Here is a 115,343-nt window from a genome sequence, read left to right as displayed (position 1 = left end):
CTCCTGCGTGACCAGGGCGACGTGACGGCGCAGGTCGTCGAGCGGGAGGTCGACCAGCTCGACACCGCCGACCGTGACCGACCCGCCCGTGGGCGGGTGGATGCCGGCGAGCATGCGCCCGAGCGTCGACTTGCCCGCGCCGGACGGGCCGACGACCGCGAGGCGCTCGCCCACCGCGAGGTCGAGGTCGATCCCGTGCAGCACGTTGTGCCCCTCGCGGTACGCGTACTCGACGTCCCTCGCCACGACGTGCTCGTCGGAGGGCACCTCGTCCCCGGCCTCGCGGTCGCCCTCGACGAGCTTGACGCCCACGATCCGGGCGAGCGAGGTCGCGGCGACCTGGATCTCGTCGAGCCAGAAGATGAGCTCCCACACCGGGCCCGCGAGCTGGAACGCGTACATGGCGATGGTCGTCACGGCGCCGATCGTCGCGTGCCCCGTCGAGAGCAGGTAGCCGCCCCACACGATGACCGCGACGGGCGCGAGGACGAACGTGAGGTCGACCGCGGGGAACAGGACGGTGCGCAGGTTCAGCGTGTACTTCTCGGCCGCGAACGCCTCGCGCAGGTCCGCCTCGACACGGCCCCGGCGACGGGCACCCAGGCGCAGCGCGTCGACCGTCCGGGCCCCCTCGACGGACTCGGTGATGGTGCCGTTGAGCGCGGCGTAGGCGGCGGACTCACGCTGGTAGCCGGGCGAGGCCCGGCGCAGGTACCAGCGCGAGACGACGACCAGCAGCGGGACCCCCACGAACAGCGACACGGCCACGAGCGGCGAGGTCAGCATGCTCGCGACGACCGTGAGTGCGATCGTGACGACCGCGACGATGAGACGGGGCACCCCGAAGCGCACGGCGTGCTGGATACGGTTGACGTCGTTGGTCGTGCGCGCCACGAGGTCGCCCGTGCCGGCCCGCTCGACGGTCGACAGCGGCAGCGTCGTGACCGTCTCCAGGAAGTCCTCGCGCAGCTCGGCGAAGACCGTCTCCCCGAAGATCATCGACGACTTCTGGGCGTAGCGGATGAGCACGGCCTGGACGAGCACCGCGGCCACGCCGATCGCGATGACCTGGTTCACGTAGGCCGACGTGGTGCCCTGGGCGACCGCGTCGACGAGCCGCCCCAGGATCCACGGGCCCGCGAGCCCGGCGATCGCCGCGACGGTGTGCAGGACCGCGAGCCCGATGAGCGGCCGTCGGTGCTCACGGACGAGGTAGGCGGTGTGCTGGCGGACCTGGGAGGCGTCGGCGATGGGGAGCTTCATGACACGCCCTTCGAGGCGTCGGTGAGCTCGGCGGAGCCCGTGGTCAGGTGGTCGGGGGTCGTCAGGTCGGTACCGGTGCCCGCGCCGGGATCGGCCGTGTCGGCGGGGGCCTCGTCCATCGAGCGCCCGACGACGGCGCGGTAGCGTGCCGCCTCCTCACCCTGGTGGGCGTCGAGCGGGCGGTGCAGGAGCTCACGGTGCGTGCCGTGCGTGACGACGCGGCCGTCCTCGACGAACAGGACGTCGTCGACGTGGTCGAGCACGAGCGGGCTCGCGGTCACGACGAGCGTGGTGCACCCGCGTCGGACCTCGGCGAGGCGTTCGGCGATGCGGGCCTCGGTGTGGGCGTCGACCGCGCTCGTGGGCTCGATCAGGATCAGGATCTCGGGGTCGGTGAGGATCGCCCGGGCCAGGGCCACGCGCTGGCGCTGACCGCCGGACAGCGAGCGGCCCTTCTCGGGGAGCTCTCCGGCGAGCCCGTCCGGGACCGAGTCCAGCACGTCGTGCGCGTCGGCGATCATGACGGCCCGCAGGAGCTCGGCCTCGAGGCTCCCGCCCCGCACGTCGATCTCCTCGCCGAGCACGCCCGAGAACAGGTGGGGCGTCGCCTCCGCCACGACGATGCGCTCGCGCACCACGTCCTTGTCGAGGTCGGAGAGCCGGATCCCGCCCAGGTGCACGGGCGTGCCCGCCTCCGCGACGTCGTCGAACCGGCCCATGCGCGTGGCGATGCGTGCCGACTCGTCCGGGTCCACGCTCACGAGCGCGACCACGCGGCCGGGCGTGAGCTCGACGCCGCTCGCGTCGTCGACCAGGACCGACCCGGCGGACGGCGCGGACGCCGTGCCCGGGGTCGCGCCCGTCGCGGGGACGACCGAGAGGACCTTGACGAGCTTCTTCGCGGCCACGTGGGCGCGCGTGGTGATCTGGAGCGTCTGGGTCGCGATCTGCAGCGGCCACGACAGGAACGCGGCGTACCCGTAGAACGCGACGAGCTGCCCGGGGCTGATGTCCCCGGCCACGGCCGCGTGCGCGCCCAGGTACAGGACCAGGGCGACGAACAGCCCCGGCAGCAGGACCTGGAGCCCGTCGAGGTAGGACTGCGTGGTCGCGACCCGCACGCCCGTCTCGCGCACGGCCTGCGACTGGGTGCGGTAGCGGTCCGTGAAGACCTTCTCGCCGCCGATGCCGCGCAGGATGCGCAGGCCCGAGACGGTGTCCGCGCCCAGGGTGGTCAACCGGCCGGACGCCTCGCGCTGCGCGGCCTGGCGCTGCTGGAGGGGCTTGACGAGGAACGCGAGGATGCCCGCGACGACGGGCAGCCCGAGGATCACCACGAGGCCGAGCTGGAGCGAGGTGCTCAGCATGATCCCCGCGACCACGGCGTACGCCATGAGGGAGCCCGCGAAGCGCGCCGCGATCGCGTAGACCTCGCCGACGCGCAGCGCGTCGGACGCGACCGCGGACACGACCTCTCCCGTGGGGAGCTCGTCGGTGATGGTGTGCCCCGAGCGCGCCACGGTGTCGCCCACGAGCTGCGAGGTGGTGAAGGCAGAGCGCAGCCAGTTCTCGATGTCGAAGCGGTGGCCGAGCGCGGCCGCCCCCACCTGGACCAGGCCGAGGCCCAGCATGACCGCGGCCCACCCGAGAAGGACGGCGCCGAAGCCCTCGTCGAGGCCCTCGTCGAGCGCGCGGCCCAGCACGTAGGGCATCACCGCCTGGCACACGAACGTGACCATGCCGAGCAGGACGGCGGCCAGGAGGATGCCCCACTGGCGGCGCGCGAGCCACCACAGGAAGGCACCGGGGCCGGTGAGCGGAGGGGTGCCAGGGTCGGGGAGGGGGAGGGGGCGCACGGTCATTAACATTAGGTGTGGCCACCGACACCGGGCCACGGATTTTCGCTCAGCGTAAGGAAACCTTCCCATGACCACGCCCGACCCCGCCGGCTCGCAGAAGACCTCCGACGCCGTGGCGGACGCCCCGTCGCAGGAGGTCGTGGACCGCGCCGTCCGCAAGGCCCGCGGCGCGCTCCAGCGCTACCGCGTGATGGCCCTCATCACCGGTGTGATGCTCCTGATCCTGTGCGTCGAGATGATCGTCAAGTACGGCGTCGGCCAGTTCGTCGACGTCGACGGCGTGATGCGCTTCGTGGGCTGGATCCCGTTCGCGCACGGCTGGGTCTACGTGGTCTACCTCGTGACGGTCCTGGACCTGTGGTCCAAGATGCGCTGGAGCTGGGGCCGTCTGGCCACCATGGTCTTCGCGGGCGTCGTGCCCGTCATGTCGTTCATCCTGGAGAAGAAGGTCCACCGCGAGGCCGAGGCCAAGCTCGACGCCCTCGTCGCCCAGTACGCGCGATGACCTCGCTGCCGCCGCTGGTCGCTCCCTCGACCGAGCCGCTCGGCCCTGAGGAGCTGGCCCGCTACTCGCGGCACCTGGCCCTGCCGGGGATCGGGGTCGAGGGGCAGCAGCGGCTGCGTGCCGCGCGCGTGCTGGTCGTGGGCGCGGGCGGGCTGGGCAGCCCGGCGCTGCTCTACCTCGCGGCGGCCGGCGTCGGGACGATCGGCATCGTCGACGACGACCGCGTCGAGGTCTCCAACCTCCAGCGCCAGGTGATCCACGGCGGATCGGACGTGGGGCGGCCCAAGGTCGCCTCCGCGCGGGACGCGATCGCCGAGGTCAACCCGCACGTGAGCGTCCGGGTGCACGAGCAGCGTCTCGACGCGGGCAACGTCCTGGACGTCCTGGACGGCTACGACGTCGTCCTGGACGGGACCGACAACTTCGCGACCCGCTACCTCGTGGGCGATGCCGCCGAGATCGCGGGCATCCCGTGCGTGTGGGGCTCGATCTTCCGCTTCCAGGGCCAGGTCAGCGTCTTCTGGTCGGCGCCTCCGGTCGGGGAGGGCGTCGTCTACCGTGACGTCTTCCCCGAGCCGCCGCCGCCCGGCACGGTGCCCGACTGCGCGACGGGCGGCGTCCTGGGTGCCATGTGCGGGACGGTCGGCTCGGTCATGGCGACCGAGGCGATCAAGCTGATCACGGGGGCCGGCCGCACGCTCCTGGGCCGTCTCGCGGTCTACGACTCGCTCGAGCTCACGTGGCGCCACCTCACGATCCGCGCCGACCCGGCCCGCGTCCCCGTGACCCAGCTCCTGGCAGGGGACCACGCCTACGAGGCGTTCTGCGGGGTCGCCCCGGCGGGGGCCGGGGCGGCGGCGGCCGTCTCCTCCGGGTCGGGTCTCTTCTCCGGCCCGACGGCGGACGCTCGCCTCGCGGTCGACCTCGCCCGGGTGGCGGGGGAGCCGGGCGGGGCGGGGGCAGCCGCTGCGCGCGGACGCCCCGAGCCTGCCACGAGCGACGCGGCGGGCGGGCCGGTCCCGGGGACGGGAGCGGCGCCGTCGGGCAGCACCTCGACGAGCGAGCGAGCGGGCGACGGCCTGACGTCGCCGGGGACCCACCCCGTCGCGGTAGCGCCCACGAGCCTGACGGCCCGGGAGCTCGCCGCGCGCCTCGCCGACCCCCACGACGAGGTGCTGCTGCTCGACGTGCGCGAGGACTGGGAGACGCAGATCGTCGCGATCGACGGCGCGCTCGTCGTCCCGAGCGGGGTCTACGCGGGGCCCGGCGCGGCTGCGGCGCTCGCGGACCTTCCGCGCGACCGGACCGTGGCGGTGCTGTGCAAGGTCGGAGGCCGGTCCGACCGGGTCGCGGCCCTGGCCCGGACCGCGGGCGTGGACGCGCGCAACGTCGAGGGCGGGATCCTGGCGTGGGTGCGGGACGTCGAGCCGGGACGCCCGACGTACTGACCGTCTGCCGAGGGAGAGGCCTGCCGTCGAGGGAGAGGGCCGGAAGCCTCTGCCTCGACGAGAAGCCTCTACCTCGGCGAACTGGTCACAAGGCCAGGTCGAGGTTCCCGGCGCCCAGCAGGCCGGACCCCGTGAGTCCCGCCCGGCCCACCATCCCGTCGACCGGTGAGCTCGCGAGCGCCTGCTCGCGCCGCGGGATGCGGCCCGCGAGCGCGGCGAGACGCCCGGCCTCGACCGCGAGCCGCATGGCCGTGGCCATGCGCACCGGGTCGGCTGCGCGGGTGACCGCGGTCGCCAGGAGAACCCCGTCGCACCCGAGCTCGAGGGCGTGCGCGGCCTCCGACGCGGTCCCGATCCCCGCGTCCAGGATCACGGGCACGCGGGCCGCGGCCGCGATGGCCGCGATGTTGCGCGGGTTGAGGATGCCGAGCCCCGACCCGATGGGCGCGCCGAGCGGCATGACGGCAGCGCAGCCCACGTCCTCGAGGCGGCGCGCGAGGATCGGGTCGTCGTTGGTGTAGGGCAGGACGGTGAAGCCGTCGCGGACCAGGGTCTCGGCGGCCTGGACGAGGCCGATCGGGTCGGGCAGGAGCGTCACGTCGTCCGCGATCACCTCGAGCTTGACCCAGTCCGTGCCGCACGCCTCGCGGGCCAGGTGGGCCGTGAGGACGGCCTCCTTGGCCGAGAAGCAGCCCGCGGTGTTGGGCAGGGCGTGGATGCCGAGGCGGTCGAGCAGGCCCCAGATGCCGGTCTCGCCGGCACCCCCGTCGCCGCCCGCGCCACCCGACGGGCGCACCCGCGCGACGCGGCGCATGGCGACGGTCGTCAGCGCGGTCCCCGACGCCACGAGGGCCTCCTCGAGCGTGAGGAGGTTCGCGGCGCCGCCCGTGCCCATGACGAGGCGTGAGCAGAGCGGCACGCCCGCGACCACGAGCGCGTCGTCGGCCGTGCGGTCCGTGTCCTGCCTGGTGTCAACCACCCTGCACCGCCGTGACGACCTCGACGCGGTCGCCGTCGCGCAGGGTCGTGGAGCCCCACGTGCTGCGCGGGAGCACGGCGTCGTCGATCGCGACCGCGACGCCCCGGGGGACGTCGCCGGTGTCGGCGGCGAGCCCGGGCAGCAGCGTGGCCACGAGGGCAGCGACGGTCGTGGGGGCGGCGAGGGGGTAGGGGTCGCCGTTGACGAGGGCGGTGCCGGTCATGGGGTCCTCCGGGAGGTAGGGGTGACGAGGTAGAGGGATGTCGTCGGGGTAGAGGGCTCGGACGCTCTCGCTCGACGCGAGCCCTCTATCTCGAGGAGCTCGACGGGGCAGGAGCGGGGGCGGGGGAGAAGCGCATCGGGTCGATCGCCGCGACCGTGGGGGGCAACGGGGCCCCGGCCAGGAGTGCGTCGACCGCGGCCCCCGTGACCGGGGCGAGCAGGACCCCGTTGCGGTAGTGGCCCGTCGCGAGGACCAGGCCGGGGACGGTGGTGGGCCCCAGGAACGGCAGGTTGTCGGGCGTGCCCGGGCGCACGCGAGGGGTGACCTCGACCAGGGCCAGCTCGTCGAGGCCGGGCAGGAGCGCGCGCGCGTCGCGCAGGAGCGCGAAGACACCGCCCGCGGTCGCACGCCGGTCGTCGGGATGCTCCTCGCTCGTCGCGCCGACCACGACCTCGCGGTGCCCGTCCGGCCCGGGCGTACGGGGTACGACGTACACCGGACGCCCTTGCACGATCCCGCGCACCACGTGGTCGAGCGTGAACCAGGGCGGGGCGTCGAGCCGCAGCGTCTGCCCTTTCACCGGACGGGTCGGGGCGCGCACCTCGGGGACGCCCGCGAGCAGGCTCCCCGAGTCGGCCCCGGCCGCGAGGACCACGGTCCCGGCGCGGTGCTCGACGCCCGCGTCGTCGAGCGCGCCCGTCACGGGGGAGCCGGGTCCCGGTGCGCTGGGACCGGCGGCCCGCAGCAGCCGGCCGGCCCGGCGGCGCACGACGGCGGCGCGCGGGTCGCGTGCGAGGGCGGAGGTCAGGGCGCGGTGCACGGCCCGCGGGTCGACCTGGTGGTCACCCGGTGCCCAGAACGCCCCGGCGACCCGCTGTCCCACGAGCGGCTCGCGCTCCCGGGCGGCCGCGACCGAGATCTCGGTCGAGTCGAGCCCCCACTCCTCCTGCAGCGCGCGCACGCGCCGCCCGAGGGTCAGGTCGTCGCCGTCGTAGGCCAGGGTGAGCGTGCCCGTGGCCCGCAGCCCCACGTCGAGTCCCGAGTCGGCCTCGAGCTCGGCCGCGAACGCGGGCCAGCGCGCCGCGGAGTCGGCACCCAGGCGCAGCGCGGCCTCCTCGCCGAAGTCGGCCTCGGTCACGGGCGCGAGCATCCCGGCCGCGGCATGCGTCGCGCCGTCCCCCGGGGAGGGGTCCAGGACGGTCACACGCAGGCCGGCACGCGAGGCCCGCCACGCCGCGGTGAGCCCGATGACGCCCCCGCCCACCACGAGGACGTCCGTGGCGTCCTCGGGCTCGTCGTCGGCGCTCGCCGGACGGCTTCTCTCGCTCGCGCGGCCCGACGGCGCCGCGTGCCCCGGGCTCTCGCCGCGCCCCGGTGGGCGCGCGGGGGCGGCAGGACGATCGGTGGACAGGGCTGCGCTCATGCGCTCGCTCCCTTCGCTGGCATGACCCAGATCAGGTTCGACGGTCGGCTCTCGCCCTCTCAGCCCCGTGCGGGGCTCCCGTGCTTCGCGGCCACCCTACAACGCGGCCGGGGTCGGGCCGCGGAGCGACCACGAGGTGCGCCACGACCGCGCGCCGCACGGGCCGTGCCTATCCTGGGCGCCGTGACCACCGCCCCGACCGGCGACGCCGAGCGCCGACCGCACCCCGCGCCCCGCCACCTCTCCGACGTCCGCGACGCCACCCACGTGACCCGCCAGGCCGCGGTCGAGCGTCTGCGCGCGGCCCGGCTGTACCTGTGCACCGACGCGCGCGAGGAGCGCGGCGACCTCGAGGACTTCCTGCACGCGGCGCTCGCGGGCGGGGTCGACGTGGTCCAGCTCCGCGACAAGGGTCTCGACGTCGCGCGCGAGCTCGAGCTGCAGGAGGTCGTCGCGCGCGTCGCGACCGAGCACGGGGCGCTGTGGGCGGTCAACGACCGGGCCGATGTCGCCCTCCTGACGGGAGCCCCGGTGGTGCACATGGGTCAGGGCGACCTGCCCGTGCCCGCGGTGCGGTCGCTCCTGGGTGCGGGCCCGCTGCTGGGCCGCTCGACGCACTCGCTCGCCCAGGCCACGGCCGCCGAGGCGGATCCCGAGGTCGACTACTTCTGCGTGGGACCGCTCTGGGCGACGCCGACCAAGCCGGGGCGCGACGCCGTCGGGCTCGACCTGCTGCGGCAGGTCGCGGAGACCCGGCCGACGACGCCGTGGTTCGCGATCGGCGGCATCGACGCCGACAGGCTCGACCAGGTGCTCGACGCGGGGGCCGAGCGCATCGTCGTGGTCCGCGCGATCACGGGTGCCACCGACCCCGAGCGGGCCGCGCGCGGGCTGCGCGAGCGGCTGCCCGCCTGACGCGCGCAGTGATCCCCGTCGCACGTGCTGGACCGATGCCGGGGATAGGCGCCGGGCCAACTATCCTGAGGTGGTGACACCCACCCCCTCAGCCCCCCGGCCCGTATTGGTCGTCGACTTCGGCGCACAGTACGCCCAGCTGATCGCGCGTCGCGTGCGTGAGGCCAAGGTGTACTCGGAGATCGTCCCTCACACCTTCACCGTCGAGCAGATGCTCGCCAAGGACCCGGCAGCGATCATCCTGTCCGGCGGTCCGTCGTCCGTGTACGCGCAGGGCGCGCCCTTCGTGGACCCCGCGCTGTTCGAGGCCGGCGTGCCCGTCCTGGGCATCTGCTACGGCTTCCAGGCCATGGCCAAGGCGCTCGGTGGGACGGTCGCGCAGACCGGCCTCAGCGAGTACGGCGGCACGGCCGTCGAGGTCTGCCAGGCCGGTGCCCTCCTCGCGGGCTCGCCCGACCAGCAGACCGCCTGGATGAGCCACGGCGACGCCGTGCACGCGGCCCCCGAGGGCTTCGAGGTCCTCGCGACCTCGGCCGGCTCCCCGGTCGCGGCCTTCGAGGACACGGGCCGCCGCCTCTACGGCGTGCAGTGGCACCCCGAGGTCAAGCACTCCCCGCTGGGCCAGAAGGCCCTCGAGAACTTCCTCTACCAGGGCGCCGGCCTCGCCGGCGACTGGACCCCGGGCAACGTCATCGCCGACCAGATCGCGCTCATCCGCGAGCAGGTCGGGGACTCCCGCGTCATCTGCGGCCTGTCCGGCGGCGTCGACTCCTCTGTCGCCGCGGCACTCGTCCAGCAGGCCGTGGGCGACCAGCTCACGTGCGTGTTCGTCGACCACGGCCTGCTGCGCGCGGGCGAGGTCGAGCAGGTCGAGCGCGACTTCGTCGCGGCCACGGGCGTCAAGCTCGTCGTCATGGACGAGAAGCAGCGCTTCCTCTCGGCGCTCGCGGGCCACTCGGACCCGGAGACCAAGCGCAAGATCATCGGCCGCGAGTTCATCCGCGCGTTCGAGCAGGCGGCGCGCGACATCGTCGCGGACGCGGGCGAGCACGGTGGTGAGGTCAAGTTCCTCGTGCAGGGCACCCTGTACCCGGACGTCGTCGAGTCCGGCGGCGGCGAGGGCACCGCGAACATCAAGAGCCACCACAACGTGGGCGGCCTGCCCGACGACCTGCAGTTCTCGCTCGTCGAGCCGCTGCGGGCCCTGTTCAAGGACGAGGTCCGCGCCGTGGGCCGCGAGCTCGGCGTGCCCGAGGTCATCGTGGCCCGTCAGCCGTTCCCCGGCCCCGGGCTCGGCATCCGCATCGTCGGCGAGGTCACGGCCGAGCGCCTGGAGATCCTGCGCGCAGCGGACGCGATCGCGCGCGAGGAGCTCACGAAGGCCGGGCTGGACGACGAGATCTGGCAGTGCCCCGTGGTGCTCCTGGCCGACGTCCGCTCGGTCGGCGTCCAGGGCGACGGCCGCACCTACGGTCACCCGATCGTGCTGCGCCCCGTCTCCTCGGAGGACGCCATGACCGCGGACTGGACCCGTCTGCCGTACGACGTCCTCGCGATCATCTCGACGCGCATCACGAACGAGGTCAAGGACGTCAACCGTGTCGTGCTCGACGTGACGAGCAAGCCGCCGGGCACCATCGAGTGGGAGTGACCTCCCGCTGAGCCAGACGGGCCGGCCCCCGCAGAGCGATCTGCGGGGGCCGGCCCGTCGGCGTTCGGGGTGGTGCGGGGTCGGGCCGCACCCGCAGGCCCGACGGCGGAGCGCACCGCCTGCGGACGGCCTCGGCGGCTCTGCGGTACCTTCCCGTCATGGAACGCCGTGCTGCTCGCCCCTGCTTCTCCGGGGAAAGTTGATGTTCGGCCGCTCCCGGCGCGCGCAGGTGCCCGCGCTCGACGAGCTCGTGGTCTCGAGCGTCGAGGTCCTGGAGCAGGGCCAGCCCGTGACCAGGGTCCTGCGGTGGGCGGATGGCTGGACGTATGTCTCGGCGGTCGAGGCACCCGAGTCCCAGCCGGTGCTCGTGCACTTCCACGACGTGCTGATGCTCGACCCCGGGCTCGCGAGGGCCCCGCTGCGCCGGGGACAGATCGCGATCCGGGCCGTGCACGCTGAGACGGTGGGTCCGTGGACCGTCCTCGGGCCGTACACCTCCCGGACCGTGGAGCAGATGCTCGACGACGGCACGCTCGACCGCAAGCAGGACGGGATGCTGCGGGACCTGCCGGAGGACGGCAGCCCCGGGCAGCGGCCGGAACCCGAGCCGTGGTCGCTCCGCGACGTCGTCGCCTGGAACGCGCAGCACCCCGAGACCTACCCGATCCCTGAGGACACCTCGGGCGTGGTCCCCGGCACCCTCGTCAAGCTCGTGTTCCTCCCCGACGAGGGCATCGGGGAACGCATGTGGGTGCTCGTGACCGAGGTGGACGGTGACCGCATGGTCGGCGCGCTCGACAACGACCCGGCAGGCATCACGGGCCTGCTCGCGGGGGACCGGGTCGCCTTCGAACGTCGGCACGTCCTGGACCTCGACGACCGTCCCCCGGGCTGAGCGATCAGCCCCGCGTGGTACGGGCGGCGAGTTCCTCGCGGTACTCAGCCGCCTTCTCGTAGGCCTTCTCGACGTCCGCCAGCACGCTCGGCCACCCGCTCGACGGCCGGACCGCGCGGTTGTGCGCGACGATGCGGTCGAGCAGGCCGTCCTGCTCCACGAGGCGCACGATCTGGTCGGTCATCGCGGCGTCGTCGGCGGCGAGCAGGCCGTCGACCCCGTCCGTCAGGCGCTCGGCCACGCCCGACTCCGCGCGCGTCACGACGACCAGGCCCGCGGCCTGCGCCTCGAGGGCCGCGATCCCGAACGACTCCTGGACCGCGGGGGCCGCGAACACGTCGGCGCGCGAGTAGAGGCGCTTGAGCTCGTGCGCGCCGAGGCGCCCCGGGAGGCTGACCGTCGACGAGAGCCCGTGCTCCTTGACGAAGCGGCGGGCCGCGTCGAGCTCGGGGCCCTCGCCCGCGATCGTCGCGAACAGCGCGTCGTGGGGGAGGCGCTCGACGGCCTGCCGGATCGACTCGAGCAGGGGCAGGACCCGCTTGCGCGGCGCGAACCGGGTCGCGGCGACGACGTGCACGGCCTTGCCCTCGCCGCGCGCGTCGCGCTCGACGCGCGGCACGGCCCACTCGTCGAGGTCGAGGCCGTTGTGCAGGATCTCGACGGGCACGTCGGGCCCGGCGATGCGCCGCAGCGGGGCCGCGGTCAGCTCGCTCACGGCCGACAGCAGGATCGGCAGCCGTGACCAGTGCGTCACGCGGTCGAGCGCGGCGAACCAGCGTTCGGCCGAGCCCCACACGCTGTGCACGGTCAGGACCGCGGGCAGACCGAGGCGGGCGACGGGCTTGAGCGACGCCTGCACCGACGGCGTCAGGACGCCCATGTGCAGGTGCACGACGTCGGGTCGCGCGTCCCGCAGGATGCGCGTCACGTGGTGGGCCGCGCGCGGGTGCACGGGGTAGCCACCGGGGATCCGGGCCGCGACGCGGTGGATCGTGACGCCGTCGTGCACCTCGCGGCTCACGCCGTGCTCGCCCGGCGCCGCGGGCGTCGTGGTGACCACCTCGACGTGCTGGCCGGCCGCGGCCTGCTGGGCCGCGAGTCGGCTCACCTGGGTCTCGATGCCGCCGAGCAGCGGCAGGTAGCAGTCCGTCACATGGGTGATCCTCACCCCGGGATTCTCCCATCGACGCGTCCACGTCCCGTGCCCGGGTGGTCTGTTTCGGGAGTGAACGGACCGTTCGTCCGGCGGAAACGACGAATCGTCGCTACGTTGACATCAAAGAATCGGCTCGGGGAGGGATATCGCAATGTCCAGCACTGTCACGGTTCGGCCGGCGAAGGGCGTAGGGGTCATCGGGATCCTCACCGTCATCGCCGGGATAGTCATGATCATCGCCGGTGGCGTCACGTGGGGTGTCGTCACCTCGCAGCTCTCGGCCGAGGACATCACGGTGTCCGACGACGCGGACTTCCTCGCCGGACGTCACGTCAACGGTCCGTTCACCGCCTACGCCCAGGCGGAGGTCATCAACAAGCACGCGCTCGAGATCAGCGACGGCCAGACCTACGCCGAGCTCCCGCAGGACGACGAGCGGCGCGCCACGGTCATGAACGCCTCGTTCCTGCGCGCGTCGCTGTTCACGTCGGTCGTCGCCTACGGCGTCTCGGCCCTCGTCATCGGCCTGGGCATCCTGTTCATCCTCATCGGGATCGCGCTGCGGCGGATCGCGAGCGGCCCGGCCGTCGCGGTCGAGACCGCGGGCGGGTACTCCTCGGACGGCAACCTGTCGGCGGCCCCGGTCCCGGCGACGCACACCCCGGCCCACGCGGCACCCGTCACGCCGGCCCCGACCACCCCCGCCCCGACGACGCCGACGACCCCGCCGGTCACGCCCCCGACCCGCACGTCGACCCACGCGGCCCCCGTCGAGGAGCCCAAGAGCCCGGGCGTCCCGACGACGCACACCGACCCGCTCGTGGAGCCCAAGAGCCCGGGCGTCCCGACGACGCACACCGACCCGCTCGTGGAGCCCAAGAGCCCGGGCGTCCCGCCCACCGGGACGGACACGCCTCCGGCCACGCCCCCCGCGGGGGACACGCCCCCGCGCTGAGGTACTGCTCCAGGTGCACGACGGCGGCGCACCGGTCCCTGGACCGGTGCGCCGCCGTCGTGCTCACCCCGTGCGCCGTGAGTGCGCGGTTCGGCTGCGACACGCCCGGCGAGTCGCGGCCGAACCACGCACTCAGGGCCCGTCCTCAGCGCCTGGCGCGCTCGCGGGCGCTGCGGCGGCTGCTCGACACGATCGAGCTCACCACGAGCACGAGGCCCGCGACGCTCAGCAGCGCGATGAGCGCGAGGTCGAGGTCGTACGTCGCGCCGAGGGCCAGCGCGAGGATGCCGGCCCCGACCGCGACGATGACGAATCCCCACACGACGGTCCCGACCCGCAGGCCGCGGTCGCGCGGGTCGTCGCCCGCGGCCGAGGATCCCGCGGCCTGTGCCTTCTGCTGCGCCGTGGCGTTCCACTGCGCGGCCGGGTCGACCAGGGGTGCGGGAGCGGGACCCGGTGCCGGTGCGGAGGGTGCCGGAGCCTGCGTGACGACCGGCTCGGGCTCGACGGGGGCGTCCTGCACCGGGTACGCCTGGGTGTGCGTCGGGGCGGGCTCGCCGACCGGCAGCACGTGGGTCGGTGCAGCCTGGACGGGCAGGGCCTGGGTCGGGGGAACGACCGGCAGGGCGAGCGTGGGGTCGGCGACCGGCAGCGCCTGGGTCGGCTCGCCCCGGAAGATCTCGTCCGCGAGGTCGGCCTCGTGCGCAGGGCCGGTCCCGAGGACCTGCGTCGCGTCGGGGTCGTCGTCGGTGCCAGCCTCGGTGAGCGCCTCGTCGGTGCGCTCGGTCGCCCCACCCTCGGCGGGGGCCTCGTCGTCGGTGTCCTCCTCGACGTGCTCGTCCGCGGCGACCTCGTCCACGGCGACCTCGTCCGACGTGACGGGCAGCTCGATCGTGGGGTCGACCGGCGGGAGTGCCTGGGTCTCGCGCGTGTCGTCGGACTCGTAGGGGTTCTTCTCGGTGGTCATGATTCCTCCCGGATGGTCACGTCGCCGGCGGAGACGTCGACCTCGAGCAGGAGCACGGGGCCGACGCCGTCGGAGACGGAGTCGGTGACGAAGGTGTGCGGGCGGGTGTTGACGCCGTTGATCGAGCGACGCTCGCCGTCGACCGTCCAGGTCGCGTTGCCCGCGAGGACGCGGACCTCGGCCTCGACGGGGGTGTCGGCCGGGACGATCACGGTGAGGTCCCCGGCGCTCAGGTCGATCGGGACGACCACCGGGTCCTCCCCGACGGCGCTCAGGTCGAGCTGGCTGAGGTCGACCACCGGGTCGCCGAACGTGAAGGCGAAGCCGTTCTCGGCGTCCTGGATCGAGGTCACGGTGTACGTGGCGTCGGAGACGCGGGCCGTGAGGTCGGCGTCGATGCTGTCGATGCTGCTGTTCAGGCCGGCGATCGGCAGCGCGATGATCGTGGTGACGATCGCGAGGCCGCCCAGGGCGCCGCTCGTGCGCCCCCGCAGACCGGAGACGATGACGCCGAGCCCGAGCAGGACGATCGTCGCGCCGATCCACGTGTAGAAGAACGGGACGTCGATCACGTCGCGACGCTCGAGGAGCAGGAGCACCGCGGCACCGAGGAGGCTCACGCCGAGCGTGGTCCCGACGACCGCGGTCCCGGGGCCGCGGGGACGTCGCGCCGCGCGCTCGCGCTGCTCCTCGACGCGTCGCAGGCGCTCGGTCTCGCGCTCGGCCCGGCGGCGGGCGTGGTCGTGGGCGCGGGCCGCCTGGTGTGCAGCGGCCTGCTGCTGGGCCGCGTACGCCTGCGGCGGGACGGGCCGCTGGGCGGGGTAGCCCTGCGGCGGGACGGGTGCCGAGGCGCCGTACGGGCCCGACGGCGCCGCGGGAGGCGCGGGGTACGTCGCCCCGGGCACGGGCTGCGCGCCGGGGGCAGGAGCCCCGTAGGGCGGGCGCGGCTGCTGCCAGCCCTGCGGGGGCGGGCCCTGCTGCGCGGGAGCGCCCGTGAAGGGCTGGGCGGGGTAGGGCTGCTTGGGCGGTACGGGAGCGCCCTGGAACGCAGGGCCGCCGGGCTGCTGCCCCCGGCCCGCGGCGTACCTGCGGTACTCGCTGCGCCGGTTGACGAGCAGGACGACCACGACGATCACGGCCGCGATCCACAGCAGGCCGTTGAGCCACTCGAGACCGGCGAAGTGCCACCACGAGAGCCAGCCGCTGTTCCAGCTCAGCCCGACGATGGTCGTCGCCGCGGCGCCGAGCATGGCCACGTCGAAGTCGCCGCGGATCGCCTGCTGGAGGTGGATGCGCCCGTCGCGGGCCTCGGGGAGCAGGGCCCACGCGAGGCCGTACAGGACGAGACCGGCCCCGCCGAGGAACACCGAGACGACGAGGATGCCGCGCACGATCAGAGGGTCGATCCCGAACCGCTCCCCGATCCCGCCCGCGACGCCGCCGACCCAGCGGTCCTCGGACCGGGAGATGCCGATGCGCCGCACGGTGTCGAAGAAGCCGTCCATGCCGCCGGCCTGGGCGGCGGGCTCGGGGGGCGTGCTGCCGGGGGTACCGGGCTGGCCGGGGCCGCCAGGCGTGCCGGCGCCGCTCGGGGACGGGCCGTTCGGGCCGTTCGTCGGGTAGGGCCCGGCGTGCTGCTGGGGCGCCCCGGTCGGTGCGGAGCTCCCGGCCGGGGGTTCTGGGGAGGTGTCCTCGGTGCTCATGGCTCCAGCCTGGCCCGCGAGGACGTCCGGACGGTATCGGGTGATCCCCTGATCCGACCCTGATCCTGCGGCTGGTCGACCCTGAACTTTCGGACCGAGGGGGCACGAAGGGGGCGTTCCGCCCGGAGGAGCCGCCGCGGCGTGTGACCATCAGAGGGTGACACGGAACGCGCGACCAGCCAGGAGACTTCCGCTCCGGCGCCCCGAGCAGGGGCGCTGGGTCGGTGGGGTCTGTCGTGGGCTCAGCCTGCACCTCGACCTTCCCGTGGGTGCGGTACGACTCGTGATGGGTCTCCTGGCGCTCGCGGGTGGCGCGGGCATCGTGCTGTACGTGTTCCTCTGGGTCACGGTGCCCGCGGGCGACCCGGCACAGGTGGCCGACGAGGAGCGTCCCGCGTCGCTGCGGCGCATCGCACCTCGGCTCCAGGGGCGGGTGCGCAAGCTGCCGGTGCGTGACGTCGCGATCGGGGTCGTCCTGCTGAGCGGGGCGGCCGTGCTCCTGGCCTCGCGGGCCGGCGTGAACATCGAGGTCTCCTGGGTCCTGCCGGTCCTCATCGCCCTCGCGGGCACGGCGCTGGCCTGGTCCCAGCTCGACGCAGCCCAGCGGGGGCGGTGGTTGTCGAGGGCGGGGGGCCGCACCCCGGCCGGGGTGGTGCGGCTCGCGGGTGGTCTCGTGCTGGTGCTCGTGGGGGTGCTGCTCCTGGTGGGACAGGACTCGTCCGCCGCCGTGATGGTGCGGGCGACCGTCGCGTCCCTCGCGGTCCTCGCGGGGGCGGCGATCGTACTCGCCCCGTGGTGGTTGCGCCTCGTGCGGGAGCTGGGCGACGAGCGGGCCGCCCGTGCGCGCGAGGCCGAGCGGGCCGACATCGCGGCGCACCTGCACGACTCGGTGCTCCAGACCCTGGCCCTCATCCGGGCGAGCGCGGCGGATGCCGACACCGTCGCGCGGCTCGCCCGCGCGCAGGAGCGAGAGCTCCGCGAGTGGTTGTACAACGACCGACCTGCTCCTGGTACATCGCTGGCGGCCGAGCTCCGCACGCTCGTGGGAGAGGTCGAGGACCGGCAGAGCTGGCGGCTCGCGGCGGGGGCCGCGGCGCCTGCCGCGGGGGTCAGCGCGGCAGGAACCGTCGGAGACGGGGGATCGGCGGGGACGGCGGCCGTCGTCGTCGACGTCGTCGTGGTCGGGGACTGCGCCCCGACCGACGAGACCACCGCGCTGCTCCAGGCCACCCGCGAGGCCCTCGTGAACGCCGTGGCCCATGGGTGCCCACCCGTCTCGGTCTACCTCGAGGTCTCGGGCGACGCGGTCGAGGTGTTCGTCCGCGATCGCGGGGACGGCTTCGAGATGAAGGACATCGCCCAGGACCGTTTCGGGGTGCGCGAGTCGATCATCGGACGAGTCACGCGCAAGGGAGGCAGCGCCGAGGTCGTCTCACGGCCGGGGTGGGGGACCGAGGTGCGGCTCAAGGTGCACCGCGCCGCCGAGACCGCGGCGGGACCGGTGCCCGGACCTAGGATGCCGGTGGAGCCCGACGAGGCCGCGACACCCGCCGGGCACGAGGAGCCGGTGACGTCGCCCCCGCCGGGCCCGGTCCCTGCCACCGCGCAGCGGCCCGGCCAGCCCGCCCGATCGACCCAGGAGCGTTTGTGACCACCATCCCCAGCCCCACGCCGAGCACGGTCCCCGGTGCGCCGGTCCCGGTCGTGCTCGTCGACGATCACCACATGTTCCGTGCGGGCGTGCGAGCCAGCCTGGACGGACGGGTCGACATCGTCGGGGAGGCCGACAGCGTCGACGGCGCCGTCGAGGCGATCCGGGCGCTGCACCCGCCGGTCGTGCTCCTCGACGTGCACCTCCCCGGGGGCAACGGTGGCGGTGGGGCAGAGGTCATCACGCGCTGCTCGGACCTCCTGGGCTCGACGCGGTTCCTCGCGCTGTCGGTGTCCGACGCGGCCGAGGACGTCGTGGCCGTGATCCGTGCGGGCGCCCGGGGCTACGTGACCAAGGCGATCTCCGGACCGGACCTGGCGGGGGCCGTGGTGCAGGTCGCGAGCGGCGACGCGGTCTTCTCGCCGCGCCTCGCGGGCTTCGTGCTCGACGCGTTCGGCACGGGTCAGGCGGACGTGGCCGTGGCCGACGACGAGCTCGACCGTCTCTCGGCGCGGGAGCAGGAGGTCATGCGGCTCATCGCCCGCGGGTACGCCTACCGCGAGGTCGCCTCGGAGCTCTTCATCTCCGTCAAGACGGTCGAGACCCACGTCTCGTCGGTGCTGCGCAAGCTCCAGCTCTCCTCGCGGCACGAGCTCACGCGCTGGGCGGCCGCTCGACGGCTCCTGTAGGGCCGGGCGGGCCGGTCCCGGTGCCTCGCAGGCCGCGAGATGTCGCCGTATTGCCAGGTGAGAAGGAGGGTTCGCGCACCACGTCGGGGCGATAGCCTGGAGGCAGCCGGGTGAAGCCCTCCGGCCCGACGAAAAGGACCCTCCGCCGTGACGTACGTGATTGCTCAGCCTTGTGTGGACGTGAAGGACAAGGCGTGCATCGAGGAGTGTCCGGTGGACTGCATCTACGAGGGCAAGCGGTCGTTGTACATCCATCCCGACGAGTGCGTGGACTGTGGTGCGTGCGAGCCGGTGTGTCCGGTGGAGGCGATCTACTACGAGGACGACGTGCCCTCGGAGTGGAGCGACTACTACCGGGCGAACGTGGAGTTCTTCGATGATCTGGGGTCGCCGGGTGGTGCGGCGAAGATGGGCCTGATCGAGAAGGACGACCCGATGATCGCGGCCCTGTCCCCGCAGGCCTGAGCGGCGCGCGCCACACGCCACGCGCCACTCGCCACTCACCGCGCGGCGCAGGCCGGCTGTCGAGAACGTGCTGGGGGCCGTCATCCACCGGATGACGGCCCCCAGCACGTTCTCGGCCGTTCTCAGGCCTGCGGCTCGACCGGTCGAGGCTGTCAGCCGAGCCCGGCCGCCCGCCACGCCGGGCTCACCCGCACCACGTCGCCGATCACGGTCACGGCCGGCGCCCGGACTCCCGCGGCGGCGGCGACGTCGGCGATGGTCGCGAGCGTCCCGACGGTCGACCGCTGTCGCGGACCGTAGCCGTCCTCGACCACGGCGACGGGCGTCTCGGGCGAGCGGCCCGAGGCCACGAGCGCGGCGGCGGAGTCGCGCAGCCGCGAGACCCCCATGAGCAGGATGACGGTGTGGTCCGCGGCAGCGGGGACCTTGCCGATGTCCTCGTGCCCGGTCAGGACGGTGAAGCCACGGGACCAGCCACGATGCGTGACCGGGATCCCCACGGCTGCGGGCACCGAGACCGCGCTCGTCACACCGGGGACGACCTCGACGGGGATGCCGTGCTCCTCGCACGCGATGAGCTCCTCGCCCCCGCGGCCGAACACGTACGGGTCGCCACCCTTGAGTCGTACAACACGACGCCCGGCGAGCGCGTGCTCGACCAGCAGCGCGTTGATCTCCTCCTGCGGGACCGGGTGGAAGCCCGGGGTCTTGCCCACGTCGATCACGACGACGTCGTCCGCGAGCTCGTCGAGCAGCGCTCGTGGGCCCAGGCGATCGGTCACCACGACCTCGGCCTGCGCGAGCAGTCGCCGTCCTCGTGCGGTGATGAGCCCCGCGTCGCCGGGTCCGCCGCCCACGAGGGCAACCGTCCCGGTCCCGCCCGGAGCGGCGGGCCGGACCCGCCGCAGGGGCAGCTCGCCCGTCGCGAGCAGGGCGTCGATCGCGTCCCGCACGTGCTGGGCGCGGCGCGGGTCGCGGCCCGCGTTCACGGCGACGACGACCTCGGTCGCGGAGGTCGCGCCGGTGGCTGTGCCCCCGGTCGGGGGCTCGGCCGTCGTGCCGTCGCGATCCCCAACGGGGGAGACGTCGTCGACGGTCACCCGCGCCACCGCGGGCACCCACGCGGTCCCGGCCCCGGCGTCGCCCGCGCTCACGCAGAAGATGCGCAGCGACTCGGCCTCGGCCGCGACGTCGGCGTCGACCTCGGCAGACCCGGTCGCGGTGTGCACGAGCCACGCGCCGTCGAGGTCGCCCGGGCGGAACGCTCGCGCCTCCCACGTGACGACGGACCCGGCCGCACCGGGACCGTCGAGGGGCGCGGCGCCGTCGGGCGGAGGAACGGTGACCGACGCGGCGAGGTCCTCGCAGATCTCCGGTGCGACCACACGCACGTGCGCACCCGCGAGGACGAGCGACCGGGTGCGCCGTGCAGCGACCGGGCCGCCGCCCACCACGACGACGAGACGGCCCGCGATCCGCAGACCGAGGGGGTAGAGCTCAGGGTTCATGCGCCCATCATCGCCCGAAAGCGGCGGCGGCCAGCTCACGCCGGCGCAGCAGCCACCCCGAGCCCTTGCTGGTCGAGGTCTCCGGGGCCAGGCCCCGACGACGCAACATCGACTTCTCGACCGGGGCGAAGAACAGCAGCTCGATGACCATGCCGACCACGAGGATCAGCAGGATCGCGGTGAAGACGAGCGCCATGTCGGACAGCTCGCGCCCCTGCTGGAGGAACGCGCCCAGCCCGAACCCGATCCCGCCGCCGACCGCGATGATCTCCGCGGCCATGAGCGAGCGCCACGAGAACGCCCAGCCCTGCTTGAGGCCCGCGAGGTAGCCGGGGAAGGCCGCGGGCAGGATGACGTCCTTGATCATCTGGAACCGGCCCGCGCCCAGGACCTGACCCACGCGCCGGTACAGCGGCGGCACCTGGTCCACGCCCGACACGATCCCGTTGATGATCGAGGGCACCGCGCCCATGAGGATCACGAAGTACACCGTGGCGTCGGACAGCCCGAACCAGATGATGCCCGCAGGCACCCAGGCGACCGACGGCAGCACCTGCAGACCCGTGATGATGGGCCCGAACGACACGCGCACCCAGCGCACGCGTGCCACGAGGATGCCGAGCGGCGTGCCGATCGCGACGGCTGCGAGGAAGCCCAGCACACCGCGCTCGAGGCTCGTCCCGAGGGCCTGCCACAACGTGCCGCTCGCCGCGGCGCGCGTGACGGCCTCCCAGACCTGCTCGGGGCCGGGCAGGTTGTAGATGGGCTGGACCTCGAGCCACACGAGGGTCTGCCAGACGGCGAGCAGGATCGCGATCGCGAGGACCGGCGGGTAGACGGCCTGGACGGCCCTGGACCACCGGCTCGCGGTCGGTGCGACGGCCGTCTGGAGGGCGTCGAGGCCGGCCTCGATGTCGCCCACGTCCTTCGCGTGCCCGACGACGGAGCCCACCTCGGGCGAAGCGGTCGCGACGGCGTCGCGCGCCTCGGGCGAGGGGCCGGACGTACCGGGCGCGTCCGTGCCCGCCCGGGTCTCGTCGCGCGGCGGCAGGGTCTCGGCGGTCTTCGACGTCTCAGACGGCATGGCGGCGGATCTCCTCACGGAGGTCGTTGGTGATCTCGGTCGCGAGGCGCGACGCGGCGGCCGCCTCGATGCTGCGGTGCTCGTTCTCGCCGTACACGTCGACGTCCCACTCGCGCACGATGCGCCCAGGACGCGACGACATGAGCAGCACGCGCTGCCCGAGCCGCACGGCCTCGCGGACGTTGTGCGTGATGAAGACGATGGTGCGGCCCGTCTGCTCCCAGACACGCTCGAGCTCGTCGTGCAGCAGGTCGCGCGTGATCGCGTCGAGCGCCGCGAACGGCTCGTCCATGAGCAGGACGTCCCGCTCCTGGGCGAGCGAGCGGGCGAGCGCGACGCGCTGGCGCATGCCGCCCGAGAGCTCGTGGACGCGCTTGTCGCCCGAGCCGTCGAGGCGCACGAGCGCGAGAAGCTCGGCGGCCCGCTCGCGACGCTCGGTGCGGGGCACGCCACGGAACTTCAGGGCGAGCTCGATGTTGCGGCTCGCGGTGAGCCAGGGGAACAGTGCGGACTCCTGGAACATCAGGGCCGCACCGCCCCCGGCGACCTCCACGTCCCCCGTGGTCGGGCGCTCGAGACCCGCGACGATGTTGAGCAGCGTCGACTTGCCGCAGCCCGAGGCTCCGAGCAGGCAGACGAACTCGCCCTGCGCGATGTCCAGGTCGATGCCGTCGAGCACCGGGGCGCCCGTCGGGGAGAACCGCTTGGACACGCCGCGCAGGCGGACGCCGGTCGTGGGACCGGCCCCGTCGCTCGGGGCCGTTGCGTCTGCGCCGATCGGGGTGCCCGTACGGGCGGGGGACGTGGTGGTCATCGTGCTACTCCTTGCCGAGACCTGCGGCGGAGACGGTCGGCTGACCGGCCTCCGTCAGCACCTTGTTGAGCAGGCTCAGGTCGTAGATGCCGTTCAGGTCCGCCTCGGTGGTGGTCCCGGCGGTCACGCCGTCCTCGAGCAAGGTGTTGAGCGTGCCCGCGAGCGGGTCCGTCGTGAAGGTGATGTTGGTGAAGGCGCGGTCCAGGACCTCGTCCGACAGGGGCTTGCCGGCGATCTTCTCGATCTCGCCGTTGACGAGCGTCTTGGCCTCGTCCGGGTTGGCGTCGAGCCAGTCGATCGCCGCGACCTCGCCGCGCAGGAGCGCCTCGACCGTCTCCGGGTGCTCCTCGAGGAAGTCGGTGCGGACGATGAGGTGCGTCGTGAGGAACTGGCCGTCCTCCCACAGGTCCTTCTCGTCGACCAGGACGTGGGCGCCAGCGTCGAGCACCAGGCGCGAGGCCCAGGGCTCGGGCAGCCAGCCCCCGTCGAGCTCGCCGTTCTGGAACAGCGTGAGGGTCTGGGCGTTCTCGGTCGGGGTGACCGCGACGTCCCCGCCGCCCTGGATGTCGTTCTTCAGGCCGTTCTCGGTGAGCCAGGCGCGCAGCGCGACGTCCTGCGTGCCGCCGAGCTGGGGCGAGGCGATCTTGGTGCCCTTGAGGTCGGCGGCCGTGTCGATACCGTCGCGCACGACGAGCTGGGCCCCGCCCGACGTCGAGCCCGCGATGATGCGCACGGCCTCGCCGTTCGACTTCACGAAGTTGTTGATCGCGGGGTTGGGGCCGATGAACGTGGCGTCGATGGCCCCGGCGTTGAGGGCCTCGATCGCGGCGGGCCCGGCGTTGAAGACCTGGGTCGTCAGCTTGGTGTCGCCCAGCGCCTCCTCGAACTGGCCGCCCGCGACCCCGACGAGCGCGGGGGCGTGGGTGACGTTCGCGAAGTAGCCGAGGCGCAGCTCGTCGGCGGCCCCGGAGGACGCCGCGGGTGCGTCTGCGGCGTCGGAGGTGTCCGTGGAGCACGCGGCGAGCAGGAGCAGGGGAGCGACGGCGAGCGCGGCGACGACCGAGCGAGCCGTGGTGGAGCGGTGTCGCGGCGTGCCGGCTCGGGACGTGCGGGTCGGGCGGGACGACGGGTTCATGGAAGTTCCTTCTGGAGGGTCGGTGGGTGCCTGGCGGTGGACGTGTCGGGTCCCGGCAGCGCCGATCCATGCAGTACGCGATCCGAGGGCCCGGTGGTCCGGGCCCCGACCTGCGGTGGTCGGGTGGACCTCAGATCGCGTACTGCACGGGGCGCTGCGAAGGACATCGCACGGCCGCCAGGGCGTCTCCGACCATTCCTGCTGCGAGGGTGCCGCCGTCCTGACCGTCGATCAGGAGGAAGGCACCGGTGCGGCGCGAGGTGACGTACTCCTCGGCCGCGACGGGTGAGGCGAGGCGCAGCGTGACGCGCCCGATGTCGTTGAGCTCGAGCGCTTCCGCGGGCTCGAGCTCGGCGGTGTCGAGGTCCAGGCGCCCGACGACGTCGCGCACCACGGCCTGCACGGTGCGGGTCGTGTGCTTGAGCAGCACGCGCGTCCCGGGGCGCAGGGGCTTGTCGCTGAGCCAGGCGACGGTGCCCTCGACATCCTGCGTGACGTCGGGGGCGTCGGCCGCGGCCGCGATGAGGTCGCCGCGGGCGATGTCGATCTCGTCCGCGAGGCGGATCGTGACCGACTGCGGGGCGAAGGCCTCGGCGAGGGTGCCGTCGGCCGTGTCGATGCCCTCGACCGTGCTCTTCCTCCCGCTGGGCAGGACCACGACCTCGTCGCCCACGCGGACCACGCCCGAGGCGATCTGGCCCGCGTACCCGCGGTAGTCGCGGAACCGCTCCTCGAGCGCCGCGCCCTGGGGGCGCAGGACGACCTGGACGGGGAAGCGGAAGGCCTCGGTGTCGGGCGTCTCGGCCGCGGGGAGCTCCTCGAGCAGGTCGAGCAGGCTCGGCCCGTCGTACCAGGGTGTCTTGCCGTCGGGCCCGCCCGAGCGGTCGACGACGTTGACGCCCTCGAGCGCCGAGACGGGCAGCGTGAGGATGTGCGCGACGCCGAGCGAGGCCGCGGCCTCGCGGATCTGACCCGCGAGCTCCTCGTAGCGTTCCTGGCTGTAGTCGACGAGGTCGATCTTGTTGACGGCCACGATCACGTGCGGGACCCGCAGGAGGCTCGCGACGGCGAGGTGGCGGCGCGTCTGCTCCAGGAGGCCCTTGCGGGCGTCGATGAGCAGCACGACGACGTCGGCCGTCGACGCGCCCGTGACGGTGTTGCGCGTGTACTGCACGTGCCCGGGGCAGTCGGCCAGGATGAACGAGCGCCTGGCGGTCGCGAAGTAGCGGTAGGCGACGTCGATCGTGATGCCCTGCTCGCGCTCGGCGCGCAGGCCGTCGGTCAGCAGTGCGAGGTCGGCCGTCGCGAGGCCACGGTCGCGCGAGACGCGCTCGACGGCGTCGAGCTGGTCCGCGAGGACGGACTTGGAGTCGAACAGCAGGCGGCCGACGAGCGTCGACTTCCCGTCGTCGACGGATCCGGCGGTCGCGAGGCGCAGCAGCGTGCTCGTGGGGAGCACGGGCGACTCGTCCGTGGTCTCGGTGGGCACGGCGCCCTCGGCGGGCAGCGGGTGCGTGGTGGCGGCGCTCATCAGAAGTACCCCTCCTTCTTGCGGTCTTCCATGGCGGCTTCGGAGATCCGGTCGTCGGCGCGCGTCGCGCCGCGCTCGGTGATGCGGGTCGCAGCGACCTCGGTGATGACGTCGTCGACCGTGTAGGAGTCAGATTCCACGGCGCCCGTGCACGACATGTCGCCCACGGTCCGGTAGCGCACGGTCTCGGTGCGCACGTCCGCGCGCTCGGCGTCGTTGCGGGGCTGGGAGTACGGTCCGACGGCGAGGAGCATGCCGTCGCGCTCGAAGACCTCGCGCTCGTGCGCGTAGTAGAGGCTGGGCAGGTCGATCTTCTCGGCCGCGATGTAGCGCCAGATGTCGAGCTCGGTCCAGTTGCTCAGGGGGAACGCGCGGACGTGCTCGCCCGGGCGGTGGCGGCCGTTGTACAGGTTCCACAGCTCGGGGCGCTGGTTGCGCGGGTCCCACTGGCCGAACTCGTCGCGCAGCGAGATGACGCGCTCCTTGGCGCGGGCCTTCTCCTCGTCGCGGCGGCCGCCGCCGAACACGGCGTCGAACTTGTGCCCCGTGATGGCGTCGAGCAGGGGCTGGGTCTGGAGCGGGTTGCGTGTGCCGTCGGCACGTTCGAGCAGGCGGCCGTCGTCGAGGTAGTCCTGGACGCTCGCGACCTCGAGGCGGGCGCCGAGGCGCTCGACCGTGGCGTCGCGGTACGCGAGGACCTCGGGGAAGTTGTGGCCCGTGTCGACGTGCAGCAGCGGGAACGGCACGGGGGCCGGCCAGAACGCCTTGGTCGCCAGGTGCAGCATGACGACCGAGTCCTTGCCGCCGCTGAACAGCAGGACGGGGCGCTCGAACTCCGCGACGACCTCGCGGATGATGTGGATGGCCTCCGACTCGAGGGACTCGAGCTGGGTCAGGCGGTAGGTGGGTGCGGACTCGGTGGTCTCCGTGGGGGAGGCCGGTGGGGCGAGGGGGGCGGTCAAGGCGTCGCTCTTCTCGTCGGGGTGCGTGGGGTGGTCGGTCGGCACGTCGGTGGGCACCGTCTGGTGGTGCCCGGTCACGGCGCTCATACGTGGAGCCCGCACTCGGTCTTGTCGAGCCCGGCCCAGCGCCCTGCGCGCGGGTCCTCGCCGGGGGCGACGCGGCGCGTGCAGGGCGCGCAGCCGATCGAGGGGTACCCGTCGTTGAGGAGGGGGTTGAGGACGACCTGGTGGTCGGCGGCGTAGCCGAGCAGGTCGTCGAAGGACCAGGCGGCGAGCGGGTTGATCTTGACCAGCCCGTTCTTCTCGTCCCAGGTCACGAGCGGGGTGTGGGTGCGGGTCGGGGCCTCGTCCCGGCGCACGCCCGTGACCCAGACCTCGTACCCGCCGAGCGTGCGGGTCAGGGGCTCGACCTTGCGCATCGCGCAGCACGCGGCGGGGTCGCGCGACCACAGGTCCTTGCCGTGCGCCGCGTCCTGCTGGGCCACGGTGAGCTGCGGCAGGACGTCGACGATCGTGACCTCCATCTGCTGCTCGACGGCGTCGCGCGTGCCCGAGGTCTCGGGGAAGTGGTAGCCGGTCTCGAGGAACAGGACGTCGACCCAGGGGGCCTGGCGCGCGACGACGTGCGGCAGGACCGCGTCGGCCATCGAGCACGCGACGGCGATCGAGTCGCCGAACTCGCGCACGGCCCACGCGACGACCTGCTCGGCGGTCGCCTCGTCTGCCGCCCCCAGGCCCGAGCCGTGCAGCTCGGCCTGGCCGCGCTCGACGATCGCGCGCAGCTCGTCGGCCGACCGCTGGGGGCGGGCGTTCTCGGCGCGCCGGGCCGCGTGCGCGGCCTTGGACGCGGCGCGCGCCTCGGTGCGGGCCCTGGCGGCCGCGCGCAGGGCGGCCAGCGGGTCGCTGCCGGTCGCTGTGCCCCCGGTGCCCGACGGCGCCGCTCCGGCAGGGTGCGCGGACCCGCCCGGGTTCGTGGTCGTCCCGCTCATCGCAGCGACTCCTCGTCCGCGCGGTGCGCCCACTGGGCGAAGCTCTCCTCGCCCTCCTTCTCCTTCTCGAACTGGCGCACGACGCGCTCGACGTACTCGGGCAGGTCGTCGTTGGTGACCTTGAGGCCGCGCACGGTGCGGCCGAGTCCGGCCTCCGCGCGGTCGTCCGAGGTCAGGCCGCCGCCCAGGTGGACCTGGAAGCCGGGGACCTGGTTGCCGTCGTCGTCCATCACGAGCTGACCCTTGAGGCCGATGTCCGCGGTCTGGATGCGGGCGCACGAGTTGGGGCAGCCGTTGATGTGCAGCGAGAGCGGCTTCATCGCGGAGAGGTCGCCGAGACGCTTCTCGAGGTCGTCGATCGCACGGCTCGCCGCTGCCTTGGTCTCGACGATCGCGAGCTTGCAGTACTCGATGCCCGTGCAGGCGATGGTGCTGCGGCGGAACGGGCTCGGGTTCGCGTCGAGCCCGTGCTCCTTGAGTCCCGACACGACGCGTTCGAGGTGCTCGTCGGGGACGTCGAGCACGAGCAGCTTCTGGTGCGGGGTGAAGCGCACGCGGTGCGACCCGGCGGACTCCGCGAGGTCGGCGACGGCCGCGAGGATGCTGCCCGAGACACGTCCGACGTAGGGGGCGGCGCCGACGTAGTTGAGGCCGTCCTTCTGCTTGTGCACGCCGATGTGGTCGCCCGGCTGGTTCGGCTGCGGGGCGGGCGGGCCGTCGGGGAGCGCGAAGCCGAGGTACTCGGTCTCGAGGACCTCGCGGAACTTCGCGGGTCCCCAGTCGGCGAGCAGGAACTTCAGGCGGGCCTTGTTGCGCAGCCGGCGGTAGCCGTAGTCGCGGAAGATCTGGACGACCCCGTGCCACACGTCGGCCACCTGCTCCTCGGTGACGAACGCGCCGAGGCGCTCGCCGAGCCGGGGGTTGGCGGACAGGCCCCCGCCGACCCACAGGTCGAAGCCGACTCCGAGCTCGGGGTGCTCGAGCGCGACGAAGCCCACGTCGTTGATCTCGTGGACCACGTCCTGGGACGGGTGGCCCGTCACGGCGGTCTTGAACTTGCGGGGCAGGTTCGCGAGCTCGGGGACGCCGATGTACTTGTCGGTGATCTCCTTGATGACCCGCGCGGGGTCGATCAGCTCGTCCGCGGCGATCCCGGCGACCGGGCTGCCCAGGACGACGCGCGGGACGTCGCCGCACGCCTCCGTGGTCTGCAGGCCGACCGACTCGAGCCGGCGCCAGATCTCGGGCACGTCCTCGACCTCGACCCAGTGGAGCTGGATGTTCTGGCGGTCCGTGATGTCGGCGCTGTCGCGGCCGAAGTCGCGCGAGATGTCCGCGATGACGCGCAGCTGCTCGGTCGTGACCGCGCCGCCGTCGATGCGCACGCGGAGCATGAAGTACTTGTCCTCGAGCTCGTGCGGCTCGAGCGCCGCGGTGCGCCCGCCGTCGATCCCGGGCTTGCGCTGCGTGTACAGGCCCCACCAGCGGAAGCGACCGTGCAGGTCGTCGCCCGTGATCGAGTCGAAGCCCTCGCGGGAGTAGACGTCCTCGATGCGCTGACGCACCGAGAGCCCACCGTCCTCCTGCTTCCACTTCTCGTTGCCGTTGAGCGGCTCCTTGCCGTCGACGGCCCACTGGCCGTTGGGCCGGGCCACGCGCGCGGGGCGGGCCGGACGCTCGGGGCGGGCGGCGGCGTCGGGCGGCGTGGTGGGGGCACCAGTGGGTGCGGTGGTGCTGCTGCCTGCCGGCTGACCGGCGACCGGGGTCGCGTCAGTGGCGGTGTTCGGCGGCGTCATCGTGCTCCTCGTGGGGGGACGTGGGCACGCGGACCGAAGGACTCAGCAGGGAACGAGGGGGCTGAGGGCCGACCACGCGCGCCCTTGGCTCAGGAAGATGGCGAGCGGTCGGCGAGGACGGCTCGGGCTGAGTCAGGCGCGGGTCAACAACAACAGCAGAAGCTGTTGCGGGCGCAGGCCGTCGACTCGTGACGTGCCGTCACGAGGAGGAGGTGCGCTGCCGTGGTCATGGCGGGAACGCTACAGAGACAGCGGGTGAATGAACACCCCCTGTCCGCATGGTGGATGGGTGTCTCAGACTTCGGCGCTCCTCGAGGGGGGAGGGAGAGGGGTGGGTGAGCAGCGCCACGCCGATCTTTTTCCGACAGCAGCGTCAGCAAACTAGGATGTCACCATGGAAATCGTCTACAACGTGTTCGCGGTCCTGCACTTCGTCGGCTGGGCCATCGTCCTCGGCGGCTACTTCGTGTCGCTCAAGTCCGCCGCGCTCAACAAGGGCGTCTTCCACGGTGCCGCGACGGCTGCCGTCGCGGGCATCCTCATGGTGGGCGTCGCTGAGATGAGCGGCATGTGGGACGACGGCGGCCCCAGCATGATGAAGATCGGCATCAAGCTCGTCATCGCCGTGATCATCGCGGTCCTCGCGTTCATCGGCGTGCGCCAGGGCGACAAGATCTCGCCCGCGCTCAAGCACTCGATCGGCGGCCTCACGCTGGTCAACATCATCGTGGCCGTCTTCGTCTGACGCGCGGCCCGCGCAACCCGGCCCCCGCATCGCACCGGTCTGCCTGCCGGTGCCGACCGTCGGGTGAGGTTCGCGTAGATTGACGAGCTCCCCGCACCCTCCAGGGTGCGGGGAGCTCTGTCGTTCCGGCTCTGTCGTCGAGGAAGTGGGTGCGCGCGCGTGAGCGTCGTGGGAGAGGTCGTCGTCGGCCTGGTGATCCTGGTCGGGCTGGCCGGGATCGTGGTGCAGGTCCTGCCGGGCAACACGCTCGTGGGCGGGGCGATCCTGGTGTGGGCGATCATGACGGGCGGGACCGGGGCGTGGGTCTGCTTCGCGGTCGCCGCCACGTTCATCGTCGCCGCCGAGGCGAGCCAGCTCCTGCTGGCGGGGCGGCACATGCGTCGGGCCGACGTCCCGTGGTCGACGCTCGCCTGGGGCGGGCTCGCGGGCGTGGTCGGGTTCTTCGTCATCCCCGTGGTCGGCCTGTTCGTCGGCTTCGTGGGCGCGATCTTCGTGGCCGAGCTCATCCGCCGACGTGACCGTCGTGCGGCCTGGCGGGCGACCGTCGCCGCGCTGCAGGCCACGGGCATCACGATCCTGGTCCAGCTCCTGGGCGGGCTGCTCGCGGCCGCGACGTGGGGCGTGGGCCTGGCGGTCACGTGACCCACCCCGCCCCGCCCCCGCCCCGGTGGCCGGTGTCGAGAACGGGGCTGAGGTCGTTCTGCGCGCCGGAACGGCCTCAAGTCCGTTCTCGACGAGACCGATCGGGGGCTGTCAGCCCTCGATCCGTGACCGCAGGCGGTGCTCCAGGCCGACGCGCACGGTCGGCCACTCGGCGGCCGTGATCGAGTAGACGACCGTGTCGCGCAGCGTGCCGTCGTACCCGATCTTCTGGCTGCGCAGCACCCCGTCGAGCTTGGCGCCCAGGCCCTCGATCGCCGCGCGGGACTGCCGGTTGTGGAAGTGCGTGCGGAACTCGACCGCGATCGCGTCGAGGTCGTCGAACGCGTGCGTGAGCAGCAGCAGCTTCGCGGCAGGGTTCACACCCGTTCCCTGGGCACTGACCCGGGTCCAGGTGAAGCCGATCTCGACGTGACGGTTGAGCGGGTCGATCGCGAGGAACGTCGTGATGCCGACGACCTGGTCGTCGGCGTTGCGGATCACGACCCACGGGTTGGCGGTCCCGGCCTCGCGGGCCGCGATCTTGTCCCGGATGTACTGCGCCATCTCTTCGGGGGCGGGCACCGAGGTGTACCAGGCGTTCCACAGCTCGCCGTCGCGCACGGCCTCGACGAGCGCGTCGTGGTGGTCCGGCTGCAGCGGGACGAGGCGCACGAGGCGGCCGGTCAGGGTCACGGGGTCGGCAAAGGCGTTCACGCCTCCGACACTATCCGCCGCCGGGCGAGATCGTCCGGGAGTTCTGATCGTGGTCGCCGGGTGGCCGGGTGCCGAGAACGGGATGGCGGCCGTCCGGGCCCGCGGAACGACCGCAACCCCGTGCTCGGCGGCGCCGGCAGCACCCGGGCCGCCCGGACGGGTTCAGCCCACCGAGATCTCCGTCACGTAGAGCACGTTGCCGTCGAGGTCGCGCATCGAGAACATGGGCGGGACGCCGTCCCAGCGCAGCAGCTCCTCGACGCGCACCCCCCGGTCGCCGAGGGTCGCGTGGTCGGCGGCCGCGTCGGAGGTCGCGAGGCGGATGCCCGTGTCGGCCCCGGCCTCCTGCCCCTGCCCTTCCTGGACGAGCGCGACCGAGACCGTCGCACCGGGCGGGGCGACCTCGATCCAGCGGAATCCCTCCTGGAGGTCGCCGTCCATGCGGACCTCGAAGCCCAGGGTGTCGCGGTAGAACGCCAGGGCGGCGTCCTGGTCGCGCACCGGGACCGCGACCGTGTGCAGGCCCGTGAAGTGTGTCGTCGCCATGATTCCTCCTTCGCAGCGGGGCGCCCTCGACGGAGGGCGTCGTGGGGAGGACCGCGGCGGGGGAGCGAAGTCATCGGTCGAGCCCGTGTCCGGTGGTCCCCGGGAGCCCCGAGGTCCCGAGGGTCCCGGAGGTCCCGCGCGCCCCGTGCGCTCGTGGGACGAGTGTCGATGCGGGCAGTGGATGCGGGGAGTGTCGGTGCGCACGCCTAGGCTGGGAGGGCTATGACATCGCTCTTCGAGAACCTGCCGCTGCCCGGATTCGACCTCGCGTCCCTCGGGGACTCGTCGCGCCTGCCGACCACCGCGCCGCGGTGGGACGAGGCGCCCGACGGCGGAGGTTCCGGCCGCGCGCCGGCGCGCCGCGGTCCCGGCTCGTCCCAGCCTGCCGGGTCGGACGGGCACGACGAGGACGGCCACCGCGCGGGTGGGTTCTCGCACATCGACCCGGACGCGCTGCTCGACGGGATGAACCCGCAGCAACGTGAGGCCGTGGTGCACGCGGGCAGCCCGCTGCTCATCGTGGCGGGTGCGGGTTCGGGCAAGACCCGGGTCCTGACGCACCGCATCGCGTACCTGCTCGCGACGGGCCGGGCGCGGCCGGGCGAGATCCTCGCGATCACCTTCACCAACAAGGCCGCCGCCGAGATGCGTGAGCGCGTCGAGTCGCTCATCGGCCCCGCGGCCCGGTACATGTGGGTCTCGACGTTCCACTCGGCGTGCGTGCGGATCCTGCGCAAGGAGGCCGCGGCTCTCGGTCTCAAGTCGAGCTTCTCGATCTACGACGCGGCCGACTCGCAGCGGCTCATCACGCTCGTGAGCCGCGAGCTCAACCTGGACGTGAAGAAGTACCCGGCGCGGACGCTGTCGAACAAGATCTCGGACCTCAAGAACGAGCTGATCGACCCCGAGCGCTACGCACGGGAGAGCGGTGCGTCCGCTGCGGACGGCGCACAAGGTGCCGGGGGTCCGGCCAACGCGTTCGACCAGGTCCTCTCGGACGTCTACACGCGCTACCAGGCCCGCCTCGCGCAGGCTCACGCGCTCGACTTCGACGACATCATCATGACCACGGTCAACCTCCTCCAGGCCTTCCCGGCCGTGGCCGAGCACTACCGCCGCCGGTTCCGGCACGTCCTGGTCGACGAGTACCAGGACACCAACCACGCGCAGTACGTCCTGGTCCGCGAGCTCGCGGGTGCGGAGTCCCCGGCGGCGGAGAACGAGGACGGCACGTGGGCGCCGGGTGTCGTCCCGCCCGGGGAGCTGACCGTGGTGGGCGACGCCGACCAGTCGATCTACGCGTTCCGTGGTGCGACGATCCGCAACATCCTCGAGTTCGAGGCCGACTACCCGAACGCCCGGACCATCCTGCTCGAGCAGAACTACCGCTCGACGCAGAACATCCTCTCGGCCGCGAACGCCGTGATCTCGCGCAACATCGACCGCAAGCCCAAGCGCCTGTGGACGGACGCGGGCGCGGGCGTCAAGATCATCGGCTACGTCGCGGACAACGAGCACGAGGAGGCGCGCTTCATCGCCGAGGAGATCGACCGCCTCGGGGACTCGGACGGCGTGCGCCCGGGCGACGTCGCGATCTTCTACCGGACCAACGCCCAGTCCCGCGCGCTCGAGGAGGTGCTGATCCGCGTCGGCCTGCCGTACAAGGTCGTCGGTGGCACGCGCTTCTACGAGCGTCGTGAGATCAAGGACGCGATCGCCTACCTGCGCGCCGTCGCGAACCCGGACGACGACGTGAACCTGCGCCGCATCCTCAACGTGCCCAAGCGTGGGCTCGGCGACCGCGCCGAGGCCCTCGTCGCGGCGTTCGCCGAGCGCGAGCGCATCTCGTTCGCCGCATCCCTCGACCGCGCCGAGGAGATCCCGGGCATGACGACCCGGACACTGAACCCGCTGCGCTCGTTCCGCGAGCTGTTCCACGGGCTCCTCGATCTGTACGCGACGGGGGCGACGCCCGCGGAGATCCTGGGCGCCGTCCTCGACCGCTCGGGCTACCTCGCCGAGCTGCGGGGCAGCGACGACCCGCAGGACGGTTCGCGCGTCGAGAACCTCGCCGAGCTGCACGCGGTGGCGAGCGAGTTCACCGAGCTCGAGCCCGAGGGGACCCTCACGGACTTCCTGGAGCGGGTCTCGCTCGTCGCGGACTCGGACCAGATCCCGTCGAGCGACGACGAGGGGCACGAGGGCAAGCCCGTGGTCGACCCCGGCGTCGTGACGCTCATGACGCTGCACACGGCCAAGGGTCTCGAGTTCCCCGTGGTGTTCCTCAGCGGCATGGAGGACGGCACGTTCCCGCACATGCGCTCGCTGCACGACGAGAGCGAGCTCGCCGAGGAGCGACGCCTCGCCTACGTGGGCATCACGCGCGCCCGGGAGCGGCTCTACATCTCGCGCTCCGCGGTGCGCTCGGCGTGGGGCATGGCCAACGAGTTCCCGCCCAGCCGGTTCCTCGACGAGATCCCCGAGGACCTGTGGGACTGGCGTCGCAAGGAGTCGTCCATGGCGACCCTGCGCGGTCCGGGCGGCTACACGGGCGGGTGGGGCTCGTCGTCGGGCGGCTCGCGGGGCGGGTCGGGCTCGGGTGCGGGCGGGTACGGCTCGGGTGGCTCGCGCAACGGCCAGGTCCGCACGCGCTCGGTCACGCCCAACCCGGACGGGCCCAAGTTCGGCTCGGCGACCCCGCGCAAGGAGGGGGACATCCCCTCGCTCGCGATCGGCGACAAGGTCACGCACGACGCCTACGGGCTCGGCACGGTCGTCGCGGTCGAGGGCGCGGGCACGAACGCGGTCGCCAAGATCGACTTCGGGGCCGACGGCACCAAGCGCCTCCTGCTGCGCTTCTCGCCCGTCACCAAGCTCTAGAGGCCGGACGGCGGCCCGCGCGTCAGGTCGTCGGCTCACCCGCGCCGGGTGATCGGCACGGGAGCCCCGACGGCGTGCGCGGGCGTGCTCGACGACCTGCCGAGCCCGTCCCCGGGGCCACGCGCCCGCCCGGGGTGAGCGGCGTCGTCGGGCAGGTCAGGGCCCCGATCCCGGCGGAGCCCACCCGCCCACCCGGCGCACCCCGACGGGTGCCGTCCGCCCCCCGTCCGCCCCCGGGGTGTGGCCAACGAGACAGCGCCGGGCCGGGGCGACGGGCCGCTCCGGGTAGGTCCCGGCGTGCTGCCGGGCTACCCTGTGACGGGATGTCTCGATGTCGAGACATCGGTAAGCCGGTCAGGCAGTCAGATGGAAGGACGACACAGGGTGGACCTGTTCGAATACCAGGCGCGCGACATCTTCGAGAAGCACGGCGTGCCCGTGCTGGGCGGCGTGGTCGCCACGACCCCCGAAGAGGCTCGCGAGGGCGCTGAGAAGCTCGGTGGCGGGACCGTGGTCGTCAAGGCCCAGGTCAAGACCGGAGGACGTGGCAAGGCGGGCGGCGTCAAGCTCGCCCACTCGCCCGAGGAGACCGCCGAGAAGGCGTCGGAGATCCTCGGCATGGACATCAAGGGCCACACGGTCCACCGCGTCATGATCGCGGCCGGCGCGAAGATCGCCGAGGAGTTCTACTTCTCGGTGCTCCTCGACCGGGCCAACCGCTCGTACCTCGCCATGGCGAGCGTCGAGGGTGGCATGGAGATCGAGGTCCTCGCGGTCGAGCGCCCCGAGGCCCTCGCCAAGGTCGCCGTGGACCCGACCGTCGGCATCGACCAGGCCAAGGCGGACGAGATCGTCGCCGCCGCCGGGTTCGCCGACGACATCAAGGCGCAGGTCGCCGACGTCATCCAGAAGCTGTGGACCGTCTACAAGGAGGAGGACGCGACCCTGGTCGAGGTCAACCCCCTGGTCCGCACCGAGGACGGCTCGATCGTCGCGCTCGACGGCAAGGTGACCCTCGACGAGAACGCCGGCTTCCGCCACGCGGACCACGCCGAGCTCGAGGACAAGGACGCGGCCGACCCCCTCGAGGCCAAGGCCAAGGAGAACGACCTCAACTACGTCAAGCTCGACGGCCAGGTCGGCATCATCGGCAACGGCGCGGGCCTCGTCATGAGCACGCTCGATGTCGTCGCCTACGCGGGTGAGCAGCACGGCGGAGTCAAGCCCGCCAACTTCCTCGACATCGGCGGCGGCGCGTCCGCAGCCGTCATGGCCGCGGGCCTGGACGTCATCCTCAACGACGAGCAGGTCAAGAGCGTGTTCGTGAACGTCTTCGGCGGCATCACGGCGTGCGACGAGGTCGCCAACGGCATCGTCCAGGCGCTCGCGATCCTCGGCGACGAGGCGAACAAGCCGCTCGTCGTCCGCCTCGACGGCAACAACGTCGTGGAGGGGCGCGCGATCCTCGCCCAGGCGAACCACCCGCTCGTCACCCTGGCCGAGACGATGGACGGCGGCGCCAGCAAGGCTGCCGAGCTGGCCAACGCCGCTTCCTGACCCGAGACCCGAGAGAGAAAACAGACAGACATGGCAATCTTCATCAACGAGGACTCCAAGGTCATCGTCCAGGGCATGACGGGTTCGGAGGGCCAGAAGCACACGACGCGCATGCTGGCCTCCGGCACCAACATCGTGGGCGGCGTGAACCCGCGCAAGGCCGGCACCTCGGTCGCCTTCCCGAAGGGCGACGGAACGGTTGACGTCCCCGTCTTCGGGTCCGTCGCCGAGGCCATCGCCGCCACGGGCGCCGACGTCTCCGTGATCTTCGTGCCCCCGGCGTTCACGAAGTCCGCGGTCGTCGAGTCCATCGAGGCCGGCATGCCGCTGACCGTCATCATCACCGAGGGCGTCCCGGTCGCGGACTCCGCGGAGTTCTTCACCCTGGCCGAGGCCAAGGGCGTCCGCCTCATCGGCCCCAACTGCCCGGGCATCATCAGCCCCGGGAAGTCGAACGTCGGGATCATCCCGGCCGACATCACGGGCCCCGGCAAGATCGGGCTCGTCTCGAAGTCCGGCACGCTGACCTACCAGATGATGTACGAGCTGCGTGACTTCGGCTTCTCGACCGCGATCGGCATCGGCGGCGACCCGATCATCGGCACCACGCACATCGACGCCCTCGCGGCGTTCGAGGCGGACCCCGACACCGAGGCGATCGTCATGATCGGCGAGATCGGTGGCGACGCCGAGGAGCGTGCCGCGGCGTACATCCAGGCGCACGTGACCAAGCCGGTCGTCGGCTACGTCGCGGGCTTCACGGCTCCCGAGGGCAAGACCATGGGCCACGCCGGCGCCATCGTGTCCGGCTCGTCGGGCACCGCGCAGGCCAAGAAGGAGGCCCTCGAGGCCGCGGGCGTCAAGGTCGGCAAGACGCCGTCCGAGACCGCCGCGCTCATGCGCGAGATCCTCTCCTGAGCACGCACCGCACCACGCACGGCTGAGCTCGCGTTCAGCACCGTCCGACGGCGCCCGGCCTCTTCCGGCCGGGCGCCGTCGGCGTACCCTGTTCTTCCCGGTCACGTACCGGAGCCCGGTCGCGCACGGTCCCCGAGCGTGCCGATCGCGGGCGCGCCGCCCGACCTGCACCGCCAGGGCCGATCGATCGACGACGATGGAGACCATGACCACGCCCACCCAGTCCGTCGCCGGGCGACGGGCCCCACGCACGGTCGAGGAGCCCGCCCGCGGTCCTCGGCGTCCGCTCGAAGCCCCTCGGCGGTGGATCTCCGGCGTGGTCGCCGCGCTCCAGGCGCTCGCCCTGTCCCTCGCCGTGGTGATCCTCCCGGCGGTCGCGGCGTTCCTCGCCTCGTCCGCTGGGCCGGGCGAGGGCGACGCCGGGGGCTGGGGGCAGTCGGTGTCGGTCGCCGCCGGGTTCTGGCTCCTCGCCCACGGGGTCCCGCTCGCGGCCGCAGGCACCTCGATCACGATGGTGCCGCTCGGGCTGACGTTCCTGGTCGCCTTCACGTGCTTCGCGTCGGCCCGCCGCTCCGCGCACACCGCGACGTCGTCATGGGTCGTCGGTGTCGGGGTGTACGCGGTCGCGACGCTCGTCATCGCCCTGCTCGCGGGGTCGGCCCCGGGGTGGGACGTCCTGTTCGCGCTGCTGGGCGGCGCGGTCGTCGCGGGGATCGGTCTCGGCGCCGGGATCCTCTCGCGCCCCGACGCCCCCCGGATCGGCGAGCTGACCACGATGCTCGATCCCTACGTCCCGCCCGTCGTCCGGCTCGGGGCTCGCGCCGGGCTGCTGGGCCTGGCGCTGCTCGTCGGGCTGTCGAGCATCGTGGTCGGAGCCTGGGTCGTCGCCGGCCGGGCGACGTCGGGGGACATCGTGGTCGGTCTCGCGCCGGGCCTGCTCGGGGGCCTGATCCTGGCCGTCTCGCAGCTCGCGGTCGTCCCGAACCTGGTGCTCTGGGTGAGCTCGTGGATCGCCGGACCCGGTTTCGTGGTGGGCGAGGGGAGCAGCTTCACGACGAGCGCCTCGGAGCCCGGTGCGCTGCCCGCGGTCCCGCTCCTGGGTGCCCTTCCCGGGCCTGAGTGGACGACCGTCCTGGCCTCGTTCGCCCCGGTGCTCGTGGTCGTCCTGGGAGCCGTCGCCGGGATGTTCGTGTGGCGCCGCTGCGGGGGGCACGACGCCCGCTGGGCGGACCTGGGGCTCGCGCTGCTGGGCCTGGCCCTGACCGCCGGGCTGCTCGTGGTGACGGTGCAGCTCGTGGCGGGTGGCGCCGTCGGGCCGGGGCGGATGGCGCAGGTGGGTGCGCCGCCGCTGCTCGCCGGGGGCATCGTCGCGGCGGAGCTCGCGGTCGGGGCGGCGCTCGCCCTGGTGTGGGGCAAGGCCGCCGTGACCGACCGCGTGCGGCACCGTCACGACGAGACCACGCCCGACGACGCTGCCGCCCCCGTCGACTGACCTCGGCCGCGGGGGCGGGACCACGGGCCTACTGGCCCAGGCGGTCCTTGGTCCACTGCTCGCGCGCCTGCTCGTACTGCACCGCGCACTCCTGCTGCGCGGCGACCGTGATGGCGCCGTCGAGGCACTGCTGGTTGTCGAGCTCGACTTCCCACATCGCGAGGCCCCCGAGCATCGACAGCGACATGGTCGCGGTCAGGCCCAGGCCGACGGCCACCGCGGGCAGCAGCGCTCCGCCCAGGCGGGCGCGCCACACCGCACGCATCGCGCGGACCCCGAACACGATGGTCACGGCCGCGAAGAAGAGGCTCGAGACCCGCCACGGGAACGCGAGCGAGCTCGTCACCAGCGTGACCAGCATGAGCAGCCCGAAGTGCAGCACCTGCCGCGTGGTCGCGCGGAGCGTGTCGGGGTCGACGGGGGTCGGCGGTTCGCCCGGGATCGGGGGGCCGCCGCCAGGCCGGGCGGGCCCGCCCGGTCCGGGCTTCGCGTGGGCGACCGGGGGAGCAGGGGTCCCCTGCACCGGGGGAGGGGTGGGCTTGCGCGCCTCGTCGGTCGGCTTCTGGCCGGGACGTGGGGGCGCGTACGGGTTGCCCATGGGCAGCTCCTCGGTGCTTCGCGGGTGGCGGCGGCCGGGGCCGGTGCGCGACCTCCGCCGGTGGGCGGGCGAGCAGACCGGCACCTGTCCGGCGCGGACTAGGGTGGTACCTGGCTTTTCTCCCCCATTCTCCACCACCGCCGACGCCTCCGAGGAGCACCGTGCGCACACCTTCCGGTCAGCCCATCGACACGACGAGCGCGGCGCGCGTCGTCGTCCTGGTCTCGGGGGCGGGCAGCAACCTCGCGGCGCTGCTCGCGGCGCACGAGGACCCCGCCTACGGGGCGCGGGTCGTGGGCGTCGTGACGGACAAGCCGGGAGCGGGTGCGCTGGACCTGGCGCGCGAGGCGGGGGTCGCGTCGGTCGTGGTCGCACCGGGTGACTTCGCGGACCGTGACGCGTGGAACGACGGCGTCGCGGAGGCCGTGGCGGTCTTCTCGCCGGACCTGGTGGTCCTCGCGGGCTTCATGCGCATCCTGAGCCCGGCGTTCGTCGACCGGTTCGCCGGCCGGACGATCAACACGCACCCGGCGCTGCTGCCGTCCTTCCCGGGCGCGCACGGGGTCCGCGACGCGCTCGCGTACGGCGTCAAGGTCACGGGCTGCACGGTCCACGTGGTCGACAACGGCGTGGACACCGGGCCGATCATCGCGCAGGCGACCGTGGCCGTCGAGGACTCCGACGACGAGCAGGCGCTGCACGAGCGCATCAAGGTCGCGGAGCGGGCGCTGCTGGTCGAGACGGTCGGTCGGGCGGCGCGCGAGGGCCTGCGGGTCGAGGGTCGCCGGGCGCTGCTGGGCTGAGCCTGCGCGGAACCACCCGCGAGCGGAGTTGTCAGAATGAGCGTGAGCTCGAGGGCACGCTCGTTCTGACAACTCGCCGCGCGATACGTCGAGGAGGACCATCCGTGCAGCTCCCGTTCACCTACAAGGTCACCACGTGGGACCCCGCGACGCGGACCGTCCAGCCCGACGGGACCGTCGACTGGGACGAGCGCCCGGACGTCGACGGCTCGATCGAGGCGGCCTACCTCGACGCGATCTCGACCTTCGCGCGCGAGCTCGGGGTCGAGCGGCTGACGCTGCGCGACATCGAGGTCGTGGACATGCGGCGCGACATCGCGGACGCCCCAGAAGCCGCCCCGGGGAGCGTCCTGGCCCGGCTCTTCGGGCCACGCCTCGAGGGCTGCTACGACGGCGCGACCGTGGACATCGACGGGGCCAGGCTCCTGGTGCGGGAGGCATTGCGTGCCGAGAACGTCGATCCCCCCGCGCCCGAGGAGCCGACGCTGTGGTGCCGCTTCGAGGCCGAGGGGCGCATGTTCGTGCACACGGGCTACGACCTCTACACGTACATCGGGGCGTCGGCGCCGTGCCTGTCGGCGGTCGAGGCCGTCGCGGCGTCCGGTCTGTTCCCGATCCGGATCCACGAGTCCCCGTACGACCCGACGACCGCGGACGCGATGGCGGAGCTGGTTGATCCGCCGCCGGTCGACGAGGCGTTCTGGGTGACGGTCGACGACCTGGTCCGTGAGCGCGGGGGTGTGCTCGTCCAGGAGCACTGCGGGTGGAGCCGTTGGCACCGGATCGTGGAGGGCGGTCGCCGGCCGGTGTTCCGCCCGCGGGCCGTGGTGGAGGTCTGGCCGGACGTGTCCCCCGACGTCGCGGCGGTGCTGCACGGGATCGTCGACGAGGACGACGACCCGCAGCGGGACCTCATCTACCTCGCGGCGGACGGCGCGGTGCGCTCGGTGCGGATCGACGAGGACAGCCTGACGGGGATCGAGGGGCGCCTCGCCGGTGCGGTCGGCGGGTTCGCCGTCCCGGGAACGGTCGACGAGGCGCTGCCGATGCTGCTGCACCGGGCGGCCTGCCCTGACCCCGACGGGGTGGTCCGGGTCCGCGTCAACCGGTGGTGACGCGCGGGCGTCGTGCGGCGACGCGTCGCACGAGACGGGTGCTTCGGTCCGACACGGGTGCTTGGACCACGGTCCGGCGGACCCGTCTCGGACGGGAGGACCCGTCTCGCGGCAGAGCGGTGCCCGGGGCTCTTGACCAGACCCATAGTCAACGAGTACGTTGATCAACGTAACTGTTGATCACGACGAGCAGGCCGACATGACCCTCCTGGACGACCCGCACGACGAGACGGCCGCCGACCTCGACCGCGCGTTCCTCGCGCTGGCCGACCCGGTCCGCCGGAGCATCGTCGCCACGCTGTCCAGGGGGCCGGCCACGGTCAACGAGCTCGCCGCACCCTTCCCCATCACCAAGCAGGCCGTCTCCCGGCACATCCAGGTCCTCGAGACCGCGGGCCTCATCACCCGCACCCGGGACGGCCAACGACGACCCTGCCACCTCGACCCCGCCGCGCTCGAACGGCTCACGGCGTGGATCGACGAGTACCGGCTCACCGCGGAGCGGCAGTACCGCCGGCTCGACGCCCTCCTCGGGCGGCTCCAGGCACCGTCGTCGGACCCATCGAAGGAGCAGTCATGAGCAGCACGCACCCCACGACCGTCACGGCCCCTCCGGGGACGCCCTTCATCGAGGTCGTGCGCGACGTCGACGCCCCGCGGGCCCTCGTGTTCCGGGCCTTCACCGACCCGACGCTCGTCACGCAGTGGCTCGGCCCCCGTCGCTACGAGATGGTCCTCGACCACTGGGACGCCCGGACAGGCGGCTCGTGGGCCTATGCGCACCGCGCGGGCGAGGAGGAGTACGGGTTCTTCGGCACGTTCCACTCGGTCGTGCCGGACACCCGGGCCGTCCAGACCTTCGAGTTCGCTGGCGCCCCCGGGCACGTGAGCCTCGACGAGGTCACGTTCGAGGACCTGCCGGACGGCAGGACCAGGATCATCACGCGCTCGGTCCACCAGTCGGTCGAGTCCCGCGACGCCATGGTCGGCTCGGGCATGGCCGACGGCATGAGCGAGGGCTACGACCGTCTCGACGAGCTGCTGGCCTCGGACGTCGTCGCCTGACACCGGTCCGTCGCCGCGTACCGAGTCGCAGGACGCACCCTCGAGATGCGGCTGTCCGGGGTCCTGCGTATTCCTCGACCCCAGATGGCCGCATCTCGCAGGCAGCGGCGCAGCGTGGGCGAGGCCAGGGAGCGCTCGACCCCCGTTGCTCGCACGACCCGCACGCGGCCCGACGGCGCCACGCGCCCTGGGCGAGCGGGTCGCCCCGGGTGCGTGACGCCGTCGGGCAGGGGGCGGATCCCGGCGAGACCCGCTGCGAACAGGGCGCGGTAGGATCGGAGGCGGCCGCGACTGGCGAGGGTGGGAACGACCACCGGGGAGCGTCCGAACGACCTGTTGGTGCGTCGTCCGCCTGGGCGCCTGGTGACCGGAATTCCGCGACCCGCTGACCCACAGGAGCCCCTCGTGTCCGCAGCCCCCACCTCTCCCGAGATCCAGATCGCCGACGACGCCCAGCGCCCCGTGCGCCGCGCGCTGCTGAGCGTCTACGACAAGACCGGCCTCGTCGAGCTCGCCACTGCCCTGCACGCCGCGGGCGTCGAGCTCGTCTCGACCGGCTCGACCGCGTCGACGATCGCCGCGGCCGGTGTCCCCGTGACCAAGGTCGAGGACCTCACGGGCTTCCCCGAGTGCCTCGAGGGGCGCGTCAAGACGCTGCACCCGCGCGTGCACGCCGGCATCCTCGCGGACACCCGCAAGCAGGACCACCTCGACCAGCTGGCGCAGCTCGAGATCGCACCGTTCGAGCTCGTGGTCGTCAACCTGTACCCGTTCGCGGACACGGTGGCCTCGGGCGCCGGGCCGGACGCCGTGATCGAGCAGATCGACATCGGCGGCCCCTCGATGGTCCGCGCCGCGGCCAAGAACCACCCGAGCGTGGCAGTCGTCGTCGACCCGGCCGCGTACGGCGACGTGGTCGCCGCGGTCCAGGCCGGTGGCTTCACCTACGCCCAGCGCAAGGCGCTCGCGGCGCGGGCGTTCGTGCACACCGCGACCTACGACGTGGCGGTGGCGTCGTGGATGAGCAGCGTCGTCGCTCCCACGGATGCCGCGGAGGTCGACGGCGAGACCGTCCACACCGGCTTCCCCGCCTGGGTCGGTGCCACCTGGGACCGCTCGGACGTGCTGCGCTACGGCGAGAACCCGCACCAGCGTGCCGCGCTCTACACCACCGGGCACGGCGCCTCGGGCCTCGCGCAGGCGACCCAGCTCCACGGCAAGGCCATGAGCTACAACAACTACGTCGACGCGGACGCCGCGTGGCGTGCCGCGCACGACCACGGTGACGCCCCGACGGTCGCGATCATCAAGCACGCCAACCCGTGCGGCGTCGCGGTCGGCGCCTACGTCGCCGACGCGCACGCCAAGGCCCACGCGACCGACCCGGTCTCCGCGTTCGGCGGCGTCATCGCGACCAACGCCGTGGTGAGCGCAGCCGCGGCCGAGCAGATCGCGGGCGTGTTCACCGAGGTCGTCGTGGCCCCGGGCTACGAGCCCGAGGCGCTCGAGATCCTCTCGCGCAAGAAGAACATCCGCCTGCTCCAGGTCGACGGCGCCCCGAGCGCGGGCGTCGAGATCCGGCCCATCTCGGGGGGGCTGCTCATGCAGCAGGTCGACCGGATCGACGCCGCGTCCGAGACCGGTGGCGACAGCCCCGCGTCGTGGACGCTCGCGACGGGCGAGGCCGCGGACGCCGAGACGCTCGCGGACCTCGAGTTCGCGTGGCGGGCCGTGCGTGCCGCGAAGTCGAACGCGATCCTGCTCGCCAAGGGCGGGGCAGCGGTCGGCATCGGCATGGGCCAGGTCAACCGCGTCGACTCGTGCCGCCTGTCGGTCGAGCGTGCCAACACGCTCGGCGCCGACGGCGAGGAGCGCGCACGCGGCTCGGTCGCCGCGTCCGACGCGTTCTTCCCCTTCGCCGACGGCCTGCAGGTCCTGCTCGACGCGGGCGTCAAGGCCGTCGTGCAGCCCGGTGGGTCGGTCCGTGACGACGAGGTCATCGCGGCCGCGCAGGTCGCCGGCGTCACGCTCTACCTGACGGGTACGCGCCACTTCGCGCACTGACCCGTCCCGTTGACGACCGCGCGGTCGTCGGGCCCCGACCGGGCGCGGCGACCGTGTGGCCGTGCAGCGACACCGCACCGTTCGACTCCCGGAGGGGCAGCTCGATCGCCCCACACCCCCAGGAGTCCGTCATGAGCACCCCCCTCACCGTCGTCGCTGCGCTGCGTTCGCCCCGGCTCCTGCGCACCGAGGTCCTGGGCGGCCTCGTCGTCGCGCTGGCCCTGATCCCCGAGGCGATCTCGTTCTCGATCATCGCGGGCGTGGACCCGCGCGTGGGGCTCTTCGCGTCGTTCACCATGGCGGTGTCCATCGCGTTCCTGGGCGGGCGCCCCGCGATGATCTCGGCCGCGACCGGAGCCGTGGCCCTCGTGATCGCGCCCGTGATGCGCGAGCACGGTTTCGACCACCTCGTCGCGACGGTCCTGCTCGCGGGGATGATCCAGATCGTGCTGGCCCTGCTCGGGGTCGTGAGGCTGCTGCGGTTCATCCCCCGCTCGGTCATGGTCGGGTTCGTCAACGCGCTCGCGATCCTCGTGGCACTGGCTCAGCTCCCGCAGCTCGTCGCCGTCCCGTGGCTCGTCTACCCGCTGGTCGCGGCGGGGATCGCGATCATCGTCGGGCTCCCGCGATGGACGACGGTCGTCCCTGCCCCGCTGGTCGCGATCGTCGCCCTCACGGCCGCGGTGGTCCTGTCCGGGGCGCACGTCCCGACGGTCGGCGACCAGGGCGCGCTGCCCGACTCGTTGCCCTCGCTCTTCTGGCCCGACGTCCCCTGGACCCTCGAGACGCTGCGCACCATCGCGCCCTACGCGCTGGGCATGGCGCTCGTCGGGCTGCTCGAGTCGCTCATGACGGCCACGCTCGTCGACGAGATCACCGACACGGGGTCGAGCAGGACGCGCGAGGCCTGGGGGCAGGGCGGTGCGAACATCGTCACGGGTCTCTTCGGCGGCATGGGTGGCTGCGCGATGATCGGGCAGACCATGATCAACGTCAAGGTCTCGGGCGCGCGCACCCGGTTGTCGACGTTCCTGGCCGGGGTCTTCCTCCTGGTGCTCGTCGTGGCCCTGGGCGACCTGGTGGCCCTCATCCCCATGGCAGCGCTCGTCGCGGTCATGCTCATGGTGTGCGTCGCGACGTTCGACTGGCACTCGGTCCGGCCCAGCACGCTGCGGCGCATGCCCTGGAGCGAGACGGCCGTCATGCTCGTCACGGTCGTCGTGACGGTCGTGACGCACAACCTCGCGTTCGGCGTGGTGAGCGGTGTCCTGGTCGCGATGGTCGCGTTCGCACGGAGGGTCGCGCACCTGACGCAGGTCACGAGCGAGGACGGGCCCGACGGCGAGCGCACCTACCGCGTGACGGGCGCCCTGTTCTTCGCGTCGTCGAACGACCTGGTGCACCAGTTCGCGTACGCGACCGACCCGGACGACGTCACGATCGACCTGAGCGGCGCGCACGTGTGGGACGCGTCGAGCGTCGCGACGCTCGACGCGGTCAGCACCAGGTACGCGTCGCTCGGCAAGAACCTGACCCTCGTGGGGCTCAACGAGGACAGCGCCCGGCGGCACGCGCGGCTCGGCGGACGTCTGGGCTGAAGCCGGGCACCCGCGGCCGGCGCCCCCTCAGACGACCGCGTCGCGGAGCCTGCGGGCCGGGTCCGTCGCGACCGTGACGTCGACGTGCAGCGGCACCTCGCGGTTCATGAGCTTGCGCACCTGGCCCACCTCACGCGGCGCGTCGACCACGAGGATCGCGCGCACGGTCGCGAGCCGGTGCCCCTCGGCGTTGGTCCGGTGCGCGCCCGCGACGGTCTCGAGGTAGAGCGCGGTCCAGCCCTCGTGGCCGGAGGCCCCACCGCTCGGGTCGCCGCGGTAGACCACCTCGTGGAACGGCGAGGGCGTGCCGAACAGCGCGATGTCGTGCCCGAGCTGCTGCGAGAAGACGTACGGCGCGTGCTGGGCGACGGCCGCCAGGCCCAGCAGCTCGCGGACGGGCTGCGGCTCGGCGGGCATCTCGTCGATGCCGAGGAGGGCCCGGACCGTCGCGTCGGGGTCGTGCAGCGCGGCGGACCAGTGCCCGCCGGGCACGGGCCCGAACACCGCGTTGTCGCGCGTCGCGCAGTCACCCACGGCGTACAGGCGGCGCAGCGCCTTGAGGGGAAGGTGCCCCGAGGTGCCCGACGGCGCCGCGACGGTCGGCGGGGCCACGCGCCCCGCGCCGTTGACCCGGATCGAGCCGCGCGGGTCGAGGGGGAGCGTGCCCTTGAGCCACGCGGTCGCGGGCTTGGCGCCGACCGCGGCCAGGACCAGGTCGCCCTCGATCGTGCGCCCGTCCGCCAGCACCACGGACCGGGGCCCCACCTCGAGCACCTGGGAGCCGGTGAGCAGGTGCGCGCCGGCGTCGGCGTACCAGCGGGTCAGGTGCGCCCCGACCTCGGCGCCGAGCTGGCGCTCGAGCGGGGTCTGCGCGGCCTCGACGACCGTGACCTCGCACCCGGCTCCGGCCGCCACGCCCGCGACCTCCGCACCGATCCAGCCCGCGCCGATCGAGACGAGCCGTGTGCCGGGCGTGAGCCGTTCGCGCAGGCGCGCGGCGTCGTCGGCGGTGTGCAGCGTGAGCGCGGCCTCCCAGCCGGGCGGGCGGACCGGCTCGGAGCCCAGCGCGAGGACCGCGACGTCTGCCGTGACGCGTCGACCCGAGCGGGTCGTGACCGTGACCTCCTCCGTGCCGGGTTCGAGGTCGAGCGCCGGGTCGTCGAGCAGCACCTCGTCGGCCAGGACGGTGACGTCCACCCCGATCTCCTCGGTCAGCCAGGCGGGCTCGGGGCGGGACAGCAGCTCCTTGGACAGCGGCGGGCGGTCGTAGGGCGGCACCCCCTCCGCCCCGAGGATCGTCACGCGCCCCGTGAAGCCGTGCGCCCGCAGGGCCGCGACGGTCTGGGCGCCGGCGAGGCCCGCGCCCACGACGACGACCGACCCGGCCGCGGGGCGCCGCGAGTGCGGCAGGACAGCAGTGGTGACTGGTGAGGGCACGATCCCTACGGTAGTCGGCGGTAGGCTCGGACTCGTGAACTGGTGGGAAGCGTGAGCGACGTCACCGCGCCCGGGCGCGGTCCGCACAACGGCACCCCGACGCAGCATCGACCGGGGGCGGCACCTGCGTGGCACCGGGTCGACGGCGCGGCGGAGACGCCGGGCACTGCGGCGGGGCCGACCGGCTCCCCGGAACCGCTCGCGCCCGTGGCGCCCCCTGCGGGGATCCCTCGGGTCGCCGGAGGGGACGGCGGGGCCGAGCCGCTCGACCGGCCGGCGACGGTCGTCGTGCCCGCTCCGCAGAGCAACCTGGCGATGTGGCTCGTCTTCGCCGGCGTGCTGCTCGCGCTGGTGGTCACGCTGGTCGTCGGCGCCCGGGCCGGCGTGCTGGTCCTCGTCGGGATCCTGGTCGTCGGTGCGGGGGTCCGCGCCTTCCTGCCGGGTCCCGGGCCCGTGGGACTCACGGTCCGCACCCGGTGGACCGACGTGATCATGTACCTCGTCATGGCCGGGGCGATGGGCATCCTCGCCGTGACGGTTCCCAACATCTGACGTCCGCGCTGCCGGCCACGGGTGACGCGGCCGGCGGCACCGTCGCCCTGGCACACGCCACGAGGCCCGGTCCGCAGCTGCGGACCGGGCCTCGTGGCGTCAGGGCGAGCGGTGGCTCAGACCTTGGGGGCCGGGCCGTCGGTCGGCTCGTCGCCGGTCGGCTCGGTGCCCGTGGTCGTGGTGCCGGTCGTCTCGGTCTCGACGACCTCGACGGTCTCGGTCACCTCGACCGTGCCGGGAGCCTCGGTAGCGGGGGACGTCGCTCCCTCGGCGACGGCGGCTGCCGTCGCGGTACCGGCGGTACCCACGGTGCCGGCGGAGTCGCCGGTCACGACCTCGGTCTCGTCGACCACGTAGACCTCGTCCTCGGCCAGGAGGTCGTCCTGGACGGGGGCGAAGGCGAACGCGCGGTAGAACAGGGCGGCGATCGCGGCGCCCGCGAGCGGGGCGACGATGAAGAGCCAGAGCTGGCCCCAGGTCCATCCGCCGGCGAAGACCGCGGCGGCGAAGGAGCGGGCGGGGTTGAGCCCGGCGTTCGTGAACGGTGCGACGACGATGAGCAGCACCGTGAGCGTCAGGCCGATCGCGACGGGCGCGAGCTTGGAGTTCGAGCGCTTGTCCGTGACGCCGAGGATCACGCCGACGAAGATCGCGGCCGCGACGATCTCGATGATGAGAGCGGACCAGACGCTGAACGAGAAGGCGCCGTTCGTGGCGGTCGCGAGCGGCGAGTGCTCTCCGAAGCCGTTGGCGGTCGCGGAGAGGAAGGCCTGCTGCGTCGCGTCGGCGATCAGGCCGCTCTGCTGGAGCACGGGGAGCGCGGAGGCGGGGATGGTCGCGAAAAGCACGGCCGAGGCGATGACGCCGCCGACGAGCTGGGCGAGCCAGTAGGGCAGGACGTCGGCCCAGGCGGTACGACCGCCGATGGCCGCGCCGAGCGTCACGGCCGGGTTGAAGTGTCCGCCCGAGACGTGACCGACGGCGGCGATCCCACCGAGCAGCGCGATGCCGCCTGCGAGAGCCACGCCGATCGTGCCGGTGCCGAGGCCGCCCACGCTGTAGAGCGCGGCGCCGAGGATCGCGAGGACGAGGAAGAACGTGCCGAAGGCTTCGGCGCCGAGCCGGGCGAGCAGGCTGGGCCCGACCACGACGGTCGTCTCGTCGACGACGACTGCGTCAGGTGCTGAAGTGTCCTGGGACATGGTGTTCCTGTCTGGTGTCTGTGAGGGGTCCGGGGAGGCCGGACGTTCGGGATGAACATGCGAGGTCGGTGCAGAACCGGCATCTCGGAGGCATCCTGCCACCGATGTCTGGGAGTTCGCTGATCAGTTCGTGACCAGTCTCACTCCGCGAGCGCGACCGCGCCAGAGGACGGCCCGGCCGGGCGGGGCACGTGGTGGTGCGGCGGGCCGGCGCTCCCTGCCCCCACGGACCGGACGGAAAGTATCTTGATGTCGAGAAGTCGAGTACCCTGGGCGGCGGTCAGCATCATCGGTTCGCGCGCGCAGACCCGGCACCCGCCGGTGGCCGGCGAGCGGCCGCAGGTTCCCCTCGCAGAGTTGGAGTTACCCCCGCATGGGCAAGATCAAGGTCGTCAACCCGGTCGTCGAGCTCGACGGTGACGAGATGACGCGCATCATCTGGCAGTTCATCAAGGACCGCCTCATCCACCCCTACCTCGACATCGACCTCAAGTACTACGACCTGTCGATCGAGAACCGCGACGCCACCGACGACCAGGTGACGATCGACGCCGCGAACGCGATCAAGCAGTACAACGTGGGCGTCAAGTGCGCGACCATCACGCCCGACGAGGCACGCGTCGAGGAGTTCGGCCTGAAGAAGATGTGGGTCTCCCCGAACGGGACGATCCGCAACATCCTCGGTGGCGTCGTCTTCCGCGAGCCCATCATCATCTCGAACATCCCGCGCCTGGTGCCGGGCTGGAACAAGCCGATCATCATCGGCCGTCACGCCCACGGCGACCAGTACAAGGCGACCAACTTCAAGGTCCCCGGCGCCGGCACCCTGACGCTCACCTACACCCCTGCCGACGGCTCGGAAGAGATCAAGACCGAGGTCGTCACGTACGGCGACGACGGTGGCGTGGCCATGGGCATGTACAACTTCAACGACTCGATCAAGGACTTCGCGCGCGCCTCGTTCGCGTACGGCCTGCAGCGCAACTACCCGGTGTACCTGTCGACGAAGAACACGATCCTCAAGGCCTACGACGGCCAGTTCAAGGACCTGTTCCAGGAGGTCTTCGACACCGAGTTCGCGGCTGCGTTCGCCGAGAAGGGCCTGACCTACGAGCACCGCCTCATCGACGACATGGTCGCCTCGGCCATGAAGTGGGAGGGCGGCTACGTCTGGGCCTGCAAGAACTACGACGGCGACGTCCAGTCCGACACCGTCGCGCAGGGCTTCGGCTCGCTCGGCCTCATGACGTCGGTCCTCATGACCCCGGACGGCAAGACCGTCGAGGCCGAGGCCGCGCACGGCACCGTGACGCGTCACTACCGCCAGCACCAGCAGGGCAAGCCGACGTCGACCAACCCGATCGCGTCGATCTTCGCCTGGACCCGTGGCCTCATGCACCGCGGCAAGATCGACGGCACCCCCGAGGTCACGGCGTTCGCCGAGACGCTCGAGGACGTCGTCATCACGACGGTCGAGTCCGGCAAGATGACCAAGGACCTCGCGCTCCTGGTCGGCCCGGACCAGGAGTGGCTCACGACCGAGGACTTCCTCGCGGCGCTCGACGAGAACCTGGCCGCCCGCCTGGCCTGATCCTCGTCCCTCGCACGCCCGACGGCGCCGCTCACCTCCCGGGGTGAGCGGCGCCGTCGGGCGTTCTCGGGGGAGGGACGGGACCACGAACCCTCCCGTGCGAGCCGTGCCCGGGGTGTGACGGACGCCCCACGCACGGGGCGAGCGAGTACCCCTGGGGAGCGCGAGGGCGTTGTGACAGAGTGTGGCCATGACAACTCCCGTGAACGTGACCGTGACCGGAGCCGCCGGTCAGATCGGTTACGCCCTGCTGTTCCGCATCGCCGCAGGCCAGCTCCTCGGACCGGACGTGCCGGTCCGCCTGCGCCTCCTCGAGATCCCGCAGGGGGTGAAGGCCGCGGAAGGCACCGCGATGGAGCTCGACGACTGCGCCTTCCCGCTGCTCGCGGGGATCGACATCTTCGACGACCCGCGCGCCGGGTTCGAGGGGGCCAACGTCGGTCTGCTCGTCGGTGCGCGCCCCCGCGGTCCGGGCATGGAGCGCGGTGACCTCCTCGAGGCCAACGGCGGCATCTTCAAGCCCCAGGGCGAGGCGATCAACGCCGGGGCGGCCGACGACATCCGCGTGCTCGTCGTCGGGAACCCGGCGAACACCAACGCGCTCATCGCGGCGTCGAACGCGCCCGACGTGCCCAAGGACCGCTTCACGGCCATGACGCGCCTCGACCACAACCGCGCGCTCACGCAGGTCGCCAAGCGCGCGGGCGTGCCCGTGTCCGAGGTCCGCAAGGTCAGCATCTGGGGCAACCACTCGGCCACGCAGTACCCGGACATCTTCCACGCCGACGTCGCGGGCCGCCCGGGCGCCGAGCTCGCCGCGGACTCGGCCTGGCTCACCGGGGAGTTCATCCCGACCGTCGCCAAGCGCGGCGCGGCGATCATCGACGCGCGCGGCGCCTCCTCGGCCGCGTCGGCCGCGAACGCCGCGATCGACCACGTCTTCGACTGGGTCAACGGCACGCCCGAGGGCGACTGGACGAGCGCGGGCATCGTGTCCGACGGGTCGTACGGCGTCCCCGAGGGCCTCATGGCCTCGTTCCCCGTGGTCTCGCGGGGCGGGGCGTGGGAGATCGTCCAGGGCCTGGAGATCTCCGACTTCTCGCGCGAGCGCATCGACGCCTCGGTCGCCGAGCTCGTCGAGGAGCGCGACGCGGTGCGGGGCCTCGGGCTGATCTGACCCACGAGGGGCGGCGCCCGGGAGCACCGGGCGCCGGCCCCTGTGCGGCGGCTCCCTGGTGGCCGGTCCGGCGGGTCCGGTGGCGAGCCGGCGGTTCTCTGCGACAGGGCACCGTCGTCCGGACCATGACGCCCGGCCATGACGCCCGGTCCATCACGCGGGCCGGAAAATGCCTGCGTGCACGTCGTACCCCCGCCATAGGATCGGCTGGCCATGACCGATGCACCCACCGGCTCCCCGACCGGCCCAGACCCCGCTCCTTCGTCTCTCTCCGTCGCCTCGACGGACCCTGCCCGCCGCCTGGACTGGCGACGGCTGCGCGGTCCGCAGGCCGTCGTCGCGCTCGTCGCCCTCACGGTCGGAGCGGTCGGTGCCGCGTACGGCACGGTCGTCGCCGGATGGCTCGCCGCGGACCCGACGACCGCCACGCTCCAGCTCCTCGCCGCCTGCATCGTGAGCGCAGCGCTGCTCGACACGATCGGCCAGGTGGTCTGGGCCGGGGTCGTCGACCGCGCCGAGGGCCGCCTGCGCGGCGACCTCCTCTCCGCGGCCCTGCACCAGCCGCTGGCCACGCTCACCGAGCAGGCCGTGGGCGAGGTGCTGGACCGGGTCGACGACGACACCCACGCCGTCGGGACGCTCGTGCGCCGTCAGGCCTGGGGGGCGGGACGCACGCTCGTCGGCGTCATCCCCATGTGGGTCGTGGCCGGACTGACCTGGTGGCCCGCCTGGATCCTGTTCCCCGTGCTCGGCGTGGTCGCCGCGCTCGTCGTGCGTCCCATGCTGGGCGAGATCGCGCGGCGCAAGGTCATCGAGGAAGCGGCCTGGACGGACCACGCGGCGGCGTTCGAGGAGGCCGTGGCAGCGCGTGACGACCTGCGCACGAGCCTGGGGCAGTCGTTCGCCGTGCGACGGCTCGCCGAGCGGTCGGCACAGGTCCACCGGCGCTTCGAGGCGGTGCTGTCGGTCGAGTCCCGCATGCTCCGCCGAGCCGGTCTCGTGCTCGCGTCGCTGCTCGCAGGTGTCGCGGTCTCGGGTGCGGCGCTCGCCGCCGACGGCCAGCTCGGCGTCGACCGGCTCGTGACGCTGTTCCTCGTCACCTCGATGTTCGTGGGGCAGACCGACAACCTCGTCCACCACCTGCCCGACATCCAGGAGGGGCTCGGTGCGCTCACGCGCATCCGCCAGATGCTCTCGGTCGCCCCCGAGCCCGTGGGCGGACGCGGGGTGCCCTCCGGTCCGGTCGACATCGAGCTCCGGGACCTGCACTTCTCCTACGCCGAGGGCACGTTCGCCCTCGACGGCGTGAACCTGCACGTGCCCGCCGGCGCCACGGTCGCACTCGTCGGCCGGACAGGGTCCGGCAAGTCGACCCTCGCGTCGTTGCTGTCCCGGGCGGTCGAGCCGCCCCGCGACGCGGTGCTCCTGGGCGGCACGGACGTACGCGACCTCGACCTGCAGGCGCTGCGCGCCGCGGTCGGCGTGGTGACCCAGCGGACCGAGATCCTCGCAGGCACGCTCGCGGAGAACGTCGCGCTGTTCGCCGACGTCCCGCGCTCGTCGATCGAGGCCGCGGTGCGTGAGCTGCGCCTCGAGGACTGGGTGGCAGGTCTGCCCGACGGGCTCGACACGCTCCTCGGACCGGGCGGGACGGCACTCTCGGCGGGCGAGGAGCAGCTCGTCGCGTTCGCCCGGCTGCTGGTGCGCGACGTCCAGGTCGTCGTCCTCGACGAGGCGACGGCGCGCATGGACCCGCTGACCGAGGCCCGGGTCGTGGCCGCCTCCGAGCGGCTGCTCGCGGGGCGCACCGGCGTGCTCGTCGCGCACCGTCTCACCACGATCGAGCGCGCCGGCCTGATCGTGGTGCTCGACCGGGGGCGCGTCGTCCAGCAGGGCGAGCGGGCCGCGCTCGCGGTCGTCGCCGGGCCGTATCGCGACCTGCTGGACGCGAGCGTCGCGCAGGGGGGCTCGCCCGACGTCGCGCTCGTCGACCGGGGGAGCGAGGGCCACGAGGACGCTGCGGCCGTCGGACTCGCCGCTGCTGACGCGGACGGCGGGGTGGTCACGGCCGCTGTCGCCGTCGTCGGAGCGCCCCCGGAGACGACCGGCTCGACCGGCTCGACCGGCTCGTCCGACGAGGCCGTCGGCGGCCGGCGTCGGCGCGGCGTCCCGCCGACCCTCGCCGACCCGGGCGACGGTCCCAGCCTCGCGCGCGGCGTGCTGCACGCGCTGTTCGTCCGTCCGGCGTGGGGCGTCGCGGGGGCCGTGCTGTTCCTCGTGGCGAGCCTCGTCTCGGCGCAGGGGGCCGTGACCGGCTTCCTGTGGGGGCACGCCGTGCAGGGCCTCGACGAGGGCTTCCCGGTCGGGCTGCTCGTCCCGTTCGTGGTGCTCCTCGTGGTCGCGCCGCTGTGCCTCGCGCGGGCCCTGTACGTCTACCCGCGGTGGTGGATCGAGCTCCTGCTGCGCGTGCGCATGTCGGTCATGACCGGGCAGACGCGCCAGCACCGCCTCACGGCGACGCCTCCGGGCGAGGTCGTGGCACGGGCCATGGACGCCGATCGGTTCGTGCGGTACGCGGACCGGTGGGTCGACCTCGTCAACGGGCTCGTCATCGCCGGCGTCACGGCGCTGCTCAGCAGGTCGTGGCTGGCCGGGGCCGTGCTGCTCGCGGTCATGGTCGTGTCGGCCGCGGCGTCGGCGCTCGGCCGTCCGATCGCCGGTCGGTCGGCCACGCGGTCCTCCGCCGCACGGGCCAGGTTCGGGCGCTCGCTGGTCTCGGCGCTCGACTCGGCACGCACGGTCAAGCTCGCGGCCCGGACCCCGCAGGTGCACGCACATCTCCACGAGGTCGACGCAGGCCGTGTGCGGGCCGCGATCTTCGAGCACAGGGTGCAGGCTGCGCTCGACGGCGTGCCGCTCGTCATGATCCAGCTCGGCGTCGTCGCGGCCTGGGCCGGGCTGCTCACGGGCACGTGGGACCTCGCGACGGCTCTTCTGGTCGCGAACGCGGTCAACGGCTTCGGGTGGTTCGGGGTGGTCGCGGGCGCCGTCGTGACCGAGGCGCCGGGAACCCGGTCGTGGCAGCGTGCGACCAGCCGCCTCGCCGCCGGGGCGGACCTCATGGACCTGCCCGCGGGCGTCGACCTCCTCGCCGGCGACGCGCCCACACCGGCGCCGAGCCCGCGCCAGGGGCTCGAGCTCCTCGAGCTGGCGGGCGTGAGCGCCGTGCACGACGACGGCACGATCGGCGTGCAGGGCGTCGACCTGACGGTCGAGCGCGGTGAGCTCGTGCTGCTGCTCGGACAGGTGGGCGCGGGCAAGTCGAGCCTGCTCGCGGCCCTCGCGGGGCTCATGGAGCACACGGGCCACATCAGGTGGAACGGGACGGACGTCGAGGACGCCCAGACCTTCCTGCGACCGGGGCAGGTCGCGCACGTCGCACAGGTCCCGCGCGTGCTGTCCGGGACGTTCGCCGACAACGTGCGGCTCGGGCACGAGCGCGAGGTCACGGGGCCGGTCGCGGCCGCACGCATGGAGCGGGACGTGGTCGAGGCGGGCGGGCACGGGGCCCTCGTGGGGCATCGCGGCGTCCGGCTCTCGGGCGGCCAGGTGCAGCGGCTCGCGCTCGCGCGGGCGCTCGCGACCGACGCCGAGCTCCTGCTGGCCGACGACGTGTCGAGCGCCCTGGACGCGGCGACGGAGATCGAGCTGTGGTCGTCGCTGCGCGACCGGGGGACCACGGTGATCGGCTCGACGTCGAAGCACGCAGCCCTGGCTCGTGCCGACCGTGTGGTCGTTCTCCACGAGGGTGCGATCGCGGAGGTCGGGCCGTGGAGCGACCTGGCCTCCCGGTGGAGCCACCTGGCAGGCTGACCGGCGGCCCCGCGCTGCGGCCCCGCGCTGCCGTCCAACGCTGCGTCGAACCCGAGGTCGGTCAGGCCCCTCACCCGAGGTGCCTGACCGTCCTCGGGTTCGGCGTCTCCGCGATACCAAACTCTTGCTGCAACTTTCTGCAAAGGCTACAGTCTGGGTCAGCCGGCGTCGGGGAGCGCCCGGCTCGGGCGACCATGCGGAGCGCAGAGGCTCGGTCACCCGGCGGTGCGTTCGCACGTCCGACTCCCCGGTGACAAGGGAGTCCTCATGGCATCACCTGCCCCTCGGCGGTCGTCCAGACCGCGCCGCACCATCGCGTCGCTCGCGGCGATATCGGTCGCGCTGACCGGATTGACCGGGTTCGCGGCCGTCGCCAACGCGGCGACGGGCCCCGCGGCGACCGCGAACGACGCGCCGCGCACCTTCGCGCTCGTCGGCAGCCTCCAGGACGAGGCGGGCTGCGCGGCCGACTGGGAACCGGCCTGCGCCGCGACCGAGCTCGCTCCCACCGGCACCGAGGGCGTCTACTCGGCCGACTTCCAGGTGCCTGCGGGCACCTACGAGTACAAGGTCGCCGTGAACGACTCGTGGGACGAGGCGTACGGCCTGAACGGTGGCGCGGACAACATCCCGCTCGTCGTCGGCGGCCCCACGACGCTGCGCTTCACGTTCGACGACGTCGCCAAGCGCGTCTCGCTCGCACCCGTCGGGCTCGGGGGAGCCTACGACGAGGCGACCGACGCGCCGATCGTGACCCCGCCCGTGCGCCAGCCGGGCTCGGACGAGCAGTTCTACTTCGTCATGACCGACCGCTTCGCGGACGGCGACCCGACCAACAACGAGGCCGGCATCGAGGGCGGCGCGCTGCGCTCGGGCTTCGATCCCACGAACAAGGGCTTCTACCAGGGTGGCGACATCCAGGGCCTGCGCGACCAGCTCGACTACATCGAAGGACTGGGGACCACCGCGATCTGGCTCACGCCGTCGTTCAAGAACAATCCGGTCCAGGGCGAGGGCGAGAACGCCTCGGCGGGCTACCACGGCTACTGGGTCACGGACTTCACGCAGATCGACCCGCACCTGGGGACCAACGCCGAGCTCGAGGCGCTCATCGACGAGGCGCACGCCAAGGGCATCAAGGTCTACTTCGACATCATCACCAACCACACGGCCGACCTGATCGACAACGAGCAGAAGCAGTACGCGTACGTCGACCAGGCGACCGCGCCGTACAAGGACGCAGCGGGCACCGTGTTCGACCCGGCCGACCACGCGGGCAAGGACACGTTCCCCGCGATGGACGCCGCGACGTCGTTCCCCTACACGCCCGTGGTCGCCGACGACGCGAAGGACGCCAAGGTCCCCGCGTGGCTCAACGACACGACGCTCTACCACAACCGCGGGAACTCGACGTGGTCCGGTGAGTCCGTGACCTACGGCGACTTCGACGGCCTGGACGACCTCATGACCGAGAACCCGCGCGTCGTCGACGGGTTCGTCGACGTCTACCAGGGCTGGGTCGACCTCGGCATCGACGGGTTCCGCATCGACACGGTCAAGCACGTCAACTTCGAGTTCTGGGAGACGTGGACCACCGAGGTCCTCGACTACGCCCACTCGAAGGGCAAGGACGACTTCTTCATGTTCGGCGAGATCTACGACGCCGACGCCGCCAAGCTCTCGCCCTACGTCCGCAGGACGGACATGAGCTCGGTGCTGGACTTCGCGTTCCAGTCCTCGGCCGCGAGCTTCGCGAGCGGCAACAGCGCCAAGGGGCTGTCCCAGCTCTTCGCGAGCGACGACATGTACACGACGCCCGACTCCTCGGCCTCGGCGCTTCCCACGTTCCTCGGCAACCACGACATGGGCCGCATCGGCTACCTGCTGCAGACCACGGGCGACGCGCAGCGTCGTGACGAGCTCGCGCACGACCTCATGTACCTCACGCGCGGCCAGCCGGTCGTCTACTACGGGGACGAGCAGGGCTTCGCGGGCGTGGGTGACGGCAAGGACAAGAACGCACGCCAGTCCCTGTTCGCGACCCAGGTCGGTGAGTACGCCGACCAGACGCTCGTCACGGGCGAGACGGCGGGCAGCCAGGACCGCTACGACACCACGTCGCCGCTCTACACCCACATCGCCGAGCTCTCCGCGCTGCGTGCCGACAACCCGGCGCTCGCTACCGGGGCCCAGATCGAGCGCTACACGGACTCGGGCGCGGGCGTCTACGCGTTCTCGCGCGTCGACCGCACCGAGAAGATCGAGCACCTCGTGGGGCTCAACAACTCGGCCGCGGCCAAGACGGTCAGCTTCACGACCCTCACGCCGGGCGCGACCTACGCGCCGCTCCGTGGCGGCGAGCCCGTCACGGCGGGAGCCGACGGCACGGTCTCGCTCACGGTCCCGGCCCTGGGCTCGGTCGTCCTGAAGGCCGACCGCACGGTCGGCGTCGAGTCCTCGGGTGACGTGTCGGTCACGGTCCCGGCCGCGGGGGCGGGCCTCACGGGGGTCGCCCCGGTCAGCGCCGACGTCGACGACGCCGCGTGGTCCGAGACCAGCTTCGCGTGGCGCGTCGTCGGGTCGGACGAGTGGCAGGGTCTCGGCACGGCCGAGGACACCTCGCCGCGCGTCTTCCATGACGTGAGCGACCTGGCGAAGGGCACGCTCGTGGAGTACCGCGCCGTGACGGTCGACGCCGACGGCGACCGCGCCGCGGCCTCGACGTTCGCGAGCGTGGGGAATGCGGTGAGCGGTGACGAGGAGGTCGAGCCCCCGACGGACATCGACCTGGTCACCGTCCCCGGCAGCCACAACTCGGAGATGGGCTGCGCGGGCGACTGGGCGCCCGGCTGCGAGGCCGCCAAGCTCACCAAGCGCGCCGACGGTGTCTACGCGGGCACGTTCGACATCGCGGCGGGCACCTACGAGTACAAGGTCGCGATCAACGGCTCGTGGGACCTCAACTACGGCGTGGGTGGCGCGAAGGACGGCGCGAACGCGACCTACACGACCACGGGCGGGCCCGTGACCTTCTACTGGGACCCGGTCTCGCACGACTTCTCGAGCACCGCGCAGGGCCCGATCGTCACGGTCGCGGGCTCGTTCCAGGACCAGCTCGGCTGCTCGGCCGCGTGGTCCCCGGACTGCCTGGGGTCGTGGTTGCGCGACCCGGACGGTGACGGCGTCTACACGTTCACGACGTCGGCGCTCGCCACGGGCGCCTACGAGGGCAAGGTCACGCACGGCCTGAGCTGGGCCGAGAACTACGGCGTCGGCGGCGTCCCGGACGGCCAGAACTACTCGTTCAGCGCGTCCGAGGGCAAGGCCGTGACGTTCTCCTACGTCCTGGCGACGCACGTCCTGACGGTCGAGGTCGCGGACCCACCGCTGCCCGGCACGGGCCAGCAGGGCGCGCACTGGGTCACCAAGGACCTGGTCGCATGGCCGCGCGAGCTTCTCGCGGGGGCCGACCCGGCGACGCTGGGCTGGACGCTCCACACGGCTCCGACGGGCGGCCTGAGCGTCGCGGACGGTGCGGTCGTCGCCCCGGAGGGGGCGGCGACCCTGGGGCTGGCCTACGACCCGGCGGGCCTGCCCGACGACGTCGCGGCCGACTTCCCGGCCCTCGCCGACGCGGTGGCCCTGCGGGTCACGGGCGCCGACGGCTCGCCGATCTCGGTCGACGCGGCGACCGCCGCGCTCACGGGCCAGCTCCTCGTCGCCCAGCGCGGCGGCCCCGCCGCCGACGCACCGCTCACCGCGGCCACCGGGGTGCAGGTTCCCGGCGTCCTGGACGACCTGTTCGCCGAGGGCGCCGCCGACCGCACGCTCGGCGCGAGCATCTACACCAACGGCAAGTGGGCCTCGTTCGCGCTGTGGGCCCCCACGGCCACGAAGGTCACGCTCCTCGCGTGGCCCGGCACGGGCGACGCCGCGGACCTGAAGACCGAGGACGCCCGGCGGTTCCCTGCCGAGCGCCAGGCGGACGGGACGTGGACGGTCGACGGGAAGGACGCCGACAAGAAGTTCGGCTGGGTCGGGGCCCGGTACCTCTACGAGGTCGAGGTCTTCGTGCCTTCGACCGGCAAGGTCGAGACGAACGTCGTGACCGACCCGTACTCGCTGGGGCTCACGCTCAACTCGACGCACTCGGTCGTGGTGGACCTCGACGCGAAGAACACGCAGCCGAAGGTCTGGAAGGAGACCAAGGCTCCCGTCGTGGAGCGAGCCGTCGACCAGACGATCTACGAGCTGCACGTGCGGGACTTCTCGATCGCCGACACCACCGTGCCGGCGGCCGAGCGCGGCACGTACCTCGCGTTCGGCGAGACGAGGTCGGCCGGCATGAAGCGCCTCGCCGAGCTCGCCGACGCGGGCCTGACGACGGTGCACCTGCTCCCGACGTTCGACATCGCGACCGTTGAAGAGGACCGGGCCGAGCAGTCGGTGACACCCGACCTGAGCGGCTTCGCGCCCGACGGCACCGAGCAGCAGGCGGCCGTGTCCGCGATCCAGGGCACGGACGGCTTCAACTGGGGCTACGACCCGCTGCACTTCTCGACGCCCGAGGGCTCCTACGCCGTCGACGCCGAGGGCGCGGCGCGCGTCGCGGAGTTCCGCACCATGGTCGGGTCGCTGCACCAGACCGGGCTCCAGGTCGTGCTCGACCAGGTGTTCAACCACACCGCGGCCAGCGGCCAGGACCCCAAGAGCGTGCTCGACAAGGTCGTGCCCGGCTACTACCACCGCCAGAACACCACGACGGGCGCGGTCGAGACCAGCACGTGCTGCCAGAACCTCGCGACCGAGCACGCCATGACGGGCAAGCTCATGGTCGACTCGGTCGTCACGTGGGCCCGCGACTACAAGGTCGACGGCTTCCGCTTCGACCTCATGGGCCACCACTCGAAGCAGAACATACTCGACGTCCGGGCCGCGCTCGACGAGCTCACGCTGAAGAAGGACGGCGTGGACGGCAAGGCCGTGTACCTGTACGGCGAGGGCTGGAACTTCGGCGAGGTCGCGGACAACGCCCTGTTCGAGCAGGCCACGCAGGGTCAGCTCGGCGGCACGGGCATCGGCACGTTCTCCGACCGCCTGCGCGACGCGGTCCACGGCGGGTCTCCCGTCGACGGCGCCTCGACGTTCACGCAGGGCTTCGGCACGGGCCTCGCGACCGACCCGAACGGGCAGCCCGCCCGGGCGGGGGAGCCGGAGAGCGTGAACGACGGGTCTCCCGACGAGCTCGCAGCGCTGGGCCACGAGACGGACCTGGTCCGCCTGGGCCTCGCGGGCAACCTGCGCAGCTTCACGTTCACGACCTCGACGGGGGAGACCCGGCGCGGCGACGAGATCGACTACCGGGGTGCGCCCGCGGGCTACGCGGACTCTCCCGAGGAGATCATCAGCTACGTCGACGCGCACGACAACGAGACGCTGTTCGACCTGCTGACCCTCAAGCTGCCGGCGGACACGTCGATGGCGGACCGGGTGCGCATGAACAACGTCTCGCTCGCCACGACGGCTCTGTCGCAGACGCCGTCGCTGTGGCACGCGGGCACCGACCTGCTGCGTTCCAAGTCGCTCGACCGCAACAGCTACGACTCGGGCGACTGGTTCAACGCGATCGACTGGACCGGGACGGACAACGGGTTCGGCAAGGGCCTGCCGCTCGCGGCCGACAACGGCGAGAAGTGGCCGCTCATGGCGCCGCTGCTCGCCAACCCGGAGCTCAAGCCGGTCGCGCAGGACATCGGGACGGCGGCCGACAACGCGGCCGACCTGCTGCGCCTGCGTTCCTCGACGGACCTGCTCCGCCTGGGCAGCGCGGACCTCATCAACCAGAAGGTCACGTTCCCCGACGCGGGGACCGGCCAGACGCCCGGCGTGATCGTCATGAGCATCGACGACACGATCGGTCAGGACGTGGACGAGAAGCTCGACGGCGCGCTCGTCGTCTTCAACGCCTCGCCCGAGCCGGTCACGCAGACGGTCGCGGGCCTGGTGGGCCGAGAGTACGCGCTCTCGCCGGTCCAGGCCGACGGGGCCGACGCCGTCGTCAAGGCGACGACGTGGGACGCGGCGACCGGCACGGTCACCGTCCCCGCCCGTTCGGTCGCGGTGCTCGTCGAGCCGAAGGCCGCGAAGGTCGCGCTCACCGCCACGGCGCGCACCCAGTGCGTCGCGGGCCGGGTGACGGTCACGGTCAGCGCGGTCAACGCCGGGAAGGTCCCGGCGACGGTCAGGGTCGAGACGCCGTTCGGCGCCAAGACCTTCACCGGGGTGCTGCCGGGCAAGTCCGCCCAGCAGACGTTCGCGACCCGCCAGGCGCAGGTCCCCGCCGCGACCGCCACGGTCACGGGCACGGCGACGATCGACGGCAAGGTGGTCCGGACGGCGTACGACGCGGCCTACGCGGCCCGCGACTGCGGGTAGCACCCGTGGACGACTGAGAGCGGAGCCCGTGTGAGACGTGCCTGACACGTCTCGCACGGGCTCCGCTCTCGGTGCGCGCGGGGACTAGGCCGCGTCGAGCCGCGCTCGGACCTCCGGGTCGAGGTCCAGGTCCGCCGCCCCGAGCAGCTCGTCGAGCTGCGCGACGCTGCTCGGTCCGATCACCGGGATGACGGGCACCGGGCCGCCGAGCAGCCACGCGAGCGCGACCTGGTTGGGCGTCGCGCCGACCTGCCGTGCGACGTCGTGCAGCACGCGTCGCCGCTCGAGCGACGTCGGGTGCCCGTACCCGTCCCACAGCTCCTTGTCGTCGCGCACCATCGCGCCCTGCAGCAGCGGGGAGTAGGCCGTGACCGCGAGGGGCGGGCGCTCGTCGGTCCCCGTCGAGCGCGCGTAGTCGAGCAGCTCGGGCGAGGCCCAGTTGTGCCGGTCGGGGTCCGGTGTCGGGTAGAGGTAGCTGAGCTGCTCCTGGACCACCCCGTACGGCGCGACGCCCTGCCGCAGCGCCTCCTCGCGTGCCTCGACGACGCGCCACAGCGCGACGTTCGAGATCCCCGAGATCCCGACGGCGCCCTCGGCCTGGAGCTTGCCGAACGCGCCGACCGTCTCCGCGAGCGAGGTGTCGAGGTCGTCGACGTGCCCGTAGAGGACGTCGAGCCGGTCGACGCCCAGGTGCCGCAGGCTCTCGTGCGCCTCCCACGCGACGGTCTCGGCCGCGAGCCCCTGGAAGTTGGTCGGGGGAGTGTTGGACAGGGGCAGGGCGGGGTCCTTCTTGGCCGCGCCGAGCTTGGTCGCGATGCGCACGTGGTCGCGCGCCCCGCGGCTCGTGAGCCAGCGGTTGATCAGGTCCTCGCTGTCGCGGCCGTGGCCGCCCGCCCAGTAGCTGTAGTTGTTGGCCGTGTCGAGGAACGTCCCTCCGGCCTCGACGTAGCGGTCGAGGATCGCGAACGACGTCTCCTCGTCCGTCAGCGTGCCCATGTTCATGGTGCCGAGGCACAGCGTGCTGACGTCGAACGACGTCCGGCCGTCGCCGAGGGTGCGGTAGCGCATGGTGGTCTCCTGCGAAGAGTGCTGCTGGTTGACGGTCTCCACGCTAGGAGTCGAGCGGCCTGGGTGTACGGTCCATTGGCATGGCAGTCGACCAGACCAATTCGTCGCGGGGACACGCGGCGAGCGCGCCCCGTCCGCCGCGTGCGCCGGGTTCGCCCGGCCCCAGCCCGACGACGGCGCTCGCCTGGGAGACCATCCTCGACCTGGGTGCGGAGCCGGGACCGCTCCACGGGCGGCTCGAGAACGCGGTGCGTGAGGCAGTCTTCACGGGGCGGGTCCCACCGGGGGCCGCCCTGCCGCCGAGCCGCGTGCTCGCCGACACCCTGGGCGTCTCGCGGTGGGTCGTGACCGAGGCGTACGGACAGCTCGTCGCCGAGGGGTTCCTCGAGTCCCGGACCGGGTCGGGGACCCGGGTACCGCTCACCGCGGAGGCCCGGCCGCTCCAGGGGGCCGGGGCCGGGTCGACGCCCGAGAGCGCCGCGGGGCGCGCCACGCGCCACCAGCCGAGGGTCGGCGTCGCGGGCTCGATCGACGCGGCGAGCGCGGATCTCGGGGCGGGGGCCAGGAGGGGCGACGTCCGCACCGCCGCCGGTGCCGGGACGCGAGCGACGTCGTCGGGCCGGGGGAGCGGCGCCCGCGCCCGGTTCGACCTGGGGCCCGGTGTGCCCGACCTGCGGCACGTGCCGCGCGCCGCCTGGGTCCGCGCGCTGCGCGAAGCCCTCGCCGAGGCGCCCGACGCGGACCTTGCGGCTCCCGACCCCACGGGCCATCCCGCGACACGGGCGGCGCTCGCGGACTACCTCGCCCGCGCCCGGCACGTGCGTGCGGGCGGGAGCGACGTCGTCGTGACGCACGGCGCCGACGACGCGATGCGGCGCGTCGCGGCGGCGCTCCACCGGGCCGGGCACCGGGCCCTGCTCGTCGAGGACCCGAGCTGGTCGCGCCTGCGCGAGACCGCGGCCGCCGCAGGGCTCACGCCCGTACCGGTCCCGGTCGACGCCGACGGGATCGACGTCGACGCGCTCCTCGCCGCGGCCGGCCGGACCGGCGCGCGCGCGGTGCTCGTGACCCCCGCCCACCAGTTCCCTACAGGCGCTGCCCTCTCGCCCGTGCGGCGCGAGGCGCTCGTCCGGTGGGCGCGTGACGTCGACGGCCTGGTCGTCGAGGACGACTACGACGCCGAGTTCCGCTACGACCGCCGACCCGTGGCCGCGATGCAAGGGCTCGCGCCCGACCGCGTGGTGCTGCTGGGCTCGCTGAGCAAGACGCTGTCGCCGGCGTTCGGGCTCGGGTGGGCGGTGCTGCCGCCGGGGTGGCGGGACCAGGTGGTCGACCGGGGCGGTGCCGGACCGTCGACGATCGACCAGCTCGCGCTCGCGCGGTTCCTCGGTTCCGGCGCCTATGAGCGGCACCTGCGCGCGGCGCGGGGACGGTTCAGGCGCCGCCGCGAGGCGCTGGTCGAGGCGCTCGGTTCCGCGCTGCCGGGGACGCTCGTCACGGGGATCGCCGCAGGCATGCACGCGGTGGTCGACCTGCCGGACGGGATCGTCGCCACGGACGTGGTGCGCGAGGCGGCGCTGCGCGAGGTCAACGTCGCGGCGATCGAGCGGTACCGGGCGACGGCCGCCGGGCGCGACGGCGGGAGGGACCGGCTCGTCGTCGGGTACGGCAACCTCGCGGACGCGCGCGTCGAGGAGGCCGTGGCGCGGCTCGCGGCGGCGGTGCGGGCGGCGGGGCGGTAGGAGCGCGAGCGGCGGCTGCGCGAGCGGGTCGCGGGCCCGGGCAGGCAGGCGGTCGGTCCGTATGCTCAGGCCATGGTTCGCGTGGGGGACAGCACGTCAGAGGTCAACGGCTCGGGCACGTCGGCGTCCGCTGACGCCCGGCCCCGAGGAGCGGGCGAACGGCACCGCACGGCCATCGCCCTGGTCGTCAGTCTGGTCCTCGTCGCGGTCCTGATCGGTGTCGCGGCCGTGGTCATCGGCCTGGTCGTCCCGAACGGCCGGGACCGGGGGATCGACCTCGAAGCCACCGCGCGACGGGACGAGTTCCTCGACACCTTGCGCGCGATCCCGGGAGTCGTGTACGTGGTCGAGCCGACCGACAGAGTGCGAACCGGTGGCTACGGCGACGCCCCGTCCGAGACGGTCGAGGTCACGGTCTCCGGCACGCCCGCCGAGCTCGACGGGGTGTTCGCCGCGCTGTGCGGGTACGGGGGAGGCGAAAGTGGCAAGGGGGTCGACTACGTCTTCGACGTGGCGACCGACGTGGTGCCCTTGAGCCTGCGGTGCGAGGACCCTGCTCTGGCGGGCCGACTGACCGCGCTCGTCGACCTTGCCCGCGGCGTACCGCCGTCGGTGGACGAGAGCGTCAGGATCGCCGTGTCCGGCGCTGACGTGTCGGTCTCGGCGCGACCGGCCCCGGAGGCGATGCCCGAGGCCTGGCGATGGGTCTCACCGTGGACCACGGGTGTCCTCGAGCTGGGGCTCACCCCGGTCCGGGTCTGGTTCGGGTAGCCCGAGGTGCGGCGGTGTGACGGTCAGCGCAGCGACCCGCGCTCGTCCACCTCGTACGTCGGCGGGCCGAGGAACACGTCGCGAGGCACGGGCCCGTAGGCGACGTTGACGGTGTCCTGCCAGTACGACCAGTCCTGCGTCCCGAAGAGGCTCGAGAAGCGGAAGTTGAGCTGCCACCGCACCCACTCCCCGGGCGCGAGTCGGACGGCGGGAGGTCGACGTGGCCGCGGCGGGATCGCGTACCACTCGGGGATCGGCGTGAAGACGGTCAGCCGGCCGTCCCGGACGCGCAGCCGCACCCTCTCCTCGGTCGAGGCGTCGCCGATCGACTCGACGGGTCGAAAGTCGTCCTCCTCGCGCATCTCGACGCCGTGGACGAGGGGCATCTCCGCGGCGGGAAGCCGGAACGCGACCGGCGTCGCGTTCCGCACGGTCGCCGCCTCGCCTCCCCGGGAGTGCTTGGTCCACCGGGTCGTGACGACCTGGAGCGTGGCCTGAGGAGGGATCGTCATGTCGTCGAGTGTGCAGCTCGGGTCGTCAGACGGCGCTCGGGACAGCCCGAACTGCACGCTCGACAGACCGCGGCGGCACGCCGGTCAGCGGAAGACGATCGTCCGGTGCCCGTCGAGCAGCACGCGGTGCTCGGCGTGCCAGCGCACGGCCCGTGCGAGCGTGCGGCGCTCGACGTCCTCGCCCAGCGCGACCAGGTCCTCGACGGCGCGCGAGTGGTCGACGCGCTCGACGTCCTGCTCGATGATCGGTCCTTCGTCCAGGTCGCCCGTGACGTAGTGCGACGTGGCGCCGATGAGCTTGACGCCCCGGTCGTGCGCCTGGGCGTAGGGGCGGGCGCCCTTGAAGCTCGGCAGGAACGAGTGGTGGATGTTGATGACCTGACCCGACAGGTCGCGGCACAGGTCGTCGGACAGGATCTGCATGTAGCGCGCGAGGACGACGAGCTCGACGTCGAGCTCGGCCACGAGCTCGCGCAGGCGGTCCTCGGCGGCGGCCTTGGTGTCGCGCGTGACGGGCACGTGGTGGAACGGCTTGCCGTAGAACGCGGCGATGTCCTCGAGGTCGCGGTGGTTGCCCACGACGCCCACGACCTCGATCGGCATGCCCTGCGAGCGCTCGCGGTAGAGCAGGTCGACGAGGCAGTGCGCGGCCTTGGAGACCATGACGAGGGTGCGCACGCGGCGCCCGACCACGTCGAGGTTCCACGTCATGTCGAACGCCTCGATCACGGGCGCGAGCGCGGTCTCGAGCTCGTCGCGCGACGCGGTGGACTCGACCTGGACGCGCATGAAGAACAGCCCGGACAACGGGTCGCCGAACTGCTGCGACTCGGTGATGTTGCCACCGTGCTCGGCGAGCGTCCCCGCGACGGCGTGCACGATCCCCGGACCGTCGGGGCAGGACAGCGTGAGGACCCAGTGGGTCGGCGTGGACGCGTCGGGCGCGCCGGAGGCAGGGACGTTCGGGAGATTGGTGCTGGACACGGTCCCAGGGTAGCCGCGCCGTCGCGCGTCCAGCGGCTCCTTCCGGGCTGCGTCGGGCCGACGCCCGGCCGACGCCCGGCCGACGCCCCGTCTCCACCCGGCCCGCGCCGGCCTGTGCACGCGCAGCCACGCACGCGCCCCACGCACGCGCCTGCGCACGTGGCCCGCGCAGCCGGCCCCTGCGCCAGGACGACCGGGGCGGGACCGTGCCGCAGGGACGAAGGCCCGCACATCACCCGTTTCCGGGCAGAGGGTCACGGTTAATTGGCAACAAGGTTGTCTTCCATTGTGCAGTGCGCAACGAAGCGCACCACGGCGTGGACCACGCCCCGAAGGGGTGCATAACCTCCCGGAACCGGTGTCACCGACGACACCGGCCCCCGATCGATGATGGAGTCGACATGAAGAAGTCCCGCCTGGCGGCGTTCGGCATCGCCGCCGTGCTGGCCCTGACGGCCTGCGCCCCCACCCAGTCCACGATCACCGAGGCCGAGAACGACGAGAGCACGGGGACCCTGCGTGTCTGGCTCTTCGCCGAGGTCAACCAGGACCCCAAGGCGGCGGTCGTCGACGAGGCCGTCGCGGAGTTCGAGGCCGAGCACGACGGCGTCGAGGTCGACGTCCAGTACATCCCCGTCGACACCCGCGCCGAGCGTTTCAACGCCGCGTTCAACGACCCGGCCTCGGCCCCCGACGTCGCCGAGTTCGGCAACACCGACATCGCGGCCTACGTCGCCGCGGGCGGTCTCGCGGACGTGACCAAGGAGGTCGCGGCCTGGGACGAGTCCGGTGACCTGACCCCCTCGATCGCCGCCACGACCGAGATCGACGGCGTGACCTACGGTGTCCCGTGGTTCATCGGGGTGCGCGCGCTCTACTACCGCACGGACGTCTTCTCGGAGCTGGGGCTCTCCGTCCCCACGACGCTCGCCGAGATCGAGACCGCGGCCCGGGCGATCCGCGCCGCCAAGCCCGAGATGGTCGGCATCGCGGCGGGAGGCGCCTACCAGTACGCGGCCATGCCGTTCCTGTGGGCCGGCGGGGGAGCGCTCGCGACCCAGGGCTCCGACGGCGCGTACACCTCGGCGCTCACCACGCCCGAGTCCCGCGCGGGCGTCACGGCGTACACGAACCTCCTCGCGGACGACATCTGCCCCTCGGCGCTGTGCGCCGAGTGGACGGGCAGCGCGAGCGTCCAGCAGTTCGTCGCGGGTACGGCGGGCATGGTCGTGGGCGGCGACTTCAACCGCAAGGCGGTCGACGAGTCGGCCGTGGGCGCCACCTATGCGGTCGTCCCGCTCCCGGGCGAGAAGGCCGGCGAGATCGCCCCGGCGTTCGCGGGCGGCAACAACCTCGGCGTCTTCAAGAGCTCGGAGCGCAAGTCCCTCGCGGTCGACTTCATGACGCTCCTGGGCGGGAAGAAGTACCAGGAGAAGATGTTCGACGCGATGGGCAACCTGCCCACGTTCACCGACGTCCAGGAGAAGGTCGCGGCGGAGACGCCCGCGATCGAGCCCTTCACCGAGACCCTCGCGGCGGGCACCGAGTTCGTCCCCTCGACCCCCGCGTGGACCCAGATCGACGCCCAGGGTGACATCAAGACCATGCTCCAGACCGTCGCGACGAAGCAGGCCACGGTCGAGCAGGCCACGCAGACCGCGGCCGCCGCGATGGACAAGGCGTTCTCCGAGGCCCCGTGATGACCTCGCTCACCACCGCACCGGGGGCGGGCAGCACGTCCGCCCGCCCCCCGCGCCCTGCGCGTCGCTCCCGGGCCGGGACCTCCCGGCTCGAACCGTGGGTCTACCTGCTACCGGCCGCCGCGATCCTGATCGGTCTGCTCGGGTACCCGCTCTACCAGCTCGTCGTCACGTCGTTCTACGACTACCGCCAAGCGAACGTCACGGGCGGTGCCCCGCTCGAGTTCCTGGGGGTGGGCAACTACACCCAGCTCTTCGGGGACCCGAAGTTCTGGACGGTCCTGCTCAACACGACGGTCTTCGCGGCCGGTTGCGTCGTCGCGACCCTGGCGCTCGGCTCGGCGCTCGCGGTCCTCGCGACCCGGGTCAGCCGGTGGGTGCGCTCGGTCCTGTTCCTCGCGGCGCTCGGCGCGTGGGCGACGCCCGCGATGACGGGCTCCGCGGTCTGGCTCTTCCTGTTCGACCCGACGCTCGGGCTCGTCAACAAGACGTTGGTCAACGTCGGCCTGTCGGGCTTCGCGGGGCACTCGTGGACGGCCGAGAAGTGGCCGGCGTTCGCGCTCGTGGGCGCCGAGGTCGTGTGGTGCTCGTTCCCGTTCGTGCTGGTCACGGTCTATGCGGGCATCCTCGCGATCCCGAGCGAGCTGCTCGAGGCCGCTCGCCTCGACGGTGCGTCGATGCCGCGCATCGCGCGCTCGATCATGGTCCCGATGCTGCGCCCGATCATCATCATCGTCACGATCCAGTCGATCATCTGGGACTTCAAGGTGTTCACGCAGATCTACGTCATGACCAACGGCGGCGGGATCGGCGGGCAGAACCTCGTCCTCAACGTGTACTCCTACCAGCAGGCGTTCGCGTCCAACCTGTACGGGCTCGGGTCGGCGATCGGCGTCGTCATGACGCTCCTGCTGCTCGGGGTCACGCTCGTCTACCTGCGCCTGCTGCGCCGATCAGGGGAGGTCCTGTGAGCACCAGCATCACCGCCGGCGCGCCCGACGCCGGAGCGTCCGTCGGGCGCGGCACGTCACCGTCCGCTGTGCGGGGCACGGGCTCCCCGGACGCCGAGGCGACCACCACGCGGGGCGGGACGGGCGTGGCGGGTGCGCGGCGCCGTCGGGCGTGGAAGAACCCCGGCTCGAACGCCGCGGCGCTCCTGGTCGCGCTCGTCGTCGCGTTCCCGCTCTACTGGATGGTCCTGTCGGCCCTGCGGCCCAAGGCCGCGATCGACGCGGGCGACGCGTCGCTGTTCACGACGGACCTCACGCTCGACTCGTTCGTGCGGGTCCTGACGGTCAACGACTTCGGGCGGTTCTTCCTCAACTCGCTCGTCGTGGCCCTGGCAGTCGTGGTCCTCTCGACGATCTGCGCGTTCCTCGCGTCGGTCGCGCTCACGCGCTACCGGTTCCGCAGCCGCACGACGCTGCTCGTGATCGTGCTGATCGCGCAGATGGTGCCCATCGAGGCCCTGACGATCCCGCTGTTCTTCCTGTTCCGGAACATGGGGGCGTCCGTCCCCGCGCTCGGCCTCAACCAGCTCGGCTCGCTCGTGCTGGTGCACCTCGCGTTCTCGATCCCGTTCGCGATCTGGATGCTGCGCGGCTTCGTCGCGGCCGTCCCGGTCGAACTCGAGGAGGCCGCGCGGATCGACGGGGCCAAGAGCTTCCGGTTCGTGCGCTCGATCCTGTTCCCGCTCGTGTTCCCGGGCGTGGTCGCGGTCAGCGTGTTCTCGTTCATCTCGACGTGGAACGACTTCCTGTTCGCCAAGACGTTCATCATCTCGGCGCAGGAGAACCAGACACTGCCCCTCGCGATCCTCACGTTCTTCAAGGACGACCAGAACGACTGGGGCGCGATCATGGCGGGCTCGGTCATCATGACGGTGCCCGTGCTGATCTTCTTCGTGCTCGTGCAGCGTCACCTGGTCTCGGGGTTGGCGGGGGCGGTGAAGGGCTAGGTGAGACGGTCACCATTCCACCCGCGGACGCGCACCGCGGGACGGTCCGTTTCTGACACGATGGGACCATGACCGACACGCCGATGACCATGGACCTCGTCACGGACGAGCACGCTGGGGAGCTCCTGACGCTCCGCCGGGCAGCGTTCGTCACCGAGGCGCAGCTCTACGGGGACCCGAACATCCCGCCGCTCACGCAGACGCTCGCCGAGCTCAAGGCGGACCTCGCGACCCAGGGCGTCATCACGCTCGGGGCGTGGCAGGGGCCGCGTCTGGTGGGGTCGGTGCGCGTGGAGATCGAGGGTGGCAAGGCCACGCTCGGCCGGCTCGCCGTGGCCCCGGACCTCCAGGGACGCGGGATCGGCACGCAGATGCTGTTCGCGGTCCTGCCGCACCTGCCCGAGGAGACCACGGAGATCTGGGTCTTCACGGGCAAGGACTCCAAGCAGAACCTGGAGCTGTACACGCGCCACGGCTACGAGGAGCAGTACGACAAGGCCGCGGGTGATCTCACGTACACGTACCTGCGCCGCATCCTGGGCGAGGCCGAGGCGCGCAACGCGAGCGACGCCGTCGAGCAGGGCTGAGGTCCTTGCGCACGTGAACGAGGCGCGTCCCCTCCGCGGGGACGCGCCTCGCTCGCGTCTACGGCCCGTCCCACGCGTAGGCACGCACGTAGTCGACGAGCATGCGCGCGGGCAGGGGCGTGCTCTCGTCGGGCGGGCCGGGCCAGTCGCCGCCGACCGCGAGGTTGAGCAGCAGGAAGAACGGGTCGTCGAAGACCCACGGGTCGTCGCCGACGTCGGCAGGACTCTTGCGCGAGAACTCGACGCCGTCGACGTACCAGGTGATCGAGCCGGGGGCCCAGTCGACCGTGAAGGTGTGGAAGTCGTCGGCGACCTCCTCCCCGCCGGGGAGCGTGAACGACTCGTGCACCGCGTCCGCTCCCGAGTACCCGGGACCGTGCAGGCTTCCCCACACCGTGCCCGGCTCCTTGCCGACGTTCTCCATGACGTCGATCTCGCCGCTCGCGGGCCACGGCTCGGTGGTGAAGATGTCCTGCCCGAGCATCCAGAACGCGGGCCAGGTGCCCTGTCCGCCCGGGATCTTGATGCGCGCCTCGAAGCGCCCGTGCTGCTGGGCGAAACGGTCCGCGGTGATGAGCCGCGCGGAGGTGTACTCGCAGCGCCCGTAGTGGCACCACAGGTCGCCCGGGTTCTCCCGACGGGCCGTGATGACGAGGTGGCCCGCGCCGTCGGTCGACGCGTTGCTCGGGCTGTCGGTGTAGTACTGCAGCTCGCGGTTGCCCCAGCCGCTGCCGCCCGTCTCGAGGCGCCAGCGGGACGGGTCGGGCGGGGCCCCTGGGTCACCGTCGAACTCGTCGGTCCAGGTCAGCGGCCCGGGTGGGGCTCCCATGCTGGGAGCCGCGGTCGAGGGCCCGGACGCAGGCGGCCCGACGGCGGCGGCCGCCAGGGTGGCGAGGCTCGCCACGACGAGCACGGCGGTCAGCAGCAGGGTCGGGCGGGCGGTCGGTCGCGGGGAGGGGCGCATGTCACTCCTCGCAGGTCGAGACGTCCTCGGCGTAGCGCAGCCACGACGGGAGGTCGGCGACGAACGCGTCGCGCACGTCGGGGGCGCCCGCCGCGCGCCAGTCGACGTCGTCGTCGATCTCGATCTCGTACTTGTCCCACTCGAACCAGTTGACCATCTTGAGCTGGGGGAACCGCTCGTGGGTCTCGGGGGAGAAGACCTGCCGCCACCAGGCCCGCTTGATGTCGAGCTCGGCGGCACCGCCACGCGAGGGCGTGTAGATCGCGGCGGTCTCCGGGACGGCGACCGGGTGCCCGTGCTCGACGCCGTACACCGTGTAGAAGTCCGGCACGGCGGCGTCGTCCCCTGCCGTGCCCACGTACGTGCCCGTGAGCATCGCGAGGAACTTGCCGTCCTCGGGGACCTCGTTGTTGCCCCACGGGCGCTGGTTGCCCCAGTGGTAGAGCGAGACCCCGACCCAGTCCACGGCGTCGTCCCCGGGGAAGTACGGGAGGTAGCTGTCGTCCGTCATGGTCAGGGTGCCGTCGTGGTCCGTGTCGAGGGCCGCGTAGTCGGCCGACCCCGGCAGGGCCGCGAACTGGCCGCCCGTGAACGGGTACCCGCCGCCGTAGTTGGGCGCCCACATCATGGCCGTGCCCGGGGCCTCGGCGTGGACCGCGGCCGCGACCCGACGGAACGTCTCGACGTACGCCGTCGGCTGCTGGCCCCACGCGTACCAGGAGCCGTTCATCTCGTGCGCGAACCGCAGCACGACCGCGACCCCCTGCTCGTTGACGTCCCGCAGGTCGGTGGCGAGCGTCGCGATCACCTCGTCCGACATGGCCGCGAGGCCCGCGTGCGGCTCGAGGGTCAGGAGGAGCACACCTCCGTTGGCCTTCATCTGGGTGACCGCGCTGACCGTGTGCTCCCAGGTCTCGCGGTCGTAGGGGACGTCGGAGAACTGGACCGCGACGGCCGGTGCGTGGCCGAGGTAGGTCCGGTGCTCCTCGAGGGTCTCCGACGCCCAGTCGAGGTTGACGCCCAGCAACGTGCCGTCGTCGGGCACGACGCTCGCCGCGTCCGCGGTGCAGGTCCTCGTCGCGGGCGCCTCCTGCGCGGCGGGCGGGCCCGCCACCGCGAACCCCGCGCCGACCGCCCCGACGGCCGCGAGCATGACCACGACGGGCGTCACGAGACCCGGCCGCCGACGGCGGCCGCCCGTGCCCGGGAGGTAGAACGTCATCAGGAGGCCCTGGACGCGAGCAGCCCCCGCGCCTCGTCGTGACCGCCGTAGATCCGTGCGACGGCGTCGAGACCCAGCGCCGTGAAAGCATGCCGGAGCGCGGTCGACGCACCGAAGAAGCGCAGGTCGCCGCCGCGCGCACGGACCACGCGCAGCAGGTCGAGCAGTCCCGCGACGCCCGACGGCGAGACGCCCTCGACGCCCGAGACGTCGAGCAGGACGAGCACGGGCCCGTCGGCGACGGTCGCTGTGACGGGGGCGCGCAAGGACAGGACGGCGGCGGCGTCGAGCCGCCCACCGGTAGGAAGGTCGACGCTGGTGACGGGGTGGCTCAGGGTGAGGACGGGTGCGCTGACGAAGGCGGCCATGGCGAGCTCCTGGGGACGTGGCGGACGGTGAGGTCGAGCGGGACTGCCGTCGGTTCGAAGGCGGTCGGAGAGGTGTCGTCGGTGCCCCCTGGCCGGTCGAGCGAGTCGCCCACGGCCTGGGCCGCGAGGAGCGCGACGGACGGGGGCACGGGATCCGTGACCGAGTCACCGGGTCCCGTGTACCGGGCTGCGCGCAGCGCGGCGGACAGGAGGGCGAGGTCGACCGCGACCCAGCCCAGGGTCAGGTACGTGGCCGAGGCCGGGGCCTCACCCGCGAGCATCCGGGCGACGCCGATCGCCGAGGCCGCGAGCAGCACGACCGTGGCCGCGACCTGCGGCAGCACGTGCCGGTAGCCCGTGCCCGTCGTCTGCCGGGTCTTGGACGTGACCGAGAACGCGACGTGCCGGCCGAGGAACACGGCCGACGCCCCGGAGAGCGTGGCGGCGATCCACGTCGGGAACAGGGCGAACGACATCTGCTGTCCACGCCACAGGCCCCGGCTGCCCCGGCCCGAGAGCTGGAAGAGCAGCTGGCAGGCCACGAAGAACGGGACGAAGTGGAGGAAGAAGAGACGCGGGTCGGCGTGCAGCGGGAAGACCCCGACCGTCAGGAACAGCACGGGGGCCGACAGGTAGACCAGGGCCGCGAACCCGCTCAGATAGCTCGTCATGGTGCCCAGGTACATGAGCCTCTGGGCGAGCGTGAGCCCTCGGACCAGGAGCGGGTTGTCGCGGAAGAACACCTGCATCGAGCCGGTCGCCCAGCGCAGACGCTGCGAGAGCGCGGTGCCGACGTCGTCCGGGGCGAGCCCGCGCACGAGCACCTCGTGGTGGTAGACGCTCGTCCACCCCATCGCGTGCAGGTGCATGGCCGTGGCCATGTCCTCGGTGATGGTGGTCGTGTCGAGCGGGTTGATCGTCAGGGCCTGGTCCGTGCGAGCCACGTCGACCAGCTCGAGGACCTCGTCGAGCTCGGCGAGCAGCTCGCCCGCGACGTCGCCCGGGAGCGCGGTGCCTCCCGCCGGGCTGGCCGGCCCGCTGGGAGGCACCGCGCTCCCGAGCTCGGCGGGCACCCCCAATGCCGCCGTCGCGCCGGACGCCCCGGACGCCTCGGGCGCCTCGGACGCCTCGGGCGCGAGGGCGAGCGCCGCGGTGAAGGCGGCGCGCAGCTCGCCGGTGATCTCGGTCAGGACGTCGCCGCGCCGGAACTGCCCCTCGGCGCGGCGCACCGCGGCCAGGGCCTGCTCGGCCACGGGCATCGCCGCGGGCTCGCGCACCGCGAGCTGGCTCAGGAGGTCCTGGAGCCGTGACCTCCCCGACCGGAGCGCGGCTCTCATGGCGCCGCGCGCGTCCCGGGAGAACCGGGTGAGACCCAGCGCCATGAGCGCCTCGCGGCGCAGGACCGCGTTCGACCCGCAGAAGAACGCCGCCCCCCAGCCGTCCTTGCCCTGCTGGATCGGACCGTAGAAGAGCTCGGCCTGGGTGCCCAGCGGGTCGCTCGGCGGGACGTTCCAGAAGTGCTGCGGCGTCTGGACGAACGCGACCTCCTCGTCCTCGAAGTACCCCAGGACCCGGTCGAGGAACCGTGGCTCGGGCACCTGGTCGGCGTCGAGGATCGCGACGAGGTCACCGCTCGTGCGGAAGAGCGCGTTGTTGACGTTGCCCGCCTTGGCGAAGCGGGGACGTCCCTCCCACTCGGGGCCGCGCGTGATGTACCCGATCCCCACGCGGGACGCCGCGACCTCGAGCTCGGGCCGGTTCCCGTCGTCGAGGATCCACGTCGCGTGCGGGTACGTCATGTCACGCGCCGCGATCGCGGTCCGCAGGACCAGGTCCACGGGCTCGTTGTACGTCGTGACGAACACGTCGACGCTCAGGCCGCGGGGGGCCGGGGGAGCCGGTGCCCGGCGCTTCGCGTTCCACATGGTCAGTGCGTACAGGACGGTCTCGCCCAGGCTGTACGTCTCGGCCAGGACCAGGGGCACGGCGATCCACCACGCGTCCCAGGCCACGGTCCCCGTCCAGCGCCACCCGATGTACACGAGCCCGAAGGCCACCGCGACCACGGCCAGGAGCCGTACCGCGGCCAGTCTGCTGCTACCCATGCGTTCTCCTCCGCCGGACGACGAGAGACGGCAAGTCGGGACCGGGTCGACGTGCGGCGAGAAGATCGGCGCACGGCGGCTCGAGAGCGGCGGCGGCGATGACGTCGGGACGGGCAGAGACACCCCTGCGTGCCTGTCACGACGGCGGGTGGTCCGGTCGAGCGGGACCCCCGGTGGTGTCGTGCCTCGAATGTAGAGCGGGTGAAGTTCGCAGCGGAAGCGCTGCGCGGGGCGGTCTGCGAGGTTCGTCCGGTCTGCGCCCACATCTCCACAGGCCGGCAACCTGGCGGTAACGCTGGGTCACACGCGCTCGCGCCCCGTTCACGCGCAGGTCATGCGCGCCGGGCCGTCGGCGGGCGCTCGAGCCCTCGGTCGGGGGCGTGCGGGTCGCTCGCGTGCTCGGTCGATCGGCGCGCGGGCGCGGTCGGTCGGGACCGCTCAGGCCAGGCGGGCTGCCCGGCGGGGCGCGGCGACCGCACCCGTGATCGCCGCGATGATCTCCTCGTAGCTCGTGCCCGGCCCGGAGAACGACCCGTTGTTGCGCCCGTGGCGCAGCACCTCGATCCGGTCCGCGACGGCGCGCACGTCGGTCATGTTGTGGCTGATGAGGATCACGGCGTGCCCGAGCTCTCGCAGGCGCTCGATGTGGGTCAGCACCTCGGCCGTCTGCGACACCGACAGCGAGGCCGTGGGCTCGTCGAGCACGACGATCCGGGGGGCGCCCAGGAGCGTGCGGGCGATCGCGACGCTCTGGCGCTGACCGCCCGACAGGTCGGAGACGAGCGTGCGCACCGAGGGGATGCGGGACGTGAGGTCGCGCAGGATCCGGCGCGCGTTCTCCTCCATCGCGGCCTCGTCGAGCCGTGGTCCGCGGTGCAGCTCGCGCCCGAGGTAGAGGTTCGACACGACGTCGAGGTTGTCGCACAGCGCGAGGTCCTGGAAGACGGTCGCGATGCCGAGCGCGTGCGCGGCTGCCGGGTTCGGGATGGTGACGGGGACACCGTCGGACTCGATGATGCCCGCGTCGGGGACGAGGACGCCCGCGATGACCTTGGCGAGCGTCGACTTGCCCGCGGCGTTGTCGCCGACGAGCGCGACGACCTCGCCGCGGTGCACCTCGAGGTCGATCCCTTCGAGCGCGCGGACCGCGCCGAAGGACTTGTCGATGCCGTGCAACGACAGTGCGGGGAGGGCGGAGCGGCTCACGTTCTGTCACCTGTTCGTGCTCGGGCGCCCTCGGGCGCCGTCGTGCCCGCCACGTCGTCGTGGCGAGGCGGTCGTGCGGTCGCGGTCATGTGCGGTCTCCCTGCGAGGCGGGGCCGGCTTCCCCTGCGGCGACCAGCCCGACGGGGCCGGGCGCCCCGGGAGCGAGGCGGACGTCGCTCGCGACGTCGGTCGACTGGAGGGCGAGCGCGAGCGCGCCCATGACCTCGGCGCGCGCGCCGAGCTCTCCCAGCACGACCTCGACCGGGGCGATCGTGTTGGGGACGAGGTGGCGCCGGACCGCGTCGCGCAGGGGACCGGCGAGGATCTCGCCGGTCTCGGCGAGCTCGCCCCCGACGACGATGACCTGCGGGTTCATGGCGCTCGCGAGCGTCGCGACGGCGATCCCGATGCGGTCGCCCGCGTCGGCCACGACGCGGCGGCACCCCGGGTCGCCGTCGAGGGCCCGGGAGATGACGTCGCGCAGGGTCAGGTCCCCGTGGCTCGTGCGCAGCAGGTCGAGCAGCGCGTTCGACCCCACGATCGTCTCGAGGCAGCCGCGGTTGCCGCAACGGCAGATGGGACCCGCGGGGTCGACCTGGACGTGCCCGATCTCCCCGGCCGTCCCCGCGTAGCCGCGGTGGACGTGCCCGCCGACGACGACGCCGGCGCCGGTCCCGTACGAGACCCGGACGAACACCGAGTCCCGGTAGGCGCGCGCTGCCCCGAGCTCGGCCTCGGCGAGCGCGGCGAGGTTGGCGTCGTTGTCGACGACGACGGGCCTGGCCAGTCGCTTCGACATGACCTGGCCGATGTGCAGGTCGTCCCAGCCCCGCATGATGCCGCGGACCGAGATCATCCCGGTCGAGATGTCGACGGGGGCGGGCAGGGCCATGCCGACCGTGAGGAGCTCGTCGGTCGAGGCGCCGATGCGTTCGAGGAGGTCCATGACGAGCAGCGCGGCGCGGTCGAGGCCGGTGTCGACGCGGTGGTCGACGGGCAGCGGCATCTGCTGCTCGGCCACGATCGTGCGGCCGAAGTCGCCGAGCGCGACCTTGAGGTGGCGGTGGCCGAACTGGATGCCTGCGACGAGGCCGAGCTGTCGCGCGAGGGTGACCTTGAGCGCGCGGCGCCCCGAGCGCGAGGTGGGTCGGGTGTCGACGACCCCTGCCTGGGTCAGCTCCTTGACGATGGTCGAGACGGTCGCCGTGGACAGTCCCGTGGCCTCGGCGAGCTCGACCTGGGTGAGGCCGCCGTAGCGCTTCACCGCATCCACGATGCGTGTTCGGTTCGCTTCTCGGAGTGAGGTCTGCGAGCCGGGCGTGGACCGGTCGTTGTTCACAGGCAGCAGCGTACACGCTGGTGAGGGCCGGAGAACCGAGGCGACACGGGGGTTTTTGGCGGGGGAGCGAGTGGTACCGCTCCCACTCTGAGTTTGAGTCTCGAACACAATTAGGTCACGAACTGATTACTGCGCTTGACGCTCGAACTCAAGCCTGGCTAGTTTCGCTGCAGTGCCGACCGAGGCCACGCGGATCCCCCTCCGCGGCTCGGAGGTATCCCGGGCCTCGCAGGCGAGGCCCGCCCCCGGTTCGAAGACGAAAGGGACATGACGATGACGTCTATGCGCAAGGCGGTCGCCACCGCTGCCGGAGTGACTCTGCTGTTCGGTGCTCTCACGGCCTGCAGCTCGGAGCGTTCGGGTGGAGAGTCCGGCGGTGGAGAGACGGGGTCCGACACGCCCCTGATCGGCATCGCGATGCCGACCCGCAGCCTCGAGCGCTGGAACAACGACGGCGCCCACCTCGAGGAGCTCCTCGGCGACGCCGGCTACGAGACCACGCTCCAGTACGCGGACAACAAGGTCGACCAGCAGATCACCCAGCTCCAGAACATGATCAACCAGGGCGCCGACGTCCTCGTCATCGCCTCGATCGACGGCACGGCGCTCGGTCCGGTCCTCGACGCCGCCGCCAAGGAGGAGATCCCGGTCATCGCGTACGACCGACTCATCAACGACTCGGAGCACGTCGACTACTACGCGACGTTCGACAACGAGAAGGTCGGCACGCTCCAGGGCGAGTTCATCGCCGAGAAGCTCGGCCTCGAGGGCGGCGCCGGGCCGTTCAACCTCGAGCCCTTCGCCGGGTCGCCCGACGACAACAACGCCCGCTTCTTCTTCAAGGGAGCCTGGGACGTCCTGGCCCCCTACGTCGAGTCGGGTCAGCTCGTCGTGCCCTCGGGCAAGGCGCCCGCGACGGTCGACGACTGGACCACGATCGGCATCCAGGGCTGGGAGTCCGCCAAGGCCCAGTCCGAGATGGAGAACCGCCTCAACTCGTTCTACACGGACAAGAAGGTGAACGTCGTCCTGTCGCCCAACGACTCGCTCGCGCTCGGGATCGAGCAGGCGCTCGAGGGCAGCGGCTACACCGCCGGTGAGGGCTGGCCGCTCGTCACGGGCCAGGACGCCGACGAGGCCAACGTGAAGAACATGCTCGCGGGCAAGCAGGCCATGACGGTCTGGAAGGACACCCGCACCCTCGGCGACCAGGTCGCCAAGATGGTCCAGCAGATCGTCGACGGCGAGGAGGTCGAGGTCAACGACACCGAGACCTACGACAACGGCGTGAAGGTCGTGCCGTCCTTCCTCCTGGACCCGCAGGTCGTCACCGCCGACACCGTCCAGACGTCGCTCGTCGACTCCGGCTTCTACACGGCCGACAAGCTCGGCCTCTGACCGGACGCACCGTGCCCGGCCCCGGGACAGCAGTCCCGGGGCCGGGCACGGTCTGCGCAGCACGACGGGCGAGACGGTCGTCCCACCGCGGCACCACCGCGGTGACGGGCCACCACGGAACGGACGAGTGAGGAGCTGACCCATGGCCAGCGAGAGCAACATCCTCGAGATGCGGGGGATCACCAAGGAGTTCCCCGGCGTCAAGGCGCTGCAGGACGTCACGCTGGACGTGCGGCGCGGCGAGGTCCACGCGATCTGCGGGGAGAACGGGGCCGGGAAGTCGACCCTGATGAAGGTGCTGTCGGGCGTCTACCCGCACGGCACCTACGACGGCACGATCGTCATGGACGGCGAGCCGTGCGAGTTCAGGACCATCCGCGACAGCGAGGCGCGCGGGATCGTCATCATCCACCAGGAGCTGGCGCTCGTCCCGCACCTGTCGATCGCGGAGAACATCTTCCTCGGCAACGAGAAGGCCTCCGCGGGGATCGTCGACTGGCACCGCACCACGAGCGAGGCCGCGGCCCTGCTCGAGCGTGTGGGCCTGTCCGAGAACCCCGCGACCAAGTCGATGGACATCGGTGTCGGCAAGCAGCAGCTCGTCGAGATCGCCAAGGCGCTGTCCAAGCGCGTGGACCTGCTCATCCTCGACGAGCCCACCGCGGCGCTCAACGACGAGGACAGCGCCCACCTGCTCAAGCTCATCGACGAGTTCCGCAGCCACGGGATCACCTGCATCATCATCAGCCACAAGCTCAACGAGATCGCCGCGATCGCCGACCGCGTGACGATCATCCGCGACGGCGCGACCATCGAGACCCTCGACCTGCACGGCGCCGAGCCCGTGACCGAGGACCGCATCATCCGCAGCATGGTCGGACGCTCGCTCGACAGCCGCTTCCCGGAGCACGAGCCGACCATCGGTGACGAGGTGCTGCGCATCGAGGACTGGACCGTGCACCACCCGATCGACACCGACCGCGTCGTCGTCGACCACGCGAACCTGCACGTGCGGGCGGGCGAGATCGTCGGCATGGCGGGACTCATGGGTGCCGGGCGCACCGAGCTCGCGATGAGCGTGTTCGGGCACTCGTACGGGGCGAAGATCTCCGGGACCGTCTACAAGAACGGCGCGCCGATCAGGACGCGCAGCGTCGCCGAGGCCATCGGTCACGGGCTGGCGTACGCGACCGAGGACCGCAAGCGGTACGGCCTCAACCTCATCCAGACCATCCGGGAGAACATCTCGGCCTCGGCGCTCGGCAAGGTCTCGCACTGGGGAGTCGTCGACTCGCAGGCCGAGACCCAGGTCGCCGAGCGCTACCGCACGGACTTCCGGATCAAGGCGCCCACCGTCGAGGCGATCGCCGGCAAGCTCTCGGGCGGGAACCAGCAGAAGGTCGTCCTGTCGAAGTGGGTGTACTCCGACCCGGACGTCCTCATCCTCGACGAGCCCACGCGCGGCATCGACGTGGGCGCGAAGTACGAGATCTACGCGATCATCAACGCCCTCGCCGACGCCGGCAAGGCCGTCGTCGTCATCTCGTCCGAGCTCCCCGAGCTCATCGGCCTGTGCGACCGCGTCTACGCGATGAGCCAGGGCCGGATCACGGGCGAGGTGGCGCGAGCCGACGCCACGCAAGAAGCACTGATGCACTACATGACCATGGACAAGGGAGTCGACGTCCGATGAACGCCGTCAGGGAATACCTCGGCCGCAACGTCCGCCAGTACGGCATCGTCGCGGCACTGCTCGTGATCGTCCTGCTCTTCCAGGTCCTCACCGACGGGCGCCTGCTCTACCCGAACAACGTCGCGAGCCTCATCCAGCAGAACGCCTACGTGATGATCCTCGCGATCGGCATGGTCATGGTGATCGTCGCCGGGCACATCGACCTGTCGGTCGGTTCGGTCGTCGCGTTCGTCGGCGGGCTGTGCGCCATCATGATGAGCCAGTGGGAGCTGCCGTGGCTGCTCGCCGTGGTCCTGTCCCTCGGGGTCGGGGCGCTCGTCGGGATGTGGCAGGGCTTCTGGGTCGCGTACGTCGGGATACCGGCGTTCATCGTGACGCTCGCGGGCATGCTCATCTTCCGCGGGCTCGCGATCGTCCTGGTCGGGACCACGGTCGCGGGCCTGCCCAGCGGCTTCATCGCGATCAGCAACGGCTCGGTGCCCAACTGGTTCGGGTTCGTGGGTGACCTCGACGTCGTGACGCTCGCGATCGGCGCGATCGGGATCGTGGCGTTCGCCGTGGCCCAGTGGCGCTCGCGGATGTCGTTGCGTCGCCACGAGCTCGCGGTCGAGCCGCTGCCCGCGTTCGTCGTCAAGATCGTCCTGGCCGCGGTGCTCATCGGGGTCGTGACGTACTGGCTGTCGCTCAGCTCGGGCGGTACGCCGATCGTCCTGCTCATCGTGGGCATCCTCATCATCGCGTACTCGTTCGTCCTGAACCGCAGCGTGTTCGGTCGCCACGTCTACGCGATCGGCGGCAACCGCCACGCGGCGGTGCTCTCGGGCGTCAACTCGCGCCGGGTCGACTTCGGCATCTTCGTCAACATGGGCGTGCTGGCCGCGGTCGCGGCCGTCATCACGACCTCGCGTGCCGGTGCCGGCGTGGCCGCGGCAGGCATGAACTACGAGCTCGACGCGATCGCCGCGTGCTTCATCGGCGGCACCGCGGTCGCGGGCGGCGTGGGGCGCGTGTCCGGCGCCATGATCGGTGCGCTCATCATGGGCGTGCTCAACATGGGCCTGTCGATCATGGCGGTCGACGCCGCCTGGCAGCAGGCGATCAAGGGCCTCGTCCTGCTCCTCGCGGTCGCGTTCGACCTGCTGAGCAAGAGGCGTGCCGCGCTCTCCTGAGCCGGCATCAGGAGGTGACGGGGGAGGGCGCACACCCTCCCGCGTCACGGACCAGCGGGGTGCACGCGGTGGGGACCGCGTGCACCCCGCTGCGTCGTCCCGGGCCCGACGGCGCCGCTCACCCAGCGCGCAGGGCCCCGCCTGCCGCGGGCCCCGGCCCCGCCGAGGGCGGCTCGCCCGCCCACCGGCGGTGACGCTCCCGCCCTCCGAGGACGACGGGGAGGGTGACGTACCCGCCCGACGCGAGCTGCGCCGTCGGGCCGGCGGGCGACCACCGCGTGACGACCGCCACTGCCGCCCCGCGCGGACGTGGGCTAGGATCGTGCACGTCGCGACTGGCGCACCCGCGCCCCGCTCACGCCGCCCCCCGGGGAGGCCGCGGGACGGACGGGAATGGTGGATCACCACCGGGGAGCGGCATGCTGTGTAGACGACGGGTCGTTCGCCTGGGCCCCGGGTCGCCCCCTGTGGGGAGCGTGCCCGGACGGGGCATGCCCTCCCGCGAGACCGTCATCCGCAGACGCACCCAAGGAGACGCATGAGCGCCCAGCCGGACAATGTCCTGAACCAGTCCCTGCTCGAGGTGGACCCGGAGATCGCCGCGGTCCTCGACGGGGAGCTCGCGCGCCAGCGCGACACCCTCGAGATGATCGCCTCGGAGAACTTCGTGCCGCGCGCGGTCCTGCAGGCGCAGGGCTCCGTCCTGACGAACAAGTACGCCGAGGGCTACCCGGGCCGCCGCTACTACGGCGGCTGCGAGCAGGTCGACATCGCCGAGAACCTCGCGATCGCCCGCGCCAAGTCGCTGTTCGGTGCCGAGCACGTCAACGTCCAGCCGCACTCGGGAGCGACCGCGAACGCGGCCGTCCTGCACGCCCTCATCAACAAGGGCGACAAGATCCTCGGCCTCGAGCTGGCGCACGGCGGCCACCTCACGCACGGCATGAAGATCAACTTCTCGGGCAAGCTCTACGACGTCTCGGCGTACGGCGTGGACCCGCAGTCGTACCGCATCGAGATGGACGAGGTCCGCAAGACGGCCCTCGAGGCGCGCCCCGACGTGATCATCGCGGGCTGGTCGGCGTACCCGCGCCACATCGACTTCGCGGCGTTCCGCGAGATCGCGGACGAGGTCGGCGCCAAGCTCTGGGTCGACATGGCGCACTTCGCGGGCCTCGTCGCCGCGGGCCTGCACCCCTCCCCGGTGCCCTTCGCCGACGTCGTGTCCTCGACGGTCCACAAGACCATCGGTGGCCCGCGCTCGGGCTTCATCCTCTCCAAGGAGGAGTACGCCAAGAAGATCGACTCCGCCGTGTTCCCGGGCCAGCAGGGCGGCCCGCTCATGCACGTCGTGGCCGCGAAGGCCGTGTCGTTCAAGATCGCGGGCTCCGACGAGTTCAAGGACCGTCAGGAGCGCACGCTGCGCGGCGCGAGCATCATCGCGGACCGCCTGGCCCAGCCCGACGTCGCCGAGAAGGGCGTGTCCGTCCTCACGGGCGGCACCGACGTGCACCTGGTCCTCGTGGACCTGCGCCACTCGGAGCTCGACGGCCAGCAGGCCGAGGACCTCCTGCACGCCGTGGGCATCACCGTGAACCGCAACGCCGTGCCGTTCGACCCGCGCCCCCCGCGCGTCACGTCGGGCCTGCGCATCGGCACGCCCGCGCTCGCGACCCGTGGCTTCGGGGACGCCGAGTTCGCGGAGGTCGCCGAGATCATCGCGGCGGCCCTCAAGGCCGGTGTCGGCGCGGACGTCGAGGGCCTGAGCGCTCGCGTACGCAAGCTGACGGCCGACTTCCCGCTGTACCCGGGACTGTCGCAGTAGCTCACGCACGACCCGCTGAGTGCGGAGTACTTGTCGTGGATCCGGCCGATCCACGACAAGTACTCCGCACTCAGCGGTGTGTTCGTCCCCGCCAGACCCCCGAGGAGCCCCCATGACCGCGCAGATCCTGGACGGCAAGGCCACCGCCGCCGCCATCAAGGCCGAGCTCAAGACCCGTCTCGTGACCCTCGCCGAGCACGGCGTCGTGCCGGGCCTCGGCACCCTCCTGGTCGGCGACGACCCGGGCTCGCAGTGGTACGTCGCGGGCAAGCACCGCGACTGCGCCGAGATCGGGCTCTCCTCGATCCGCGAGGACCTGCCCGCCGAGGCCACGCAGGAGGAGATCGAGGCCGCGGTCCGCCGCCTCAACGACGACCCCGCGTGCACGGGCTACATCGTGCAGCTCCCGCTGCCGAAGGGCATCGACACCAACCGCGTGCTCGAGCTCATCGACCCCGACAAGGACGCCGACGGGCTGCACCCGACCAACCTCGGTCGCCTCGTGCTGCGCGTCAACGAGGAAGTCACCTCGCCGCTGCCCTGCACGCCGCGCGGCATCATCGAGCTCATCGAGCGCCACGGCGTCCCGCTCGCGGGCAAGGAGGTCGTGGTCGTGGGGCGCGGGGTGACCGTGGGCCGCTCGATCGGCCTGCTCCTCACGCGCCGTGCGGTCAACGCGACGGTCACGCTCACGCACACGGGCACCCAGGACCTCGCCGCGCTCGTCCGCCGGGCCGACGTCGTCGTCGCGGCCGCGGGCGTCAAGGGCATCATCACGCGTGACATGGTCAAGCCCGGCGCGGTCGTGATCGACGTGGGCGTCTCGCGCGAGGTCGACCAGGAGACGGGCAAGAGCCGTGTCGTGGGCGACGCCGACCCGGCCGTGGCCGAGGTCGCGGGCTGGATCTCGCCCAACCCCGGCGGTGTCGGGCCCATGACCCGCGCGATGCTCCTCGCGAACGTCGTGGACTCGGCCGAGCGCGCGGCGGGGATCGCCAGCTGACGCTCGGTGCGGAGGGTTCGACAGGACGGGTGCGACCTGCGGGTCGCGCCCGTCCTGTCGTGTCCTGACGTCCTGTCGTGCGGTGGCGCCGCACAGGACTAGTGTTCCGCCATGACCCCCGCGTCCCGGGCAGGGGGGGACGACGGCATCGCGGCCCTCGTCCCTGCGCCTCTCGCCGTCCCCTCGCCCGTCCGGCGCGCCCGCCGCAGCGCCACGGCCGCGTACGCGGCGCAGGGCTTCGGGTTCGCCGTGATGCTGACCAACGTCCCGACGTACGAGCGGTACCTGGGCATCGGCCCCGACGTCATCACGCTCGTGATCCTCGGGGTCTGCGTGTGCGCGGCGACGGGCAGCGCGCTGTCGGGGTGGCTCGCGGCCCGGTGCGGGTCGGCGCGCGTCGTGACCGGCGGGCTCCTCGTGGCGGCGGCGGGGATCCTCGCGGTCGGGCTGAGCGCGGGGTCCGGGCTGCTCGCGACGTTCTTCCTCGCGTTCGCGGTGTACGGCCTCGCGCTCGGGTCGGTCGACGCGTCGACGTCCATGCAGGGCATCGACGTGCAGCGCGCCTACGGGCGCAGCCTCATCGCGGCGTTCTTCGCGGCCAACGCCGCCGGCGGGGTCGTGGGGTCGCTCGCGGTCTCGGGCGCCGCGGCACTGGGGCTCGCGCTGCCCGTGTCGCTCGCGCTGGTCGCTGCTGTCGTGGCGGTCACGGTGCTCGTGCTGCGGGCCGGGCTGCTCTCACGGACGGCCGCGGCCACGGTCGCCGGGTCCGCCGGGGTCCCCGCTGCGGGGAGCGGCAGCCAGGTGCCCGACGGCGTCGCTCCCGCCGCAGGGTCGGGTGGCAGGTCGGCGACGGCCCGGCCGGGCGACGTGGGGGCCGGTGCCGGGGCCGGTGCGCCACGGGCGGGTCACGACCCGGCGTGGTCCGGCGGGGTGCCCGTCGCCGACTCAGGCCGGGCGGTCGTGCCCGGGGCTCGTGGCGCGACCGGGATGGTCGGCGCGGGGACCGTGATCGTGCTGGGCATCGCGATGCTGGCCTTCCCCGTCGCGGACTCCGCGGTCTCGAGCTGGGGCTCGACGTTCCTGCAGGGCGTGCTCGGGGCGAGCGCCGTCGTCGGGCCGCTGGGGTTCGGCGCCTACCAGGCGACCCTCATCTGCTCGCGGCTCCTGGGGGACCGGGCGGTCGAGCGCTGGGGGCGCGTGCGCGTCGTGGCGCTCGGAGGCGCCGTGGGTGTCGCGGGGCTCGGGCTCGTCGCGGTCTCACCCGTGTGGCCGCTCGCGGTCCTGGGGTTCGCCGCGACCGGGCTGGGGCTGGGCGTCGTGGCGCCGATGGCGTTCTCGGCCGCGGGCGACCGGGCGGCGGAGGCCGTCGTGGGGGCGCGAGGGCTCGGCAGCGCTGCCGTCTACGGCGGTGCGGCAGGTGTTGCCCGGTCGGAGGACTCGGTGGCGGCGACGAGGTCTGACTCGACCGGCCTCCCGGTGGGCCCAGCGGCGAGCGGCCTGCCGACGGTCGAGGACGCGACCGACCGCGCGGTGGCCCGCCTCAACGTCTTCACGTACGTCGGCGCGGTGCTCGGCGGCGCGATGACCGGGGTGTTCGCGACGACCGACGCGCTGCGGCTCGGGTTCGGGGTGCTGGCGGCGCTCGCCCTCGCGACGGTGCTGCTCGCGGGGAGGTTCCGCGAGGCGGACCTGCCTCCCGACGTGTCAGAACGAGCGTGAGGTGGAGAGCCCGCTCGTTCTGACACGAGGTGCGAGCTCGCGAGCCAAGGACGGCGTTGTCAGAACGAGAGTGGCCTTGAGGTCACGCTCGTTCTGACACGTGCGGCGTCGCGGTCGTGACCAGCGTCTCGCCGCGCGGTTTTCGCCCGTGTGGGTGGGGTGGGGTTTGATGTCGAGGTGCTCACGATCGCTACAGCAAATGTGAATGGTATCCGCGCCGCCTACCGCCGGGGGATGGACGCCTGGGTCGCGTCGCGCACCCCGGACGTCCTGCTCCTGCAGGAGGTCCGCGCGCCTGACGAGATCCTGAACGAGCTCGTCGGCGAGGGATGGCACATCGCGCACCAGGCGTGCGACATCAAGGGCCGGGCCGGTGTCGCGGTCGCGTCTCGCCTGCCCGTGACGGCCGTGCGCATCGGGCTGGGCAAGGGCGAGCCGGAGCCCCCGGTCGACACGGGCCGCTGGGTCGAGGCGGACCTCACCCTGCCCTCGGGCGAGACGCTCACGGTCGTCTCGACGTACATCCACTCGGGCACCGCGGGCACGCCCAAGATGGACGAGAAGTACGCCTACCTCGAGAAGGTCACCGAGCGCCTGCGTGAGCTGTCCGCCCAGGGCGGGCTCGTCGTCGTCGCGGGGGACCTGAACATCGCGCACAAGAACGTCGACATCAAGAACTGGAAGGGCAACCAGAAGTCGGCAGGCTTCCTCCCCGAGGAGCGTGCCTACCTGGACACCTGGTTCGACGAGCTCGGCTGGGTGGACCTCGGTCGCAAGCACGGCGGCGAGGGCCCCGGGCCGTTCACCTGGTGGTCGTGGCGCGGGCAGGCGTTCGTCAACGACTCGGGGTGGCGCATCGACTACCAGCTCGCGACGCCCGCGCTCGCCGAGCGCGCGGTCAAGGTCGAGGTCGACCGCGCCGACGACTACGAGAGCCGCTGGAGCGACCACGCCGCGCTGGTCGCGACGTACGACCTCTGACGGATCGCCCCGGGTCGCCCCGGGTCGCCCCGGGTCGCCCCGGGCGCAGGGCCCGCGTCGGAGGCGGTCCGGCCGCCGTGCCTCGCGGCGGCGGAGGACCGCGAGTCAGTCGTGGGCCGGGACAGGCAGCTCGGTCATGCGGGACAACGGTGACAGCAGCACGGGCAGCGCCCCGAGCGACATGACGAGGGCCCCGACCCACAGGGCGGGCGCCACGCCCCACACGGTCCCGATCCACCCGCCGAGCAGCCCGCCGATCGGGATGGGGCCCCACACGAGGAACCGGGCCGAGGCGTTCATGCGCCCCAGCAGCGCGGGCGGGCAGAGTCGCTGGCGAAAGCTCACCTGCGCGACGTTGTAGACGACGACGGCGAAGTTGAACACCAGGCCCCCGACGACGAGCACGGCCGGTACGAGGGCGTCCGCGGCGCCCGTGGTCGCCACCCAGGCCGCCGCGGGCGTGATCGCGTACGCGATGCCCGAGAAGACGGCCGAGGAGGGGATGATCCGTGCCGGGCCGACCCACCGCGCTGCCCGGTCGGCCAGGACCGCGCCGAGCAGGCCGCCGGCCGCGCTCACCGACAGCACGACGCCGTAGGTCGCCGTCCCGACGTCGAGCGTGCGCAGCACGAAGATCACCACGACCGCGTTGCCGATCGCGCCACCCAGGTTGCCGAGCGACGTGCACGCGAGGATGCGGCGGAGCAGGGGCTCGCTCGCGACGAAGCGGAGCCCCTCGGCGATCTCGGTGCGCAGGGGGCGTCTGGCCGCCGGGTCGGGGAGGTCCTCGTGGTGGCGGATCCGCGAGACGGCGAGCGCGCTCGCGAGGTAGGTGCCGACCGTCGCGACCATGACGAGCGGCGCGGACAGGACCCGGAGCGCGACGCCGCCGATCGCGGGCCCGGCGATCATCGCGACGGACTGGGTCGCCTGGAGCTTGGAGTTTCCTTCGACGACGTGATCGAGTCCCACGAGCCCCGGTACGTAGCTCTGGTGCGCGACGTCGAAGAAGAGGCTGAACGTGCTGATGACGACGGCCGCGCCGATGAGCAGACCCATGCTCGCGTGGCCGGTCAGGGTGGCGACGACCACGACCGACAGGATCGCGGCGCGTGCGAGGTCCGCCGTGACGAGGACCCGCCGCTTGCGCATCCGGTCGACCCAGGCCCCCGCTGGCAGGCTGAGCAGCAGGAAGGCCGCGGTCTCGGCGGCGTTGAGGGCGCCCATCTGCCACTCGGTCGCGTGCAGGTGGGTCACCGCGAAGATCGGCAGGACGAACCCCGTGAGCTGGGCGCCGAGCTGTCCGAGCGCGTCACCGCCCCACAGGTGCCGGAAGTCGCGGTGACGGACCAGGCTGCGCGGGGGAGCGGCCGTGGTCGCCAGGGGCTCGTCGGACGTCATGGGGTCAGCCTGGGGCAAGTGATTGAGGAATGTCAATCAGTTAGCCTGTGGGGGTGACCTCCGATCGCGCGGCTTCGCCCGCACAGCACCCGGCCGCACAGCCTTCGCCCGCACAACCCTCGCCCGCACGGCCGTCGGCCCGAGGTGCCGGCGTCCACGCGCCGACCGCGGAGCTGCCCGCGACGGGTGGCTCGGTCGCCGAGCGGGACGCCGACGCGCGCGCGCTCGCGTCGAGCCTCCGGGTGCGGATCCTGCGCATCTGCCTCGACGAGGCGCGGACCAACAAGGAGATCGCCCAGGCGCTCGGGAAGAACCCGGCGACGACGCTCCATCACGTCAGGACGCTCGTGGCTCGTGGGTTCCTGGCGGCGCAGCCCGAGCGGGTGGGAGCGAGGGGGGCGCGAGAGGTGCCGTACCGCGCGACGGGCAAGTCCTGGACCGCGGACCTGGGGCCGGGGGGGCACCGGGTGCTGCTCGACGCGTTCCTGGAGGAGCTGGCCGCGGCCGATCCTGCGACCGTCGACATGGGCAGGCTCGGCCTGCGGCTCGACGCCGCGGGGCGTGAGGAGCTGTCGCAGCGGCTCGACGAGGTCCTCGAGGACTTCCGGCAGCGCGAGCCTGCGGCGGGTGGGGAGCCGTGGTCGGTCTTCGTCGCGATCCACCACGACGCGAGCCGCGACCCGCGCTGAGGGCACGTTCCGGCGCCGAGGGCTTCCCGGCCGGACCGGGCGCCCGGCGGGGCCCCCGGCCGTGCGCGCCCTGTGGGCTCCTCTCGATCGCCCGCGCCCGTCCTCGAGGCGATCCCGGAATCTGTTGACCGACATGCGACTTTTGGTTGACAGCAGGCAAAAGCCTCCTTAGGCTCCGACGTGGTCACTGCCGACCCGTCTTCAAGGAGGAAGAACACTCGTGCGAACCTCAATGCGCCATCGAAGGGGCCTGTCCGGCCTGCTCGGGGCCTCACTGCTCGTACCTCTCGCCTTCGCCGGAGCGCTCCCGTCCGCCCAGGCGGCCGACACCGAGATGGAGCCCGGCGTCACGCTCCGAACCTTCCAGCTCGCCCAGGACCCCGGGTCCGTGTGCACCCTCAAGTCGGGGACGACCCCCAACGTCGACAAGCTCATGCCGACGATCGACTGGAGCACGCCCGAGCAGTTCGGCGCGGCGGACCGCTTCATCACGCACGCGCTCGCGACGCTCACGGTCCCCACCGAGGGCGAGTACACGTTCCGCGTGACGAACGACGACGGCGCACTCGTCTACGTCGACGACCAGCTCCTCCTCGAGAACGACGGCCCGAACGACTCGACCTCGGTCGAGGGGGCGATCACGCTCACCGCCGGCGCCCACGACCTGCGGGTCGAGTACTACGAGGGCACCGACAAGCAGCGCCTGACGCTCGCGTGGAAGACCCCCGGGTCCTCGACGTTCCAGGTCGTCCCGACGTCGGCCCTGAGCACCGAGGCGAACGTCGTGCGGGTCACCGCGCCCGGCAACAAGTACTGCGAGGGCGCCACCGACACCTCGGGCGACGGCCTGCGCCTGGACACGGTCAACCCGAACTACGAGCTGATCGACCTGCGTCCCGCGGGCTTCGAGCCCAAGGTCTCGGGCCTCGCGTTCACGCCGGACGAGAAGCTCGCCGTCGTGACCACGGGCGACGTGAGCTCGGGCGGCTGGCGGCCCGACCCGACGACCGGTGAGGTGTACCTCCTGGACGGCGTGATCGACGCGACCGGACCCGAGGACGTCACGGTCACGAAGGTCGCGGACAAGCTGCTCAACCCCATGGGCATCGAGGTCATCGAGGACTCGATCTTCGTCTCCGAGCGGTACCAGCTCACGCAGCTCACCGACCCGGACGGCGACGGCTTCTACGACACGCACACCAAGATCGCCGGGTGGGCCGACGGCGGCAACTTCCACGAGTTCGCGTTCGGACTGATCCACGACGAGAACTACTTCTACGTCAACCTCTCCGTCGCGATCGACAACGGCGGCGCGACGACCACCCCGCAGCCCGCCGCCAACCGTGGCACGTCGATCAAGATCGACCGCGCGACGGGCGAGGTCAGCTACGTCGCGGGTGGCCTGCGCACCCCGAACGGCATCGGCTTCGGCCCCGAGGGCGAGATCTTCGGGACGGACAACCAGGGCGCGTGGCTGCCCGCGAACAAGCTCGTGCACATCGAGCAGGACAAGTTCTTCAACCACTTCACGACCCCGGCCGGGCCGTTCGACGCGAACCCCGTGTCCCAGCCGGCGCTGTGGCTGCCGCAGAACGAGATCGCCAACTCCCCGGGCAACCCGATCCTCGTGCAGGACGGCGAGTTCGCCGGGCAGATGCTCCTGGGCGACGTCACGTACGGCGGTCTCCAGCGCGCGTTCCTCGAGAAGGTGGACGGCGAGTTCCAGGGGGCGGTCTTCCGGCACACCGCAGGCCTCGAGGTGGGCGCCAACCGCGTCATCACCGGCCCCGACGGCGCGCTGTACGTCGGCGGGACGGGCGAGGGCGGCAACTGGGGCGAGTCCGGCAAGCTCCGGTTCGGCCTGCAGAAGCTCGCGACGGTGAACGAGGACTCGTTCGACATGAAGGAGATGCGCGTCGTCGAGGGCGGGTTCGAGATCGAGTACACCGACCCGGTGTCCGACGCCGTCGTCGCGAAGCTGGCCGACGCCTACCGCCTCACGCAGTGGCGCTACGTGCCGACCCAGCAGTACGGCGGCCCCAAGGTCGACGAGCAGCCGCTGTTCGTCACGGACGCCACCGTGTCCGAGGACCGGACCACGGTCACGCTGAAGGTCGACGGCCTCAAGCCCGGCCACGTCGTGCACCTGCGCTCGCCGCGCCCGTTCGCCTCGGACGAGGGCGCCGAGCTCCTGAGCACCGAGGCCTGGTACACGCTCAACTCGTTGCCGGGCTACGTCGCCCCGGCCGAGCGCGGCTGGTACGAGGCCGAGGAGGCGCAGCCCCTCGGTGGCTCGAGCATCGGCTCGGACCACAGCAACTACTCCGGCACGGGCTTCGCCGCCGGGATGCAGAACGTCGGCTCGGGCCGCACGTTCGCGGTGACGGTTCCCGAGGCGGGCACCTACCCGCTCAACCTGCGCTACGCGAACGGCATCCACCCCTACACCGAGCTGCGCGCCAAGAACGTCTCGCTCTACGTCAACGGTCAGAAGGTCGGCCCGTGGACGCTGCCCACGACCGGCGACTGGAAGAAGTGGGGCACGGTCACCCGTGACGTCGCGCTCGTGGCGGGCCACAACACGATCACCCTCAAGTACGACCAGGGCGACGAGGGCAACGTGAACCTCGACGTGCTGTCGATCGGGGCGAACCCTGACATCTGCTCCCCGGCCGAGGTCGAGGAAGGCTACCGCGGCATCTTCGACGGCACGCTCGCGAGCCTCGCGGACTGGAGCCTCGCCGGTGCGGGCACGTTCGGCCGCCAGGACGACTGCTCGATCCGCACCAACGGCGGCATGGGCCTGCTCTGGTACACGGCCGAGGAGCTCGAGAAGTACTCTCTCAAGCTCGACTGGAAGCTCGTCAAGGACGACAACGGCGGCGTGTTCGTCGGGTTCCCGAACCCCGGCAGCGACCCCTGGGTCGCGGTCAACCAGGGCTACGAGATCCAGATCGACGCGAGCGACGCCGCGGACCGCACCACGGGAGCGATCTACACCTTCCAGGGTGCTGACGCGGCGGCCGTGACCGCGGCGCTCAAGCCCGTCGGGCAGTGGAACGCGTACGACATCCGCGTCGAGGGGGACCGCATCCGGATCTACCTCAACGACGTGCTCGTCAACGACTTCACGAGCACCGACCCGGCGCGCGACCTGTCGAGCGGGTTCATCGGCATCCAGAACCACGGCAACGGTGAGACGGTCTCCTACCGCAACATCCGCGTCAAGGACCTGGCGGCCGAGCCCGAGCCCGAGCTCGCGGTGTCCGTGACGGTCCAGCCCAAGTGCGTCGCGGGCAAGGTCACGCTCACCGTGCGTGCCGTCAACGACGACACGGTGCCGGTCGACGTCGTGCTCAGCACGCCGTTCGGCAAGAAGACCATGACCGGTGTCCTGCCGGGCAAGTCCGCCCAGCAGACGTTCTCGACGCGCTCGACCTCGATCGAGGCCGGGACCGCGACCGTGACGGCGAGCGCGGGGGACGAGGAGGTCGTGGTCGAGACGGCCTACGACGCGTCGACCTGCGGCTGACGTGACAGCTCCTCGCTGAGTGCATGGTCCGGCTGCGACACGCCCTGCGTGTCGCAGCCGGACCACGCACCCACCACGACCGGCGCAGCCTCGTTTGCCGCGGAGAGGCGGCGTCTGTCACCATCTGCCGGGGCGTCGACGACGACGTCCCACCGTGTCGTCGAGAGGTAGTCGACCCATGCTCGCGCACCTGGGACGGGTCATGGCCCGGCACCGCATCGCCGTCCTCGCCGTGTGGGGCTCGCTCGCGCTGCTGGGCGCGGTGATCGGCGGCGGGGTCTTCGACCGCACGACCACGGTCGACAGCCTGCCGCCCGGCGCGCCCGCCGCGCAGGCACAGGCGCTGCTCGACGAGCTCGACCCCCAGGGCGAGACGCTCACGGCGGTCGTCGGCGGGGTCGACTTCTTCACCCCGTCGCTCGTCGAGAGCGCGTACCGCGTCATGCCGGAGGTGCGCGCGATCCCCGGGGTCCTGGAGGTCACGGACGCGTTCACGTCGGGCGGTCTCGTCGCGGACGACGGGTTCAGCTCGCTCGTCGTGGTCGAGCTCGAGCGCGACCTCACGGACGAGCAGGCGCTCGAGGCCGGGGACCGCGTGGCGGCGGCCTTGCGGACCCTCGACGCGCCCGATGTCGTGGTGGGCGGGGAGCTCATGGCCGAGCGGACGTTCGCCGACATCGCCACGGCGGATGCCGTGGTGGGCGAGTCCGTCGCTCTCGTGGTGCTGTGCGTCGTCCTGGTGCTCGTGCTGGGGGGTCTGCGGGCCGGCCTGGCGCCGATCGTCGCCGCGCTCGCGTCGATCGCGGCCTCCCTCCTGGCACTGAGCGCGCTCGCCGGCGCGGTGCCCGTGAGCGAGTTCGCGGTCAACGTCGTGACTCTCCTGGGGCTCGGGCTGGCCGTCGACTACAGCCTCCTGGTGATCGTGCGGTTCCGGGAGGAGCGCGCCGCGGTGCCCGGTGCCCCGCTCGACGAGCTGCTGGCCCGGACCGTGTCGACCGCGGGCCGGGCGGTCCTCGTCTCGGGGCTCGCGGTCGCGTCGGCGCTCACCGGCCTGCTCGTCCTCGCGGACCCTCTGCTCGCGAGCATGGCGCTGGGCGGCCTGCTCGTGGTCGCGCTCACGACGCTCGCGGGGCTCACCCTCGTGCCGGCCCTGGTCGCCGTGCTGCACGCGTCGATCCCGGCCCCGCGGACCAGGACCTGGGTCCGCCGTCGCACAGGGAGCGGCCCCGGTCTGCTCGCGCGGTCCGCGGCCTTCGCCCAGCGGCGCCCCGTGGCGGTGACGCTCGGGTCGACCGCGGTCCTCCTGCTCCTGAGCGCGCCCCTGGCGTCGCTCGCGCTGGGTGCCTCGGACGCGCGGTCCCTGCCGCCGGGGACGCAGGAGCGGGTCGCGCAGGAGAGGATCGAGCGGGACTTCGAGATCCTGGGTGTCCAGCCGGTCGAGCTCGTGCTGGGGGCGCCGGTCGAGGATCCCGAGGTCCAGTCGTTCCTCGACGCGGTCTACGCGCTGCCCGGCGTCGAGGACGTCGAGCACCTGGTCGACTTCCCGCCCGACGTGACGGTCGCCGAGGTCACCCCGGCGGGCACCGCGACGGGTGAGGCCGCGCAGGGCGTGGTCCGGCACGTGCGGGCGCTCGACGTGCCGTTCTCGGTGCAGGTCGCGGGTCCTGCGGCCGAGCTCGTCGACGCGACCCAGCAGTCGCGCGACCGGCTGCCGTGGGCGTTCGCCGCGGTCGTGCTGCCCGCGATGCTCCTGCTGGGCTGGCTCACCCGGTCGGTCGTGGTCCCGCTCAAGGCGCTGGTCCTGAACCTGCTCGCCCTGACCGCGTCGCTGGGCGTGCTGGTCGCGGTCTTCCAGTGGGGCTGGGGAGCGAGGTTGCTGGGCTTCGAGCCCACGGGCACGATCGACGCCACGAGTCCCGCGCTGCTGTTCGTCTTCCTGTTCGGCCTGTCGATGGACTACGAGGTGTTCCTCCTCGCGCGCATCGCGGAGGAGTGGCGGCGTCGGACCGGGGACGACCGCCGCGCGAACGACCGCGCGGTCCTCGCGGGCATCGTGGCGTCGGGCCCCGTCATCACGGTCGCAGCCGTGTCGATCGGGATCGTGTTCGCGGGCTTCGCGCTGGGCGACCTCGTGGCCATGAAGGAGATCGGCGTGGGGATGGCCGTCGCGGTCCTGCTCGACGTCACGATCGTCCGCGGACTGCTGCTCCCCGCCTCGATGTCGCTCCTGGGGCGCTGGAACTGGTGGTTCCCGGGCGGGCGCACGCGCCCAGGCCGCGTCGTCGGGGCGGACGAGGTGCGCGGCGAGGAGCCCTCGCCGCGCACCCTCGTGGGCAGCGGTGCGTCAGCAGGCGCCGGCCGGGGCTGACGGCACGGCCAGGAGGAACCCGGGCGCCCCGAGGCCCGCACGGGCGAAGGCTCCGGCCACGGCGTCCGCGACCGCGGACGCGCGCTCGGCCGGGACCAGCGCGATCGCGGACCCCCCGAACCCGCCGCCCGTCATGCGCGCCCCCACGGCGCCGGCGTCGCGTGCGGCCTCGACCGCGACGTCGAGCTCGGTCGCGGAGACCTCGTAGTCGTCGCGCAGGGACGCGTGGGACGCGTCGAGCAGCGGCCCGACGTCGGAGGCTCGCCCCGCGCGCAGCAGCGACACCAGGTCCTGGGTCCGGGCGATCTCGGTCACCACGTGCCGGACGCGGCGGCGCGAGACGTCGTCGGGCAGGCGGTCGAGCGCCGCGGCGAGGGCCTCGGCGAACGCCGCGTCGCCCCCCGGGTTTCCTGCCGCAGCAGCGATGACCGAGTCCGCGAGCTCGCGCAGGTTCGCGAGCCCCAGGGTCGAGGCGGCCGCCTCGCACGTCGCCCGTCGCTGCGCGTACTGGCCGTCGACCAGGGCGTGCTCGGCCCGGGTGTCGATCACGAGCAGCGCGAGCCCCTCGGCCGCGAGGTCGAACGGGATCTGCTCGACGGCGCGGGCCGGGTCGAGCCCCGGCCGGCAGTCGAGGAGCAGCGCATGGCCCGGGGCGCAGCGCAGCGAGGCCGACTGGTCCATGCCGCCCGTCGGGGCGCCCGCGACCTCGTTCTCGGCGCGGATCGCGGCGGCCGCGAGCGTCGCGCGACCGGCGTCGGTGGCCGCGAGACCCAGGCCGGCGACGTCGTCGATCCCGACCGCGACCGAGCACTCGAGCGCGGCAGACGACGACAGGCCCGCGCCGTAGGGCACGCACGAGTCGACCACGGCGTCGAAGCCGCGGAGGGTCTCGGCCGAACCGCCGGTCGCGTCGAGGTGCTGCCCGAGCGCCCAGGCGACCCCGGCCACGTACGCGGCCCAGCCGGTCACGGCTCCGGGCGCGACGTCCTCGAGCCGCCCGGTCCACGCGGCGCCGGGCTCCTGGGCCGAGGCGAGGCGCACGATCGAATCGGTCCGGGGGCGCAGCGCGACGTACGTGCGGTGGGGGAGCGCGATCGGCAGGCACAGCCCGCCGTTGTAGTCGGTGTGCTCGCCGATGATGTTGACGCGCCCGGGGGCCGCGTAGACGCGGACCTCGGGGGCACCGGCGTCTCCGTCGTCCGAGTCCTCGGCCGGGTACGCCGCCGCGAAGGCGCGCCGGACGCGGTCCGCACCGACGTCGTCGGGCCAGGACTCGACCCACTGCGCCGCCGGGGCCGGGGCGAGGGCCTGCAGGCGCGCCGCGATCCGTTCGGGCGTGGTGTCGCTGACCCACGCGCCCATGCCAGACTCCGAGCCCGCGAGGTACTTGAGCTTGCCCGGCGCCCGCAGGACCGAGAAGACCCGCAGGTGCAGGCGCGACAGGTCGCGCCCCTCGCGCACCGGGGCCTGGTGCCAGGCAGCGATGTAGGGCAGGGGGACGGGCGCGCCGGCGGGCCCCTCGAAGAACAGGTCGAGGCGGCGCAGGAGCTCGAGGTAGGCGACCGCGAGGTCGTCGCGCTCGGCGTCTGAGAGCGCGGGCAGGTCGGGCACGTCCCGGCGCGGCGCGACGTGCACCTCGACGGGCCAGCGGGCCGCGAAGGGCACGTAGGCGACCCAGTGCTCGGTCTCCAGGACGATCCGGCGACCGTCTGCGAGCTCGGCGTCGAGGACGTCGCGCAGCAGGTTGCCGCCCGTGCGCTCGTGGTGCGCGCGGGCCTGGGCGAGCATCGCGCGGGTCGTGGGCGTGAGGTACGGGTAGCCGTAGATCTGGCCGTGCGGGTGGTGGAGCGTGACCCCGATCTCCTGGCCCCGGTTCTCGAAGCAGAAGACCTGCTCGACGCCCGGCTCACGCCCGAGGGCCTCGGTGCGGTCGGCCCACGCGTCGATGATGGTGCGCACGCGCTGCGGGGGCAGCGCACCGAACGAGGAGGAGTGGTCGCTCGAGAAGACGATGACCTCGCAGCGGCCCGACGCCGGCGCGCGGGTCTCGAGGGTCCCCTCGCCCTCGAGCGCGCCCTCGACGTCCGAGACGCCCGGCACGAGCTGCAGCGACGGGAAGCGGTTCTCGAAGACCACGACGTCGTAGTCGGTGTCCGGGACCTCGCCGTCGGAGTAGGCCGCACCGGGGCGGGCCGGGCACAGCGGGCACGAGTCAGCGGCGGGCAGGAACGTGCGGTTCATGCGGTGCGCGGCCATCGGGATCCAGTCTCCCGAGAGCGGGTCGAGGCGCATCTCGGGACCCGTGTAGGGGTGCTCGTGCCCGTCGGGGCCGGTCACGGGCGCGAACCGGTCGCCCAGCGGGCGCGGGTCGTCGAGCCGACGCGTGCGCTCCCCGGCGACGTACGCGGGCGAGTCGTCGAAGTAGACGAGCTCGCGGCCGTCGGCCAGGCGGGTCGGGGTGCGGCGCAGGTGCTGGTTCATCGGGGGGTACGACCGTCCTGGGGTGCGGGGGTGGGTGGGTTCGAGAGGGGCCGGGTCGGGTGGCGCGCCTCGTCGCGCGAGGCGACCACGAGCTGCTCGACGACGTCGCGCACCGCCTCCTGGTCGGCCGCCGGGAGGGCGTCGTCGGTCACGACGACGTCGACCTGGTCGAGCCGGGCGAAGACGCTCAGGCCCGTGGTGCTCCACTTGGAGTGGTCGGCCAGGACGACCGTCCGCCCGGCGATCGCGACGAGCGCGCGGTTGGTCGCGGCCTCGTCCAGGTTGGGCGTCGTGAGCCCGGCCTCGACGCTCACGCCGTGCGCGCCCAGGAAGGTCAGGTCGACGCGCAGGCTCGCGAGCGCGGCCTCGGTGAGCGGACCGACCAGGGCGTCCGACGGTGTCCTGGAGCCTCCGGTGAGGACGGTCTCGAGCTGCGGGTCGCCCGCGCGGTGCAGGGCCTCGGCGACCGGGAGCGAGTTCGTCACGACGGTCAGGGGGCGCAGGGAGGCGTCCGCCGCGATCTCGACCGCGAGCAGGTGCGTCGTCGTGCCCGCGGACAGGGCGATCGAGGACCCGGGGGAGACGAGGCGCGTGGCGGCACGGGCGATCGCGCGCTTCTCGTCGAGAGCCAGGGTGCTCTTGGCCTCGAACCCGGGCTCGTGCGACGTGGCCTGGGGCGAGACCGCGCCACCGTGGACCTTGCGGAGCAGGCCCTGCTCGGCGAGCTCGAGCAGGTCTCGGCGGACCGTCATGTCGGAGACGCCGAGCTCCTGGGTCAGGTCGGCGATCCGGACGGCACCGTGGTCGCGGAGCCCCGCGAGGATGCGTTCGTGGCGCTGGGAGGCGAGCATGCAGACATGGTGACACATTCGAACAGAAACGAACAATGTTGAACACGGCGGGAGGTGGTCGCGGCGGACGTCCCGGGCGGCACGGTGGACCGGCGCCGCCCGACGACGACGGCCGACCACCCGGGCGGGTGGTCGGCCGTCGAGGGGTGCGTCCCGGGTCAGATGCCCCCGCGCAGCGCGGCGATCGGCTCGATCGCCGCGGCCTTGAGTGCGGGATAGGTCCCCGCGAGCAGGCCGATCACGCCCCCCAGGAGCGCCGAGCCGATCGCCATGCGGATGTCGAGGATGGGCGTCCACTCCTGCGCGACCGACACGATCACGACCGTGAACACCCCCAGCGACGCGCCGACCAGGCCGCCCAGGAGCCCGATGACCACGGACTCCACCACGAACTGCCCGGCGATGTCCCGCTTGGTCGCGCCGAGGGCGCGCCGCAGACCGATCTCCCCGACACGTTCCATGACCGACAGCAGCGTGACGTTCGCGATGCCGAGGCCACCCACGAGCAGCGCGATCCCGCCCAGGGCCAGGAAGATCGCGTTGATGTCCGCCTGGACGTTCTCCTGGAGCGAGGAACCGCTCGCCGGCGCCTGGGCCTTGAAGGACTCGGGTGAGTTGGGGTCGAGGGCGACGGGCCCCTGCTCGGCGACCAGGGAACCGGCACCCGTCTCGATGTGGATCTGCAGCTCCTCGGGCGCGCCCACGAGGAAGTCCTGCCTCGCGGTGCCGACCGGGAGCACCACCGCGTCGAGGAGGTCCGTGCGTCTCTTCACGTCGCCGAAGATCCCGATGACGGTGTAGGCGTCCTCGCCGATGAAGATCGACGGCTGGCTGTCGATGCGGTTGACACCGAGCTGCTCGGCGGCGCGCTCACCGAGCACCACGACCCGGTCGTTGCGGGCATCGTGGCCGCCGTCGAAGAAGCGTCCGACCACGACCTGCCCCCGCACGGCGTCGAGCAGACCGGCGGAGCCCGCGACGACCGCAGGGCTCGTCCTGTCGGCGACCGACGGGTCGTTGACCGGCACGGCCGTGACCTGCCGGCCCTCGACGTCGACCGGAGCGACGAGCCCCGCAGCGACGACCCCGTTGATCTGGGTGACGCGCTCCGCGCCGTCCCACGGGATGCGGCCCTTCGGGCGCGCGTCGTCCCCGGTGCCGGCCTTGGCCGGGGTGATGACGACCTGGGTCGCGGCCACGGCGTCGAACTGGCGGCTGATCTGGCCCGCGGCGGTCTGCGCGAGACCGACCGTGATCACGACCGACGCGATGCCGAGGACCGTGCCGAGGATCGTCAGCACCAGGCGCCCGGGGCGGGCTCCGATCCCGTGCGCGGCCTCGGCGAAGAGGTCGCGAGCGTTGAACCGGTCGCGCGCCCTGCCGCGATGGACCTGCTGCTTCGACGTCCGTCGGCCGCTCGGCGGTGCGTCGCCCGTCGGGTCCTGCGGCGCCCGACGAGGCAGTCGGGCCTTCAACGCCTCGAACGCCCTCATCGGTCGAGCTCCGTGAGCCGGCCGTCGGCGATCCGCACCCGGCGCTGCGCCCGGGCGGAGACAGCCGGGTCGTGGGTGATGACCACGAGCGTGAGCCCGTCCGCGTGCAGCTCGTCGAACAGCTCCATGATCTCGACCGAGTTGGTCGAGTCCAGGTTGCCCGTCGGCTCGTCGGCGAGGAGCAGGTGCGGGCTCGCGACGACGGCACGGGCGACCGCGACGCGCTGGCGCTCCCCGCCCGAGAGCGTGGTCGGCGTGAAGTCGACGCGGTGCGACAGGTGGACCCGGTCCAGCGCGGCCCGCGCGCGCTCCTGCCGTTCGCCCCTCGGCACGCCGCTGTACAGCGTCGCGAGGAGGACGTTGTCGAGCACCGTGCGGTGCGGCAGCAGGTGGAAGGACTGGAAGACGAAGCCGATCCGGCCGCCCCGCAGGGCCGACCGCACCGACTCGGACGCGCGCCCGGTCGCCACGCCGTCGAGCAGGTAGTCCCCGGACGTGGGCCGGTCCAGGAGACCCAGGAGGTTCAGGAGCGTCGACTTGCCCGAGCCGGACGGGCCGATGATCGACACGTAGTCGCCCGGTTCGATCCGCAGGTTCACCGACGTCAGGGCGTCCACGACGGGCGGCCCGGGAAAGCTCCGCGTCACGTCCACGAGCTCGACGACCGCTGGAGGGGTGTCGGCCGCTACGGTGCCGGGAGCTGCCCCGACCTGGTCGTCCGCAGAAGCCGCCGGGGTGTCCGGGCCGCCGTCGAGGACGCTCGCGGGGGGACCTGCCGACCCGTTCAGGCCGAGCCAGTCGACGTCCCCGGTCACTTGCCGACCACCACCTTGTCACCGGGCTCGAGGGGGTCGTCGGACGAGACGATCTCGACGAACCCACCGGCAGCGAGGCCGGTCTTGACCGGCACGAGGTCGGTCGCCCGGTCCGTGCCCGTGCCCTTGCTCGGGGTGGCGGCGTCGCCGCGCAGGACCTCGACCCGGGACTCGCCGCCCGGCCCGGCGGTCAGCGCCGCGAGCGGCACGGCGAGCACCTCTCCGGCCGTCGAGCTCACCGGGATCGTGAGGCGGAGGTTGCTCCCCTGCAAGAGGGTGATCTGCTCCGGCGTCAGTGCGTCCGGCGCGAGCGACACCGTGAAGCGGGCGCCCTTCTTGGCGTCGGCGCTCGACTCCTTGCCCTCGCCCTCTGCCTTGCGGGCCTCGACCGACGTGACGGTCGCGGTCCCCTCCGAGTCGTCCGGCAGGGTGAAGGTCGCCTTGGCTCCGGGCGTGAGGAGCTCGGCGTCGGAGGCACCGGCCGACGCCTCGATGACGAGCGTCGCCCCGGAGACCGCCATCACGGGGCCCGAGATCGTCGCGCCGCGCTCCACGAGCACCTCGTCGACGCGTCGCGGCAGGCCGGAGAGGAAGAGCACCTCGCTCGCAGGCAGCGCGGTCAGCGTCTCCGTGCGGGCCTCGCCCAGCGCCTTCTTGGCGTCGTCCAGCTGGCGTTGCGCCCTGGCGACCGCGGCGGTCTGTGCCGCGACGTCCTTCGGCTTGTCGAGCGCAGCCCGCTGCGCCCGCGCGAGCGTCAGCGCGTCCTGCGCGCCCGCGACGTCCCCTGGCTGGGGCGGTGTCCCGGGCTCGGCTGCGGGGTCCGTCGTCCCGGCCTGTGCGGCGGCCAGGTTCCTCTCGGCCCCCTTCACGGCGTTGTCCGCCTCGAGCTTCTCGACGTCGGTCGCGCCTCCCCTCGAGGTCGAGAGGTCCGCGCGAGCCGAGGTGAGCGCGTCCTCGGCGTCCTTGACCCCCTGGGTCGCGGCCTCCACACCGTCCTTCGCCTCGTCGCCGCTCGACGGCGAGGGATACCCGACGTTCGCGTAGAGCTTGTCGACCGCGGTCGCCGTCGCGGCGTCGTAGACGTTGCTGTCGGCCTTGCCCGGGTCGATCCCGACCGCGGTGAGGGCCGCCTTGAGCTGGGCGACGTCCGGGCCCGAGACCCCCACGCGCAGCGTGCGGTAGGCGGGGAGGTCGCCGGGCAGGACGATGACCGGGCGCCCCGAGACCTCCAGGGCGATCGACGTCTGGCCGAGCTCGGCGCCGAGCGCCGGGACCTGCCCGGTCACGACCGCGGGGCCGCCGAGGTCCGCGGTCTCGACCTTGACCTGGACGGCGTCGTCGTACTTGACGTCCCCGCGCAGCGTCACGTCGTTCGCGATGACCTTCTTCTCGACCGGGACGGTGATGAGCCCGGCGTCAGGGGCCTTGGCGTCTGCGGCAGCCTGCGCGGGGGAGACGACCAGGCGGCTCACGACGATGCCGGCCAGCAGGCTCAGGACGGCGATCCCGGCGACGAGCCAGATGAGCCGGTGGCCCCGCAGCCCGGTCCCCGGCGTTGCCGCGAGGGTCGCCTCGCCGACCGCCTGCCCCTCGTCCTCGGTCACCTGCGCGCCGGCGCCGCGACCACGGGAGCGCGAGAGCTTCACTTGTTGAACTCCTCGTAGGCGGCGGTGATGCGGTCCAGCAGGTCCTTGTTCTCCTCGACGAACGTCTTCTCGAGCTCGAACTGGACGGTGCGCCGGACGTCCGCGTACCCGACCTCTTCCTGGCAGGCGTAGTCAGCCACCGCCGTGCTCCTCTCCTCGTCCTGCAGCGTGGCCAGCCGCTCCTCGGTCTCGGCCTGCTCCGCCTCGCTGGGACCGTCCGGGTTCTCGTTGGCGTACAGCGAGTTGGACGCCTCCATGAAGTGGTCCATGGCCGCCTGGGGGCTTGCGTGGTCGAACCCGGCGTCCGCCATGCAGTCGGACCACTTCGCGTTGGCCTCGGACAGCTTCGGGGACTTCTCGACGTCCTCCCAGAGCTTGGTGCTGGCGTCGTTGAACGCGGTCATGTCCTCGGACTCCCACAGCTCCTGCTCGCCGCCGCTCGCCTCGTTCTGAGCTGCTCCCCAGCAGCCCATCTGTGACGTTTCCAGGGGCGGCATCTCACCGTTCTCGTCCGGTTCCACGGCGAACATGTCGCCGTGCAGGGCGGTGTTGTAGGCATTCATCTCGGTCTCGGACATCGACGCGAGGTAGTCCTGGTTGGGGTCGACGTACGACTCCATCTCGGCCTGCTCCTCCTCGGTCGGCTCCTGGTAGATGGTCATGCCGTAGCCGTTCTCGGCGGCGTACTTCTCCGGGTCGTGCTCCTCCTCCTCGAAGGTGACGACGTTGGCGCTCTGGTCGACCGGGATGTACTCGAAGCCCTGCTCGACCATGCACGCGGCGACGAGCTCCTCGGCCTTGCGGTTCTGCTCCTCGTACTTCTTCTGCTGTGCCTCGCTGTCGAGGTCGCCGCTGATGGACTCGTAGAACGCGGTCAGCGGGCTGTCCTCGTCGGCTGCGGGCGCGTCAGCGCCCCCGCAGGCCGTGAGGAGAAGCATCCCGGTGAGGCCGAGTGCCGTGATCGCGGCGGGCCGTGTCGAGGGTCGACGCATGGTGCTTTCCTTCGTTCGGTGGGAAGTGGTGGGTTGATGTGCGTGGAGGGACGTCTCGTCGGACGAGCTCATGGCGCGTCCCCGCCGGAGACCTTCTCGAACTGGGCGACCGCCTGCTCGACGACCTCCCGGTTCTCCGTGAGGAAGTCCGCCTCGAGGTCGTGGCGGACCTTCTGCTGCTGCGCGTCGTAGCCGATCTCGGTGCGGCACGCGAGGTCTGCCGTGGCGGTCGCCCGCTCGCGCTGCTGCAGCGCGGCGTACGCGGGGTTCTCCAGGGTCGCGCTCTCGACGGTCGCGAAGTCCGTGGTGACCTCCGTGACGATCGACTGCAGGGCGTCGTCGGGGTGGCTGAAGCCGACGATCCCGGCGTCGGACATGCAGTCGGCCCACTGCTCGTGGGCGGCCGCGAGCCGCGGGTCGTCGGCGACGTGGACGTCGATCTGCGCCATGGAGGTCTGCAGGGCCTCGAACTCCGGGGTGAACAGGAACGAGGCCGGGTCTGGTCCGACCTCGTCCTCGGCGATCGCCCGGCACCCTCGGTCCTCCGGGTCGACGCTCTGCCGAGCCCCCTCGGTACCGGTCGCGGGGTCGCCGCCCCACAGGGCCGAGTCGTACGCGGCCTTCTGCGCGGAGGACATCGCGTCGACGAGCTCCTGCTGCGTTTCCCCCGGTTCCTCGAGCGGCCGCGCGGGCTCGGCGGCCTCCTCGGCTCGACCGGGGGAGTCGGTGACGCCGTAGCCGTACTCGGCGGCGTACTCCGGGGTGCCTTGCTGCGGGGCCCCGTCGAGGTCGGCGACGGTGACGACCGGCAGGTCGGGAACGTAGTCGAACCCCTGGGCCTTCATGCAGTCCGCGATGGCGTCCTCGTGCCGCGCTACCCAGTCGATCTGGGAGTTCTCCTCGAGGAACGTGTCGAACCTCGCGAACAGCGTGAGGTCGAGAGGTGACTGCTCGCTCTCCGGTGCCGTGCACGCCGCGAGCGACACTCCGGCGAGGAGCGCCAGGACCAGGGCCTTCGCGGGCGCTCGACGGGCGCTCCGGGGCCCGGACGGCTGGGTGGATGACGGTACGTTCATGCGGTGTCCCCCCTAGGACGTTCATGTCGACACTGCGTGCGGTCTCACCCGCGGTGGTTCGTCGGGCTCCGGGGGGCGTGCGCTGCGGCGCGGCACGCCCACCCGGGAGCGTCGGCTCAGTAGCGGATCGCGTCGATCACCTTGACCCGGACCGCGACGAGGGCGGGGATCAGACCGGCGAGCGCGCCCACGCCGACGGCGGCGACCATGCCCGTCACGGCCGCGGAGACCGGGAAGCCCGGCCGGTCCTGGACGGGGGAGCCCATCATGGTGTCGAGCGGGACGTTGTGCAGGATCACGATCGCGAGCGAGACGCCGACGATGCCGGCGACGACGGTCGCGACGACGCTCTCCATGAGCACCGAGAAGAAGACCCGGCCGGACGACGCGCCGAAGCTGCGTCGGATGCCGATCTCCCGGATGCGGTAGCGCACCGTGACGAGGGCGATGTTGACGAGGCCGAGCCCGCCCAGGAGGAGCGCCACGGTGCTCACGCCCAGGATGACCCACCGTGTCGCGCCGTCGAGCATGTTCATGTCCGGGTTGTCCATGCGGCCGACCTCCGCCTGGGTCCCGGGGACTGCGCCGGTCAGGTCGCGGCGCACGGCCTCGGTGAGGACGTCGACGCTCTCGGTCGGGACCCAGAGCTCGAGCCGCGGTGGGCCGGAGTTCATGAGCGACTCGGGCGTGGCCCACCGGAGCTGGGAGGCGACGAGCATGTACACGCTCGGCGGCTCGTCGGCCCAGGTGTTGGGGTACGACCCGATGATCGTCGCGAGTGCCGGGTTCTCGCCGCCGATCATGACGGTGGGGTTGTCCTCGATGCGCTGGCCGAGCTGGTCGAGGAACGCCTGGTTCACCACGATGGCGGGCGACAGGTTGTCCTCGTCGGCCTCGGTGAACCACCTGCCGCCGTCGACGGTGAACCGGTGCATGGTGGCCCAGTCCGCCCCGACCGCCCGCGTCTCCGTCGACAAGGTGCCGTCGGGGAAACGGAAAGGTGTCTGCGTCCACATGACCATGGATGAGTACTCGATCTCGTAGCGGGCCGTGATGTCGTCGTAGGCCGCGACGTACTGCTCGACCCCCGGCATCTCCTGCCCGGTCGGGTAGGCCGAGACGTCCAGGGTCGCGGGGCGACCGCTCCAGCGTTCGTTGGTCTCGGCCGACACCTGGCGCAGCATGTCGCCGGCCGCGGTGATCGTGGTGATCGCGCAGACCGCCACGGCCACCCCGATGAGCGCGAGGAGCACGCGGAGCTTGTGGACCCGCAGCTCGTCCCAGGCCTCGGCCAGGGCACCGAAGAACCCGGTCACGAGGCCACCACCGAGTCGTCGAAGAGGCCGTCGACCCCGGTGCGAGGACGTGGCGCCCCGGCCGGCTCGGCGCTCGTCGCGGACGTGGACACGACCGTCCCCAGCGTGACGGCGACGTGCTCCGCCTGGTGGTCCTCGCCGTCGGGCACGTGCTCCATGGCGGAGCCCAGGCCCTCGAGCGAGCCTGCGCTGCGGGCGCCGATCGCGATGGGCGTGAGGACTCCCTCGGCCAGCCGGAAGTGGCGCTTGGCGCGCGAGGCGACCGCGAGGTCGTGCGTGATGGCGATCAGGGCGGACCCGTTCTCCTGGGCGATCGTGTCGAGCAGGTCCATGACCTCGCCGCCCGTGTCGACGTCGAGCGCGCCCGTGGGCTCGTCGGCGAGGATCACGCGAGGCCCACGGACGAGCGCACGGGCGATCGCCACGCGCTGCTGCTCGCCGCCCGAGAGCTTCTCCGGCATGGTGTCGAGACGGTCGCCCAGGCCCACGCGCTCGAGCATCTCCGCCGCGAGGCGCTTGCGGGCCCAGAACTGCTTGCCCTGGGCGTAGAGCAGGGGGGCGGCGACGTTCTCCAGCGCCGTGCGGGCCTGGAGCAGGTTGAACTGCTGGAACACGAAACCGAAGTCCGCGCCGCGTCGGCGCGCGCGCACGCGCCCCGAGAGGCGGCCGATGGGCACGCCGTCGAGCAGGAACTCGCCCGCCGTGGGCGTGTCGAGGAGCCCCAGGATGTTGAGCAACGTGGACTTGCCGGTCCCGGACCGACCCACGATCGAGACGTGCTCACCCGCGTCGACCGTGAGGTCGATCCCGCGCAGGATCTCCAGGATCCGGTCGTCGGGGAGGCGGACCGACCGGGTCACGCCGTGCAGCTCGAGCAGGCTCATCCGACCGAGCCCCCGTACATCGTCATGCCCTCGTCGACCGGGGCGACGTCCTGGCCGGGCACGAACTGCAGGACGAGGTCGCCCTCGGAGAGTCCCTCGACGATCTGGACCTGGGTGCCGTCGGTGATGCCGAGCTTCACGGCGGTCTCGACGGGCTCGCCGCCCTCTTCACCGGCGAGCCAGACGTTGCCGGTCTCGACCGAGCCCTGGACCGCGGTGATGGGCACGAGCAGGGCGTCCTGGGCCGAGCCTGCGGTGACCTCGAGCTTGGCCGCGAGGCCCGCGAAGACCGTCACGCCCGCAGGGACGGCGCACGTGATCGACGCGGACGGTGTCGCGCCGGGCTCGGCGCCCGTCGGGTCCGCGTTCTCCGCCGGGGCCGCGGCGGCCGTCCCCATGCGCAGGCCGGTGCAGGTGAAGGGCGCCGGCCCGCCGGTGACCGTCACGGTCGCCTCGGTGGGGATGGTCAGGAGGCGGAACTGCTGCTCGGGGAGCATCGAGGCGGACACGGACAGCGTGCCGGGGGAGATCGTCGCGAACGTGTCGCCGACCGCGACCTCCTGGTCCTTGATCGCGGTGAAGGTCGCGACCGTCCCGGCCGTCGTGGCCTTCATCGTGGTCTTGGTGACCTTGGGCTTGCGCTCGGTCACCGTCTCCTCGCCTGTCTCCTTGTTCGTGGTGACGAGCGGCTCCTGCGGCGTCTCGAGGGTGACCTCCAGCAGCGGGGCGCCGACCGCGACGACGTCGCCGACCTTGGCGTGCACCGCCGTGACCTTGCCGAGCTGCGTGACCTTCTCCGTGCTCGCCGGGTCCGCGACGACCTGGCCCGTGAGGTTCACGGTGTTGGTGATGGGCCCCTTGGCCACGGCGACCTGCGGCAACGTGACCACGGCCGAGGGGGTCTCGGTGTCGCCCTCGGCCTGAGGTGCGGACTTGAACGCGATCACGACGAGGGTGACGGCGATCACGCCCCAGATCGCGATGCGAAGGGCTGGGAAGATGATCCGGCGGGTGACGCCCACGGCAGGTCTCCAGGTGAATCCGATGAGCAGGGAAGCTCAAGGTCTTGGCATGCTCCGGGAAGCCTAGGGGGGCCGATTCGGCCCGCGTATCCACCTCAGGTATGAGATGTCTGCGCAGAAGATCACGATCAGGTGTGGTTCCTGCCGTGATGCGTTGTCGATGCCCCCCTGGGCGACCGGCACTGGTCGCGCTTCTGACGAACGATGAGCGCACCATACACCCGGGACAGGTGTGCCAGGTCGTGCGGGAGCGCCGATGGTGCGGAAGTCCGCGCGCGTCTCGGGCACGGCCGCGCGGCACGACGAAGGCCCACCCCCGGAGGGAGGCGGGCCTTCGGGACGCTCGCGCGGTGGCGGGGCTCGGTCAGACGGGCGAGAGCCCCAGCCGCCGGCCCGCGAGACCGCGGCTGCGGGCGGCCAGGTTCCGCGCGACGCCGCGCAGTGCGACGGCCGCAGGGGAGTCGGGGTCCGAGAGCGTCACGGGGGTGCCCGCGTCCCCGGCCTCGCGCAGGGACACGTCGAGGGGGACCTGCCCGAGCAGCTCGACCGGTCCACCCGTCGCGGCCGTGAGGTTCTCCGCGACGCGCGCGCCCCCACCCGCGCCGAACAGCTCGAGCCGCGACCCGTCGGGCTGCTCGAGCCAGGACATGTTCTCGACCACGCCGACGACGCCCTGCTGAGTCTGGGTCGCGATCGAGCCCGCGCGCTCCGCGACCTCGGCGGCCGCGACCTGCGGGGTCGTCACGACGAGGATCTCGCTCGACGGCAGGAGCTGCGCGACCGAGATCGCGATGTCGCCCGTGCCGGGCGGCAGGTCGAGCAGCAGGACGTCGAGGTCTCCCCAGTACACGTCCGCGAGGAACTGCTGGAGCGCCCGGTGGAGCATGGGGCCGCGCCAGATCACGGGCTGTCCCTGCGGCACGAACATGCCGATCGAGACGACCTTGACCCCGTGCGCGACGGGCGGCAGGAGCATGTTGTCGACGCGCGTGGGCTGGCGGTCCACGCCCAGCATGCGGGGGATCGAGAAGCCGTAGATGTCGGCGTCGACCACGCCCACGCTGAGCCCGTCCGCGGCCAGGGCGACCGCGAGGTTCGCGGTCACCGAGGACTTGCCCACGCCGCCCTTGCCCGACGCGATCGCGTACACCTTGGTCAGCGAGCCGGGCTTCGCGAAGGGGATCTCGGGCTCGCCCACGCCGCCGCGCAGCATGGTGCGCAGCGCGGTGCGCTGCTCGGCGCTCATGACGCCGAGGTCGACGCGCACCTCGCCCACGCCCGGCACGGTCTGCGCTGCGGCCGTGACGTCCCTGACGAGGGTCGACTTCATGGGGCAGCCCGCCACGGTCAGGTCGACGCCGACGACGACGCGCGCGCCGCCGGTCCCCTCGGTGCCGTCGGATTCCGCGGCACCGCCCGTCACCTCGACCGACCGGACCATCCCGAGCTCGGTGACGGGACGCCGGATCTCCGGGTCCATCACCTGGGTCAGAGCCTTCCGGACGAGGTCCTCGAGAACGTCGGTCGTGGGTGTTGCAGAGCCGCCAGCCATGGCCCCATCCTAAGCGGCCGGTTAGCGTTCGAGGATGGACGCTCTCGCCTCGATCGCGCGCGACTCGGCCCTCTTCCTCGACGCGGTGCGCGCCGCGTCCCCGGGCGCACGCGTCCCGGCCTGCCCCGAGTGGGGCGTCGCGGACCTGACCTACCACCTGGCCGAGGTGCAGTCGTTCTGGAGCGCCGTCGTCGGGCCCGCGGTGGGCGAGGGCCTCGACCCCGACGACGTCACGCCCCTGGCTCGTCCGGCCGACGACGCGGCGCTGCCCACGCTCGCCGCGACCGCCACCGCGCGCCTGCTCGCGGCCCTCACCGGGCGCGACCCGTCCGAGCCGTGCTGGTCCTGGCACGACGCCGGGCACACCGTGGGGTGGGTGGTCCGGCGCCAGGCCCACGAGGCGCTCGTGCACCGGGTCGACGCCGAGCAGACCGCAGGTCGTGACGTGACGGGGGCGGACCCCGCGGTCGCGGCCGACGGCGTCGACGAGGTCCTGCGGGTCCTGGTCGACGGCGTCCCCGACTGGGCGACCTTCACACCCGACGGGGGCACGATCTCGGTCCTGGTCGACGGGCCGGGGGAGACACCCCGTTCGTGGGAGCTCGCGTTCGGGCGGCTCACGGGGGTCGGCCCCGAGTCGGGCACGGCGTACGACTTCGACTCGGCGCAGCTCGTGGACCTGCCCGGGTCCACGAGCGCCCAGGTCGCGGGCCCGGCGTGGGGCCTGGACCTGTGGCTGTGGGGCCGGGCCGACCGGTCGGGGCTGACGGTGCAGGGCGACCCGGCGCTCGCCGACCGGTTGCGGGCCGTGGCGAACGAGGGCATGCAGTAGCCGCCGCCTGATCGCGCGAGGCGCTGGAGCGGGCCCGGACCGCCCGGACCCGCCCTACTGCTCTGCCGGCGTGTCCGGTCCGCGGCGTCCCGTGGTCGCGCGACGCCCGTCGCGGTGCGAGCCGCGACCGGACGAGGAGCGCGGCAGCGGGGCGTCGAGCCCCGCCTGAGCGGACGACGACGAGCCTGCGGTCCCCGGACGGCCGGCCTCGGCCTCGGCCGCGCGCTCCGACTCCTTCTCGTCGAGCTCCTCGAGCAGGTTGCGGATCTCGGAGCGGACGAAGTCGCGCGTCGCGACCTCGTTGAGCGCGATGCGCAGCGCGGCCATCTCGCGAGCGAGGTACTCGGTGTCGGCGAGGTTGCGTTCGCCGCGCTGGCGGTCCTGCTCGGCGCTGACGCGGTCGCGGTCCGTCTGGCGGTTCTGCGCGAGCAGGATGAGCGGGGCGGAGTACGACGCCTGGAGCGAGAGCATGAGCGTCAGGGCCGTGAAGCCGAGCGCGGCCGAGTCGAAGCGCAACGACTCGGGCCCCCACGTGTTGAAGCCGAGCCACAGGAGGCAGAACACCGTCATGTAGAGCAGGAACCGGGGGGTGCCCATGAAGCGGGCGATGCCCTCGGAGATCTTGCCGAACGCGTCCTGCTCGACGCGGGGGAGGAGCGTGCGGCGCGCGGCCTTGGGCGTGTCGAGACGTTCAGCCACGGCGGCCTCCTCGGCGGATCGGGAAGGCCGAGGACGCGGGGGTCTGCGTGCCGAGACTCGTCTCGTCGGCGTCGTCGTCGGTCTCGCGCCAGTCGTCGGGCAGCATGTGGTCGAGCACGTCGTCGACGCTGATGGCGCCCAGCAGGCGCTTCTCGGCGTCGAGCACGGGCAGGGCCAGCAGGTCGTACGCCGCGAGCAGACGCGTGACGCGCCCGAGCGGCGCGTCGGGGCGCACCCACTCGATGTCGGAGTCGAGCACGGACCCGACCGACACGTGCGGGGGCTCGCGCAGGAGCTTCTGGAAGTGCACGACGCCCAGGAAGCGCCCCGTGGGCGTCTCGAGCGGCGGGCGCACGACGAACACGAGCGCCGCGAGCGCGGGCGGCAGGTCCTGCCGGCGGATCTGCGCGAGGGCGGTGGCGATCGTGGTCTCGGGGCCCAGGATCACGGGTTCGGTCGTCATGAGACCGCCTGCGGTGTCCTCGTCGTAGGCGAGGAGTCGGCGCACGTCGCGCGCCTCCTCCGGCTCCATGAGCTCGAGGAGCTCGGCCGCCTGCTCCTGCGGGAGCTCGTGCAGGAGGTCGGCGGCGTCGTCGGGCTGCATGGCCTCCAGGACGTCGGCCGCACGGTCTGTGTCGAGGCCCGAGAGGATCGCGACCTGGTCGTCCTCGGGGAGCTCCTCGAGGACGTCCGCGAGGCGCTCGTTGTCGAGGGCCGTGGCGACCTCGAGGCGGCGCGTGTCGCCGAGGTCGTGCAGGACGTCGGCGAGGTCGGCGGGCTTGAGGTCGTCGTAGGCCGCGAGCAGGCGCGCGGCGCCCTGGGTCTCGGGCGTCCCGGCGAGGCCCGTGACCGCGCCGATCTCGACGACGAACGCGTCGCCGCGTCGCCGGATCCCGAGCGCGTTGGGGGTCGTGTGACGGCGCACGAAGAGCTGGTTGACGAGCCAGTCGCCCGTGCGCTGCTTCTCGATCGAGAGGTCCTCGACCGTCGCGGACCCCGAGCCGTCGACGAACTGCACGGTGCGGTCGAGCAGCTCGCTCACCGCGAGGGTCTCCATGGCGCGCTGCTCGAAGCGGCGCATGTTCACCAGGCCGGTGCTGATGACCTGCCCGGCGTCGATGCTCGTGACGCGGGTCAGGGGCAGGAAGACGCGGCGCCGCCCGGGTACCTCGACCACGAGGCCGACCGCGCGGGGGGCCCCCTTGGGGCGGAGGAGGACGACGACGTCGCGCACGCGTCCGACCTGGTCACCGAGGGGATCGAACACCGCGGTACCGGCCAGGCGCGCGACGAAGACGCGGGTAGTTGCACTCACGTCGCAAGACTACGCACCGCGCGGTGCGGTGGCGCTCCGACGGCGCTCCGACGGCGCGGGGACCTGGGGGAGAGGAGGTGCCTGCCCTGTGCCGACCGTCTGCCGAGCGGCCGGGGTGGTCGGGGAGTGCTGGACGAATGCGATCGGGTCTGCTTGAATCTGGAAGTAACAGACGTGAATCCGTCAGAATCAGTCAGACGGTCCAGAAGCTGGTCCGGCTCGCAGCGCAGGCGCCGCAGCCCCGAGGCAGGGAGAGACGTATGACACCCCACGAGGACCCGACGCCCCTCGACGCGCCGGGCGGGCTCAGCAAGTCCGTGCGGTGGGAACGCATGCTCGCGCTGCTCGCCGACCGGCAGCGGCTGTCCGTGACCGAGGTGTCCGAGCAGTTCGGCATCTCCGAGTCGACCGTGCGCCGCGACTTCGACCAGATGGCCGACCGGCGCCTCGCGCACCGCACCCACGGCGGCGTCGTCGCCGCGTCCGTCGCCTACGGGCTGCCCGGCCGGTACGGCCAGCAGGTCGACGACCGCCACCTCGTGGCCGAGGCCGCGGCACGCCTGGTCGCCGAGCGCCACACCGGCCAGCCCGTCGTCGGCTTCAACGGCGGGCGCACCACGACCCTCGTCGCCAAGGCGCTCGGCGAGATCTCCGACCAGGCGTCCGAGCAGGCGGCCCGGCACGGCGAGCACGTCTACACGGTCGTCACGAGCGCGCTCAACATCGCGACCGACCTCGTCCTGCGCCCCCAGGTGCGGACCGTGTGCCTGGGCGGCACGGCACGCGCACAGTCCTACGAGCTCACGGGACCCCTCGCCGTCACGATGGCCCGGAGCCTGTGGCTCGACGTGCTCGTCGTCGGGATGGTCGGCATCGACCGGCACGCCGGGCTCACGTGCGCCGACCCCGACGAGGCGGGCGTCACGACCGCCCTGGTCGAGCACTCCCGCGCGGTGGTCGCCGTCGGGACCTCGGACAAGCTCGGGGTCCGCTCGTTCGCGCAGATCTGCGACCTCTCGGCCGTCACCACGCTCGTCACCGACGCGGGCGCGACCGAGGAGCAGCTCGCCCCCCTGCGGGACGCAGGGGTCGAGGTCGTCGTGGTCCCCACGGCGCCTCCCACCGTCCCGTCCACGACGTCCGCACCATGACGGACGCCGGGTCCCGTGCGGTCCGCACGCCCCGGTGGCCCCACCAGAAGGGTTCGACACCATGAGCACCTCCCACGTCAGCGCCGAGATCGCGAGCCAGCCCCAGGTCTGGCGCGAGGCCGCGCACCTCGCGGCCGAGCGCGCCGCGGTCCTCCCGCAGCCGGGCGAGCGCGTCGCGATCGTCGGTTGCGGCACGTCCTGGTTCGTCGCGCAGGCCTACGCGGCCCGTCGTGAGGAGCTGGGCCAGGGCGTCACCGACGCGTTCGCGGGCAGCGAGTACCCGGTGGGCCGTGACTACGACCGGGTCGTGGCGATCACGCGCTCCGGGACCACGACCGAGATCCTGCACCTCCTCGACGTGCTCGGCGGCCGGCAGCGCACCCTGGCGATCGTGGGCGACCCGACCTCGCCCGGTGCTCGCGCCGCGGACGACGTGGTCGTGATGCCCTTCGCCGACGAGCGGTCGGTGGTCCAGACCCGGTTCGCGACGGCCGCGCTCTCGCTCCTGCGCGCAGGTCTCGGCGACGACGTCGAGGCGCTCGCGGCGGCGGCCGAGGAGGTCGTCGGGTGGCAGGTCCCCGAGGAGGTCCTGGCCCGCACCCAGTTCACGTTCCTGGGGCGCGGCATGGCCGTGGGGCTCGCGAACGAGGCGGGGCTCAAGATGCGCGAGGCCTCGCTCGCCTGGGCCGAGTCGTACCCGGCCATGGACTACCGGCACGGACCCATCAGCATCTCCGACGAGACGAGCGCGGTGTTCCTGCTCGGCCCCGAGGTCCCGGGGCTGGTCGAGGACGTCTCCCGCACCGGCGCCCTCGTGGTCCGCTTCGACGAGGACGCGCAGCTCACGCTCGTGCGCTGCCAGCTTCTCGCGGTCGCCAACGCGGAGCGCAAGGGCCTGGACCCCGACGCCCCGCGTCACCTGACGCGCTCGATCATCCTGGAGGACGTCGCATCATGAGGTCCGGGGAAGCGCAGGTCGCCTTCCCCGCCGTCCCGGAGTCCGCGCCCCTGCCCCGGTCCTCGTCGTCGCCCTCGGCGCACGGCGGGTCGGCGGCGGGGGCGGGCCTCCGCCCGGCGGTGATCGCGCTCGACGTCGGCGGGACCGACATCAAGTCCGCGCTGGTCACGCGCGGCGCCCACCCGGGCGCCCCCGACGAGATCCTCGTCGAGCGGGTCGTGCCCACCCGTGCCGCGCAGGGGCCCGAGGTCTCGGTCGCCGCGGTCCTGTCGGCGGTCGAGGCCCTGCGTGACGAGGTCCCGGCGGGCTACCAGGTGCGGGGCGTGGGCCTCGCGGTGCCCGGCGTCGTCGACGAGGACGCCGGCGTCGTGCTGAACGCGGAGAACC

89 protein-coding genes, 2 pseudogenes and 2 riboswitches (2 of these 93 cut by a window edge) are annotated in these 115,343 nt (G+C 72.8%); of the genes and pseudogenes, 46 read left to right on the top strand and 45 right to left on the bottom strand.

Annotated elements, in window-relative coordinates; genetic code table 11:
* On the bottom strand, positions 1-1,263 hold the 5' portion of the coding sequence (locus JOD49_RS05895; RefSeq protein WP_205306370.1) for an ABC transporter ATP-binding protein. 471 nt of this gene lie to the left of the window's left edge; 1,263 of the gene's 1,734 nt are visible here — the first part of the coding sequence; the start codon lies at positions 1,261-1,263; the stop codon falls past the left edge of the window.
* Positions 1,260-3,125 (bottom strand): ABC transporter ATP-binding protein, encoded by a 1,866-nt coding sequence (locus tag JOD49_RS05890; protein WP_205306369.1) that lies wholly within the window; start codon positions 3,123-3,125, stop codon positions 1,260-1,262. Before JOD49_RS05890 ends, JOD49_RS05895 begins: the two co-directional genes overlap by 4 nt.
* 64 nt (positions 3,126-3,189) lie before the next feature.
* Here JOD49_RS05890 and JOD49_RS05885 point away from each other — a divergent pair, with 64 nt between their 5' ends.
* Positions 3,190-3,627, top strand: coding sequence for a DUF3817 domain-containing protein (locus tag JOD49_RS05885; protein ID WP_205306368.1), 438 nt, complete (start codon positions 3,190-3,192; stop codon positions 3,625-3,627).
* Complete coding sequence (gene moeB, locus JOD49_RS05880) at positions 3,624-5,075, top strand: molybdopterin-synthase adenylyltransferase MoeB (RefSeq protein WP_205306367.1); 1,452 nt, start codon at positions 3,624-3,626, stop codon at positions 5,073-5,075. The genes JOD49_RS05885 and moeB overlap by 4 nt, the downstream gene beginning before the upstream one ends.
* A gap of 85 nt (positions 5,076-5,160) precedes the next feature.
* Here the strand turns inward: moeB and JOD49_RS05875 are convergent, their stop codons facing one another.
* The 3 genes from JOD49_RS05875 to thiO all read right to left on the bottom strand — a co-directional run bounded on the left by JOD49_RS05875 (position 5,161) and on the right by thiO (position 7,700).
* Positions 5,161-5,970, bottom strand: a complete 810-nt coding sequence (locus tag JOD49_RS05875) for a thiazole synthase (protein ID WP_239525914.1) — start codon at positions 5,968-5,970, stop codon at positions 5,161-5,163.
* A gap of 76 nt (positions 5,971-6,046) precedes the next feature.
* Positions 6,047-6,277, bottom strand: coding sequence for a sulfur carrier protein ThiS (thiS, locus tag JOD49_RS05870; protein WP_205306365.1), 231 nt, complete (start codon positions 6,275-6,277; stop codon positions 6,047-6,049).
* Between the two features lie 85 nt (positions 6,278-6,362).
* Positions 6,363-7,700 carry a glycine oxidase ThiO gene (gene thiO, locus JOD49_RS05865; RefSeq protein WP_205306364.1) on the bottom strand — a complete coding sequence of 446 codons (1,338 nt, stop codon included), beginning with the start codon at positions 7,698-7,700 and terminating at the stop codon, positions 6,363-6,365.
* A 267-nt stretch (positions 7,701-7,967) separates the two neighbouring features.
* Between thiO and thiE the strand changes: the two genes are divergently transcribed.
* From thiE to JOD49_RS05850, 3 genes are all read left to right on the top strand, one after another.
* On the top strand, positions 7,968-8,615 hold the full coding sequence (gene thiE, locus JOD49_RS05860) for a thiamine phosphate synthase (RefSeq protein WP_205308837.1): 648 nt from the start codon (positions 7,968-7,970) through the stop codon (positions 8,613-8,615).
* A 73-nt stretch (positions 8,616-8,688) separates the two neighbouring features.
* A complete protein-coding gene (guaA, locus tag JOD49_RS05855) occupies positions 8,689-10,266 on the top strand; it encodes a glutamine-hydrolyzing GMP synthase (RefSeq protein WP_205306363.1) in 1,578 nt (525 codons plus the stop codon).
* A gap of 202 nt (positions 10,267-10,468) precedes the next feature.
* On the top strand, positions 10,469-11,161 hold the full coding sequence (locus JOD49_RS05850) for a DUF2314 domain-containing protein (RefSeq protein ID WP_205306362.1): 693 nt from the start codon (positions 10,469-10,471) through the stop codon (positions 11,159-11,161).
* 4 nt (positions 11,162-11,165) lie between these two features.
* On the opposite strand, the gene JOD49_RS05845 is transcribed toward JOD49_RS05850, so the two are convergent.
* Positions 11,166-12,329 carry a glycosyltransferase family 4 protein gene (locus JOD49_RS05845; RefSeq protein ID WP_205306361.1) on the bottom strand — a complete coding sequence of 388 codons (1,164 nt, stop codon included), beginning with the start codon at positions 12,327-12,329 and terminating at the stop codon, positions 11,166-11,168.
* 139 nt (positions 12,330-12,468) lie between these two features.
* Between JOD49_RS05845 and JOD49_RS20685 the strand changes: the two genes are divergently transcribed.
* Entirely contained in the window at positions 12,469-13,272 is an 804-nt protein-coding gene (locus JOD49_RS20685; RefSeq protein ID WP_307822414.1) for a hypothetical protein, read from the top strand.
* Positions 13,273-13,417: 145 nt separating this feature from the next.
* Here JOD49_RS20685 and JOD49_RS05835 read toward each other — a convergent pair whose 3' ends face one another.
* Positions 13,418-14,239: a hypothetical protein gene (locus tag JOD49_RS05835; RefSeq protein ID WP_205306360.1), complete on the bottom strand. Its 822-nt coding sequence runs from the start codon at positions 14,237-14,239 to the stop codon at positions 13,418-13,420.
* Positions 14,236-15,942: a PspC domain-containing protein gene (locus JOD49_RS05830; protein WP_205306359.1), complete on the bottom strand. Its 1,707-nt coding sequence runs from the start codon at positions 15,940-15,942 to the stop codon at positions 14,236-14,238. The genes JOD49_RS05835 and JOD49_RS05830 overlap by 4 nt, the downstream gene beginning before the upstream one ends.
* 157 nt (positions 15,943-16,099) lie before the next feature.
* Here JOD49_RS05830 and JOD49_RS05825 point away from each other — a divergent pair, with 157 nt between their 5' ends.
* The 3 genes from JOD49_RS05825 (at position 16,100) to fdxA (ending at position 18,747) form a co-directional block, all read left to right on the top strand.
* On the top strand, positions 16,100-17,593 hold the full coding sequence (locus tag JOD49_RS05825; RefSeq protein ID WP_205306358.1) for an ATP-binding protein: 1,494 nt from the start codon (positions 16,100-16,102) through the stop codon (positions 17,591-17,593).
* 5 nt (positions 17,594-17,598) lie between these two features.
* Entirely contained in the window at positions 17,599-18,282 is a 684-nt protein-coding gene (locus tag JOD49_RS05820; RefSeq protein ID WP_205308836.1) for a LuxR C-terminal-related transcriptional regulator, read from the top strand.
* 147 nt (positions 18,283-18,429) lie between these two features.
* Positions 18,430-18,747, top strand: a complete 318-nt coding sequence (gene fdxA, locus JOD49_RS05815; RefSeq protein ID WP_205306357.1) for a ferredoxin — start codon at positions 18,430-18,432, stop codon at positions 18,745-18,747.
* Between the two features lie 152 nt (positions 18,748-18,899).
* Here the strand turns inward: fdxA and cobA are convergent, their stop codons facing one another.
* The 8 genes from cobA to JOD49_RS05775 all read right to left on the bottom strand — a co-directional run bounded on the left by cobA (position 18,900) and on the right by JOD49_RS05775 (position 28,566).
* The gene (cobA, locus tag JOD49_RS05810) at positions 18,900-20,255 is read right to left on the bottom strand and encodes a uroporphyrinogen-III C-methyltransferase (RefSeq protein WP_205306356.1); all 1,356 of its coding nucleotides are present in this window, start codon (positions 20,253-20,255) and stop codon (positions 18,900-18,902) included.
* A gap of 7 nt (positions 20,256-20,262) precedes the next feature.
* A complete protein-coding gene (locus tag JOD49_RS05805) occupies positions 20,263-21,339 on the bottom strand; it encodes an ABC transporter permease (protein WP_205306355.1) in 1,077 nt (358 codons plus the stop codon).
* Positions 21,329-22,153 (bottom strand): ABC transporter ATP-binding protein, encoded by an 825-nt coding sequence (locus JOD49_RS05800; RefSeq protein WP_205306354.1) that lies wholly within the window; start codon positions 22,151-22,153, stop codon positions 21,329-21,331. Before JOD49_RS05800 ends, JOD49_RS05805 begins: the two co-directional genes overlap by 11 nt.
* A gap of 4 nt (positions 22,154-22,157) precedes the next feature.
* Entirely contained in the window at positions 22,158-23,288 is a 1,131-nt protein-coding gene (locus JOD49_RS05795; protein ID WP_205306353.1) for an ABC transporter substrate-binding protein, read from the bottom strand.
* 130 nt (positions 23,289-23,418) lie between these two features.
* On the bottom strand, positions 23,419-24,819 hold the full coding sequence (locus tag JOD49_RS05790) for a sulfate adenylyltransferase subunit 1 (RefSeq protein WP_205306352.1): 1,401 nt from the start codon (positions 24,817-24,819) through the stop codon (positions 23,419-23,421).
* Positions 24,819-25,868 carry a sulfate adenylyltransferase subunit CysD gene (gene cysD / locus JOD49_RS05785; protein ID WP_205306351.1) on the bottom strand — a complete coding sequence of 350 codons (1,050 nt, stop codon included), beginning with the start codon at positions 25,866-25,868 and terminating at the stop codon, positions 24,819-24,821. Before cysD ends, JOD49_RS05790 begins: the two co-directional genes overlap by 1 nt.
* Positions 25,865-26,770 (bottom strand): phosphoadenylyl-sulfate reductase, encoded by a 906-nt coding sequence (locus tag JOD49_RS05780; protein ID WP_205306350.1) that lies wholly within the window; start codon positions 26,768-26,770, stop codon positions 25,865-25,867. Before JOD49_RS05780 ends, cysD begins: the two co-directional genes overlap by 4 nt.
* Entirely contained in the window at positions 26,767-28,566 is a 1,800-nt protein-coding gene (locus JOD49_RS05775) for a nitrite/sulfite reductase (protein ID WP_205306349.1), read from the bottom strand. Before JOD49_RS05775 ends, JOD49_RS05780 begins: the two co-directional genes overlap by 4 nt.
* Before the next feature lie 394 nt (positions 28,567-28,960).
* On the opposite strand from JOD49_RS05775, the gene JOD49_RS05770 reads away from it, so the two are divergent.
* Together JOD49_RS05770 and JOD49_RS05765 are read left to right on the top strand one after the other, a co-directional pair.
* Complete coding sequence (locus tag JOD49_RS05770) at positions 28,961-29,311, top strand: hypothetical protein (RefSeq protein WP_138825406.1); 351 nt, start codon at positions 28,961-28,963, stop codon at positions 29,309-29,311.
* A gap of 159 nt (positions 29,312-29,470) precedes the next feature.
* Positions 29,471-29,953, top strand: coding sequence for a DUF456 domain-containing protein (locus JOD49_RS05765; protein WP_205306348.1), 483 nt, complete (start codon positions 29,471-29,473; stop codon positions 29,951-29,953).
* Positions 29,954-30,064: 111 nt separating this feature from the next.
* Here the strand turns inward: JOD49_RS05765 and JOD49_RS05760 are convergent, their stop codons facing one another.
* Together JOD49_RS05760 and JOD49_RS05755 are read right to left on the bottom strand one after the other, a co-directional pair.
* Positions 30,065-30,667 (bottom strand): GNAT family N-acetyltransferase, encoded by a 603-nt coding sequence (locus JOD49_RS05760; protein WP_205306347.1) that lies wholly within the window; start codon positions 30,665-30,667, stop codon positions 30,065-30,067.
* A 162-nt stretch (positions 30,668-30,829) separates the two neighbouring features.
* Positions 30,830-31,213, bottom strand: coding sequence for a VOC family protein (locus JOD49_RS05755; protein WP_205306346.1), 384 nt, complete (start codon positions 31,211-31,213; stop codon positions 30,830-30,832).
* A 222-nt stretch (positions 31,214-31,435) separates the two neighbouring features.
* On the opposite strand from JOD49_RS05755, the gene pcrA reads away from it, so the two are divergent.
* The 4 genes from pcrA (at position 31,436) to JOD49_RS05735 (ending at position 38,060) form a co-directional block, all read left to right on the top strand.
* Positions 31,436-34,093 (top strand): DNA helicase PcrA, encoded by a 2,658-nt coding sequence (gene pcrA / locus JOD49_RS05750; RefSeq protein ID WP_205306345.1) that lies wholly within the window; start codon positions 31,436-31,438, stop codon positions 34,091-34,093.
* Positions 34,094-34,477: 384 nt separating this feature from the next.
* Positions 34,478-35,650 carry an ADP-forming succinate--CoA ligase subunit beta gene (sucC, locus tag JOD49_RS05745; protein WP_205306344.1) on the top strand — a complete coding sequence of 391 codons (1,173 nt, stop codon included), beginning with the start codon at positions 34,478-34,480 and terminating at the stop codon, positions 35,648-35,650.
* 30 nt (positions 35,651-35,680) lie between these two features.
* On the top strand, positions 35,681-36,568 hold the full coding sequence (gene sucD, locus JOD49_RS05740) for a succinate--CoA ligase subunit alpha (RefSeq protein ID WP_068627339.1): 888 nt from the start codon (positions 35,681-35,683) through the stop codon (positions 36,566-36,568).
* Positions 36,569-36,773: 205 nt separating this feature from the next.
* Positions 36,774-38,060: a cell division protein PerM gene (locus tag JOD49_RS05735; RefSeq protein WP_205306343.1), complete on the top strand. Its 1,287-nt coding sequence runs from the start codon at positions 36,774-36,776 to the stop codon at positions 38,058-38,060.
* 28 nt (positions 38,061-38,088) lie between these two features.
* Here the strand turns inward: JOD49_RS05735 and JOD49_RS05730 are convergent, their stop codons facing one another.
* Positions 38,089-38,658 (bottom strand): hypothetical protein, encoded by a 570-nt coding sequence (locus JOD49_RS05730; protein WP_205306342.1) that lies wholly within the window; start codon positions 38,656-38,658, stop codon positions 38,089-38,091.
* Positions 38,659-38,819: 161 nt separating this feature from the next.
* On the opposite strand from JOD49_RS05730, the gene purN reads away from it, so the two are divergent.
* From purN to JOD49_RS05700, 6 genes are all read left to right on the top strand, one after another.
* On the top strand, positions 38,820-39,461 hold the full coding sequence (purN, locus tag JOD49_RS05725; RefSeq protein WP_205306341.1) for a phosphoribosylglycinamide formyltransferase: 642 nt from the start codon (positions 38,820-38,822) through the stop codon (positions 39,459-39,461).
* A 104-nt stretch (positions 39,462-39,565) separates the two neighbouring features.
* Positions 39,566-40,576: a hypothetical protein gene (locus JOD49_RS05720; RefSeq protein WP_205306340.1), complete on the top strand. Its 1,011-nt coding sequence runs from the start codon at positions 39,566-39,568 to the stop codon at positions 40,574-40,576.
* 199 nt (positions 40,577-40,775) lie between these two features.
* A complete protein-coding gene (locus JOD49_RS05715; RefSeq protein ID WP_205306339.1) occupies positions 40,776-41,156 on the top strand; it encodes an ArsR/SmtB family transcription factor in 381 nt (126 codons plus the stop codon).
* A complete protein-coding gene (locus JOD49_RS05710) occupies positions 41,153-41,641 on the top strand; it encodes an SRPBCC family protein (protein ID WP_205306338.1) in 489 nt (162 codons plus the stop codon). The genes JOD49_RS05715 and JOD49_RS05710 overlap by 4 nt, the downstream gene beginning before the upstream one ends.
* A 277-nt stretch (positions 41,642-41,918) precedes the next feature.
* Positions 41,919-42,006, top strand: a riboswitch (ZMP/ZTP riboswitch).
* 40 nt (positions 42,007-42,046) lie between these two features.
* Positions 42,047-43,705, top strand: a complete 1,659-nt coding sequence (gene purH, locus JOD49_RS05705) for a bifunctional phosphoribosylaminoimidazolecarboxamide formyltransferase/IMP cyclohydrolase (protein WP_205306337.1) — start codon at positions 42,047-42,049, stop codon at positions 43,703-43,705.
* A gap of 131 nt (positions 43,706-43,836) precedes the next feature.
* Positions 43,837-45,303: a SulP family inorganic anion transporter gene (locus tag JOD49_RS05700; RefSeq protein ID WP_205306336.1), complete on the top strand. Its 1,467-nt coding sequence runs from the start codon at positions 43,837-43,839 to the stop codon at positions 45,301-45,303.
* Between the two features lie 27 nt (positions 45,304-45,330).
* Here the strand turns inward: JOD49_RS05700 and JOD49_RS05695 are convergent, their stop codons facing one another.
* Entirely contained in the window at positions 45,331-46,740 is a 1,410-nt protein-coding gene (locus tag JOD49_RS05695) for an NAD(P)/FAD-dependent oxidoreductase (protein ID WP_307822411.1), read from the bottom strand.
* A 51-nt stretch (positions 46,741-46,791) separates the two neighbouring features.
* Between JOD49_RS05695 and JOD49_RS20680 the strand changes: the two genes are divergently transcribed.
* Positions 46,792-47,292: a DUF3017 domain-containing protein gene (locus JOD49_RS20680; protein WP_307822410.1), complete on the top strand. Its 501-nt coding sequence runs from the start codon at positions 46,792-46,794 to the stop codon at positions 47,290-47,292.
* A gap of 116 nt (positions 47,293-47,408) precedes the next feature.
* Here JOD49_RS20680 and JOD49_RS05685 read toward each other — a convergent pair whose 3' ends face one another.
* Positions 47,409-48,494, bottom strand: coding sequence for an aquaporin (locus JOD49_RS05685; RefSeq protein ID WP_205306333.1), 1,086 nt, complete (start codon positions 48,492-48,494; stop codon positions 47,409-47,411).
* A gap of 373 nt (positions 48,495-48,867) precedes the next feature.
* Between JOD49_RS05685 and JOD49_RS05680 the strand changes: the two genes are divergently transcribed.
* From JOD49_RS05680 to pulA, 4 genes are all read left to right on the top strand, one after another.
* On the top strand, positions 48,868-50,085 hold the full coding sequence (locus JOD49_RS05680) for an NADP-dependent isocitrate dehydrogenase (protein WP_205306332.1): 1,218 nt from the start codon (positions 48,868-48,870) through the stop codon (positions 50,083-50,085).
* Positions 50,086-50,275: 190 nt separating this feature from the next.
* On the top strand, positions 50,276-51,262 hold the full coding sequence (locus tag JOD49_RS05675; RefSeq protein WP_205306331.1) for a malate dehydrogenase: 987 nt from the start codon (positions 50,276-50,278) through the stop codon (positions 51,260-51,262).
* A 213-nt stretch (positions 51,263-51,475) separates the two neighbouring features.
* A complete protein-coding gene (locus JOD49_RS05670; protein WP_205306330.1) occupies positions 51,476-55,135 on the top strand; it encodes an ATP-binding cassette domain-containing protein in 3,660 nt (1,219 codons plus the stop codon).
* A gap of 267 nt (positions 55,136-55,402) precedes the next feature.
* Positions 55,403-61,570 (top strand): pullulanase-type alpha-1,6-glucosidase, encoded by a 6,168-nt coding sequence (gene pulA / locus JOD49_RS05665; RefSeq protein WP_205306329.1) that lies wholly within the window; start codon positions 55,403-55,405, stop codon positions 61,568-61,570.
* 84 nt (positions 61,571-61,654) lie between these two features.
* On the opposite strand, the gene JOD49_RS05660 is transcribed toward pulA, so the two are convergent.
* On the bottom strand, positions 61,655-62,638 hold the full coding sequence (locus tag JOD49_RS05660; RefSeq protein ID WP_205306328.1) for an aldo/keto reductase: 984 nt from the start codon (positions 62,636-62,638) through the stop codon (positions 61,655-61,657).
* Positions 62,639-62,718: 80 nt separating this feature from the next.
* Here JOD49_RS05660 and pdxR point away from each other — a divergent pair, with 80 nt between their 5' ends.
* Positions 62,719-64,380: a MocR-like pyridoxine biosynthesis transcription factor PdxR gene (gene pdxR / locus JOD49_RS05655; RefSeq protein WP_239525150.1), complete on the top strand. Its 1,662-nt coding sequence runs from the start codon at positions 62,719-62,721 to the stop codon at positions 64,378-64,380.
* Positions 64,381-64,452: 72 nt separating this feature from the next.
* Positions 64,453-65,151, top strand: a complete 699-nt coding sequence (locus tag JOD49_RS05650; protein WP_205306327.1) for a hypothetical protein — start codon at positions 64,453-64,455, stop codon at positions 65,149-65,151.
* Positions 65,152-65,174: 23 nt separating this feature from the next.
* On the opposite strand, the gene JOD49_RS05645 is transcribed toward JOD49_RS05650, so the two are convergent.
* Together JOD49_RS05645 and purU are read right to left on the bottom strand one after the other, a co-directional pair.
* On the bottom strand, positions 65,175-65,663 hold the full coding sequence (locus JOD49_RS05645) for a hypothetical protein (protein ID WP_205306326.1): 489 nt from the start codon (positions 65,661-65,663) through the stop codon (positions 65,175-65,177).
* Positions 65,664-65,747: 84 nt separating this feature from the next.
* Positions 65,748-66,647, bottom strand: coding sequence for a formyltetrahydrofolate deformylase (purU, locus tag JOD49_RS05640; protein WP_205306325.1), 900 nt, complete (start codon positions 66,645-66,647; stop codon positions 65,748-65,750).
* Positions 66,648-67,048: 401 nt separating this feature from the next.
* Between purU and JOD49_RS05635 the strand changes: the two genes are divergently transcribed.
* The 4 genes from JOD49_RS05635 to JOD49_RS05620 all read left to right on the top strand — a co-directional run bounded on the left by JOD49_RS05635 (position 67,049) and on the right by JOD49_RS05620 (position 70,891).
* Complete coding sequence (locus JOD49_RS05635) at positions 67,049-68,347, top strand: extracellular solute-binding protein (RefSeq protein ID WP_205306324.1); 1,299 nt, start codon at positions 67,049-67,051, stop codon at positions 68,345-68,347.
* Entirely contained in the window at positions 68,347-69,318 is a 972-nt protein-coding gene (locus tag JOD49_RS05630; protein WP_205306323.1) for a carbohydrate ABC transporter permease, read from the top strand. The genes JOD49_RS05635 and JOD49_RS05630 overlap by 1 nt, the downstream gene beginning before the upstream one ends.
* Positions 69,319-69,443: 125 nt before the next feature.
* Entirely contained in the window at positions 69,444-70,304 is an 861-nt protein-coding gene (locus JOD49_RS05625; RefSeq protein WP_307822678.1) for a carbohydrate ABC transporter permease, read from the top strand.
* Between the two features lie 68 nt (positions 70,305-70,372).
* Positions 70,373-70,891, top strand: coding sequence for a GNAT family N-acetyltransferase (locus JOD49_RS05620; protein WP_205306322.1), 519 nt, complete (start codon positions 70,373-70,375; stop codon positions 70,889-70,891).
* Between the two features lie 58 nt (positions 70,892-70,949).
* Here the strand turns inward: JOD49_RS05620 and JOD49_RS05615 are convergent, their stop codons facing one another.
* From JOD49_RS05615 to JOD49_RS05590, 6 genes are all read right to left on the bottom strand, one after another.
* Positions 70,950-71,855 (bottom strand): glycoside hydrolase family 16 protein, encoded by a 906-nt coding sequence (locus tag JOD49_RS05615; protein ID WP_205306321.1) that lies wholly within the window; start codon positions 71,853-71,855, stop codon positions 70,950-70,952.
* A gap of 1 nt (position 71,856) precedes the next feature.
* A complete protein-coding gene (locus tag JOD49_RS05610; RefSeq protein ID WP_205306320.1) occupies positions 71,857-73,077 on the bottom strand; it encodes a glycoside hydrolase family 26 protein in 1,221 nt (406 codons plus the stop codon).
* Entirely contained in the window at positions 73,077-73,445 is a 369-nt protein-coding gene (locus JOD49_RS05605) for an STAS domain-containing protein (protein ID WP_205306319.1), read from the bottom strand. The genes JOD49_RS05610 and JOD49_RS05605 overlap by 1 nt, the downstream gene beginning before the upstream one ends.
* Complete coding sequence (locus JOD49_RS05600) at positions 73,409-75,550, bottom strand: glycosyltransferase family 2 protein (protein WP_205306318.1); 2,142 nt, start codon at positions 75,548-75,550, stop codon at positions 73,409-73,411. The genes JOD49_RS05605 and JOD49_RS05600 overlap by 37 nt, the downstream gene beginning before the upstream one ends.
* 438 nt (positions 75,551-75,988) lie before the next feature.
* Positions 75,989-76,756, bottom strand: coding sequence for an ATP-binding cassette domain-containing protein (locus JOD49_RS05595; protein ID WP_205306317.1), 768 nt, complete (start codon positions 76,754-76,756; stop codon positions 75,989-75,991).
* 85 nt (positions 76,757-76,841) lie between these two features.
* Positions 76,842-78,095, bottom strand: coding sequence for an ROK family transcriptional regulator (locus JOD49_RS05590; protein ID WP_205306316.1), 1,254 nt, complete (start codon positions 78,093-78,095; stop codon positions 76,842-76,844).
* A gap of 273 nt (positions 78,096-78,368) precedes the next feature.
* Here JOD49_RS05590 and chvE point away from each other — a divergent pair, with 273 nt between their 5' ends.
* From chvE to JOD49_RS05555, 7 genes are all read left to right on the top strand, one after another.
* The gene (chvE, locus tag JOD49_RS05585) at positions 78,369-79,493 is read left to right on the top strand and encodes a multiple monosaccharide ABC transporter substrate-binding protein (protein WP_372441354.1); all 1,125 of its coding nucleotides are present in this window, start codon (positions 78,369-78,371) and stop codon (positions 79,491-79,493) included.
* A gap of 142 nt (positions 79,494-79,635) precedes the next feature.
* Complete coding sequence (gene mmsA, locus JOD49_RS05580) at positions 79,636-81,186, top strand: multiple monosaccharide ABC transporter ATP-binding protein (RefSeq protein ID WP_205306314.1); 1,551 nt, start codon at positions 79,636-79,638, stop codon at positions 81,184-81,186.
* A complete protein-coding gene (gene mmsB, locus JOD49_RS05575) occupies positions 81,183-82,355 on the top strand; it encodes a multiple monosaccharide ABC transporter permease (RefSeq protein WP_205306313.1) in 1,173 nt (390 codons plus the stop codon). Before mmsA ends, mmsB begins: the two co-directional genes overlap by 4 nt.
* Positions 82,356-82,723: 368 nt before the next feature.
* Positions 82,724-82,814, top strand: a riboswitch (ZMP/ZTP riboswitch).
* A 79-nt stretch (positions 82,815-82,893) separates the two neighbouring features.
* Entirely contained in the window at positions 82,894-84,180 is a 1,287-nt protein-coding gene (glyA, locus tag JOD49_RS05570; RefSeq protein WP_205306312.1) for a serine hydroxymethyltransferase, read from the top strand.
* A 112-nt stretch (positions 84,181-84,292) separates the two neighbouring features.
* Positions 84,293-85,183, top strand: coding sequence for a bifunctional methylenetetrahydrofolate dehydrogenase/methenyltetrahydrofolate cyclohydrolase (locus tag JOD49_RS05565; RefSeq protein WP_205306311.1), 891 nt, complete (start codon positions 84,293-84,295; stop codon positions 85,181-85,183).
* Between the two features lie 111 nt (positions 85,184-85,294).
* Entirely contained in the window at positions 85,295-86,902 is a 1,608-nt protein-coding gene (locus tag JOD49_RS05560; protein WP_205306310.1) for an MFS transporter, read from the top strand.
* A 177-nt stretch (positions 86,903-87,079) separates the two neighbouring features.
* Positions 87,080-87,883 (top strand): exodeoxyribonuclease III, encoded by an 804-nt coding sequence (locus JOD49_RS05555; protein ID WP_205306309.1) that lies wholly within the window; start codon positions 87,080-87,082, stop codon positions 87,881-87,883.
* A gap of 105 nt (positions 87,884-87,988) precedes the next feature.
* On the opposite strand, the gene JOD49_RS05550 is transcribed toward JOD49_RS05555, so the two are convergent.
* The gene (locus JOD49_RS05550; RefSeq protein WP_205306308.1) at positions 87,989-89,284 is read right to left on the bottom strand and encodes an MFS transporter; all 1,296 of its coding nucleotides are present in this window, start codon (positions 89,282-89,284) and stop codon (positions 87,989-87,991) included.
* 53 nt (positions 89,285-89,337) lie between these two features.
* Here JOD49_RS05550 and JOD49_RS05545 point away from each other — a divergent pair, with 53 nt between their 5' ends.
* The 3 genes from JOD49_RS05545 (at position 89,338) to JOD49_RS05535 (ending at position 95,873) form a co-directional block, all read left to right on the top strand.
* A complete protein-coding gene (locus JOD49_RS05545; protein ID WP_307822409.1) occupies positions 89,338-89,973 on the top strand; it encodes an ArsR/SmtB family transcription factor in 636 nt (211 codons plus the stop codon).
* Positions 89,974-90,205: 232 nt separating this feature from the next.
* Positions 90,206-93,505 (top strand): 3-keto-alpha-glucoside-1,2-lyase-like domain-containing protein, encoded by a 3,300-nt coding sequence (locus tag JOD49_RS05540; RefSeq protein ID WP_205306307.1) that lies wholly within the window; start codon positions 90,206-90,208, stop codon positions 93,503-93,505.
* A 178-nt stretch (positions 93,506-93,683) separates the two neighbouring features.
* On the top strand, positions 93,684-95,873 hold the full coding sequence (locus tag JOD49_RS05535) for an MMPL family transporter (protein WP_205306306.1): 2,190 nt from the start codon (positions 93,684-93,686) through the stop codon (positions 95,871-95,873).
* Here the strand turns inward: JOD49_RS05535 and galK are convergent.
* The 12 genes and pseudogenes from galK to JOD49_RS05480 form a co-directional block, all read right to left on the bottom strand.
* Positions 95,850-97,043 (bottom strand): annotated as a pseudogene (galK, locus tag JOD49_RS05530) (galactokinase); the annotation flags it as partial. The gene JOD49_RS05535 and the pseudogene galK overlap by 24 nt on opposite strands.
* A gap of 129 nt (positions 97,044-97,172) precedes the next feature.
* Positions 97,173-98,354 (bottom strand): annotated as a pseudogene (gene galT / locus JOD49_RS20005) (galactose-1-phosphate uridylyltransferase); the annotation flags it as partial.
* A complete protein-coding gene (locus JOD49_RS05525; RefSeq protein ID WP_205306305.1) occupies positions 98,351-99,205 on the bottom strand; it encodes a DeoR/GlpR family DNA-binding transcription regulator in 855 nt (284 codons plus the stop codon). The gene JOD49_RS05525 and the pseudogene galT, both read right to left, overlap by 4 nt.
* A 158-nt stretch (positions 99,206-99,363) precedes the next feature.
* Positions 99,364-100,698 carry an ABC transporter permease gene (locus JOD49_RS05520; protein WP_205306304.1) on the bottom strand — a complete coding sequence of 445 codons (1,335 nt, stop codon included), beginning with the start codon at positions 100,696-100,698 and terminating at the stop codon, positions 99,364-99,366.
* Positions 100,695-101,351, bottom strand: a complete 657-nt coding sequence (locus JOD49_RS05515; protein ID WP_307822677.1) for an ABC transporter ATP-binding protein — start codon at positions 101,349-101,351, stop codon at positions 100,695-100,697. The genes JOD49_RS05520 and JOD49_RS05515 overlap by 4 nt, the downstream gene beginning before the upstream one ends.
* Before the next feature lie 158 nt (positions 101,352-101,509).
* The gene (locus tag JOD49_RS05510) at positions 101,510-103,159 is read right to left on the bottom strand and encodes an efflux RND transporter periplasmic adaptor subunit (RefSeq protein ID WP_307822408.1); all 1,650 of its coding nucleotides are present in this window, start codon (positions 103,157-103,159) and stop codon (positions 101,510-101,512) included.
* Complete coding sequence (locus tag JOD49_RS05505) at positions 103,156-104,151, bottom strand: hypothetical protein (protein WP_205306303.1); 996 nt, start codon at positions 104,149-104,151, stop codon at positions 103,156-103,158. Before JOD49_RS05505 ends, JOD49_RS05510 begins: the two co-directional genes overlap by 4 nt.
* Before the next feature lie 68 nt (positions 104,152-104,219).
* A complete protein-coding gene (locus JOD49_RS05500) occupies positions 104,220-105,227 on the bottom strand; it encodes a hypothetical protein (RefSeq protein WP_205306302.1) in 1,008 nt (335 codons plus the stop codon).
* A gap of 116 nt (positions 105,228-105,343) precedes the next feature.
* Positions 105,344-106,543: an ABC transporter permease gene (locus JOD49_RS05495; RefSeq protein ID WP_205306301.1), complete on the bottom strand. Its 1,200-nt coding sequence runs from the start codon at positions 106,541-106,543 to the stop codon at positions 105,344-105,346.
* Complete coding sequence (locus JOD49_RS05490; RefSeq protein ID WP_239525148.1) at positions 106,540-107,427, bottom strand: ABC transporter ATP-binding protein; 888 nt, start codon at positions 107,425-107,427, stop codon at positions 106,540-106,542. The genes JOD49_RS05495 and JOD49_RS05490 overlap by 4 nt, the downstream gene beginning before the upstream one ends.
* Positions 107,424-108,449, bottom strand: coding sequence for a permuted SH3 domain-containing protein (locus tag JOD49_RS05485; protein WP_205306300.1), 1,026 nt, complete (start codon positions 108,447-108,449; stop codon positions 107,424-107,426). The genes JOD49_RS05490 and JOD49_RS05485 overlap by 4 nt, the downstream gene beginning before the upstream one ends.
* Before the next feature lie 364 nt (positions 108,450-108,813).
* A complete protein-coding gene (locus JOD49_RS05480) occupies positions 108,814-110,001 on the bottom strand; it encodes an Mrp/NBP35 family ATP-binding protein (RefSeq protein ID WP_205306299.1) in 1,188 nt (395 codons plus the stop codon).
* A 34-nt stretch (positions 110,002-110,035) separates the two neighbouring features.
* Between JOD49_RS05480 and JOD49_RS05475 the strand changes: the two genes are divergently transcribed.
* Complete coding sequence (locus tag JOD49_RS05475) at positions 110,036-110,833, top strand: maleylpyruvate isomerase N-terminal domain-containing protein (RefSeq protein WP_205306298.1); 798 nt, start codon at positions 110,036-110,038, stop codon at positions 110,831-110,833.
* A 54-nt stretch (positions 110,834-110,887) separates the two neighbouring features.
* On the opposite strand, the gene JOD49_RS05470 is transcribed toward JOD49_RS05475, so the two are convergent.
* Together JOD49_RS05470 and JOD49_RS05465 are read right to left on the bottom strand one after the other, a co-directional pair.
* Positions 110,888-111,532 carry a DUF1003 domain-containing protein gene (locus JOD49_RS05470; RefSeq protein ID WP_205306297.1) on the bottom strand — a complete coding sequence of 215 codons (645 nt, stop codon included), beginning with the start codon at positions 111,530-111,532 and terminating at the stop codon, positions 110,888-110,890.
* Positions 111,525-112,847 (bottom strand): magnesium transporter MgtE N-terminal domain-containing protein, encoded by a 1,323-nt coding sequence (locus JOD49_RS05465; RefSeq protein WP_205306296.1) that lies wholly within the window; start codon positions 112,845-112,847, stop codon positions 111,525-111,527. The genes JOD49_RS05470 and JOD49_RS05465 overlap by 8 nt, the downstream gene beginning before the upstream one ends.
* Before the next feature lie 260 nt (positions 112,848-113,107).
* On the opposite strand from JOD49_RS05465, the gene JOD49_RS05460 reads away from it, so the two are divergent.
* From JOD49_RS05460 to JOD49_RS05450, 3 genes are all read left to right on the top strand, one after another.
* Complete coding sequence (locus JOD49_RS05460) at positions 113,108-113,998, top strand: DeoR/GlpR family DNA-binding transcription regulator (protein ID WP_205306295.1); 891 nt, start codon at positions 113,108-113,110, stop codon at positions 113,996-113,998.
* Positions 113,999-114,059: 61 nt separating this feature from the next.
* On the top strand, positions 114,060-114,956 hold the full coding sequence (locus JOD49_RS05455; protein ID WP_205306294.1) for an SIS domain-containing protein: 897 nt from the start codon (positions 114,060-114,062) through the stop codon (positions 114,954-114,956).
* Positions 114,953-115,343: the 5' portion of an ROK family protein gene (locus tag JOD49_RS05450; protein WP_205306293.1), read on the top strand. 674 nt of this gene lie beyond the right edge of the window; only the first 391 of its 1,065 coding nucleotides appear in the window; the start codon lies at positions 114,953-114,955; its stop codon lies off the right edge, out of view. The genes JOD49_RS05455 and JOD49_RS05450 overlap by 4 nt, the downstream gene beginning before the upstream one ends.

This window comes from Oerskovia jenensis (assembly GCF_016907235.1).
Classification (GTDB): Bacteria; Actinomycetota; Actinomycetes; order Actinomycetales; family Cellulomonadaceae; genus Oerskovia; species Oerskovia jenensis.
The sequence above is the reverse complement of the archived record's forward strand: the minus strand, read 5'-3'. Positions and strand labels throughout refer to the sequence as shown.

Bases quoted from the DNA above. Each gene is read 5' to 3' on its own strand.
- JOD49_RS05610 (WP_205306320.1), bottom strand. From the start codon at position 73,077: ATGACGTTCTACCTCCCGGGCACGGGCGGCCGCCGTCGGCGGCCGGGT.
- JOD49_RS05565 (WP_205306311.1), top strand. From the start codon at position 84,293: ATGACCGCGCAGATCCTGGACGGCAAGGCCACCGCCGCCGCCATCAAG.
- JOD49_RS05885 (WP_205306368.1), top strand. From the start codon at position 3,190: ATGACCACGCCCGACCCCGCCGGCTCGCAGAAGACCTCCGACGCCGTG.
- thiS (WP_205306365.1), bottom strand. From the start codon at position 6,277: ATGACCGGCACCGCCCTCGTCAACGGCGACCCCTACCCCCTCGCCGCC.
- JOD49_RS05850 (WP_205306362.1), top strand. From the start codon at position 10,469: ATGTTCGGCCGCTCCCGGCGCGCGCAGGTGCCCGCGCTCGACGAGCTC.
- JOD49_RS05615 (WP_205306321.1), bottom strand. From the start codon at position 71,855: ATGCGCCCCTCCCCGCGACCGACCGCCCGCCCGACCCTGCTGCTGACC.
- JOD49_RS05775 (WP_205306349.1), bottom strand. From the start codon at position 28,566: ATGACGCCGCCGAACACCGCCACTGACGCGACCCCGGTCGCCGGTCAG.
- JOD49_RS05755 (WP_205306346.1), bottom strand. From the start codon at position 31,213: ATGGCGACGACACACTTCACGGGCCTGCACACGGTCGCGGTCCCGGTG.
- JOD49_RS05635 (WP_205306324.1), top strand. From the start codon at position 67,049: ATGAAGAAGTCCCGCCTGGCGGCGTTCGGCATCGCCGCCGTGCTGGCC.
- cysD (WP_205306351.1), bottom strand. From the start codon at position 25,868: ATGAGCGCCGTGACCGGGCACCACCAGACGGTGCCCACCGACGTGCCG.
- sucD (WP_068627339.1), top strand. From the start codon at position 35,681: ATGGCAATCTTCATCAACGAGGACTCCAAGGTCATCGTCCAGGGCATG.
- JOD49_RS05800 (WP_205306354.1), bottom strand. From the start codon at position 22,153: ATGACCACCACGTCCCCCGCCCGTACGGGCACCCCGATCGGCGCAGAC.
- JOD49_RS05730 (WP_205306342.1), bottom strand. From the start codon at position 38,658: ATGGGCAACCCGTACGCGCCCCCACGTCCCGGCCAGAAGCCGACCGAC.
- JOD49_RS05505 (WP_205306303.1), bottom strand. From the start codon at position 104,151: ATGCGTCGACCCTCGACACGGCCCGCCGCGATCACGGCACTCGGCCTC.
- JOD49_RS05480 (WP_205306299.1), bottom strand. From the start codon at position 110,001: ATGGCTGGCGGCTCTGCAACACCCACGACCGACGTTCTCGAGGACCTC.
- pulA (WP_205306329.1), top strand. From the start codon at position 55,403: ATGGCATCACCTGCCCCTCGGCGGTCGTCCAGACCGCGCCGCACCATC.
- JOD49_RS05645 (WP_205306326.1), bottom strand. From the start codon at position 65,663: ATGACGATCCCTCCTCAGGCCACGCTCCAGGTCGTCACGACCCGGTGG.
- JOD49_RS05780 (WP_205306350.1), bottom strand. From the start codon at position 26,770: ATGAGCGGGACGACCACGAACCCGGGCGGGTCCGCGCACCCTGCCGGA.
- pcrA (WP_205306345.1), top strand. From the start codon at position 31,436: ATGACATCGCTCTTCGAGAACCTGCCGCTGCCCGGATTCGACCTCGCG.
- JOD49_RS05560 (WP_205306310.1), top strand. From the start codon at position 85,295: ATGACCCCCGCGTCCCGGGCAGGGGGGGACGACGGCATCGCGGCCCTC.
- JOD49_RS05805 (WP_205306355.1), bottom strand. From the start codon at position 21,339: ATGCCGTCTGAGACGTCGAAGACCGCCGAGACCCTGCCGCCGCGCGAC.
- JOD49_RS05700 (WP_205306336.1), top strand. From the start codon at position 43,837: ATGAGCACCCCCCTCACCGTCGTCGCTGCGCTGCGTTCGCCCCGGCTC.
- chvE (WP_372441354.1), top strand. From the start codon at position 78,369: ATGACGTCTATGCGCAAGGCGGTCGCCACCGCTGCCGGAGTGACTCTG.
- JOD49_RS05670 (WP_205306330.1), top strand. From the start codon at position 51,476: ATGACCGATGCACCCACCGGCTCCCCGACCGGCCCAGACCCCGCTCCT.
- mmsA (WP_205306314.1), top strand. From the start codon at position 79,636: ATGGCCAGCGAGAGCAACATCCTCGAGATGCGGGGGATCACCAAGGAG.
- JOD49_RS05875 (WP_239525914.1), bottom strand. From the start codon at position 5,970: ATGGGCACGGGCGGCGCCGCGAACCTCCTCACGCTCGAGGAGGCCCTC.
- JOD49_RS05790 (WP_205306352.1), bottom strand. From the start codon at position 24,819: ATGAGCGCCGCCACCACGCACCCGCTGCCCGCCGAGGGCGCCGTGCCC.
- JOD49_RS05660 (WP_205306328.1), bottom strand. From the start codon at position 62,638: ATGCGCTACCGCACCCTCGGCGACGGCCGGACGTCGTTCGACGTCAGC.
- JOD49_RS05795 (WP_205306353.1), bottom strand. From the start codon at position 23,288: ATGAACCCGTCGTCCCGCCCGACCCGCACGTCCCGAGCCGGCACGCCG.
- JOD49_RS05520 (WP_205306304.1), bottom strand. From the start codon at position 100,698: ATGAGGGCGTTCGAGGCGTTGAAGGCCCGACTGCCTCGTCGGGCGCCG.
- JOD49_RS05455 (WP_205306294.1), top strand. From the start codon at position 114,060: ATGAGCACCTCCCACGTCAGCGCCGAGATCGCGAGCCAGCCCCAGGTC.
- cobA (WP_205306356.1), bottom strand. From the start codon at position 20,255: ATGAACCCTGAGCTCTACCCCCTCGGTCTGCGGATCGCGGGCCGTCTC.
- JOD49_RS05460 (WP_205306295.1), top strand. From the start codon at position 113,108: ATGACACCCCACGAGGACCCGACGCCCCTCGACGCGCCGGGCGGGCTC.
- glyA (WP_205306312.1), top strand. From the start codon at position 82,894: ATGAGCGCCCAGCCGGACAATGTCCTGAACCAGTCCCTGCTCGAGGTG.
- JOD49_RS05540 (WP_205306307.1), top strand. From the start codon at position 90,206: ATGCGCCATCGAAGGGGCCTGTCCGGCCTGCTCGGGGCCTCACTGCTC.
- thiO (WP_205306364.1), bottom strand. From the start codon at position 7,700: ATGAGCGCAGCCCTGTCCACCGATCGTCCTGCCGCCCCCGCGCGCCCA.
- JOD49_RS05630 (WP_205306323.1), top strand. From the start codon at position 68,347: ATGACCTCGCTCACCACCGCACCGGGGGCGGGCAGCACGTCCGCCCGC.
- JOD49_RS05600 (WP_205306318.1), bottom strand. From the start codon at position 75,550: ATGGGTAGCAGCAGACTGGCCGCGGTACGGCTCCTGGCCGTGGTCGCG.
- JOD49_RS05675 (WP_205306331.1), top strand. From the start codon at position 50,276: ATGACAACTCCCGTGAACGTGACCGTGACCGGAGCCGCCGGTCAGATC.
- JOD49_RS05620 (WP_205306322.1), top strand. From the start codon at position 70,373: ATGACCGACACGCCGATGACCATGGACCTCGTCACGGACGAGCACGCT.
- JOD49_RS20685 (WP_307822414.1), top strand. From the start codon at position 12,469: ATGTCCAGCACTGTCACGGTTCGGCCGGCGAAGGGCGTAGGGGTCATC.
- JOD49_RS05550 (WP_205306308.1), bottom strand. From the start codon at position 89,284: ATGACGTCCGACGAGCCCCTGGCGACCACGGCCGCTCCCCCGCGCAGC.
- JOD49_RS05500 (WP_205306302.1), bottom strand. From the start codon at position 105,227: ATGAACGTACCGTCATCCACCCAGCCGTCCGGGCCCCGGAGCGCCCGT.
- JOD49_RS05685 (WP_205306333.1), bottom strand. From the start codon at position 48,494: ATGTCCCAGGACACTTCAGCACCTGACGCAGTCGTCGTCGACGAGACG.
- JOD49_RS05475 (WP_205306298.1), top strand. From the start codon at position 110,036: ATGGACGCTCTCGCCTCGATCGCGCGCGACTCGGCCCTCTTCCTCGAC.
- JOD49_RS05605 (WP_205306319.1), bottom strand. From the start codon at position 73,445: ATGGCCGCCTTCGTCAGCGCACCCGTCCTCACCCTGAGCCACCCCGTC.
- pdxR (WP_239525150.1), top strand. From the start codon at position 62,719: ATGGCAGTCGACCAGACCAATTCGTCGCGGGGACACGCGGCGAGCGCG.
- JOD49_RS05715 (WP_205306339.1), top strand. From the start codon at position 40,776: ATGACCCTCCTGGACGACCCGCACGACGAGACGGCCGCCGACCTCGAC.
- JOD49_RS05830 (WP_205306359.1), bottom strand. From the start codon at position 15,942: ATGAGCACCGAGGACACCTCCCCAGAACCCCCGGCCGGGAGCTCCGCA.
- mmsB (WP_205306313.1), top strand. From the start codon at position 81,183: ATGAACGCCGTCAGGGAATACCTCGGCCGCAACGTCCGCCAGTACGGC.
- JOD49_RS05835 (WP_205306360.1), bottom strand. From the start codon at position 14,239: ATGACCACCGAGAAGAACCCCTACGAGTCCGACGACACGCGCGAGACC.
- JOD49_RS05735 (WP_205306343.1), top strand. From the start codon at position 36,774: ATGACCACGCCCACCCAGTCCGTCGCCGGGCGACGGGCCCCACGCACG.
- moeB (WP_205306367.1), top strand. From the start codon at position 3,624: ATGACCTCGCTGCCGCCGCTGGTCGCTCCCTCGACCGAGCCGCTCGGC.
- JOD49_RS05680 (WP_205306332.1), top strand. From the start codon at position 48,868: ATGGGCAAGATCAAGGTCGTCAACCCGGTCGTCGAGCTCGACGGTGAC.
- JOD49_RS05890 (WP_205306369.1), bottom strand. From the start codon at position 3,125: ATGACCGTGCGCCCCCTCCCCCTCCCCGACCCTGGCACCCCTCCGCTC.
- JOD49_RS05525 (WP_205306305.1), bottom strand. From the start codon at position 99,205: ATGCTCGCCTCCCAGCGCCACGAACGCATCCTCGCGGGGCTCCGCGAC.
- JOD49_RS05770 (WP_138825406.1), top strand. From the start codon at position 28,961: ATGGAAATCGTCTACAACGTGTTCGCGGTCCTGCACTTCGTCGGCTGG.
- JOD49_RS05490 (WP_239525148.1), bottom strand. From the start codon at position 107,427: ATGAGCCTGCTCGAGCTGCACGGCGTGACCCGGTCGGTCCGCCTCCCC.
- JOD49_RS05535 (WP_205306306.1), top strand. From the start codon at position 93,684: ATGCTCGCGCACCTGGGACGGGTCATGGCCCGGCACCGCATCGCCGTC.
- JOD49_RS05650 (WP_205306327.1), top strand. From the start codon at position 64,453: ATGGTTCGCGTGGGGGACAGCACGTCAGAGGTCAACGGCTCGGGCACG.
- JOD49_RS05710 (WP_205306338.1), top strand. From the start codon at position 41,153: ATGAGCAGCACGCACCCCACGACCGTCACGGCCCCTCCGGGGACGCCC.